98 protein-coding genes and 2 riboswitches (1 of these 100 only partly in view) are annotated in these 113892 nt (G+C 70.9%); of the genes, 52 read left to right on the top strand and 46 right to left on the bottom strand.

Going from position 1 to position 113892, the window contains the following annotated elements:
• Window positions 1-604, bottom strand: partial view of a CHAP domain-containing protein gene (locus AC3A5R_RS10150; RefSeq protein ID WP_487620645.1) — the 5' portion only. The gene continues 251 nt to the left of window position 1, outside the view; 604 of the gene's 855 nt are visible here — the first part of the coding sequence; its start codon is at window positions 602-604; its stop codon lies beyond the left edge, outside the window.
• Window positions 604-787, bottom strand: a riboswitch (cyclic di-AMP (ydaO/yuaA leader). It overlaps the preceding gene by 1 nt.
• A gap of 343 nt (window positions 788-1130) precedes the next feature.
• On the opposite strand from AC3A5R_RS10150, the gene AC3A5R_RS10145 reads away from it, so the two are divergent.
• The gene (locus AC3A5R_RS10145) at window positions 1131-4403 is read left to right on the top strand and encodes an alpha-mannosidase (protein WP_487620644.1); all 3273 of its coding nucleotides are present in this window, start codon (window positions 1131-1133) and stop codon (window positions 4401-4403) included.
• A 27-nt stretch (window positions 4404-4430) separates the two neighbouring features.
• On the opposite strand, the gene AC3A5R_RS10140 is transcribed toward AC3A5R_RS10145, so the two are convergent.
• The 3 genes from AC3A5R_RS10140 to AC3A5R_RS10130 form a co-directional block, all read right to left on the bottom strand.
• Window positions 4431-4814, bottom strand: a complete 384-nt coding sequence (locus AC3A5R_RS10140) for an iron chaperone (RefSeq protein ID WP_487620643.1) — start codon at window positions 4812-4814, stop codon at window positions 4431-4433.
• Between the two features lie 191 nt (window positions 4815-5005).
• A complete protein-coding gene (locus AC3A5R_RS10135; RefSeq protein WP_487620642.1) occupies window positions 5006-6022 on the bottom strand; it encodes a zinc-dependent alcohol dehydrogenase family protein in 1017 nt (338 codons plus the stop codon).
• A gap of 17 nt (window positions 6023-6039) precedes the next feature.
• A complete protein-coding gene (locus AC3A5R_RS10130; RefSeq protein ID WP_487620641.1) occupies window positions 6040-7047 on the bottom strand; it encodes a pirin family protein in 1008 nt (335 codons plus the stop codon).
• 37 nt (window positions 7048-7084) lie between these two features.
• Here AC3A5R_RS10130 and AC3A5R_RS10125 point away from each other — a divergent pair, with 37 nt between their 5' ends.
• On the top strand, window positions 7085-8518 hold the full coding sequence (locus AC3A5R_RS10125; protein WP_487620640.1) for an MFS transporter: 1434 nt from the start codon (window positions 7085-7087) through the stop codon (window positions 8516-8518).
• 189 nt (window positions 8519-8707) lie between these two features.
• On the opposite strand, the gene AC3A5R_RS10120 is transcribed toward AC3A5R_RS10125, so the two are convergent.
• Window positions 8708-10240 carry a S8 family peptidase gene (locus AC3A5R_RS10120; protein ID WP_487620639.1) on the bottom strand — a complete coding sequence of 511 codons (1533 nt, stop codon included), beginning with the start codon at window positions 10238-10240 and terminating at the stop codon, window positions 8708-8710.
• A 221-nt stretch (window positions 10241-10461) separates the two neighbouring features.
• Window positions 10462-11211: a hypothetical protein gene (locus AC3A5R_RS10115; protein WP_487620638.1), complete on the bottom strand. Its 750-nt coding sequence runs from the start codon at window positions 11209-11211 to the stop codon at window positions 10462-10464.
• 295 nt (window positions 11212-11506) lie between these two features.
• Here AC3A5R_RS10115 and AC3A5R_RS10110 point away from each other — a divergent pair, with 295 nt between their 5' ends.
• From AC3A5R_RS10110 to AC3A5R_RS10100, 3 genes are all read left to right on the top strand, one after another.
• Window positions 11507-12028: a hypothetical protein gene (locus AC3A5R_RS10110; protein WP_487620637.1), complete on the top strand. Its 522-nt coding sequence runs from the start codon at window positions 11507-11509 to the stop codon at window positions 12026-12028.
• 1 nt (window position 12029) lies between these two features.
• The gene (locus AC3A5R_RS10105) at window positions 12030-13169 is read left to right on the top strand and encodes a hypothetical protein (protein ID WP_487620636.1); all 1140 of its coding nucleotides are present in this window, start codon (window positions 12030-12032) and stop codon (window positions 13167-13169) included.
• A 244-nt stretch (window positions 13170-13413) separates the two neighbouring features.
• A complete protein-coding gene (locus AC3A5R_RS10100; RefSeq protein ID WP_487620635.1) occupies window positions 13414-15378 on the top strand; it encodes a hypothetical protein in 1965 nt (654 codons plus the stop codon).
• An 86-nt stretch (window positions 15379-15464) separates the two neighbouring features.
• Here AC3A5R_RS10100 and AC3A5R_RS10095 read toward each other — a convergent pair whose 3' ends face one another.
• Together AC3A5R_RS10095 and AC3A5R_RS10090 are read right to left on the bottom strand one after the other, a co-directional pair.
• Window positions 15465-15848: an SRPBCC family protein gene (locus AC3A5R_RS10095; protein WP_487620634.1), complete on the bottom strand. Its 384-nt coding sequence runs from the start codon at window positions 15846-15848 to the stop codon at window positions 15465-15467.
• The gene (locus AC3A5R_RS10090) at window positions 15848-16258 is read right to left on the bottom strand and encodes a cupin domain-containing protein (protein ID WP_487620633.1); all 411 of its coding nucleotides are present in this window, start codon (window positions 16256-16258) and stop codon (window positions 15848-15850) included. Before AC3A5R_RS10090 ends, AC3A5R_RS10095 begins: the two co-directional genes overlap by 1 nt.
• A 252-nt stretch (window positions 16259-16510) precedes the next feature.
• On the opposite strand from AC3A5R_RS10090, the gene AC3A5R_RS10085 reads away from it, so the two are divergent.
• The 9 genes from AC3A5R_RS10085 (at window position 16511) to AC3A5R_RS10045 (ending at window position 28348) form a co-directional block, all read left to right on the top strand.
• Window positions 16511-17914, top strand: a complete 1404-nt coding sequence (locus AC3A5R_RS10085; RefSeq protein ID WP_487620632.1) for an FAD-dependent oxidoreductase — start codon at window positions 16511-16513, stop codon at window positions 17912-17914.
• 135 nt (window positions 17915-18049) lie between these two features.
• Window positions 18050-20374 carry a glycoside hydrolase family 31 protein gene (locus AC3A5R_RS10080; RefSeq protein WP_487620631.1) on the top strand — a complete coding sequence of 775 codons (2325 nt, stop codon included), beginning with the start codon at window positions 18050-18052 and terminating at the stop codon, window positions 20372-20374.
• A gap of 105 nt (window positions 20375-20479) precedes the next feature.
• A complete protein-coding gene (locus tag AC3A5R_RS10075) occupies window positions 20480-21457 on the top strand; it encodes a cation diffusion facilitator family transporter (protein ID WP_487620630.1) in 978 nt (325 codons plus the stop codon).
• 237 nt (window positions 21458-21694) lie between these two features.
• Entirely contained in the window at window positions 21695-22462 is a 768-nt protein-coding gene (locus AC3A5R_RS10070; protein ID WP_487620629.1) for a DeoR/GlpR family DNA-binding transcription regulator, read from the top strand.
• Window positions 22463-22648: 186 nt separating this feature from the next.
• Window positions 22649-24103, top strand: a complete 1455-nt coding sequence (locus tag AC3A5R_RS10065; protein ID WP_487620628.1) for an extracellular solute-binding protein — start codon at window positions 22649-22651, stop codon at window positions 24101-24103.
• A gap of 43 nt (window positions 24104-24146) precedes the next feature.
• Window positions 24147-25085: a carbohydrate ABC transporter permease gene (locus AC3A5R_RS10060; RefSeq protein ID WP_487620627.1), complete on the top strand. Its 939-nt coding sequence runs from the start codon at window positions 24147-24149 to the stop codon at window positions 25083-25085.
• 107 nt (window positions 25086-25192) lie between these two features.
• Window positions 25193-25999 carry an ABC transporter permease subunit gene (locus AC3A5R_RS10055; RefSeq protein ID WP_487620626.1) on the top strand — a complete coding sequence of 269 codons (807 nt, stop codon included), beginning with the start codon at window positions 25193-25195 and terminating at the stop codon, window positions 25997-25999.
• Window positions 25999-27078: an ABC transporter ATP-binding protein gene (locus AC3A5R_RS10050; protein WP_487620625.1), complete on the top strand. Its 1080-nt coding sequence runs from the start codon at window positions 25999-26001 to the stop codon at window positions 27076-27078. Before AC3A5R_RS10055 ends, AC3A5R_RS10050 begins: the two co-directional genes overlap by 1 nt.
• Window positions 27079-27229: 151 nt before the next feature.
• Window positions 27230-28348 carry a CehA/McbA family metallohydrolase gene (locus tag AC3A5R_RS10045; RefSeq protein WP_487620624.1) on the top strand — a complete coding sequence of 373 codons (1119 nt, stop codon included), beginning with the start codon at window positions 27230-27232 and terminating at the stop codon, window positions 28346-28348.
• A gap of 413 nt (window positions 28349-28761) precedes the next feature.
• Here the strand turns inward: AC3A5R_RS10045 and AC3A5R_RS10040 are convergent, their stop codons facing one another.
• Both AC3A5R_RS10040 and AC3A5R_RS10035 read right to left on the bottom strand, forming a co-directional pair.
• Window positions 28762-31581 carry a glycoside hydrolase family 38 N-terminal domain-containing protein gene (locus AC3A5R_RS10040; RefSeq protein WP_487620623.1) on the bottom strand — a complete coding sequence of 940 codons (2820 nt, stop codon included), beginning with the start codon at window positions 31579-31581 and terminating at the stop codon, window positions 28762-28764.
• Between the two features lie 113 nt (window positions 31582-31694).
• Window positions 31695-33368, bottom strand: coding sequence for an HNH endonuclease signature motif containing protein (locus tag AC3A5R_RS10035; RefSeq protein WP_487620622.1), 1674 nt, complete (start codon window positions 33366-33368; stop codon window positions 31695-31697).
• A gap of 464 nt (window positions 33369-33832) precedes the next feature.
• Here AC3A5R_RS10035 and AC3A5R_RS10030 point away from each other — a divergent pair, with 464 nt between their 5' ends.
• Window positions 33833-34738 (top strand): SPFH domain-containing protein, encoded by a 906-nt coding sequence (locus tag AC3A5R_RS10030; protein WP_487620621.1) that lies wholly within the window; start codon window positions 33833-33835, stop codon window positions 34736-34738.
• A complete protein-coding gene (locus tag AC3A5R_RS10025) occupies window positions 34735-34950 on the top strand; it encodes a type II toxin-antitoxin system antitoxin (RefSeq protein ID WP_487620620.1) in 216 nt (71 codons plus the stop codon). The genes AC3A5R_RS10030 and AC3A5R_RS10025 overlap by 4 nt, the downstream gene beginning before the upstream one ends.
• A gap of 136 nt (window positions 34951-35086) precedes the next feature.
• On the opposite strand, the gene AC3A5R_RS10020 is transcribed toward AC3A5R_RS10025, so the two are convergent.
• Window positions 35087-36109: a LacI family DNA-binding transcriptional regulator gene (locus tag AC3A5R_RS10020; protein ID WP_487620619.1), complete on the bottom strand. Its 1023-nt coding sequence runs from the start codon at window positions 36107-36109 to the stop codon at window positions 35087-35089.
• A 206-nt stretch (window positions 36110-36315) separates the two neighbouring features.
• Between AC3A5R_RS10020 and AC3A5R_RS10015 the strand changes: the two genes are divergently transcribed.
• From AC3A5R_RS10015 to AC3A5R_RS10000, 4 genes are read left to right on the top strand one after another with little or no spacing between them, the layout of a single operon-like run.
• Window positions 36316-37614 (top strand): ABC transporter substrate-binding protein, encoded by a 1299-nt coding sequence (locus AC3A5R_RS10015; protein WP_487620618.1) that lies wholly within the window; start codon window positions 36316-36318, stop codon window positions 37612-37614.
• Window positions 37615-37623: 9 nt separating this feature from the next.
• Complete coding sequence (locus tag AC3A5R_RS10010; protein WP_487620617.1) at window positions 37624-38640, top strand: carbohydrate ABC transporter permease; 1017 nt, start codon at window positions 37624-37626, stop codon at window positions 38638-38640.
• Window positions 38637-39599, top strand: a complete 963-nt coding sequence (locus tag AC3A5R_RS10005) for a carbohydrate ABC transporter permease (protein WP_487620616.1) — start codon at window positions 38637-38639, stop codon at window positions 39597-39599. The genes AC3A5R_RS10010 and AC3A5R_RS10005 overlap by 4 nt, the downstream gene beginning before the upstream one ends.
• A gap of 3 nt (window positions 39600-39602) precedes the next feature.
• Complete coding sequence (locus AC3A5R_RS10000; RefSeq protein WP_487620615.1) at window positions 39603-40607, top strand: glycoside hydrolase family 68 protein; 1005 nt, start codon at window positions 39603-39605, stop codon at window positions 40605-40607.
• A gap of 796 nt (window positions 40608-41403) precedes the next feature.
• Here the strand turns inward: AC3A5R_RS10000 and AC3A5R_RS09995 are convergent.
• The 5 genes from AC3A5R_RS09995 to dcm form a co-directional block, all read right to left on the bottom strand.
• Window positions 41404-43458, bottom strand: a complete 2055-nt coding sequence (locus AC3A5R_RS09995) for an AIPR family protein (protein WP_487620614.1) — start codon at window positions 43456-43458, stop codon at window positions 41404-41406.
• The gene (locus AC3A5R_RS09990) at window positions 43455-44426 is read right to left on the bottom strand and encodes a PD-(D/E)XK motif protein (RefSeq protein WP_487620613.1); all 972 of its coding nucleotides are present in this window, start codon (window positions 44424-44426) and stop codon (window positions 43455-43457) included. The genes AC3A5R_RS09995 and AC3A5R_RS09990 overlap by 4 nt, the downstream gene beginning before the upstream one ends.
• Window positions 44416-47088, bottom strand: coding sequence for a Z1 domain-containing protein (locus tag AC3A5R_RS09985; RefSeq protein WP_487620612.1), 2673 nt, complete (start codon window positions 47086-47088; stop codon window positions 44416-44418). The genes AC3A5R_RS09990 and AC3A5R_RS09985 overlap by 11 nt, the downstream gene beginning before the upstream one ends.
• A 43-nt stretch (window positions 47089-47131) precedes the next feature.
• Entirely contained in the window at window positions 47132-48610 is a 1479-nt protein-coding gene (locus AC3A5R_RS09980; protein ID WP_487620611.1) for an ATP-binding protein, read from the bottom strand.
• A 289-nt stretch (window positions 48611-48899) separates the two neighbouring features.
• Window positions 48900-50132: a DNA (cytosine-5-)-methyltransferase gene (dcm, locus tag AC3A5R_RS09975; protein ID WP_487620610.1), complete on the bottom strand. Its 1233-nt coding sequence runs from the start codon at window positions 50130-50132 to the stop codon at window positions 48900-48902.
• Here dcm and AC3A5R_RS09970 point away from each other — a divergent pair.
• The 3 genes from AC3A5R_RS09970 (at window position 50131) to AC3A5R_RS09960 (ending at window position 53020) form a co-directional block, all read left to right on the top strand.
• Complete coding sequence (locus AC3A5R_RS09970) at window positions 50131-50781, top strand: very short patch repair endonuclease (RefSeq protein ID WP_487620609.1); 651 nt, start codon at window positions 50131-50133, stop codon at window positions 50779-50781. The genes dcm and AC3A5R_RS09970 overlap by 2 nt on opposite strands.
• A gap of 220 nt (window positions 50782-51001) precedes the next feature.
• Window positions 51002-52363, top strand: coding sequence for an MvaI/BcnI family restriction endonuclease (locus AC3A5R_RS09965; RefSeq protein WP_487620608.1), 1362 nt, complete (start codon window positions 51002-51004; stop codon window positions 52361-52363).
• A 174-nt stretch (window positions 52364-52537) separates the two neighbouring features.
• On the top strand, window positions 52538-53020 hold the full coding sequence (locus AC3A5R_RS09960) for a hypothetical protein (protein WP_487620607.1): 483 nt from the start codon (window positions 52538-52540) through the stop codon (window positions 53018-53020).
• Between the two features lie 18 nt (window positions 53021-53038).
• Here AC3A5R_RS09960 and AC3A5R_RS09955 read toward each other — a convergent pair whose 3' ends face one another.
• Complete coding sequence (locus AC3A5R_RS09955) at window positions 53039-53641, bottom strand: hypothetical protein (RefSeq protein ID WP_487620606.1); 603 nt, start codon at window positions 53639-53641, stop codon at window positions 53039-53041.
• A 127-nt stretch (window positions 53642-53768) separates the two neighbouring features.
• Window positions 53769-55001: a PIN domain-containing protein gene (locus AC3A5R_RS09950; RefSeq protein WP_487620605.1), complete on the bottom strand. Its 1233-nt coding sequence runs from the start codon at window positions 54999-55001 to the stop codon at window positions 53769-53771.
• A 129-nt stretch (window positions 55002-55130) separates the two neighbouring features.
• Here AC3A5R_RS09950 and AC3A5R_RS09945 point away from each other — a divergent pair, with 129 nt between their 5' ends.
• The 5 genes from AC3A5R_RS09945 (at window position 55131) to AC3A5R_RS09925 (ending at window position 59173) form a co-directional block, all read left to right on the top strand.
• Window positions 55131-55289 (top strand): hypothetical protein, encoded by a 159-nt coding sequence (locus AC3A5R_RS09945; RefSeq protein WP_487620604.1) that lies wholly within the window; start codon window positions 55131-55133, stop codon window positions 55287-55289.
• A 108-nt stretch (window positions 55290-55397) separates the two neighbouring features.
• Window positions 55398-55515, top strand: a riboswitch (SAM riboswitch).
• Between the two features lie 36 nt (window positions 55516-55551).
• Complete coding sequence (locus tag AC3A5R_RS09940; protein WP_487620603.1) at window positions 55552-56043, top strand: cyclic-phosphate processing receiver domain-containing protein; 492 nt, start codon at window positions 55552-55554, stop codon at window positions 56041-56043.
• Window positions 56040-58070, top strand: coding sequence for a DUF3293 domain-containing protein (locus AC3A5R_RS09935; protein ID WP_487620602.1), 2031 nt, complete (start codon window positions 56040-56042; stop codon window positions 58068-58070). The genes AC3A5R_RS09940 and AC3A5R_RS09935 overlap by 4 nt, the downstream gene beginning before the upstream one ends.
• Window positions 58067-58375 carry a hypothetical protein gene (locus AC3A5R_RS09930; RefSeq protein WP_487620601.1) on the top strand — a complete coding sequence of 103 codons (309 nt, stop codon included), beginning with the start codon at window positions 58067-58069 and terminating at the stop codon, window positions 58373-58375. The genes AC3A5R_RS09935 and AC3A5R_RS09930 overlap by 4 nt, the downstream gene beginning before the upstream one ends.
• A gap of 99 nt (window positions 58376-58474) precedes the next feature.
• Entirely contained in the window at window positions 58475-59173 is a 699-nt protein-coding gene (locus AC3A5R_RS09925; RefSeq protein ID WP_487620600.1) for a DUF6308 family protein, read from the top strand.
• A 21-nt stretch (window positions 59174-59194) separates the two neighbouring features.
• Here AC3A5R_RS09925 and AC3A5R_RS09920 read toward each other — a convergent pair whose 3' ends face one another.
• Both AC3A5R_RS09920 and AC3A5R_RS09915 read right to left on the bottom strand, forming a co-directional pair.
• Entirely contained in the window at window positions 59195-59893 is a 699-nt protein-coding gene (locus AC3A5R_RS09920) for a response regulator (RefSeq protein WP_487620599.1), read from the bottom strand.
• Window positions 59886-61247 carry a sensor histidine kinase gene (locus AC3A5R_RS09915; RefSeq protein ID WP_487620598.1) on the bottom strand — a complete coding sequence of 454 codons (1362 nt, stop codon included), beginning with the start codon at window positions 61245-61247 and terminating at the stop codon, window positions 59886-59888. The genes AC3A5R_RS09920 and AC3A5R_RS09915 overlap by 8 nt, the downstream gene beginning before the upstream one ends.
• A 169-nt stretch (window positions 61248-61416) precedes the next feature.
• Here AC3A5R_RS09915 and AC3A5R_RS09910 point away from each other — a divergent pair, with 169 nt between their 5' ends.
• Window positions 61417-62112 (top strand): DUF4352 domain-containing protein, encoded by a 696-nt coding sequence (locus AC3A5R_RS09910; protein ID WP_487620597.1) that lies wholly within the window; start codon window positions 61417-61419, stop codon window positions 62110-62112.
• 179 nt (window positions 62113-62291) lie between these two features.
• Here AC3A5R_RS09910 and AC3A5R_RS09905 read toward each other — a convergent pair whose 3' ends face one another.
• Window positions 62292-63185 carry a hypothetical protein gene (locus AC3A5R_RS09905; RefSeq protein WP_487620596.1) on the bottom strand — a complete coding sequence of 298 codons (894 nt, stop codon included), beginning with the start codon at window positions 63183-63185 and terminating at the stop codon, window positions 62292-62294.
• A gap of 348 nt (window positions 63186-63533) precedes the next feature.
• Here AC3A5R_RS09905 and AC3A5R_RS09900 point away from each other — a divergent pair, with 348 nt between their 5' ends.
• The gene (locus tag AC3A5R_RS09900) at window positions 63534-64424 is read left to right on the top strand and encodes a helix-turn-helix transcriptional regulator (RefSeq protein ID WP_487620595.1); all 891 of its coding nucleotides are present in this window, start codon (window positions 63534-63536) and stop codon (window positions 64422-64424) included.
• Between the two features lie 268 nt (window positions 64425-64692).
• Here AC3A5R_RS09900 and AC3A5R_RS09895 read toward each other — a convergent pair whose 3' ends face one another.
• On the bottom strand, window positions 64693-65244 hold the full coding sequence (locus AC3A5R_RS09895) for a hypothetical protein (protein ID WP_487620594.1): 552 nt from the start codon (window positions 65242-65244) through the stop codon (window positions 64693-64695).
• A gap of 592 nt (window positions 65245-65836) precedes the next feature.
• On the opposite strand from AC3A5R_RS09895, the gene AC3A5R_RS09890 reads away from it, so the two are divergent.
• The 5 genes from AC3A5R_RS09890 to AC3A5R_RS09870 all read left to right on the top strand — a co-directional run bounded on the left by AC3A5R_RS09890 (window position 65837) and on the right by AC3A5R_RS09870 (window position 70898).
• Complete coding sequence (locus AC3A5R_RS09890; RefSeq protein ID WP_487620593.1) at window positions 65837-66184, top strand: hypothetical protein; 348 nt, start codon at window positions 65837-65839, stop codon at window positions 66182-66184.
• Between the two features lie 119 nt (window positions 66185-66303).
• Entirely contained in the window at window positions 66304-66972 is a 669-nt protein-coding gene (locus AC3A5R_RS09885) for a peptidoglycan-binding protein (protein ID WP_487620592.1), read from the top strand.
• 10 nt (window positions 66973-66982) lie between these two features.
• Window positions 66983-69439: a zinc metalloprotease gene (locus AC3A5R_RS09880; RefSeq protein ID WP_487620591.1), complete on the top strand. Its 2457-nt coding sequence runs from the start codon at window positions 66983-66985 to the stop codon at window positions 69437-69439.
• Window positions 69440-69511: 72 nt separating this feature from the next.
• Window positions 69512-70174 carry an HAD family hydrolase gene (locus tag AC3A5R_RS09875; protein ID WP_487620590.1) on the top strand — a complete coding sequence of 221 codons (663 nt, stop codon included), beginning with the start codon at window positions 69512-69514 and terminating at the stop codon, window positions 70172-70174.
• Between the two features lie 43 nt (window positions 70175-70217).
• Window positions 70218-70898 (top strand): DUF72 domain-containing protein, encoded by a 681-nt coding sequence (locus AC3A5R_RS09870; protein WP_487620589.1) that lies wholly within the window; start codon window positions 70218-70220, stop codon window positions 70896-70898.
• 107 nt (window positions 70899-71005) lie between these two features.
• Here AC3A5R_RS09870 and AC3A5R_RS09865 read toward each other — a convergent pair whose 3' ends face one another.
• From AC3A5R_RS09865 to AC3A5R_RS09855, 3 genes are all read right to left on the bottom strand, one after another.
• Window positions 71006-71800: a hypothetical protein gene (locus AC3A5R_RS09865; protein WP_487620588.1), complete on the bottom strand. Its 795-nt coding sequence runs from the start codon at window positions 71798-71800 to the stop codon at window positions 71006-71008.
• A gap of 856 nt (window positions 71801-72656) precedes the next feature.
• Window positions 72657-73562 (bottom strand): oxygenase MpaB family protein, encoded by a 906-nt coding sequence (locus AC3A5R_RS09860; RefSeq protein WP_487620587.1) that lies wholly within the window; start codon window positions 73560-73562, stop codon window positions 72657-72659.
• A 75-nt stretch (window positions 73563-73637) separates the two neighbouring features.
• The gene (locus tag AC3A5R_RS09855) at window positions 73638-74039 is read right to left on the bottom strand and encodes a PPOX class F420-dependent oxidoreductase (RefSeq protein ID WP_487620586.1); all 402 of its coding nucleotides are present in this window, start codon (window positions 74037-74039) and stop codon (window positions 73638-73640) included.
• A gap of 60 nt (window positions 74040-74099) precedes the next feature.
• Here AC3A5R_RS09855 and AC3A5R_RS09850 point away from each other — a divergent pair, with 60 nt between their 5' ends.
• Entirely contained in the window at window positions 74100-74624 is a 525-nt protein-coding gene (locus AC3A5R_RS09850) for a 2'-5' RNA ligase family protein (protein WP_487620585.1), read from the top strand.
• Window positions 74625-74682: 58 nt separating this feature from the next.
• Here AC3A5R_RS09850 and AC3A5R_RS09845 read toward each other — a convergent pair whose 3' ends face one another.
• Window positions 74683-76017, bottom strand: coding sequence for a hypothetical protein (locus AC3A5R_RS09845; protein WP_487620584.1), 1335 nt, complete (start codon window positions 76015-76017; stop codon window positions 74683-74685).
• A gap of 3 nt (window positions 76018-76020) precedes the next feature.
• Window positions 76021-76635, bottom strand: a complete 615-nt coding sequence (locus tag AC3A5R_RS09840; protein WP_487620583.1) for a hypothetical protein — start codon at window positions 76633-76635, stop codon at window positions 76021-76023.
• 179 nt (window positions 76636-76814) lie between these two features.
• Between AC3A5R_RS09840 and AC3A5R_RS09835 the strand changes: the two genes are divergently transcribed.
• A complete protein-coding gene (locus AC3A5R_RS09835; protein WP_487620582.1) occupies window positions 76815-77963 on the top strand; it encodes a hypothetical protein in 1149 nt (382 codons plus the stop codon).
• A 74-nt stretch (window positions 77964-78037) separates the two neighbouring features.
• On the opposite strand, the gene AC3A5R_RS09830 is transcribed toward AC3A5R_RS09835, so the two are convergent.
• The 3 genes from AC3A5R_RS09830 to AC3A5R_RS09820 all read right to left on the bottom strand — a co-directional run bounded on the left by AC3A5R_RS09830 (window position 78038) and on the right by AC3A5R_RS09820 (window position 81566).
• On the bottom strand, window positions 78038-79558 hold the full coding sequence (locus AC3A5R_RS09830; protein WP_487620581.1) for a M28 family metallopeptidase: 1521 nt from the start codon (window positions 79556-79558) through the stop codon (window positions 78038-78040).
• Between the two features lie 229 nt (window positions 79559-79787).
• On the bottom strand, window positions 79788-80708 hold the full coding sequence (locus AC3A5R_RS09825; protein WP_487620580.1) for a lysophospholipase: 921 nt from the start codon (window positions 80706-80708) through the stop codon (window positions 79788-79790).
• A 294-nt stretch (window positions 80709-81002) separates the two neighbouring features.
• Entirely contained in the window at window positions 81003-81566 is a 564-nt protein-coding gene (locus tag AC3A5R_RS09820) for a flavodoxin family protein (RefSeq protein ID WP_487620579.1), read from the bottom strand.
• Between the two features lie 211 nt (window positions 81567-81777).
• Between AC3A5R_RS09820 and AC3A5R_RS09815 the strand changes: the two genes are divergently transcribed.
• Together AC3A5R_RS09815 and AC3A5R_RS09810 are read left to right on the top strand one after the other, a co-directional pair.
• The gene (locus tag AC3A5R_RS09815; protein WP_487620578.1) at window positions 81778-83445 is read left to right on the top strand and encodes a DUF4389 domain-containing protein; all 1668 of its coding nucleotides are present in this window, start codon (window positions 81778-81780) and stop codon (window positions 83443-83445) included.
• Window positions 83446-83506: 61 nt separating this feature from the next.
• Window positions 83507-83968 (top strand): hypothetical protein, encoded by a 462-nt coding sequence (locus AC3A5R_RS09810; RefSeq protein WP_487620577.1) that lies wholly within the window; start codon window positions 83507-83509, stop codon window positions 83966-83968.
• 73 nt (window positions 83969-84041) lie between these two features.
• On the opposite strand, the gene AC3A5R_RS09805 is transcribed toward AC3A5R_RS09810, so the two are convergent.
• A complete protein-coding gene (locus AC3A5R_RS09805; protein WP_487620576.1) occupies window positions 84042-86240 on the bottom strand; it encodes an ATP-dependent DNA ligase in 2199 nt (732 codons plus the stop codon).
• A 168-nt stretch (window positions 86241-86408) separates the two neighbouring features.
• On the opposite strand from AC3A5R_RS09805, the gene AC3A5R_RS09800 reads away from it, so the two are divergent.
• From AC3A5R_RS09800 to ptsP, 6 genes are all read left to right on the top strand, one after another.
• The gene (locus AC3A5R_RS09800; protein WP_487620575.1) at window positions 86409-86795 is read left to right on the top strand and encodes a VOC family protein; all 387 of its coding nucleotides are present in this window, start codon (window positions 86409-86411) and stop codon (window positions 86793-86795) included.
• A 247-nt stretch (window positions 86796-87042) separates the two neighbouring features.
• A complete protein-coding gene (locus tag AC3A5R_RS09795; protein WP_487620574.1) occupies window positions 87043-87804 on the top strand; it encodes a DeoR/GlpR family DNA-binding transcription regulator in 762 nt (253 codons plus the stop codon).
• Window positions 87801-88748: a 1-phosphofructokinase gene (pfkB, locus tag AC3A5R_RS09790; RefSeq protein ID WP_487620573.1), complete on the top strand. Its 948-nt coding sequence runs from the start codon at window positions 87801-87803 to the stop codon at window positions 88746-88748. The genes AC3A5R_RS09795 and pfkB overlap by 4 nt, the downstream gene beginning before the upstream one ends.
• Before the next feature lie 18 nt (window positions 88749-88766).
• Window positions 88767-90881 (top strand): PTS fructose transporter subunit IIABC, encoded by a 2115-nt coding sequence (locus AC3A5R_RS09785; RefSeq protein ID WP_487620572.1) that lies wholly within the window; start codon window positions 88767-88769, stop codon window positions 90879-90881.
• 77 nt (window positions 90882-90958) lie between these two features.
• A complete protein-coding gene (locus AC3A5R_RS09780) occupies window positions 90959-91225 on the top strand; it encodes an HPr family phosphocarrier protein (RefSeq protein ID WP_487620571.1) in 267 nt (88 codons plus the stop codon).
• A 10-nt stretch (window positions 91226-91235) separates the two neighbouring features.
• Complete coding sequence (ptsP, locus tag AC3A5R_RS09775; protein ID WP_487620570.1) at window positions 91236-92918, top strand: phosphoenolpyruvate--protein phosphotransferase; 1683 nt, start codon at window positions 91236-91238, stop codon at window positions 92916-92918.
• Window positions 92919-92977: 59 nt separating this feature from the next.
• On the opposite strand, the gene AC3A5R_RS09770 is transcribed toward ptsP, so the two are convergent.
• The 4 genes from AC3A5R_RS09770 to AC3A5R_RS09755 all read right to left on the bottom strand — a co-directional run bounded on the left by AC3A5R_RS09770 (window position 92978) and on the right by AC3A5R_RS09755 (window position 96483).
• Window positions 92978-93379: a YccF domain-containing protein gene (locus AC3A5R_RS09770; RefSeq protein WP_487620569.1), complete on the bottom strand. Its 402-nt coding sequence runs from the start codon at window positions 93377-93379 to the stop codon at window positions 92978-92980.
• A gap of 55 nt (window positions 93380-93434) precedes the next feature.
• Window positions 93435-93623, bottom strand: coding sequence for a hypothetical protein (locus tag AC3A5R_RS09765; RefSeq protein WP_487620568.1), 189 nt, complete (start codon window positions 93621-93623; stop codon window positions 93435-93437).
• A gap of 149 nt (window positions 93624-93772) precedes the next feature.
• On the bottom strand, window positions 93773-95425 hold the full coding sequence (locus AC3A5R_RS09760; protein WP_487620567.1) for an APC family permease: 1653 nt from the start codon (window positions 95423-95425) through the stop codon (window positions 93773-93775).
• A 365-nt stretch (window positions 95426-95790) separates the two neighbouring features.
• Window positions 95791-96483 (bottom strand): histone deacetylase, encoded by a 693-nt coding sequence (locus AC3A5R_RS09755; RefSeq protein WP_487620566.1) that lies wholly within the window; start codon window positions 96481-96483, stop codon window positions 95791-95793.
• Window positions 96484-96676: 193 nt separating this feature from the next.
• On the opposite strand from AC3A5R_RS09755, the gene AC3A5R_RS09750 reads away from it, so the two are divergent.
• Entirely contained in the window at window positions 96677-96820 is a 144-nt protein-coding gene (locus AC3A5R_RS09750; RefSeq protein WP_487620565.1) for a hypothetical protein, read from the top strand.
• A 9-nt stretch (window positions 96821-96829) separates the two neighbouring features.
• Here AC3A5R_RS09750 and rocD read toward each other — a convergent pair whose 3' ends face one another.
• Complete coding sequence (gene rocD / locus AC3A5R_RS09745) at window positions 96830-98071, bottom strand: ornithine--oxo-acid transaminase (RefSeq protein WP_487620564.1); 1242 nt, start codon at window positions 98069-98071, stop codon at window positions 96830-96832.
• 199 nt (window positions 98072-98270) lie between these two features.
• On the opposite strand from rocD, the gene AC3A5R_RS09740 reads away from it, so the two are divergent.
• Both AC3A5R_RS09740 and AC3A5R_RS09735 read left to right on the top strand, forming a co-directional pair.
• Window positions 98271-99725 carry a cyclic 2,3-diphosphoglycerate synthase gene (locus tag AC3A5R_RS09740; RefSeq protein ID WP_487620563.1) on the top strand — a complete coding sequence of 485 codons (1455 nt, stop codon included), beginning with the start codon at window positions 98271-98273 and terminating at the stop codon, window positions 99723-99725.
• A 15-nt stretch (window positions 99726-99740) separates the two neighbouring features.
• Window positions 99741-100403: an SRPBCC family protein gene (locus tag AC3A5R_RS09735; RefSeq protein ID WP_487620562.1), complete on the top strand. Its 663-nt coding sequence runs from the start codon at window positions 99741-99743 to the stop codon at window positions 100401-100403.
• Window positions 100404-100430: 27 nt separating this feature from the next.
• Here the strand turns inward: AC3A5R_RS09735 and AC3A5R_RS09730 are convergent, their stop codons facing one another.
• From AC3A5R_RS09730 to AC3A5R_RS09710, 5 genes are all read right to left on the bottom strand, one after another.
• Window positions 100431-100784 carry a YciI family protein gene (locus tag AC3A5R_RS09730; RefSeq protein ID WP_487620561.1) on the bottom strand — a complete coding sequence of 118 codons (354 nt, stop codon included), beginning with the start codon at window positions 100782-100784 and terminating at the stop codon, window positions 100431-100433.
• Between the two features lie 139 nt (window positions 100785-100923).
• A complete protein-coding gene (locus AC3A5R_RS09725; RefSeq protein ID WP_487620560.1) occupies window positions 100924-101652 on the bottom strand; it encodes a dienelactone hydrolase family protein in 729 nt (242 codons plus the stop codon).
• A 40-nt stretch (window positions 101653-101692) separates the two neighbouring features.
• Window positions 101693-102154, bottom strand: a complete 462-nt coding sequence (locus AC3A5R_RS09720) for a DUF485 domain-containing protein (RefSeq protein WP_487620559.1) — start codon at window positions 102152-102154, stop codon at window positions 101693-101695.
• A 200-nt stretch (window positions 102155-102354) separates the two neighbouring features.
• Window positions 102355-102909: a DoxX family membrane protein gene (locus tag AC3A5R_RS09715; protein WP_487620558.1), complete on the bottom strand. Its 555-nt coding sequence runs from the start codon at window positions 102907-102909 to the stop codon at window positions 102355-102357.
• Between the two features lie 204 nt (window positions 102910-103113).
• On the bottom strand, window positions 103114-103530 hold the full coding sequence (locus tag AC3A5R_RS09710) for an NINE protein (RefSeq protein ID WP_487620557.1): 417 nt from the start codon (window positions 103528-103530) through the stop codon (window positions 103114-103116).
• Between the two features lie 171 nt (window positions 103531-103701).
• Here AC3A5R_RS09710 and AC3A5R_RS09705 point away from each other — a divergent pair, with 171 nt between their 5' ends.
• The gene (locus AC3A5R_RS09705; protein WP_487620556.1) at window positions 103702-104652 is read left to right on the top strand and encodes a DUF4097 family beta strand repeat-containing protein; all 951 of its coding nucleotides are present in this window, start codon (window positions 103702-103704) and stop codon (window positions 104650-104652) included.
• 30 nt (window positions 104653-104682) lie between these two features.
• Here AC3A5R_RS09705 and AC3A5R_RS09700 read toward each other — a convergent pair whose 3' ends face one another.
• Entirely contained in the window at window positions 104683-105075 is a 393-nt protein-coding gene (locus AC3A5R_RS09700) for an antitoxin (RefSeq protein ID WP_487620555.1), read from the bottom strand.
• Window positions 105076-105432: 357 nt separating this feature from the next.
• Between AC3A5R_RS09700 and AC3A5R_RS09695 the strand changes: the two genes are divergently transcribed.
• Window positions 105433-106185: an SDR family NAD(P)-dependent oxidoreductase gene (locus AC3A5R_RS09695; protein ID WP_487620554.1), complete on the top strand. Its 753-nt coding sequence runs from the start codon at window positions 105433-105435 to the stop codon at window positions 106183-106185.
• On the opposite strand, the gene AC3A5R_RS09690 is transcribed toward AC3A5R_RS09695, so the two are convergent.
• The 3 genes from AC3A5R_RS09690 to AC3A5R_RS09680 all read right to left on the bottom strand — a co-directional run bounded on the left by AC3A5R_RS09690 (window position 106170) and on the right by AC3A5R_RS09680 (window position 109113).
• Window positions 106170-107222 (bottom strand): NAD(P)H-binding protein, encoded by a 1053-nt coding sequence (locus tag AC3A5R_RS09690; RefSeq protein ID WP_487620553.1) that lies wholly within the window; start codon window positions 107220-107222, stop codon window positions 106170-106172. The genes AC3A5R_RS09695 and AC3A5R_RS09690 overlap by 16 nt on opposite strands.
• Window positions 107223-107237: 15 nt before the next feature.
• Window positions 107238-107798, bottom strand: a complete 561-nt coding sequence (locus tag AC3A5R_RS09685) for an SRPBCC domain-containing protein (RefSeq protein ID WP_487620552.1) — start codon at window positions 107796-107798, stop codon at window positions 107238-107240.
• 85 nt (window positions 107799-107883) lie between these two features.
• Window positions 107884-109113, bottom strand: a complete 1230-nt coding sequence (locus AC3A5R_RS09680) for a GNAT family N-acetyltransferase (protein WP_487620551.1) — start codon at window positions 109111-109113, stop codon at window positions 107884-107886.
• A gap of 475 nt (window positions 109114-109588) precedes the next feature.
• On the opposite strand from AC3A5R_RS09680, the gene AC3A5R_RS09675 reads away from it, so the two are divergent.
• Complete coding sequence (locus AC3A5R_RS09675; protein ID WP_487620550.1) at window positions 109589-111220, top strand: hypothetical protein; 1632 nt, start codon at window positions 109589-109591, stop codon at window positions 111218-111220.
• A gap of 91 nt (window positions 111221-111311) precedes the next feature.
• Here AC3A5R_RS09675 and AC3A5R_RS09670 read toward each other — a convergent pair whose 3' ends face one another.
• On the bottom strand, window positions 111312-112628 hold the full coding sequence (locus AC3A5R_RS09670; RefSeq protein WP_487620549.1) for a hypothetical protein: 1317 nt from the start codon (window positions 112626-112628) through the stop codon (window positions 111312-111314).
• 216 nt (window positions 112629-112844) lie between these two features.
• On the opposite strand from AC3A5R_RS09670, the gene AC3A5R_RS09665 reads away from it, so the two are divergent.
• On the top strand, window positions 112845-113651 hold the full coding sequence (locus tag AC3A5R_RS09665; RefSeq protein WP_487620548.1) for an inositol monophosphatase family protein: 807 nt from the start codon (window positions 112845-112847) through the stop codon (window positions 113649-113651).
• Window positions 113652-113892: the final 241 nt, after the last annotated feature.

Genomic DNA, 113892 nt, shown 5'->3' with positions numbered 1-113892 from the left:
TACCGGTCCAGCCGCCGGGGTAGTAGCCCTCGGACTGGTACCACTTGTTGAGGGCGCCCCACGTGCACTGGCCGGGGGTGGCCCAGTTCGAGGAGGCGCGCATGCCCGATGACGCGCTCGGGACCGAGCCGTTGCTGCTCGACTTGACCGAGACGGTGCTGCTCACCAGGGACTGACGCGAGGCGTCTCGCGAGGCGCGCTCGGCAGCGGCCTTGCGGTCGGCGGCGGCGGCCTGGCGGGCCTTCGCGACGACGACGTCCTCGATGACGGCCGGCTTGGCCTTCGCGGTGCGCTGCGCGACGGCCTGCTGCACCTGCGGCTGGAAGCCGATCTTCGACAGGGCCGTCGACGGAGCAGCGGCTCGCGTGGCGGCCGGGCCGACCACGGCGGGGGAGCCGAGAGCGGTGACCGCACCGTTGGCGGCCTTGGCCTCGTCGGCGCTGGCAGGACCCGCGAAGGTGGCGAGGATGCCGCCGGTGGCCGCGACGATGGCGGCGCCCTTCATGGCCGGCTGAGCCGACTCACGGGCGAGAAGCTTGAGTTCGTTGAGGGGGTGGTGGCGTCCTGGCGCGCGGTGGCGCCCGCGGATGTTCTCAGTCTTCATGTACCTCTCCGCGCCTACGAAGTTAGCTGTCGGGTTCGGGCGGAAAGGTGCCCGGCTCCCTCCCGTGCCGCGTGTTGTGCTCGGCCCGGGTGGGTACTTCACCCCAAGGACGTCCGGAGTCGTGGTGCCGGACGCCCGGAGAAACGCGTGGTTCCTCCGCTCCTGTCACAAGGTCTGATCTCACGTCCGGGGCGGTGACAGGACTAGGCGGTCCACCTCGTACGCGCCCGGCCAGGGGGGCCGGACTCCCGGAACTGTAGACGACTCAACCGGGCAATGTCACGCCGAGGTAACGGGGGCGCGTCGCATTCGTCCGTGAATGAGTGCATGGGTGGCCTTTACCTCGGCTTTACCGACGACTGAATGTGACGGGGGTCACACTCCCCTCTCCGCGTTTCCATCACGCCGCGCCTCCGGGTCGGCTACCAGGCCCGGCCGACGAGCGGCCATCGGCGAGCGGGCGGCCGCGCCGGTCGAGCGGGTCCTGGACGGCCCATGACGTCTCGACGCTGGCTAGGGTCGACGCGTGTTCGACGACAGCGCGCACGTGCTCGCCCGCTCCCGTCGCGTGCTCGCCGAGCACGTCCTGCCGGCGGTCCACCGCGACCGGACGCCCCTCGCGGTGTCGGCGTGGCGCGCGCCGGGCGAGCCGGTGCCGGTCGCCGAGGCGCTCACCGCGCCGCACGAGCCGGTCGGGCCGGGCACGCCGTGGGGTGAGCCGTGGTCGACGTGGTGGTTCGAGATCACCGGGGCGGTGCCGGACGCGTTCGCCGGGCAGTGCGTCGAGGTGGTCGTCGACCTCGGGTTCCGTGGCGAGGGGCCCGGCTTCCAGGCCGAGGGCCTGCTCCACGACGCCGCCGGCACGCCGCTCAAGGGCATCCACCCGATGAACCGCTGGCACCGCGTCACGCCCGACGCCACCGGTGGCGAACCGATCCACCTGCACCTCGAGGCCGCCGGCAACCCGGCCGTCATGGAGCACGGTTTCCGCCCGACCGGGCTCGGCGACCTCGCCACGGCCGGCGACGAACCGCGCTACGTCCTCGGCCGCATCGACGTCGCCGTCTTCGAGCCGGAGGTCTTCGGCCTCGCCATGGACCTCGACGTCCTCGTCGACCTCGCCGCCGAGCTGCCCGAGCGCGACGCCCGACGCCTCGAGGTGACCGCGGCGCTCGACGACGCCCTGGCCGTCCTCGACGTCCACGACGTGCACGGCACCGCCGGGGCGGCCCGGGCCGAGCTGGCCGAGGTGCTCGCGGCTCCGGCCGTGACGAGCGCCCAGCGCCTCACCGCGGTCGGCCACGCGCACATCGACTCGGCCTGGCTCTGGCCGGTGCGGGAGACGGTCCGCAAGTGTGCGCGCACCTTCGCCAACGTCACGGCCCTCGCGGCCGACTACCCCGAGCTCGTCTTCGCCTGCTCGTCGGCGCAGCAGTACGCGTGGACCAAGGAGCACCACCCGGCGATCTGGCAGCGCATCCTCGCCGCTGTCGAGGCCGGCACGTGGGAGCCGGTCGGCGGCCAGTGGGTCGAGGCCGACGGCGTCATGCCGGGCGGTGAGTCCCTGGTGCGCCAGCTGCTCCACGGCCAGCGGTTCTTCGAGCGCGAGCTCGGCCGGCGCTGCGAAGGCGTCTGGCTGCCCGACTCCTTCGGGTACGCGGCGGCCTACCCGCAGATCGCGCGGCTCGCGGGCGCGACGTGGTTCCTCACCCAGAAGCTGAGCTGGAACGACACGAACACCTTCCCGCACCACACCTTCTGGTGGGAGGGCATCGACGGCACCCGGATCCTCACGCACTTCCCGCCGTCCGACACCTACGAAAGCAAGCTCGGCGGCGCCGACGTCCACCGCTCGGGTCGCCAGCACCTCGAGAAGGGCCGGTCCCGGCGGGCACTCATCCCGTTCGGGTTCGGCGACGGCGGTGGTGGTCCCGAGCGCGAGATGCTCGAGCGCGCCCGGCGGCTGCGGTCGCTCGAGGGCTCGCCGGCCGTCGAGGTCGGCACGGCGTCCTCGTTCTTCGACGCCGTCCGCGAGGAGTACGCCGATCGTGCCCCGACGTGGGCCGGCGAGCTCTACCTCGAGCTGCACCGCGGCACCCTGACGAGCCAGCGCGCCATGAAGGCCGGCAACCGTGGCTGCGAGGCGCTGCTGCGCCAGGCCGAGCTGGCGTGGACGCTCGTCGCGGTGCGCGGCCTCGGCGACTGGCCGGCCGAGCGGCTGCGCCTCGTGTGGGAACGCCTGCTGCTCCTGCAGTTCCACGACATCCTGCCGGGGAGTGCCATCGCGTGGGTCCACCGCGAGGCCCGCGAGGACTTCGCGCGGCTGACGGCCGAGCTGCGGGCGCTCGTCGCCGAGGCCCTCGACCTGCTCGCAGGCGGGGGCGCCGCCGAGCAGTTGCCTGAGGACTCGCGCGACGACGCGCGGCATCCCGGGCTGCTCAACGCCGGGCCGCTGCCGCGTCGGGAGGTCGTCGAGGTCGACGAGGTCGGCGTCGGCGGCATCGGGGGCGTCCGCGGCGAGGTGGCGCTCGTCGAGGTGGCGCTCGTCGAGGTGCCGGCGCTCTCCGTCGGGGGCCGGCGCGTCGAGCCCGAGCACCCCGTGGAGGTCGACGGGCTCACCGTCGCCAACGGGCTCGTGTCGGTCACCGTCGCGCCCGACGGCTCGATCGAGCGCCTGCTCGACCTGCGCCACGGCGGCCGCGACGCGCTCCCGCCCGGCGCGCGCGCTGCCGAGCTGCGCCTGCACCCCGACGTTCCGGCGATGTGGGACGCCTGGGACATCGACAAGCCGCACGCCCGCACGTGGACGTCCCCCGACGTGACGCCCCACGTGCCCGCCGCGTCCGGCGGGGAGGGTGCGCACGCCGCCCGCGTCGTCGAGGCTGGACCGCTCCGAGTCGTCGTCGAGGCCCGCGGACGCGTCGGGCGGTCGACGTACGTCCAGCGCACGACCGTCACGGCCGACTCGCCGCGCGTCGACGTCGAGGTGCGCGTCGACTGGCGGGAGAGCGAGCGGGCCCTCGCCGCCTACGTGCCCGTGCCGGTCCTCGCCCCGCACAGCACCGCCGACATCCAGTTCGGCCACCTGCGCCGGCCGGCCCACGAGAACACGTCGTGGGAGGCCGCCCGGCACGAGATGGTCGCCCACCGCTGGCTGCACGTCGGCGAGGAGGGCTGGGGCCTGGCCGTCGTCAACGAGTCGACGTACGGGCACGCGGTGCGCCGTGGCGTGGACGCGTCGGGCGAGCCGGTCACGACGGTGCGCCTGACCCTGCTGCGCTCGCCGTCGTTCCCCGACCCCGACACGGACGCCTCCGAGGTCGTCGGCGAGCACGTCGTACGGTTCGGGATCGTGCCGGGCGCCGACGTCGCCGAGGCCGTCGCACACGGGTATTCGATGCACCTGCCGCTCCTCGGCGCCCTGCCCGAGGGACGCGAGAGCGACCCGGTGTCGGCGAGGCCCCTTGTCGCGGTGGACGACCCGGGGTGCGTCGTCGAGGCGGTCAAGCTCGCCGAGGACGGCAGCGGCGACGTCGTCGTCCGGCTCTACGAGGCCCTCGGTGGGCGTCGCGACGTGACGCTCGTGCCGGGGTTCCCGGTCCAGCGCGTCGTCGAGACGGACCTGCTCGAGGAGACGGGATCGGCCGCGCTCGAGGGCCGCGAGTCGCTCGTGGTCGTCGAAGAGGCCATCGAGTCCGGCACCAGCGTCGACGCCCCGATCGGTGCGATCCGCCTGCGGCTGCGGCCGTTCCGGATCGTCACGCTGCGCCTGACGCCGACGCTGACCTCTCGAGGCTGACCCGCCGACACTGTCCTGCCCGCCGACTCAGCCGGACTGCGACTGCTCCTCGCGCTCGCGCTCGGCGGCACGTTTCACGCAGAGCCGCGCGATGGTCGCGACGAGGTCGAGGGGCACCGGTTTCGTGATCGGGAAACGCACGGTGTCCTTGGCCCGACGGAACGGCCGGATGGCGTCCTCGAAGGCGGCGTCGCCGGTGGGCACGGGGTACACGCCGACGTGGTTCTTCCACCCGGCGAAATAGAGCAGCGGCTTGCCCTCGAGGACGAAGGTGGCCATGCCGTAGCTGATCTTCTCGCGGGCGTCGGGCACCGCCGTGCGGATCGCCGTGCGTACCCTCGCGAGCTGAGTGCGCGTCTCCTCGGGATAGGAGGCGATGTAGTCATCGACGGACGCGAATCTCGGGGCCAAACCTGGTCCTCACTCAGTAATCGGACCGATTGTCGGGGGGATGTCTGCGACTTTATGTGCCGAATGGGGTGACCGCAAAGTAAGAGGGCATTTCGCCACCAAACCCCAGCAAAACGACGAATACGTGAACTTCAGGTGTCAGCGCGCGAATGACCTTGTCCCGTAGCGCTCCCCGCGGGCCGGCCAGGGACTCACGGCTGGAGCAGCACCTTGACGGCGCGCCGCTCGTCCATGGCCCGGTAGCCCTCGGCGACCTCGTCGAGCGGGAGCGTCAGGTCGAAGACCTTGCCCGGGTCGATGCGGCCGGACAGGACCCGCTCCATGAGGTCGGGCAGGTAGCTGCGCACCGGCGCGATGCCACCGGCCAGTCCGATGTTGCGCACGAACATCCGGCGCAACGGCAGCTCGACCCCGTGCGGCACGCCGACGAAGCCGACGGTCGAGCCGGCGCGAGCGACGTGGAAGGCGGTGTCCATGGACTGGTGGGTGCCGACGCACTCGAGGACGGCGTCGGCGCCGATGCCGCCGGTGAGGTCCATGACGGCTGCCACGGCCTCGTCGCCACGCTCGGCCACGACGTGGGTGGCGCCGAACTCGCGGGCCAGGGCCTGGCGCGGCTCGTGGCGCGACATCGCGACGATCCGCTCGGCGCCGAGCTGCTCGGCGGCGATGACGCCGCACAGGCCGACCGCGCCGTCACCGACGACGACGACCGTCGAGCCCGGCGCCACCTTGGCCGCGACGGCCGCGTGCCAACCCGTGGCCATGACGTCGGACAGCGCCAGCAGCGAGGGCACGAACCGCTCGTCGGGCATCGCGTCGGTCTTGACGAGGCTGCCGTCGGCCTGCGTGACCAGGGTCAGCTCGGCCTGACCGCTCGCCGTGCCGTCGGCGTTCGGGCACGCGGACTGGACGCCGGCCAGGCAGTCGGGGCAGGTGTTGTCGCAGTGGCAGAACGGGATGACGACGAAGTCGCCGGGCTTGAAGTCCCTGACCTCGGAGCCCACCTCCTCGACGACACCGACGGCCTCGTGGCCGATCGTCGCGCCCTCACGGATCGGGTTCTCGCCGCGGTAGGGCCACAGGTCGGAACCGCAGATGCAGCCGGCCGTGACGCGCACGACGGCGTCGGTCGGGGCCTCGATGGTCGGGTCGGGAACGTCGGACAGTCGGATGTCGCCGGGGCCGTGGATCGTCGTCGCGCGCATGGCCCCATCCTTCCAAGTCAGCCGCGCGAGCGCAGACGCAGGTTCGGCAGCCCGGGCGCCGGCAGCGTGTGCTCCCAGGCGTCGGGGAAGGTGCCGTAGCGGGCCGAGGCGTCGGGCGTCGCGCCATCGGAGGCGGCCTGGCGCTCGTGCTGCCACTGCTCCCTGAAGCCGACGATCTCCTCATGGCTGCGGCCGATGAAGTTCCACCACATGACGACCTGCTCGCCGAACGGGGCGCCGCCGAGCACGAGCAGGCGCGTGTCCTCGTCGCCGGCCGTCAGGGTGACCGGTCGGGTCCCCGCCGGCAGGAAGACGATCTCGCCGGCCTTGGCCGTGGCGGTCCCGACCGTGAGCGTCCCTGTGTCACAGAGGAACCCGTGCTCGTAGGTCTCGTCCAGGGCGACGTCCAGGGAGCGTCCGGCGGGCACGGTCACCTCGGCGCCGACGAGTGGCGAGTGCATCGACACGGGCGACGTCTGTCCGAACAGCGACCCGAGGAAGACGAGGACGCGGCAGCCGTCGACGTTCGTGACCGGCGGCGCGTAGTGCTCGAACCCCGGCGCCGTGAACCGGCTCGCGTCGGGCAGGGCCACCCACAGCTGCGCGCCGTGCAGCGTCGTCGTGCCGGGCGTCGAGTACTCGGAGTGGGCGATGCCGTTGCCGGCGGTCATGATGTTGAGCTCGCCGGGGCGCACGAACGCGTGGACGCCGGTGGTGTCGCGGTGCTCGACCTCGCCCGAGAAGAGCCACGACACGGTCTGCAGGCCGGTGTGCGGGTGACCGGGCACGACCATGCCGCCGGTGGCCGACACGTCGTCGGGGCCGTAGTGGTCGACGAAGCACCACGCCCCGATGAGCGAGCGCTCGCGCTGCGGCAGGCTCCGCCGCACCGGCATCGCCCGGGGACCGCCGAGCGGCACGTCGCGGTAGGGGAGCACGACGGGGCCGGTGCCGGGGACGGAACCGGCATCCGCGTCGCGGTGCTCGCAGGTGACCTCGTCAGGGGAGCGGTCCGGGTTGCTCACCGGATCAGGCTAAGGCGACGTTGCTACGTTGCCCACCATGACCGAGCCGGCCCGACCCGACGCCACCACCCCACCCGTGACCGGAACCCGGCCGGCGCTGCGGTGGTCGGCCTGGCGCGTCGTCTGGTGGTTCGGCTTCGTCAGCCTCGCCGCCGACATGGTCTACGAGGGTGCGCGCTCGATGTACGGGCCGCTGCTCGCCTCGCTCGGCGCCGGGGCCGTCGTCGTCGGGTTCGTCACCGGCGCCGGTGAGGCCATGGCGCTCGTGCTGCGGCTCGTCTTCGGCCCGCTCGCCGACCGCACCGGTCGCTACTGGGCCCTGACCATCGTCGGCTACGGGCTCACGGCCGTCTGCGTGCCGCTCCTCGCCGTCACCCCGTTCGTCGGTGGTGCCGGTCTCGCCCTCGCCTCGGTGCTCATCCTCCTCGAGCGGGCCGGCAAGGCGGTGCGCAGCCCGTCGAAGTCGGCCCTGCTCGCCCACGTCGCCACCGCGGTGGGGCGCGGTCGCGGCTTCGGCGTCCACAAGGCCCTCGACCAGGTCGGGGCGTTCGCCGGGCCGCTCCTCGTCGCGGCAGTCGTCGCGGCGGCGGGGACGATCTGGCCCGGCATGCTCGTGCTCGCGATCCCCGGCGTCGTCGCGATGGTGCTGCTCGCGATCATCCGCTCCCGCGTGCCCGACCCCGCCGCGTATGACCCCCCGGCCGCTGACGCGTCGACGCCCGACGCGTCAGCCGCCCGCACGTCGACCACCGAGGCTCCAGCAACGGACGCTCCAGCAACCGACGCTCCAGCAACCGACGCCGTCCGCGCCGCGGAACCCGCTGTCGCCGAGTCGGGTCCGGCACGGCGAGGGATCGTCGCAGGGGTGCGCGGCTGGTTCGCCGACGCCGTCGGGGCCGGGCTGCCGCGGTCGTTCTTCCGGTACGCGCTCGCGGCCGGCCTGACGACGGCGGGGCTCGTGACGTTCGGCCTCATCGGCTACCACCTGACGGTCGGCGGCCTCGTGCCCGTGGCCACGGTGCCGATCGTCTACGCCGGCGCGATGGGCGTCGAGGCGCTCGCTGCGCTCGTCGTCGGCGTCGCCTACGACCGGTTCGGCGGTGCGGTGCTCTTCGCGGTGCCGGTCCTGGTCGCGCTCGTCCCACCGTTGGCGCTGACGGGGTCGCTCCCGCTCGTGCTCGTCGGCGTGGCCGTGTGGGGGCTGGCCTACGGGGTGCAGGACTCGACGGTCAAGGCGCTCGTCGCCGAGGTCGTCGAGGCGCCGCGGCGGGCCACGGCCTACGGCGTCTTCGCCGGGGTGCAGGGGGCGTTCGCCGTCGTCGGCGGGCTCGTGTCCGGATGGCTCTACGACCGGTCGCTGCCCTGGCTCGTCGTGGTCGTCGCGGTGAGCCAGCTCGTCGCCCTCGTCCTGCTCGTCCGCACCGTCCGCGGCGTCGGTCGCTCCCACGCAGGAGTCCGACCGACGTCCTGATCGAGTGAGCACGCAGTCACACCCGTCACGTGACAGGAGTGACCGACTGCTCACTCGACCTACCGGAGTGGGGCGCCTGGGGCCCGTGTGACGGGGTGCTCACTCGACGGGTGATGTGGACGGTGGGAGACCCAGGGAGGGCCGGACCGCCGAGGCGGACCGGCCCTCCTCGGGCGTGCAGGTGGTGCGTCAGCTCACGGCGTCGAGGGCGTCGACGACACCCTCACCGAAGAAGCTGTTGTCCTCGACCGGGCCGGTGCACACCGGGCCGCTCGTCGTCGTGCCGCACGCCTTGTCGTCGGCCTGCTGGCGCAGCTTCTCGATCATCTGCGCGGGCGTCCACGACGGGTGCGCCGACTTCATGAGCGCGAGCACGCCGGCCACGTGTGGCGACGCCATCGAGGTGCCGCTCTTGAGGCCGTAGCCGTTGTTCGCGACGACGGTCGACAGGATGCGCGAGCCCGGGGCGGCCACGTCGATCTTGCCGAGGCCCCTGTTGGAGAAGCCCGAGAGCCGGCTGGTCTGCGAGCCCGTCGGCACGCTCTCCAGCGACGACACCGTGACGACGCCGTCGAGCTCGGTCGGGATGTCCTCGCAGCCGCTGTTGAGCGTGCGGTCGACCTGGCCGGACTTCGGCTGGTCGTCGGGGCTCGTCGTGTCGTGGAAGGACGACTTGTTCGCGAGGTCGCGGGCCGAGTTGCCCGCGGCGGCCACGTGCACCACGCCCTGCTTCGTCGACCACGTGACCGCGCGGCGCACGGCCTCCTTGGCGGCGTACTGGTCGGGCTGGTCCTCGCAGTAGAACTCGAACGGGTCGACGTAGTAGCTGTTGTTCGTCACGTCCATGTGCTTGAGACCGGCCTCGACGAACCCGCACACCGCGTACTCCGGGTAGATGAACCCGGCGTCGTTGACGACCTTGACCGACGCGAGGCGCACGTTGGGCGCGACGCCGACGATGCCGACGCCGTTGCGGGCCGCCGCGATCGTGCCGGCCACGTGGGTGCCGTGGTCGCTCGTCGTCGGCTCCCAGCCGGTGCTCGACGGGCGTCCGGCGTCGGTGCAGTTGACCGAGTCCGCGACGTCGAGGTTCTTCACGAGGTCCGGGTGGTCGGCGTCGATGCCGGAGTCGAGCACGCCGACGAGGACGTTGCGCGACCCGTCGGTGATCTTGTGGGCCTGGTCGGCCTTGATCATCTGCAGGTCCCACTGCTCAGACTCGCGGGGGTCGGTCGTCGCCGCGGGGGCCGGGTCGGCCTCGACGTCGCCGTTCCAGTCCTTCTTCGCGCCCTTCTTCCAGTCGGACGCGCCGCGCCCCCACGACGCGCCGGCCGACTCGGGGGTGCCCTCGGTGACCTCGACGGTGCGGGTGGCGCCGACCGAGTCGACGGCGTTACCGCCCCTGGCGACGACGTCGGCGCGGAAGGTCGACACCTTCGAGTGCGCGACGACGACGCCGATCTGCGGCCACGACTGGACGACGACGCCGCCCGCGGCCTCGACGGCCTTCTCGACGAGACGCGTCTGGCCGGGGTTGGCGATGCGGGCGTTGACGACGTAGCTCATGAGCCGGCCGTCGGGCGTGCTGATCGGAACGGGCGTCGACGTCGGCTCGTCAGCGCTCGTCGAGGCCGCGGCAGAACCGCCGACCGCTGCGGCCGCCGCGACCGCGAGGGATGCAGCCGCGACGAGGCCGCGGTGCCGGAGAGTGGGCTTTCGCATGTGCTGAGCTCCTGGGGGTGAGTGTGAGTGGGTCCTGCGGCGCCTGGGTGGGGCGTCGGGGACATCGTCACGCGCCGGGAGCGGTCGCGCGCGTCGAAGGCTCTGCCGACCCGCGTCGGTCCGGCTGTCCTGTCCACCGACCGACGCCGCTCGCGCCGAGGCTCACGTGTCAGCCGGTTCGAGGCGTCACGTGGCGCGAGGCGTCCAGGCGGCGGGTTGTCTCACGCGGCGTCGCGTGCCGGACGCGTCAGCGGCGCGAGCGCGATGAGCAGCAGGAGAGCTCCGAGGGGCAACAGGCCCCACGGCAGGGCGACGGCGACGGCACCGACCGCGGCGAGGGCGGCGGAGCCGACCGGCAGCCGGCCCTCGAGGGTGAGGGCCGCAAGCACCGCCGCCACACCGACGGCCACCAACGCGGGACCGCCGACGACGAGGGCTGCGGGCAGCGTCGCGCCGAGAAGACCCGTGGTCTGGCCGAGCCAGACCGCCGCGGTGGCGCCGACGCCGAAGGCGGCCAGCGCGGTGGCCGGGGGGCCGACGCGCAGGTGCTCCAGACGGGCCGCGAGCGCCGCGACCAGCCAGCAGAACGCTGCAGTGGCGAGCAGCAGCGTCAGTCCCGACACCACCGGCGCGAGGCGCTCGACGTCGGCGCCGTCGAGGGTGGCGCCCACCGCGAGCGACACGGTGCCGTTGGAGTCGCCGTCGGCGCCGAGGGTCCCGGCGCCGGCCAGGGCGGTCGCGGAGGGAGACCCGAGGCCGAGGACCCAGACGAGGATGCCGTGGGCGAAGAGGACGAGGGGCGCGACGAAGGCGAGCACCCGGCCGCGGTCGGGTGCGGGCGAGGTGGCGGTGACGACGCCGGGCGGCGTGCGGTCCGCGCCCGTCATGGGGCGCGTGGCGAGCGTGGTGCGCGCGACCGTGCGGCTCGGGTGGACCGCGACGGGCTGGGGGCGCAGGGTGGTCGTCGTCATGGTCCCAGCGTGGTGGCCGCCGGCCCTCGTGCCCATCGGGGTCGACCCCGACCGACCCCCGAGCCGTCCCTGATCCGCGCTGCTCCGGGGTCGGGACGAGACATGTGCTGAAACGTCGATTTTGTCCATTTCGCGACGCGGTGAGGCCTTCGAGTCGTACCTTTCGGCCAGAGGGAGCGGAGCACGGGGGTGCTCCGGGGTTTGCGTTCAAAGGGGAAAGACCATGTCCGTGCGCTTCAATGCCCCACCCGGTTGGCCGGTTCCGTCCGCAGGATGGGCGCCGGGAGATGACTGGATGCCGGACCCCAGCTGGCCGGCGCCGCCGGAGGACTGGGAGTTCTGGACCGTGGTCGACCCGCGCCGGGTGGCGAGCGGCGGAGTGGACGGCGACGTGCTCGCGGGCCTGCCCGTCGGTTCGCGCGCCGTCAGCGACATCGACGCCACCGGGTCCCACCGACCCGTCGACGCCCCGAGCGCCGGCGGCTCCGCCGGTGACGTCGAGCGGTCCGTTCCGCATCCGCCACGGCTGGGAACCCCTCCCCGGTCCACCGTGGCGACCTACGGCACGGACCGCGGCACCTGGCTCGCCCGCCTCCGGGCGGCCGAGCGGGTGTCCGAGCGCGCACCCGAGCCGGTCGCACCTGAGCCGGTGGTGGCTCCCACCGCCACGGGCCATGGCGCGCCGGCCAACGTGGACGCGACCACGCCCGAGCCCGGCGACCCCGTGACGCCCCGGCGTCCCGCGGCGCGACTGGCTCCCGAGGAGGTGTGGGCCGTCGACGGCCTGCTCTTCCCGGTCAGCAGGGTGGACGCCTGACGTGGAGGCCCAGATCAGGGTCGCACCCGAGGTGCGACTCGGCTCCACCGCGTCCGGCCTCCGCGCGACGCTCGTCGCCGGTGCCTCCCCGTCCGCCGAGCCCGACGCCGTTCACGGCGCGGGCCACGGTGCGACGGTGGGCACCGGCGTCGGGTCGCGTGGGCCCTCCGGCGTGCCGCCGCTGTCGCTCGACGTCCTCGCCGTGCGTGCGCTCGCGGCCCAGCGCGGCGACGACGTCTCGGCGCTGACCGAGGTCGAGACGACGCTCACCTCCTTGCACCTCAACAGCCACACGCCTCGGCGCCGGCCCGAGCCCGAGCCGGTCCGGCCGCTCGACGAGCACGTGCACAAGGACCTGCACCGCAAGGCGTTCCGCGCCGCCCGCCAGCAGGTGTCGGTGTTCCGGCCGGCCGAGCGCAAGGCGGCTCGCGAGGAGGCCGAGGTGCAGGCCGACGGCTTCGCCGCCGCCGCCGAGGTGGCGCACGCCGTCGTCGGACAGCACCACGGGGCGGCCCTGGAGGACCGCTGGGCCGACCTCGCCCGCAACGACCGCGTCACCGTCATCGCCGAGCTCGACTCGGAGTTCGCCGCGGCCGGTGGGTCGTGCACCTGCATCGATGCCGGCTGGTCGGAGGACGGGGCGCGCGGCTACGTCACCGTCGTCGTGCGCTACCCGCGCCCGGACATCATCGGTGAGAAGGGGCCGGGTCTGTCCGGCAACGGCCGACCCATGCTGCGCCGGCGGACCGTCTCGGAGCGCAACGCCGTCTACCTCGGCGGCCTCGCGTCGCTGGCGCTCGCGACCGCCCGGCACGCCATCTCCGTCGCCGTCGCCGCCGACGACGTCCACGTGCTCATCGTGCGCCCGACCGAGGGCGGCACCGGCCTCGAGCCGGTGTACCTCGGCAGCCTGAGCCGCGAGGCCGTGACGCTGCGGCCCGCCACCGCCGACCCGATGCCCCTGCTCCTCAGCGCCGCCATCCGACCCCTGTCCTTCGACGGGCCGGCGCACGACCTGGCCCCGCTCGCGCCGGAGGCCGACATCGAGGCCGTCGTGGGCGCGTGCGTCGCCGCCCTCGAGGACGAGGCCCTGGACGCCGCGCTGGGTGGCGCGGCCGGCGGATCGACGGGCACCGCCTGACCCGTACCGGGCGCCGTCCGATCCGTCCGGAACGCCCACTCGTGCGACGAGTGGGCGTTTTGGCGTCCGGGGTACATTTCATGATTGATCATGATGCGTCGGGTAGCCGAAAAATCTTGTGCTGCAAGGGAACTCGTTTCAGCGCTACGCTGCGGACAGCGCACGGGCCGGGCCTCGGCAGGTGTGCCGGTGACGCCTCCACGCCCACGGGGACGGGGTGGGGAGCCTGGGTCTAGGGGGACCTGTGCTGACCGTGAGCTTCAACCCGCCGCCGGGGTGGCCGGCCCCACCGTCGTCGTGGGTGCCGGCGGACGACTGGCTGCCGGAACCCGAGTGGCCGGACCCGCCGGTGCGGTGGACCTTCTGGACGATGGACGGCGGGCCGGACGTCTCGCGCGGGCTGCGGGACCGTGGCCGCCGGTCGCAGGTCTCGTTCCCGGTCGCGACGGTCGCCGCGCAGTCGACCGTCTCCCTCGCCGCGCTGTTCCCCGAGCGCGGGGGTCGGGGCAGGTCGGTCCATCGCGGGTACGGCAGTTCGCAGGTCAGCTCGCCAGTGAGCTCGCAGGGTGGCTCGGGGTCCGGCGGCTCGGCCTGGATCGGCTCGCCGTACGGGGGTTCGAGCCATGCCGACCCGGCCAACGGCTCGACCCACGGCTCGTCGTACGGCGCGACCCACGGCGGGGCGGCGCGCGCGGCCGGCGTCTACGAGCGGGCAGGCCGCGAGTACTACCGCCCGCGCGGCTCGTTCGACAGCTTCGGCGCATCGGTCCTCGACGGCACGCATGCCTTGTCAGCGCTCGAGGGGACGCGCGCCGGCGCCGACCCGGCCGCCGTCCTGGACTCGACCCTGCGGGCCCAGCTGCTCACCACGAGCCATCGGGCCACGGTCGACCCGACCTCGAGCGCGGCCGGCGCCTCGAGGGCACGGCTGTCGCCGGTGCTGCGCCTCGTGACGCACCCGTCGGGCTTCCGCGTGCAGTTCCTGGTCGGCGGCGCCGTCGCGGCGGCCCTCGCGGAGCTCATGAGACCAACCCTCGTGGCCGGGGCCCCCGACGCCGGCGTGCCCGCCCGGGCCGGCGAGTCGGCTGAGGGGCGCGCCCCGCGAGGCCACCGTGACGGCGGCGACGCGACGGGACGCGACCGGGGGGTCAGGTCGCTGTGGCGACGGTCCCGCAACGGCGAGGCCACGCGCGGCGTGCCGGAGCAGGGCATCGCGACCATCGGTGCGAGCGTGGCCGCCACCGCCACCGGGAACCTCCTGACCCGGGCGCTCGCTGCGCGCCGGGCCGGCGACCGGGAGGCGTTGGCCCGCGTCGAGGCCGAGCTGCGCTCGCTGCACCGCCAGCCGTTCCGTCCCCTGCGGCCGCCGGCGCCGGCGCCGCGTGCGCCGGTCACCGCCGCCGAGGAGGAGCTGATCCTGCGACGCGCCCTCGACGTCGAGGGCGCGAGCGAGCCCGACCTGCACCGCGAGGCCCTGCAGCGCCGCCGTGAGGTCGCGGTCGAGCGCGCCGCGGAGATCGTGCGCGCCACCCGGATTGCGCGGTGGGTGCTGTCGGACCGTCGGCGGGCCATCGCGGACGGGGCGTGGCGCCTCCTGCGCGAGCACGACCCGGCCACCGTCGTCGCCGTCGTCGACGAGGCGATGCGCCTGTCCGGCAGCGACGTCACCTGCCTCGACGCCGGCCACGACCCGGTGACCGGGCGCCCCTACGTCACGGTCCTCCTGAGGTTCCCGCCGCCGGTCGTCGTGGCCGACGACGTGTTCGAGCGCGCCACGGCCGGGAGGTCGTCGTGGCGGCCGCGCACCGCGCGTGAGCGCAACCTCGCCTACGCGTCCGGGCTGGCGTCGGCGATCCTGGCGGCCGTCAAGCAGGTCGACACCGTGGCGGTCGCGAGCGATGTCGTGCACGTCGTCGTCGTGCGACCGACGCCCAACGGACGCTCCGTCGAGCCGATCTATGTCGGCACCCTCGACCGCGAGGAGTCCTCGCTGCGCCACCCCGACGCCGACCCGATGCCGCTCGTGCTCGCCTCGGCCCTACCCGACGGGTTCCGCGTGCAGGGGCCGGAGCGCGAGGTCGTCGCCCTCGAGCGTTCGGTCGACCCCGACGGGTCGCTGACCGAGATCGTCGACGCGTGTCGCACCGCCATCGCGGCGGCTGCGGCCGGGCGCCTGGTGGGTGAGTCGGCGGCGGCCGGGCAGGCCTGACGCACAGAGCTTTTCGAATCGTGGTTCGGTCTGGTTCGGGTCGTTCCTCGGGCTGTGCCCTCCAGTCGTGCGCGCGGGCCGATCGGTCAGGCCCGGACGAGCCGGTGGAGCGCGAGCCGCGCCACCGGTGAGTAGCCGAGCGCGAACACCGAGGGCGCCGTGACGACGAGGTCGGTGGTGGTCCCCCGCGGTGCAGCGCGCACCGCGTGGTCGAGGACGGCGTCGACGAACCCGACCCGGACGCGCCAGCGCCAGGTCATCGACGCCTCGTCGACGTCGAGCACCTCGAACGGCAGGCGCACGCCGACCGGCCCGACGACGATGCCGCGCAACCCCGTCGCGAGGAGGTCGGCCGGGGCATCGACGCCGCGCACCTGGGGCGACCAGGTCGGCCACAGCCGCAGGTCGCGATACCGCTCCCACACGACCCCGGGCGGGGCGTCGCCGGTGGCGGTGAGCCGCAGGCGCATCATCGACCGGGTGCCGGGCCGTCGACGTTGACGGTCGGGGTGCCGGAGCCGCACCGCACGATGACGGCGCGTGACGTCGCGTCGCCCGGGTTGGACTCGCGGTGCACCGCGCCGGCGGGCACCCGGAGGAAGTCGCCGGGGCCGGCTTCGACGACGTCGCGGCCACCGGGGCCGGACTCGAGGCGCATCCGCCCCGAGACGATGTAGAGCGTCGTGTCGTGGTCGCCGTGGTGGTGCCAGCCCGACGTCGTGCCGGCCTCGGTGTCGACGGTGCCGGACCACATCGTCTCGGTGTGCAGCGCGACCTGCCGGGCCATCCCGGGAGTCGGGTCGGCGGCCGTCAGCTCGTCGCCGCCGACGCGGGTGCACGGCGTCGCCGGGTCGTGCTGGTCTGCAGCGTGGTCGTCCATCCACCCATGAAACCGGACGCGGGCCCGGCGCTCCAACAGGCTCCACGGCTCCGGGGCGGGCCGGTCGGCGGGAGCGTGCCCGGCGGAACGCCCCACGGGCTGTTCCGCGGCCTTAGCCTCGATGGTGGGCGGACGACGGGAGCTGCCGTGCCCACTTCAGAGCTCCAACCAGAGCCCCGACCGGAGCCCCAGACCGAGGGCACCAGCGGGGCCGATCGCGCTCGCGGCCGGGTCGTCGTCGTGGGTGCGAGCATGGCCGGGCTCCTCACAGCGCGGGCGCTCGCCGGCCTCGTGGGAGAGGTCGTCGTCCTCGAGCGCGAGCACTTCCCCGACGAGGTGCGCCCTCGCGGCCGCGTACCCCAGGGGCGCCATCTGCACCTGCTCCTGTCGGCCGGCCTCGACCGGCTCAGCCTCTGGTTCCCCGGCATCGAGGACGAGCTCGTCGCGCGTGGCGCCGTGCCGACGGACGGCTCGGACGCCTACGTGCACCAGGGCGGGGCCTACCGGGCCCGGGGTGACTGGGGTCGGCCCGTCCTCAGCATGACGCGTCCGCTCCTGGAGAGCGTCGTGCGTGCCCGCGTCACGGCGCTGTCGAACGTCACCGTCGAGTCGGGTGTGCGCGTCGAGCGGGTCACGCTGTACCAAGGGGCGCTGTCCCGAGGGCCGCTGTCCCAGGGGGTGCCGTCGGAGGAGGTGTCGCACGCGGCGCCGGTGCGGGTGACCGGGGTCGTCGTGGAGGGCGTCGAGCGGCCGGCTGACCTCGTCGTCGACTGCTCGGGCCGCAGCTCGGCCATCGCGCACGACCTCGCCGATGCCGGCATCGTGGCCCCTCCCGTGACGCGCGTCGGCATCGACATCGCGTACGCGTCGTGCCTGCTGCGCCGCGGCTCCGCCGACTTCGAGGGCACGTTCGTCGTGTGCCAGGACAACCCCGGCACGTTCCGGGCCGGGGCGGTGCTGCCCGTCGAGGGCGGGCGGTGGCAGCTGACGCTCGCGGGGGTCCACGGCGACTCACCGGGCTCGACCGACGCCTCGATGCGCGAGTTCGCGCGGGGGCTGCCGACCCCCGTGGTGGCCGAGCTGCTCGAGCGGTGCGAGCGCATCGGAGACGTCGAGACCTACCGGTTCCCCTCGAGCCAGCGCCGGCACCACGAGAAGGTGCGCGAGCCGGTGCCGGGCATCGTCAGCCTCGGCGACGCCGCATGCAGCTTCGACCCGATCTACGGGCAGGGCATGACGTCGGCGGCCCTGCAGGCCGAGGCGCTCGGACGCGTCGTGACAGCTGCCCTGGCACGCTCGGATGTCACCGGCCTGCGGTCCAGCGACCTGCCGAAGCGGTTCTACCGCAGGGCCGCTCGCGTCATCGATGCTCCTTGGCGTATCGCGGTGGGCGGTGACTTCGGGCACCCGGCCACGACCGGGCCTCGCCCACCTGGCTCGGCGGCGCTCAACGCCTACGTGCGACGCATCGTGCGCGCCAGCCACTCGTCGGTCGAGGTCGCACGGGCCTTCAACCGCGTCATCCAGCTCGCCGACCCACCGAGCGCCCTGGCCCGCCCGGCCCTCGTCGCACGGGTGGTGCGCTACGCCGGGAGGTCGCCGGTGGCCAGCGGCACACCGGTCGTGCACCCCCGCGTCGGTCCGCCGTCTCGCTGAGCGGGCGTCCGTTGGCCTCGACGTTGCGCCGCCCCACGGGCCACGGCATACCGTGGTCTGCGGCCCACTCACAGAACGCCCGTCAGCACGCTCCCCAGCACCACGTCGATCTCGGCAGCAAGGACCACGAGCACCATGAGGACCGACCACTTCATCCGCTTCGAACGCGTCGACTCGGTCGAGCAGGGCGAGCGCGGCCTGCGCGCCCACCTGCACGGCGAGACCTTCCTCGTCGAGGCGGTGCGCGACGACGTCGTGCGGCTGAGGATGAGCCGCGGCGGAGCGTTCGACGAGAAGCCGACCCATGCGGTGTGCATCGACCCGCTGGCCGACCCCCTGTCCCGGGGCGTCGAGTGGTCGGTCGAGGAGGGGGCGGACGCGTGGCGGCTGCGCACCGCCGACCTCGTCGTCACGCTGTGGCTCGACCCCTTCCGCGTCGACGTCCACCGCGCCGACGGCTCGCCCGTCATCGAGTCGGCGCCCGACGCGTCCGGCCGGTACTGGACGTACGCCACCCTCAACGACGCGTGGACGACCCGGCGCCGCATCGGCCGCGACGACGCGATCTACGGCTTGGGGGAGAAGGGCGGCCGGCTCAACCGGCGCGGCCGCGACTTCACGCTGTGGAACACCGACGTGCTCAACGAGCACGCGACCGCCGAGTTCCGCGCCGGCCTGGCCGCCGACGACCCGCGAGCCGACATGACGAGCGTCGAGTTCGACCCGTACTACGTGAACATCCCCTTCTTCCACCACCGCTCGGCCGAGTCCGGCTCTGTCGCAGGGTCGTTCGTTGACAACGGCTACCGCGGTGAGTACGGCTTCAGCCAGGACGACGAGTACCGCATCAGCTTTCACGGCGGCCAGTGGACCGAGTACGTCTTCGCCGGGCCGGCCATGGCGTCGGTCATCGAGCGGTACACGTGGCTGACCGGACGGGCGTCGCTGCCCCCGATCTGGGCGCTCGGTTACCACCACTGCCGCTGGCACGCCTACAAGCAGCAGGACATCGAGGTGATCGCCAAGCGCTACCGGGACGACGAGTTCCCTTGTGACGCGGTCTGGCTCGACATCGACTACATGGACGGCTATCGCGTCTTCACGTGGGACTCGGACCGCTACCCGGACCCCGCGGGCATGCTCAAGAGCCTCGCCGAACAGGGATACCGCGCCATCACGATCGTCGACCCGGGCGTCAAGCACGACCCGGGCTACGAGGTCTACGACGACGGTCTGGAGAAGAACGTCTTCTGCCGCACCGAGGGCGGGGACACGTACATCGGCCAGGTGTGGCCGGGGAACACGGTGTTCCCCGACTTCGCGACGCCCGAGGCCCGCGCCTGGTGGGGCGAGCTCAACGCCCGCCACGTGGAGTCCGGGCTGGCCGGCATCTGGAACGACATGAACGAGCCGGCGACCGGCGAGATCCCGCCGGGGGAGATGCTCTTCGACCAGGGCCGCGCCACCCACGAGCGCTTCCACAACCAGTACGCGATGCTCATGGCGATGGGTACGCTCGAAGGGCTGCGCAAGGTCCGGCCCCAGGCGCGCACCTTCATCCTGTCGCGTGCCGGGTCTGCCGGCATCCAGCGGTACGCCGCCAACTGGATGGGCGACAACCAGGCCCGCTGGGACCACCTCTGGGTCAGCATGCCGATGGCCTGCGGCTTCGGCCTGTCCGGCCAGCCCTTCGTCGGCGCCGACATCGGCGGCTTCCAGGGCGACACCAACGCGGAGCTCTTCCTGCGCTGGATGCAGGCGGGCACGCTGACTCCCTTCTGCCGCAACCACTCCGAGACCGACAACGTCGACCAGTACCCGTGGTCGTTCGGACCGGAGGTCCACGAGCTGGTCCGCGAGGCCGTGCGCCTGCGCTACCGCCTCATGCCGTACATCTACTCCGCGTTCGTGCGCGCGTCGCAGACCGGAGAGCCGGTGCAGCGTCCGCTCGTCCTCGACTTCCAGGACGATGCGGCCGTCGTCGACCTCGACGACCAGTACCTCTTCGGCCGTGACCTGCTCGTCGCACCGGTGTACGAGGCGGGCGCCACCTCCCGCACCGTGTACCTGCCCGAGGGCCACTGGTACGACTGGCATACCGGCGAGCTGCACGAGGGCCGGCAGACGGTCACGGTCGACGCTCCCCGCGAGCGGATCCCGCTCTTCGCCCGCGCGGGATCGGCGATCCCGATGTGGCAGGAGGCGCCGGCGTCGACCGACCGCTACGCCCCCGAGACGATCGAGCTGCACGTCTTCGAGCCCGCCGCCGACGGCTCCTGGGAGTCGACGCTCGTCGAGGACGACGGTCTCACCTCCGGCGACGGCGTGCCGCAGCTCGTCACGACGATCGCGGTGACGCGGTCCGGCGGCGAGACCACCGTGGCCCACGACACCACCGGCGAGGCCTACCCGGGCCACCGCCGCACGTCGTTCCGCGAGGTCCGGCACTCGGCGTCCTGACCCGACCCGCGGCCGCATGGGAGTGGTGCGGCGCAAGCGTTGTGGACACGGGCGTGGTGCGGATCGGGCGTTGTGCGGCGCGAGGCGGAGGGTAAGGATTCGAGCATGGCCGACGACGCGAAGTCCTCCGGTGGCAAGAACGGTGGCGAGAGCCTCGTCACCGTCATCGTCGCCCTCGCGGCGAACACCCTCATCGCCATCGCCAAGTCCGTCGTCGCGGTCATCACCGGGTCGGCGTCGATGGTGGCCGAGGCTGCGCACTCGTGGGCCGACGCGGGCAACGAGATCTTCCTGCTCACCGCCGAGCGACGTGCCGCGAAGCCGCGCGACGACCAGCACCCGTTCGGCTACGGCCGCGAGGCGTACGTGTGGTCGATGTTCGCGGCGTTCGGGCTCTTCGGGGCCGGCGCGGTCGTGTCGGTGTGGCACGGCATCCAGTCGCTGACGGCGCCGGAGGGGGAGACCGAGTACTTCTGGGCGTACGTCGTGCTCGGCATCGCGTTCGTCCTCGAGAGCGTGTCGTTCGTCCAGGCGAGCCGGCAGACCCGGGCCGAGGCGCGCCAGCGCGGCCTGCACGCGCTGCCCTACCTCGGCTACACCTCGAACCCGACGCTGCGGGCCGTCTTCGCCGAGGACGCCGCGGCGCTCGTCGGCATTGTCCTCGCCGGCACCGGCATCCTGCTGCACCAGGTCACCGGCAACGCCGTGTGGGACGCCGTGGGCTCGATCCTCGTCGGCCTGCTGCTCGGCGTCGTAGCCATCTACCTCATCAACCGCAACCGCGACTTCCTCGTGGGCGAGACGGTGCGGCCCGAGCTGTGGCGCAAGGTGCTCGGCGAGCTGACCGACAGCCCGGAGGTCGAGCGCGTGACGTTCCTGCACCTCGAGTTCGTCGGCCCGAGCCGGATGCTGCTCGTCGCGGCGGTCGACCTCGTGGGCGACGAGACGGAGTCGCAGGTCGCCGAGAAGCTCACGGCCATCGGGCGACGCATCGAGGACTCCGACGCCATCGAGCGCGCCATGATCACGCTGTCGCGTCCCGACGCGCCCACCCTCGAGCCCGACGCCGCGCCCGCCGCCTGACGCCCTCCGTCCCCACCGCTCGACGCGTCCCACGCCTGCGCGCTTGCAGCGGCTGTCCCGCTGCGCTTGGCGCGTCCCCCGCGTGCCCGCTCGACGCCTCTCTCCCGCTGGGCTTGACGCGTCCGGTTCCGGGTACGTCGCCACGGAAACCCGCGCGAGTGAGCGCCTCCTGAGCAGGCTCACGTTTCGCCGCTCAGCAACGCGCATTTTCGCTCATTTCTGTGCAACGCTCTGAGCGTGAGGTACGCGAGGCACCGCGCCATCACCGACGAGGTACGAGACGGAGCCGTCTCCGTCCAGGACCTCGTCGTGCGCCTGGGCGTGTCGTCGGCCACCATCCGGCGCGACCTCGCCGAGCTGGCCGATGCCGGTCTCGTGCGGCGGGTCCACGGCGGGGCCGCCCCTGCGCTGCCGGTCGAGATCGACCGTCCCTACGAGGAGGTCGCCGACGACGCGGCCGCCGAGAAGCACCGCATCGCCAAGGCCGCCGCGGCCCTCGTCCGCGACGGCGACACCGTCCTGCTCGACATCGGCACGACCACCGGTGCCCTGGCCCGCGAGCTGAGGGGCCGGCCCATCACCGTCATCACCCCGAGCCTCGCAGTCCTCGACGCACTGCGCGACGACCCGGTCGTCGACCTCGTTCTCCTCGGGGGCGTCGTCCGCCGCCGGTACCACTCGCTCGTCGGGCCACTCACCGAGGACGCGTTGCGGCACATCAGCGCGTCGCTCGTCTTCCTCGGCACCAGCGGCGTCGACGCCGAGGGCTGGATCCTCGACACGACGACCGTCGAGGTGCCGACGAAGCGTCGTCTCGTCGAGAGCGGCGGACGCGTCGTCCTCCTCGCCGACCACACGAAGTTCCCCGGGAAGGGCTCGATCCGCGTCTGCGACCTCGGGTCCGTCTCGACGGTCATCACGACCTCGCTCGCCGACCCGTACACGCTCACCCGCGCCCGTGAGAGCGGGACGGAGATCCTGCTCGCGCCCGAGCCCAGCCCATAGCAGTCCGGAGCCCAGCCCCCGGCAATCCGTACCCCGCGTAACCCCGTAGCCCCAACCCCCATCGCCCCGTAGCCCCCAAACCCCATCGCCCCCGGAGCCTCCCTCAGCCCCCGTAGCCAGCCCGTCACCCCGGCGGCCCCGCCGCCCAGACACGTCAGCCCGCCACCCGGAGAAGGAGCCACACCCATGGATGTCCGCCCCGCAGCCCACGCCGCATCGCGCCGATCACCGTCGCGCCCGCTGCGTCGCACCGTCGTCATCGGCATCGCCGCCTCCGTCGCCCTGGTGGGGGCGGCCTGCGACCGGAGCGGGTCGACGTCGGCCAACCCGACGCAGAACGCCGGCGCCAAGGACGTCACGCTGACGATCACGTCCAACTCCATCGCCGGAGGCAAGAACGCGGACGAGGCCGACTGGTACACCAAGTACGTCATCCCGACCTTCACCCAGCAGCAGAAGGCCAAGGGCGTCACCGTCAAGGTGACCTTCCAGCCGTCCGGCGTCGACGACGAGCAGTACAAGACGAAGGTCGCGCTCGACCTCAAGAGCCGAGCGGGCGCCGACATCATGGCCCTCGACGGCATCTGGGTCGGCGAGTTCGCCCAGGCCGGCTACCTCAAGCCGCTCACCGACGTCGCCGGGCCCGACGTGACCAAGTGGGAGGGCTGGTCGCAGATCCCCAAGGCCGTGCAGGCCAACGTGTCGTTCGAGGACAAGGTGTACGGCATCCCCGCGGGCACCGACGGGCGCGTCCTCTACTTCAACAAGAAGCTCTTCGCCAAGGCCGGGCTGCCCGCCGACTGGCAGCCGAAGTCGTGGCAGGACATCGTCGACGCCGGCACCAAGCTCAAGGCGGTCCAGGGCGTCGACCCGATCCAGATCAACGCCGGCACGGCGATGGGCGAGGCCACGACGATGCAGGGTGTGCTGCCGCTGCTCGCCGGCGCCGGCTCGGAGATCTACGCCGACGGCAAGTGGCAGGGCGACACCAAGGCCGTGCGCGACGTGCTGACCTTCTACAAGCAGCTCATGGACCAGGGGCTGTCGAGCAAGAGCTTCCAGCAGGCCGCCAAGGGTCGTGACGAGTCCTTCGCCGCGTTCGCCGCGGGCAAGGTCGGGATCCTCCTCGAGGGCGACTACTTCTGGCGCTCGGTCATCAACCCCGACAACGGCGACGCCCCGATGGCCACCCGCGACGCCGACGTCGGCTGGGCCTACATCCCGGCTCGCGAGCCCGGTTCCGGTGTCGGCGGCACCGACTACGTGTCGATGTCCGGTGGCGGCGGCTACTTCCTCAACCCGAACACGAAGTACCCGCAGCAGGCGTGGGAGCTGCTCCAGTTCATCGGGTCGGCCGACGCCATCAACGCCCTCCTCCACGGGTCGGCGAAGGTCACCGCCCGCCAGGACGTCAACGCGCAGGTGCTGGCCAAGGACCCGCTGCTGTCGTTCATCTCGACCAAGGTCCTGCCGGTCACGCACTACCGTCCCGGCCTGGCCGTCTACCCGCAGGTCTCCCAGGCGCTGCAGCAGGCCACGGCCGACATCGTGTCCGGCAAGAGCGTCGAGGAGGCCTCGAAGACCTACGGATCGGCGGTCGACAAGGCCGTCGGAGGCGCCGACAAGGTGTCGACGTCGTGAGGGGTCGCGGGTGCCCGCCTCTGCAGGGGGAGGCGGGCCCCCGATGACCGTGACGACCCGAGCGTCGGCCAAGGCGTCCGCCAAGGCATCGGCTCGGGCGTCGTCCAGGGCGACGGTCGACGCGGCGGGGCTGGGGCGCCGGCGGGCGGCCGCGCTCGTGGCGCCGGCGCTCGTCCTCGTCACGGCCTTCCTCGTCGTGCCGGCGGTGTGGACCGTGTACCTCGGCACCACCGACTACCGCCTCACCGGGATCCAGGCGGCCAACCCCCAGTTCGTCGGTCTCGACAACTTCCGCGAGGCCCTCGTCGACCCCGACTTCCGCAACTCGCTGTGGCTGACGGTGCTCTTCGTGCTCGGGTCGGCGATCATCGGCCAGACCGTGGCCGGCTTCGCGCTCGCGTGGACGTTGCGCAGCGTGCCGAAGCTCGTCCGGTCGGCCATCGAGCTGCTCGTGCTGCTCGCGTGGATCCTGCCGAGCTCGATCGTCGCGTTCCTCTGGGTGGCCTACCTCTCCGGTGACGGGGGCACCCTCAACGCGCTGCTCCACACGCCGGGCACCGAGTGGCTGCTCGAGCACCCGATGGCCTCGATCATCGTCTTCAACACGTGGCGCGGCACGGCGTTCTCGATGCTGCTGTTCTCGGCCGCGCTCGGGGCGGTCCCGCCCTCGCAGCTGGAGTCGGCGCGGCTGGCCGGCGCGGGGACGTTCGCGCAGCTGCGCGACGTCGTCCTGCCGCACATCCGCGGGCACGTGCTGACGAACACGCTGCTCATCAGCCTGTGGACCTTCAACGACTTCTCGCCCTACCTGCTGACGGCCGGCGGCCCGAACCACGCGAGCGAGACGCTGCCGGTCTTCATCTACAACAAGGCCCTCTACGGCGGGCAGCTGGGCTACGGATCGGCGATCTCCTTCATCATGCTCGTCATCAACCTCGTCATCGCGCTCTTCTACGTGCGCCTGCTCCGGGAACGTCGGTGAGCGCGCCGATGAGCACGCCAGTGAAAGCGTCTGTGACAGAGGCGGCCACGGCGCCGGTGAAGGCGTCGACGCGGCGGCCGACGCGCCGGCCGGCGCGGACCCGGTCGGTGGTCGGGCACCTCGCGCTCGTGGCCTTCCTCGCCGTCGTCGTGGCGTTCTGGGCGCTGCCGATGCTGTGGCTCGTCACAGCGCCGTTCGACGCGCACCCGGGGCTCGACGTCAGCTGGCCCGACTGGACGCTCGACAACTTCCGCAAGCTGTCGGAGAACCCGTACGCGTTCTCCTCGCTCAAGAACTCGGTGTACCTGGCCGGCGGCACGATGCTCGGCGTCACGGCCCTCGCGGCGCTCGCGGCCTACTCGCTGTCGCGGGTGCGCATCCCGGGCCGCAACGGGATCCTCTACGGGCTGCTGCTGCTCAGCTCGATCGTCACGGGCACGGCGGCGATGGTGCCGATCTTCCAGCTGATGTTCCAGCTCAACCTCATCGACGACCGCTCCGGCGTGATCCTCGTGCTGACGGGCGGTCTGCTGCCGGCCGCGATCTTCATCCTCAAGGACTTCATGGACGCGACGCCGAAGTCCTACGAGGAGAGCGCGCGGGTGTTCGGCGCCAGCCCGACGCAGGTGCTGCGCCACGTCGTCATGCCGATCGTCCGCCCGGGCCTCGCGACCATCGCCGTGTGGGCGCTCGTCAACGTGTGGAGCGACTTCCTCACCTCGTACATCCTGCTGCGCGACCCGGCAAAGATCCCGGCCGGCGTCGTCATGTACACGTTCTACTCCGAGGGCGGGCAGGCGAATCTGCCTCTCATCTCGGCGTTCTCGCTCGTCTACGCGCTGCCGGTGGTGGCGCTCTACCTGTTCGTCAACCGACGCTACGGGTTCCGGTTCCACGGAGGCATCAAGAGCTGATGGCCAGCATCCACATCGAGGGCCTGACCAAGGTCTACCCGGGTGACGTCACCGCGATCGACGGTCTCGACCTGACGGTCGAGGACGGGTCGTTCTTCGCGCTGCTCGGCCCGTCGGGCTGCGGCAAGACGACCCTGCTGCGCACCATCGCGGGGCTCGAGGCGGCGTCGGGCGGCTCGATCGGCATCGGCGACCGCGACGTCACGACGCTGACGCCAGGCGAGCGCAACGTCGCGATGGTCTTCCAGGACTACGCGCTCTTCCCGCACATGACGGTCACCGACAACATCGCCTACCCCCTGCGCATCAAGAAGGTCGGCCGCAGCGAGCGCGCCGCGAAGGCCGCCGACACGGGTGAGGGTCTCGGCCTGTCGGCGCTCATGGACCGACGCCCCGGCGAGCTCTCCGGCGGCCAGCAGCAGCGCGTCGCGCTGGCCCGCGCGATGGCCTGCCAGCCGAGCGTCTTCCTCCTCGACGAGCCGCTGTCGAACCTCGACGCGCGCCTGCGCCTCGAGGCCCGCACCTTCCTCAAGCGGCTGCAGCGCGACCTCGGGGTCACGACGGTCTTCGTGACGCACGACCAGAGCGAGGCGCTCGCGATGGCCGACCAGATCGCGGTCATGGAGGCCGGGCGGATCCGCCAGCTCGGCACGCCGTCGGAGATCTTCCGGCGGCCGGCGAACACGTTCGTCGCCAACTTCATCGGGTCGACGCCGATGAACATGCTGCCCGGCACGCTTCGCAGCGGGTCGCTGCAGGTCGGCCCCCTCGAGGGTGTCGACGCCGTCTCGGCCGGGTGGGTGGGTCCCGACGCCGCGGACGGCGAGGTGACGGTGGCATTCCGACCCGAGTACGCGAAGGTCGACGCCGACGGTCCCCTCGTGTTCAAGGGCACCGTCGACACGACGGAGAGCCTGGGTGCGAGCGTCCTCGTGACCGCGCGCACCGATGACGGCCAGCGGGTGCAGGTGGTGGCACCCGAGGGCGCCGAGCCGGAGGTCGGGGCGGTCGTGGGGGTCGCCCCGATCTCCGGACGGGTGCTCCTCTACGACGCCGAGGGGGAGCTGCTGTCGCCATGAGGTCGGTGGAGCTGAGGGGCCGGACGCCATGAGCGGGCGAACGCTGCTTCACGTAGAGCGGAGGTGGGTACCCGAAGACCGGGCGGAGGCACAGATCCGCACGGTTGACGTCGACGTGCCCGGGACAGGGGTGGGCGCGATCGAGGTCGAGATGACGTCTTCCGGCGAGCCGGGGGCGGTGCTGGACCTCGGACTCGAGGGGCCGCGGGGATACGTCGGGTGGTCGGGTGGGGCACGGAGCCGAGTCGTCGTCTCCCAGGGGTGGGCGACGCCGGGCTACGTGCCCCACCCGGTCGAGGGCGGCACGTGGCACGTGCTCGTCGGGCTGCACCGGGTGCCGCGCTCGGGCGTGACCATGGAGCTGACCGTGCGATCCGTCGACGCGTCGGTCGTCGACGGCCACCGGCGCGCGGAACCGCAGGACCCCGAGCCCGTCGACGCTGCGGCTCGCCGGCCGCGTGCCGGGGCCGGGCGCGGTCTGCCGACGGTCGACGGGATGCAGTGGCGCGCCGGCGACTTCCACTCGCACACGGTGCACTCCGACGGGTCGCTCTCGGTGGGCGGCCTTGCGGCGCTGGCGGTCTCGCGCGGGTTGGACTTCCTCGCCGTCACCGACCACAACACGACGAGCCATCACGCTCACCTGCCTGATGTGGCTCGGCGGCACGGCATCACCCTGGTCCCGGGGCAGGAGGTGACGCGCGACGTCGGGCACGCCAACGCGTTCGGCGACATCGGCTTCGTCGACTTCCGCTCGTCGCCCGAGACGTGGGCCGAGCAGGCCGAGAGCCGGGGTGGCCTCCTGTCGGTCAACCACCCGCTCGCTGGCGACTGCGCCTGGCTGCTGCCCGTCGGGGAGCCGCGGGTGGCCGAGGTGTGGCACTCGTCGTGGGCACTCGCACCGACGTGGGGTGCGCCGCTGGCGTGGTGGCAGCAGACGCCGCGCACGACGCCGATCGGGGGCAGCGACTACCACCGGCACGGCAGCGACGGCCTCCCCGGAGCGCCGACGACCTGGGTGCTCGCGGAGGGTGACGACATCCTCGGCGCGGTGCGCGCCGGGCGCACGGCGGTGAGTGCCGGCGTCGACGGGCCGCTGCTGCTGCGTGACGGTGACGACGTCGTGGCGCTGTGTGCTGAGGGGCTGCTGCTCACCGGGTTCGGCCGGCCGCGGCGACTCCTGCTCGACGACCGCGTCCGGGTGGCCGGCTGGGACGGCCCGTGCTGGCTGGAGAGCGACGACCGCATCGTCCACGCCCTCTGCCCCTGATCGCCCACCCCGTCGCCACGCCCACCCCAATCGAAAGAGCACTCCGCAACCAATCCAGAAGCCGCCCTCCGCGCCCGATCGCGACCGCCCCCTCCATCCCCAATCGAGAGAGCACTCCGTCACCGAGTGGGTGTCGCACCCCGCAGCCGCAGCCCCGCCTCCGCAGCCCGCCTCCGCCCGCGCCACGAAATCGAGAGAGCACTCCGTAGCCAATCCGGAAGCCGCCCCTCCGCGCCCGATCGCGACCGCCCCCTCCATCCCCAATCGAGAGAGCACTCCGTCACCGAGTGGGCGTCGCACCCCGCAGCCCCAGCCCGCCTCCGCAGCCCGCCTCCGCCCACGCCACGAAATCGAGAGAGCACTCCGTCATGTGACGGAGTGCTCTCTCGATTGAAGCCGGGGTGCGCTTTCGGTCAGCGTGGGAGTGGGGCGCCGACCTCGATTCGGACGGCGGCGATCTGCCACGGGCGCAAGGGGATCCGGGCGTGGCCGTCGGCCACCTCTATCGGGTCGACGGACTCGGCGTTGCGACCGAGGCCGTCGACGGCCACGGCCTCGTGCACCGGCACTGCGGCGGAGCCGAGCACCGCCACGGTGGGCCGGTCGGAGAGGTTGACGAGGCGCGCCTCGACGGCCGTGTCGGCATCGGCACGCCGCCGGAGCGACACGAGCTCGACGCCGGTGCCGGCCAGGCGTAGACCCTCGACGGACTGCAGCGGTAGGTCGGCGTGGCCAGACCCGCGCGTCACGACGACCGGGTGGAGGTAGGCCTCCGTCGTCTCCGCGACACCGGCCCCAGCCCACGAACCCCGGTGCGGCATGACGGCCAGCGACAGGTGACACGGCCCGAGGGCCTGGGCGTCCGGCGTCGCCAGCTGGGGCCCGGCCGGTTCGCTGCGGTACGGATGGACGTTGCGGCTCAGGTACCCGATCGAGCGCAGCGCGGTCACGGCGATCTCCGTACCGACGGACCCGTCGACTGGACTGGTTGTGGGTTCCCCGGGCGGTCGTTCGGCGTCGACGACCTCGTACTCCACCGTGCGGCCGAGCAGGACCGCGACTCCCCCGGCGTCGACGAAGCGTTCGGCAGGGAAGGTCGGCAGCGGGTGCTCGCCGACCGGACCGGCCTCGGCGGTGCGTCCGCGCTCGACGACGGCGAGCTGTCCCTGGGCGTGCGAGACCGTGGCCGGCTCGGCGGTCGGGACGTGCAGGCGCAGCCGGTGGTCGCGGGTGACGTTCTGCCAGTCAAGACGGAGCCGGACGAACGGCTCGCCGACCCGGAGCTCGACGTGCATGGACACCGGGGTGGAGGCCACGCCCTCGGACCGCCCGGTCAGAGTGCTTGTGACGGGCAGGTCGTAGCGTCGGTCGACCCGGAGTGCGCCGATGACCGGGCCCTCACTTCCGAGCCCCGTCACTGACACCTCGGTCGGCTCTGAGACGAGTACGTCGGGGGCGGGAGGCGCGTAGTTGTAGGAGTCGCCCGGGTCGCCGCCGTCGACGAGCCGGCCGACGCCGCGGAGCGTGACCCCGTCGGCGGTGACGGTCAGCGTGCCGTCGTCGTCGACCCGTACACGAACGAGGCCGTTGTCGAGCACCCGGTCACCCTGGTGGATGCCTCCAGGCTGCGGGGTCTGCGCAGCGTCGGGCGGGAGTTCGGTGACGCGGATGGCGGCCCAGCCGAGGGCGGGGGCCGGAACAGGGGCGGCGAGCCGGCGTCGGGGCTCGTCGGCCGTGACGACGTCCCACACCGCACCGGCCGGAGACGCGTCGGCAGCGCTGCGGAGGCGACCCTCCTCGGCGATGGCGTCGAAGTCGGGGTCCCCGTGGTCGGCGAGCCGGAAGGTGAGCTGCTGGCTCGCCCCGTCGATGTCGATGCGAAGCAGCTGCAGCCCGAAGAGCTCGCGGTCGTGCACTCGGTGCATGAGCTTCGGAAGGTCGGTTGCCGGGACCGACTCTCGTGCCAGCTCGACCGGCGGGCGGGACAGCTCCTGGGCCGGCACCACCCGGCCGTCAGGCAGCTCGAAACCGACAGCGGACCAGTGCTCGGGCACCGGGATCGTGAGGTCGATGACGTCGGTGCGCTCGGCCGCAAGCGGGTTCGCGACGACGACGGAGCCGGCCAGGCCTGCGGCCTCGGCCGATGCAAGGGCTCGGTCGCGCACGGCCTGCGCGGCGTGCTCGCCCTCCTGCAGGCGGGCGAGCACCTGCACGGCGGTCTCGTCGACGCCGCACCCGGTCACGGAGTCGTGGCACGACGAGTCGATGACGCGGCGCCAGGCCATCGACAGGTAGTGACTCGGCAGGGTCGGCAGGTGGAGCGCAGCGAACGGCTCGGCGTAGCGGGTCAGTAGCCGCTCGGTGCGGGCCATCGCCTCCTTGAGCTGCCACCTGACCGACAGCACTCCGGGAAGGATGTTGGCGCGTGCGTGGCTGCGCAGCTCGCCGTAGACGATACGCAGGTCGTCGCACGGGGTGCGTGGCTCGGCGAGGTACTCGCTCAGCGTCGCGACCCGGATGTGCGGGCCCGCCTCGTCGGCGTCGAGGTCGGCGACCTCGGCCATGAGCGAGGGTAGGGGAGCGGCGTGGTCGGTGCCGTACATGGCGAGGAAGTCGTCGTCGTACCAGTGCGTCTGGGTGCCGAGACGCGTCGCGAGACGTTCGCGGGCGGCGCCCCCACCGAAGACGTCGGCGACGTTGCCGTAGCTGTTGGCGAGGAACTCGGTGCGGATGCCGGTGCCGTCCGGCGATCGCCACCAGAACTCGTTCCGGTCGACCTCGGCCGGCACGCCGCGGTAGACGACGGCCTGCTCGATGCCGACGTGGCGCAGGATCTGAGGCATCTGCGCGCAGTGGCCGAACATGTCAGGCAGGTAGCCGATGGGCATGACCGGCCCGAGCCGCTCGGCGTCGGACCAACCCATCTCGAGGTTGCGGATCATCGTCTCGCCGGAGCACAGGAACTCGTCCATGAGGACGCGCCAGGGTCCGATGGCGAGTTGCCCACTGGTGACGAGCGCGCTCACGGCGTCGGTCTGCTCGGGGCGAACCTCGAGGTAGTCGTCGACCGCCGCCATCTGGCCGTCCATGGTGAAGCGGAAGGCGGGATCGCCCTGGGCACGGGCCACGACGTCGTCGATGAGGTCGACAAGGCGGAGCCGAAAGCGCTGGAAGGGTTCGTACCACTCGCGGTCCCAGTGCGTGTGGGGGACGAGCCACACCGTCGTCGTCATGGTCCCCGATCCTGTCAGCCACGGGCGCCCGAATGGGGGCAAGCCGGTACCCAGCGGTCGACCCGGACATGCCGAGCGCCCCGCCGGCGTCGGCAGGGTGCGGGGCGAGATCCTCAGGTGTGCCAGGTGACGCCGAGGGCGGTGACCGTCGCGGTGAGGTCGCGCTCGTGCACGACGGTGTGGTGGCGCTGGCAGAGCAGGGCGCCGTTGTCGAGGCAGGTCGGGCCGCCACGGTGCCACGGCACGACGTGGTGGGCGTCGCACCAGGTGGCCGGCACGCTGCACCCGTCGAAGCTGCACCCCCGGTCGCGTGCGATGAGGGCGAGGCGCTGACCGCGGGTGAAGAGGCGGCGGCCGCGGCCGACGTCGAGCGGTTCGCTGTCGGAGCCGAGAACCATGGGGATGATCTCCGCGTCGCAGGCCATCCGGCGAACCACGCCCGGCGACAAGACGTCGCCCGTGAGCGTCGTGCCGGTGCCGCGAACCTCGCCGACGAGGGTGTCGAGGTCGATGAGGACGACGACCTTGGCCTTGTCGGTGGTCGGGACGCCCTCCGCGGAGGCGACGCCACGCTGCACGATGGTCAGGAGCGCTTCGAGCCTTCGACGCGCCGGCGTGCGGGTGTCGGGCGTGACGGTACGGCCGTGCTCGTCGACCTCGGGGCACGGAGCGGCAAGTGGGTCGATGGCTGCTTTGAGGACGGCCGCCCCTTCGGGATCGAGCGTGCCACGCAGCCCGACCATCCCGGTGCGGTCCGGTGGCGTGAACCACAGGCCGCGGGCCTCCCGCCGACCACGGTCGAGGCGGTCCTCGTCACGGGGTGGACGGATCTGCTCGGAGTGGTGGCGGACGAGACGTGCCAGCTCTTCGGGCCGAAGCCGGGCTGCCTGCTCGGTGAGGTCGTCCAGAGCGGTGGTGAGGTCGACTGGATCGGCGACCGGGCTCGTGCGCTCGTCGAAGAGGACGATCTGGGCGGCGTGGCCGACGGTGACCTGCTGGGTGAGGACGAGGAGGCGCAGACGAGCCCACCGGGCCCGGGCCAGCGCCGTTCCGACTGTAACGAAGGCCGCCGCCTGCCCCGCGGTGAGCGAAGGGTCGTGACGACGCAGCCAGTCGGCGCGGGAGTGCCCGTCAGGTGGCTCGACCCCGCGTGAGACGAGCTCGGAGACGATGCCGACGAGCGCGACCTCCTGCGAGCGCCGCTGGTGCGCGATCCGTTCTGCCGCCGCGGTGAGGTCAGCTTCGGCGTGCGGGGTCAGGTCGAACCCGACGAGCGCCTCGGTCGCGATCGTCTCGTGGTGATCTGGGGTGCCCCGACCGCCGGGTCGCGCCTCACGCTGGGCACGTTCCTCGCCGCGTCGGGCCGTGGCCTCGATCCACGAGGGATCCTCGACCATCTCCTCGTAGCCGGCCGCGTCGAGCCAGGACAAGCCGTCCGGGCCGAGCGAGGCGAGTGACTCCGGCCGCAGCCCTGCCCATGGACCTGAGCCGCTCGGGGCCGGCCGCGACCGTGGCGCCTCACGTCGCGTCCGCGCAGGGCCACGACCCGGCTCGGACGCGCCGGACGACGCTGAAGACGCGGGCGCGGCCGGAGTCCCGGATGCGGAGTCACCCGCTGACCCGGACGCGGATCGGGACGTGGATCCGGATGCCGACATCGTCCCGGGGCGTCTGGTCAGGGCTTCCCAGAAGTCGCTCTCGGCCACGCCACCCGTGGCGCGCTGCCGCGCCTCGAGGTCGGTGAGCCGGCTCCTGAGGAGCTCGAGCGTCGTGGGGTCGGAAGCCATGAACCAAACATATGTTCGACCACCGACAGTGCTCCCTCGCCCGACGGGCCTCATCAGGATCCGGTGCCGAAGTCGGGTCGAAGACCGACGCTTGTCCGGCTTGGCGTGGGACGCGTGAGGCTGAGTGCTCACTCGATGAAGGGGGACGGCCGCGAGGATTTGCGGGCGGTGTGGGCTGACGCGTCGAGGCCGGTTGCGGGTGTGGCTCGTGAGGCTGAGTGCTCACTCGACGGAAAGGGTGGGAAGGCGCGTCGGGGATCTCGCTCGGCGCGGCGGATGGCTGACGCGTCGGGGCCTGGTGCGTGTGGGGCGCGTGGGGTTGGGTGCTCATTCGATGGAAGGGTGGGGGTGCTTCGGGGAGCGCGCTCAGCGCAAACGGCTGGATGGGCGGTATCGGGGGCTTCCGCGTCCGTCGTAAAAGTGCTATCTATTGATATCACTTTTACTGCACCCGAGGAGGCGTCATGAACGCCCAGCCTGCACCGTCGACGCAAGGACCCGTGGGTCACCAGGGCGCCCGCGTCGAGATCACCCAGCGCCCCGCCCTGGCCCTCAACGGCTGGTTCGGCGTCATCGTCGTGGCGCTCTGCGCCGTCGCAATCTGGTACCTCGTCACGAACGACACGGGCCTGCTCTGGCTGCCGATCCTCGTCGCGGTCCTCGTGCTCAGCGCGCTCGTCGTCGTGCCGCCGGGCCAGACGCAGGTGGTCCAGTTCTTCGGCCGGTACGTCGGCACGGTCGCGCGCCCGGGGTTCTGGTGGGTGCTGCCGCTGACGATCCGCCGCCAGGTCAGCATCCGCGTCCGCAACTTCGAGACGGGTCGCCTCAAGGTCAACGACGCCGACGGCAACCCGGTCGAGATCGCCGCCATCGTCGTGTGGCAGGTGGCCGACACGGCGCGGTCGACCTATGCCGTCGACGACTACCGCAACTTCGTCACCGTCCAGGCGGAGTCGGCGCTGCGTCACGTCGCGACCTCCCACCCGTACGACGACTCTGAGGGCACGGGCACTTCCTTGCGGGGCTCGACCGACGTCGTCGCCGGGCAGCTCGCGACCGAGGTGGCCGAGCGGGTGTCGGTGGCGGGCGTCGAGATCGTCGAGGTGCGCATCTCGCACCTGGCGTACGCGCCCGAGATCGCGCAGGCGATGCTCCGACGCCAGCAGGCCAATGCCGTTGTGGCGGCGCGCAGCCGGATCGTCGAGGGCGCGGTCGGCATGGTCGAGATGGCGCTCGCCCAGCTGGCCGAGCACGACATCGTCGAGCTCGACGAGGAGCGCAAGGCCTCGATGGTGAGCAACCTGCTCGTCGTGCTCTGCGGCGACCAACCGCCGTCGCCCGTCGTCAACGCGGGATCCCTCTACACGTGACACGCCGTCAGGTCCTGCTGCGTCTCGACCCCGCCGTGCACGACGCCCTCATGCGCTGGGCGAACGACGAGCTGCGCAGCGTCAACGCCCAGGCCGAGCTGATCCTGCGGCGCGCGCTCACCGAGGCGGGCCGGATGCCCAAGCACGCCGGCCCGCTGCCCAAGCGCGGTCGGCCGCGTCGCGACGTCGACGCGTCGGGCGCGGAGGACTGAGCACCCACGCGTCCCCTTCCCCTACGCGCGCCGCACCCCGTTCCCCGACGCTCGCCGTTCCCCGACGCTGCAGGCGGCGTGACGCCGCTGGCGCGGGGACGCCTGTGGCGCAGACTCGCCCGCCCGAGTCGGCGGGTCAGGTGAGGGTGCGGATGGAGCCGCGAACCTGCAGGGGCATCTCGACGAGGCGCTCGCCGGGCTCGGGGTGCTCGGCGAGGACGATCTGCATCGCCTGGCGGCCCATCTCCTCGTACGGCAGGCGCGCGGTGGTCAGGGCGGGCCGCAGGTAGGACGCGATCTCGTCGTCGTCGAAGGAGGCGATCGACACATCGTCGGGGACGCGAAGTCCCTTCTCCTGCAAGGCCTGCTGCGCACCGAGGGCGACGCGGTCGTTGAGGCAGATGAGTCCGGTGACCGGCGCTTCGGAATCGAGCACCGACATCGTCGCGTCGTAGCCGTGCCAGGGCTCCCAGAGCTCGGCATCGGCGACGGCGACCGGGGTGACTCCGGACTCGCGGAGCGCGCGGTGGATGCCGGCGAAGCGTCGCCCGATGGTCACCGAGATGCGCGGGTCGCTGCACGCGCGGGGTGCGTTGCCGATGATGCCGATGCCGGCGCCATGGCCGGCGTCGAGCAGCTGGCGGGCGACGGCGTACCCGGCGGCGTCCTCGGCGGGAAGCACGGCAGCGGGCACGGTGGGGCTGACGCAGTTGACCGTGACGGCGCGCATGTCGTCGGGCAGCCCGGGCAGGTCGAGGAGGCGCGCGGTGAGGGCGCCGAAGACGATGCCGTCGACGCGTCGGTCGATCATCGACTCGAGCGCCTTGGCCAGCTGCTTGGGGTGGTCGCCGGTCTCGGCGATGAGGACGCCGTGGTCGCGCTCGTCGCCGACGTCGAGCAGGCCGCGGATCATGGCCGAGGCGAAGCGGGTGATCGTCACCTCGTCGGAGATGAAGCCGATGGTGCCGGTGCGGCCGAGGCGCAGCGAGCGGGCCGCGGGGTTGGGCCGGTAGTTGAGCTCGCGGGCGGCCTCGTGGATGCGGGCGACGGCGTCGTCGGACAGCCGCGAGCCCGGGCGGTTGTTGAGCACGAGGCTCACCGCGGTCTTGGACAGGCCCGCCTTCGCGGCGACGTCGGCGAGCGTCGGTCGCTTGTTCACCCTCACCTCTTCGTGGAGCTCGTCGGCACCGCCGACGGACGCGCCACCCTGGCGTCGCGCTGTCAGCGTACCTCACGCATACGGAGGCGTTGTCCACATCTGCGCTGGTGAAAAGGATTTAGCAAACCCTTGCGCGGCGGGTCGCCCTGGCTCTACCTTCTCGTGCTGAAAGGTTTTAGCAGATCAGACCTGACCCGGAGGAACCAATGACGCTCACCTCGACCCACCGCCGTCGGCTCGCCGTCGGCCTCCTCGCCGCCGCCCTCCCGCTCTCCCTCACCGCCTGTGCCAAGGGCAGCAGCAGCGCCGCCTCGGGCGGCGGGGGAGAGCTGACGATGTGGACGCACAACGCCGGCAACAAGGCCGAGCTGGCCGCGATCCAGAAGATCGTCACCGACTACAACGCGAGCCAGACCAAGTACAAGGTCAAGGTGCAGGCGTTCCCTCAGGACTCCTACAACCAGTCGGTCGTGGCCGCCGCGGCGAGCAAGAAGCTGCCGTGCATCCTCGACATCGACGGCCCGAACGTGCCGAACTGGGCCTGGGCCGGCTACCTCGCGCCGCTCGAGGGCCTCGACGCGACGCTGTCGAAGTTCCTGCCGAGCACCGTCGGCAAGTTCGAGAGCAAGACGTACTCCTACGGCTACTACGACGTCGCGCTCGTCATGGTCACCCGCAAGTCGATCCTCGACGCCGCCGGCATCCGCATCCCGACCGTCGACTCCCCGTGGACGAAGGACGAGTTCACCGCCGCGCTGAAGAAGCTCAAGGCGTCGGGCAAGTACCAGTACCCGCTTGACCTCGCGACGAGCTTCACCGGCGAGTGGTGGCCCTACGCGTACTCGCCGATGCTGCAGAGCTTCGGCGGCGACCTCATCAACCGCAGCGACTACAAGTCGGCCGAGGGCGCGCTCAACGGCCCCAAGGCGGTCGAGTGGGCGAAGTGGTTCCGCAGCCTCGTCACCGACGGGCTCGCCCCGCTGAAGTCCGGCACCGACCCGGCCAAGGACTTCATCGCCGGCAAGTCCGCGATGCTCTACAACGGCACGTGGACCGCCGTCGACACCCGCAAGGCCTTCGGCAAGGACACGCTCTTCCTCCCGCCGCCGGACCTCGGCACCGGCCCGAAGATCGGTGGCGCGTCGTGGCAGTGGGGCGTCTCGACGAACTGCTCCGACCCGGCCGGCGCGCAGGACTACATGAAGTTCGCCGCGCAGGACAAGTACGTGGCCGGCGTCGCCCGCGACACGAACAACATCCCAGCCACCGACGCCGCGGCCGCGCAGGTCGAGGGCTACGGCGCGGGTGGTGAGAACCAGGTGTTCCGCGAGTACTCGAAGAAGTTCGCCGTGCTGCGCCCCGTGACGCCCGGATACCCCTTCATCGCCACGGAGTTCACGAAGACCGCGCAGGACATCCTCAACGGCGCCGACCCGAAGACCGCCCTCGACCAGGCGGTCAAGGACATCGACGCCAACCAGAAGTCCAACGGCTACTTCCAGTGAGCGCCTGACATGTCGACCATCACCTCCACCCCGGGTGGGCAGCCGACGCCCGACGCGGCCGGCGCGTCGGGCGGCACCCCGGCCGACGCGTCGGGCGGGCGTCGCGCCGCGAAGCAGGCTCACGCGTCCGTCGGGAAACCCCAGCACGTCAAGGGAACCCGCTCGTCGACGACGGTGGCGCTGCTCATGCTGCTGCCGGCGGCGGTCCTGCTCATCACGTTCCTGCTCATCCCGATCGGGCTGACGTTCGGGCTGGCGTTCACCAACGCGCGGCTCATCTCGCCGCGGCCGGCCGAGTTCATCGGCGTCGACAACTTCGTGCGGCTCTTCTCCGACGACACGTTCTGGGCCTCGCTGCGCAACACGATCGTCTTCGCCGTGGTCATCGTGCCGGTGCAGTCGGCGTGCGCGCTCGGGCTGGCGCTGCTCGTCAACGTCAAGATGCGCGGCACGAACTTCTTCCGCACCGTGTACTTCCTGCCGGTCGTCACCTCGATGGTCGTCGTGTCGATGCTGTGGCTGTTCATGTACCAGCCGAACGGCCTCATCAACCAGGTGCTGCTGAAGTTCGGGATCGTGGGGCCGGACTGGCTCGACGACCCGAGGACGGCGCTGCTCGCGATCATCCTCATGTCGGCGTGGCAGGCGATGGGCTTCCACATGGTCATCTGGCTCGCCGGGCTGCAGACGATCCCGGGCGAGCTGTACGAGGCGGCCGAGCTCGACGGCGCGGGGCCGTGGGAGAAGTTCCGCTACGTCACCTGGCCGGGGCTGCGCAACACCCGCACGTTCATCCTCATCACCATCACCATCGCGGCGTTCGCCCTGTTCACGCAGGTCAACATCATGACCCAGGGCGGGCCGCTCGACTCGACGTCGACCGTCGTGCTCATGGCCGTGCGCACCGGGTTCCAGCAGCAGCAGACGGGGTACGCGTCGGCGATCTCGCTCGTGTTCTTCGTGCTCGTGCTGCTCGTGACCCTCGTCCAGCGGTTCCTCATCCGTGACAAGGAGGCCACGCGATGACCGCCACCACCGCACCCACGGGTGCCCGCGCGTCCGGCAAGCGGTCGGCGCGATCGTCGGCCCCGGCGTCCCAGCCGGCGTCCCAACGCGCGTCCAAACCAGGGGGCCGGACGCGTGTGGCGCTCGGCGTGCTCCTGCGGGTGGCGCTGTGCCTCGTGTTCGGGCTGCCGCTGCTGTTCATGGTCGTGTCGAGCTTCAAGCCCGACCTGCAGATCTTCGGCGACCTCGGCGGGATCAAGGCGTTCCTGCCGGTGGGTGACCTGTCGCTCGACAACTACACGGGCGTGTTCGGACGCGTGCCGTTCGCGACGTTCCTGACGAACTCCGTCGTCATCTCGGTGGTCACCGTGGTGGCCGGGGTGGTCGTCAACTCGATGGCGGCGTTCGCGCTGTCGCGAATCACCTTCAAGGGCAGCGGATGGGTGCTCGGCGTCATCCTCGCGACGCTCATCGTGCCGTTCGAGACGCTGGCGCTGCCGCTGCTGTGGTGGTCGAACAAACTGCCGTTCCTCGGGCCCGACGGGATCAGTGAGGGCTGGCTCGACACGTATCAGGTGCAGATCGTGCCGTTCGTCGCGAACGCCTTCTCGATCTTCCTCTTCTACCAGTTCTTCGACAGCATCCCGAAGGAGCTCGACGAGGCGGCGCGCGTGGACGGGGCGGGGTGGTTCCGCATCTACCGCAGCATCGTCATGCCGCTGTCGGGGCCGGCCGTCGCGACGGTCGCGATCCTCACCTTCCTGCCGACGTGGAACCAGTACCTGTGGCCGCTCATGGCGGTGCAGTCGGAGGAGCTGCGGCCGGTCATGGTGGGCATCGACTACTTCAAGCAGCTCAACACCTCGTGGGGGCAGATCATGGCCTACGCGACGATGATCACCGCCCCGGTGCTCGTCCTGTTCGTGGCCTTCCAGCGGGCCTTCATCAACTCCATCGCCACCTCCGGCGTGAAAGGCTGAATCGTGTTCCGTCTGCCCGAGGCCTGGGTGTGGGACTTCTGGACCGTCGACGACGGCGAGCAGTACCACCTCTTCTTCCTCTACGCGTCGCGTGCTCTGCGCGATCCGCACGCCAGGCACTACCGGGCCTCGATCGGGCACGCGGTGTCGCACGACCTCGTTCATTGGGAGCGGGTGGTGGACGCGCTGGTGCGCTCGGACGCGCCGGCGTTCGACGACTGCGCGACGTGGACCGGATCGGTGGTGCGGCACCCGGATGGGCGGTGGTTCATGTTCTACACGGGGGCCTCGCTCAACTCGTTCGGAGCGAACGTGCAGTCGATCGGGTACGCGACGTCCTCCGACCTGATGGTCTGGGACAAGGCGCCGGGGCCGGTGCTCTCTGCTGATGGGGTGATCTACGAGAAGTGGGCGCCGGCTCCCGAGGGCAACTGGCACGACGAGGCGTTCCGTGACCCGTGGGTGTTCGCCGACCCGGTCGGGGACGCGTGGCACATGCTCATCACGGCGCGGTCGGCTGTGGGGCCTGCTGACGATCCCTCGGACCGGGTGGACCGCGGCGTGGTGGGGCACGCGTGGTCGGCCGACCTGGAGAGCTGGGAGCTGCGTCCGCCGCTGTCGGCGCCAGGGCACGGGTTCGGGCAGCTCGAGGTGCTGCAGCCGTTCGTCGTGGACGGGCGGCAGGTGCTGCTGTTCAACTGCCTGGCGGGGGACGCCTCGGACCGGCTCAAGGCGACGGGGACCGAGGGCGGCGTGTGGATCGCCTCGGCGGAGTCGCCGCTCGGGCCGTACGACATCGCCGGCGCCCGACGCATCGACGACCCGAGCCTCTACGTGGGCAAGTTCATCACCCACCGCGAGAGCGGCGAGACCAAGTTCATGGCCTTCCGCAACGAGACGGGCGGCCAGTTCATCGGCGAGATCACCGACCCGTATGCCGTCACCTGGGAGGGCGACCGCCTGGCCCTCACGCAGGAGTTGCGCGCCTCGCCTGCCGCACCCCCCTGAGCCGCTGGGTCAGTGCCCTGAGAGACGAAGCGGGCGGCCGACTGGTGAGCTGCGACACCGGTGGAAGCGTTGTGCCTCGGGCATTAGGGCAGCGGGATGCTGTGCGCGTGAAGGAGCTCTCCGCGGCGGTGTCCGCCACCTATCCCATGACGCCGCCTACTGCTGCGTTCCAGAGCCTCGGTGCGGATCTGCTTGGGCCAGAGCGAGGAATGCGCGACAGCGCCGCTAGCAGCAGCCCCCCGCGCCGGTGAAGCCGGCGCCTTGACGGAGAAGACCATCCTCTTCAAGAGGCTTGGCCGTTAGATGAAAAGAGCGGAAGCAGTCAAAGTCGTGGTGGCCAGCCGACCCATGAAGAGGAAATGCCGACAACCGCGGCACGACCTGACTCAGGCTGTCGGGGATCGGCTGAGCACTCATCTAGAGGAGGCCTGCGCCCTTGCCGGGGAGTCTCAGGAAACCTTCGCATTGTGGAGAGCGCGATTCGCACTTGCTTCACTGCGTCTTCGGTTGCGTCCTAGGTCCTGACGCGTTGGAGTGCGACGTCAGTGCCACCGAGTCGTGCGCTCGCGAAGTGACGTACAAGAGATCCATCCCGGTTGGCAGCCGAGGGGGCCGCCATAGTGGCCGCTCAACGGGCCTCGCGGGCCCCGTGCGGGGAACCCTCTCCAGCCAGAAGGAAAGTGGTATCTAGCCGTATCTACATCCGCAATGAGTCGCCTCGGACTTGGGCGGGTCGTAGACCCGGGAATGACTGGGCATCCGACGTGCGGTGGTGGAGAGCCTCAATTGTCCGGCTCTAAGGCAGCTCCTCGGCATATCCCTCCTGCTGCAGTTTGCTGAGGACTTGTAGGGCCACCCGCGACTGAGGCTCGGTGGGAATCACGCGCGGCATCTTGGCACATGTCTGCAGAATGCCCACATCCTTCGCGGTCAGCAGGCCGCGCTGAGCGACTCCCCAGTTCAAGGCGTGCTGCCAGAAGCCCGCGCCCGCCGTGACCACGGCGGCTTGGATCTCGATGCCGTCGTCGATCTTCCTGACCGATGCCGCGTTCTCACGCTGCTCACGATGTCCCGCCAGGGTTTCAGTGGCCCCCATCAGGCCGGGCGGCCATGGGACGTCTGCTTGGTTCACGCGGTCCCAGCAAGCCTGCTGCTTGGCCCACTCCGTGACGTTTCTGTGGGTGGAAGGAGGGTCGACGAGAATCGAGTTCACGACCTCCGCGCATGCCTCCAAGGCACGAGTCGTCGGCTCGTCAATCCCTTGACGGTTCCACACCGCGTTCATGTCGAGCACGCGGCCCTTGCGCTTGAGGTCATGGGACAACTTTGCCAGCGTGTATGTGACGATGTTGGCTCGGTATCCGCCCTCATACCAGCTCTGCTGAGGAACCAGACGTTCTGTCTCCCGGAACAGGATCGCGCACGCGATGGCCTCCCGGAAGTAGAGCTCGTTGACGGCCTTCTCGTTCCGTTCCCATTCCTTCGCCACATGTTCGGCAAAGGCGACGAAGTTCTTCTGAGCCCCTCGACTCACGATGTGGGGCGCGCCGAGCCAGGTCATCTGGAACTTCGCCAGATCGGTCTTCGTGAAGACCTGTCGCTTGGGATACTCAGCATCGAAGGCCCGGCGCGCTGCCGGGCTCAGCTTTCCGCGGTCGTCTTGGTACTGCCCGCGAGCTCGCTCGTAGAACCACTTCGTCTTCTTGAACGACCCGTCGGGTGATGGGGCGAACATTCTGCGCGACATGTCTTGGACGCGGATGTGGAACGGGTGGTTGGCGAAGAAGTCTGCGGCGTTGACGCGGTTCTGGGTGTTGGCGTACTGGGAAATCTTCGGAACGACGTCCACGGTCAGCTCGGGTCGAATCACGGAGAGCTTCACCTGAACGAAGACATGCGACAGGTCGACCTTCGCGCGCATCGCCGCGTGTACCGATGCGGTCGTCTGCCCCCCATTCACGATCTGCAGGTTCGTGAGGTGAGTGATCTCGAGCCCGCGGTCGGTGAGTCGGGTGCCCACGGACTCAGCAGTCGCGCTTAATCCGTTGTTGTAGGAGAGGAACATCGAAGGTTCATTGGTCAAGGTGTTGCGGATCCCCTTGTTGACGTTTCCACGCGCTTGGAGGAACACACGGACGTTCTGTTCGAGTAGTCGGGGACCCCATCTGTCGTAGATCGCAGCCAACTGCTCACCCGGGATGACAAGCAGAAACGCCTGGAGTTCCTCACCCGCGGAGTGCGCGCGGAGTGCTGGCAGCGCTCCTCCCAGCTCGAGAAGATCAAGCTCCACGGCGCCGCTTCCGCGCCCGAGCAACACCAGGTCGGCCAGGGCCTCAATATCCCAGACGCTGTGGACCACAGGCACGCCGTCGATCTCATCGGCATCCTTGCCGTCGATGCGCGAACTGAGCTTGCGGTCGGTCAATAGCAGGAGCCGAATCTTCTGCACACTGTTCCATCGGCGGGCGATGAGATCCGCCAAACCGAAACCGGGATCGGCTGAACTCATCGCGGAGCGGAATTCCGGCCGAAGGCTCTGCTTTATGAAATTCCGCGTACGTCGGAACGCGGCGTCCATCTCAGTGCGGGTGAGAGTGCCGATGTCGGGCGTGAGGTCTGCCTCGACCGTCACGAGAGTCAGCGTCCCTGACTCAAGGGGGTCTCCTCCGTAGCCGTCGACGCGGATGCCTCGGGCCTCGTAGAACGCACGGTCCGCGGTGTCCAGTTCGCCGGCGTCGACAAGGTGCTGCGTGAACAGGTCGAAGAAGGCGTCGGCCACATACGTGCCAGCCCCGTCGGCTGCCACGAGGACATCTTGGTAGAACTCGGAGTGGAAATCAGACACGGTCACTTGGAACCGTCCTTCCCCACGAGCAACCGATCGACATCGGGCCAGGTGCACTGGTAGGGGTCGATGGCGTTGAGGTCGACGGTGTATCGCACATTAGAGATCCCTGTCGCAACTGCAGAAGCCTGAATCCGGGGAAAGTCCTCCGTCACGCGGTAGAGCCTGTGCTGCCCCTCCGACCACCTGTACTCCGAGTAGTCGTCCGCCCAGTAGAACCCTGCCGCGGAGAACCTATCCTCGAGAGGCTCGAGAAGGGCCTCGTCGAGCTCGCGCACCCAGTCGAAGAGCGACTTAGCCGTGTCGTTGAGGGTGGACCCCCCACCGGTGACGGCAGTGTTCAGATCGATCACGTGTAGGAACAGGAGATCGACGCCGTCACCATCCAGCTGGTCTTCGCTGCTGATGCGGACGTGTGGTGTCGCCGCACCGCGCCGTGCCTTCGCCTCGATGGCGTGGGGCCCAATCTCGAAGTCCTTGGGCGCGCCAAGAGGGCCTCGCCACGCGGTGATTGCAGCGGTGGCCCCCAACACTTCGATCAGGTGTCGAAGCACCTGGATCTCGCCGATGAGGCCCTTCTGTTCCTCGGGGGAGAGCATGCCGGGGCCTCCGCCTCGGAGGAGGTGGTGCCATCGCCAGGTTCGTCGTATCGCGATCTGCGCGGCTGACTCCTCGTCCTTGGCGACATGGGATGCGTCGACGAGATCGCGGCAGAGCCTGAGGAAGATGTCGCCCAAGGATGAGTCGATCAGACGCAGGGATACTCTCGAGCGTCCATTTTCCAGCAGCGCGACTCGGGCCACCAGGCCGTGGAGCTGGGGCAGCCGCGGCGAGGGGTCGACGGTGGGGGTATCCAGAAGCAGCTGCGGCTCACCGTCGTGCGTGATGCTCCAGTAGAAGTCGGCCACGTGGTCGGCTTCGACCCTGCGCGCCCGTCCAAGGGCGATGTCTGTCCACGGGTGGTCAGTCGTCATCGAAGTCGTCCTCGTCTGCGTCGCTCTCGTCGACGAATTCGTCCAGCCACGTTCCGTTCACCACGTATTCAGTAGTCTCATTTGGCTCGTTCGTCGGCGGGAAGCTGATGTTCCACGCGAGCCAGGGCTGGGGAAGCGGCTCGTCCGAAGCGCCTTCGAGGTGGAGGAGATGGAGTCCGAGTTGCGGCCTCTCGCGTTGCAGACGGTAGACGCGCGCCGGGTAGTTGTACTTGCCGTTCCGAGGTGCGTTCTCGTGTCGGTACGTTTCCTCCGCTGCCGCGATCTGCTCTGAGGTGAGACCGACCTTCTCATCGTTGGGGTCCAGAAAGTTGGCTTTGCGGAACTGAACCCGGCCGCCGCGTAGGTCAACCGTGCGCGACCGCAAGTTCAGACGAGGACCGAGGGCCTCGCTCTCGCCGCCGGTGCCCGGGCTGGTGCGCTGAGCGATCAAGACGTCCCACAACGCAACCTCGCCGGCGCGTCCTTCCAGATACGTGAGAATTGCGGCCGTGTCCGTGAGCATCGAATAGGAGTTGTTCCTGAACCTCTCGAGGAATCCCCTCACCATCTCGAGGGGAACATCACGGAGGAGCATCCCGCCGGGCACTGCTTGCGGAGATGTCCTTTCCGAGACGGCTCGCACGAGGTCGCGGCCACAGTCGATGTTGGTCTGGCGGCTACCCGGCGAGAGCGCAATCGTCTGTACGTTCCTCTCTGCCAGCCCGATGCGGACGGTGCGCGTTTCCGCTGCACCCATCTTGTTGCGGGCAGTGACGATGAGTGTCGCGGGATGCGAGCGGACTTTGAGCCCGAAGTCAGCCGGCGAACCACCGTCGGCCGCCATCTTTCGCAACTCTGCGCGCAGTTCGTCCACACTCTCTGCGATGTGGGCGTACCACCCTGCCACCTCCTCGGTCATCCAGATGCGACAGAGGTCCTCGTACCGCGGTCGGTAGCCGAACCACCGACCCATCTGGAGAAGGGTGTCGTACATCTGTGAGTTCCGCAGGAAGTAGGTCGTCGACAGGCCTTCGAGCGTCAATCCGCGTGAGAGAGCCAACCCACCGACGGCAATGACGTGCAGCCCCTGAGGCTGTTGAGCGTAGTCAAGGCGGTCAGCGGACCTTCCGTTTATGATTGCGACCCTGATGGGGGCGGCGGCCTCCCAGAGTTGCGCGAGGACATCCGCCCACTCGACGTCCGTGGCGCCGAACTCGGACATGAACACACGCTGGAGGGCGGCGATCTCCGGATCCTTCCCGGCGTGGTCCTCGGGCAGGGCGTGGTTGAGTCGTGCTGCGTCTTGAACCGCTTGAAGCTGATGGGTCACCTGTCGGCCAATGGCGTTCTGCACAGCGACAAATCGCGAGGCGTTGACGAGCATGCTGGAGTGCTCGGTGCCATCTCCCCTGATGATGCGGATGGCGCGCGTGAGCACGAAGGCTCGGACAGCGTCGATTAGCGATTCCGGAAGCTGGCTCAGGGGATGGTTCTTCTTGTGTGAGAGGGGCAAGACATCCTCGGCGTCCTCGATCCAGCGCAGGAAGGAGTCTGAATCCTCGAGGAAGATGCGTGTGGCGCCGAAGTAGTTGGACGGAGCATCGAGGCTCACGATGAAACTCCGGGGGAACAGATCCTCGCTCACCATGTCGTTCGGGGTGGCGGGATCGATGAAGATGTTCGCGAACGGCGTGGCCGTGTATCCCACGTATGCACTGCGACTGAACGTGTCCAGCAGGCTCCGGATCAACTTGTTGATCGCCGACACCTCGTCGCGGGAGTACGCGACGTTGATCGAGGCGTTGTCAGCCTCGTCATCAATGAGTAGAAGAGGATAAGGAAGCTGCTCACCGCGGGGAGGTTTGATCCAAGCCAACAGGTTCTTAAGCGTTGTCGGGTTCTTCTTGATCACGAAGACGGCTGGCTCATTGAGCGCGTCGAAGGAGAAGCCCATCGCGTCGGCCGTCGCCTTGGTGAAGTCATGTGTGCTCGAGGTGAGGCCGACCGGTCGCCGGGTCGGGTCAATCTGGCCCACGCCGAGACGCTCCCGCCTCACCGAGGCGCCTTCGCGCACGCGATGCTCCCCGATGAAGCCCTCGTCGATGCGCCCCTGCGTCTGATTGCGAAGGTTGTTGTGGATGCCCGCGATGATGATGATGACTCGGAAGCCGGCATCAGCAGCCTTGCACACCAGGCCTGTGTAGTGAGCGGTCTTTCCCGACTGCACGTTCCCCATGACCAGGCCGCGGCGATCCCAGGGCCGCTCCGACTTTGGGTTCGCGAGCAGGTCGAGAACTCGATCGGTGCTTGACCCCATCTCGGCGACGACGGCAGGAGGGAGGCCGCCGCGGTGCAGCACCGTCCGGTAGCGGTCCCAGTAGAAGGGATCGATGTCCTTGCGCCGCGCGTCAAGCCAAGGTTCGTGGTCCTTCTTGACGACGACGTCGTCTTTGATCTGGATGTCCACGAGCGTCTCTATGCGCTTGACGACGGCGGTCACGTCTTCGGCGCCTACATTGACGCCCACCATGATCGAGGGAATCACAGAGCCGAGTGACTCCACTATGGTTCGCAGGAATTCCGGTGTCGGCGATTCACCGTCTTCGATGCGTCTCAGGATGACCGGATAAGCCATCCTGAATAGTTCGTCTCGCGCGCTCATTGATGAGCCCCTCTCAGGTTGTCTAAGGAGAAGTCACGCGGGGTCACTGCGCCGAATGCTCCGTCTGGAGCCTTCCTATCACGGTGGCAGCTCGCGCCCAGTTCGACTCCAAGACGGGATTGGAACGAAGAGCCATGCCGACTTCCAGCCAGGACAGACCGCCGTCGATGAGTTGCACTGCGATCGAGGTGATCAAGAGTTCCAAGGCTTCGTCGCTGGCATCCTCGCCCTTGACTAGGTGCGGGCTGTCCCCGAGGTCAACGATCAGGGAGTCGATGGGGAGGCTGGCTCCCAGGAGTTCAAGCACGCGCCTCAGTTCGGGCTCGGCCTCGCTGCCCACGTGTCGCATCAGATCCGTAATGGCGGGATGGCTCGCGTTGATCGCGTAGCGGATTCCCTCATGAACGGCTCGCCGTTCCCAGACCGGGTAGTGCTCAGTCGCCGTCAGCCGCTTCCCCCGGTTCACGTGAACCCTCTTCGATGTCGCGCCGAGGCGCTCCACGATGCGCTTGAGGCGCTGACGCACCACGTGAGGGGGGTATGCCGAGGCCTTGAGGACGTCGATCTTCCAGAGATGGTCCATCCCGTTGGGAATATCAACTCGAACCCGGGCGAGCTTGGTGAGTTCGGTCTGCTTGGCAAGCCCGAACCATGTGCCGTGAACGATGAGCCGTCCGGAGCGATACAGGTAGAAACCCTGCTCCCTGAGATAGCCGCGCGGCCCCGCGTATCGCTCCCACTCGGCGGGAGCAACTTGGCTGAAGTGCGGAAGCGTGTAGGCCTTGGCCTCCACTTTGCCTCCTGCCACGCCGATGACCTCGTTCGGGTCCGTGATGGTGGCGGGATGGCCCGGGTTGAAGGGGTTGTGAGGTGTCAGGGCACTTCGATTGAGTGAAAGCGATACCTTCCGGATCCCTCGCTCACCTTCCATGAAGCGATGGAACACAAGCTCCAGATGACTGGCAGCGGAGGCTACGCGCCGGTTGAATTCCCTGGCAATCTCGTCGAGAGCTTCAGAGTCGATGACCCTGTCGATCTCCTCCCACAGCACCAGGGTCCCGTGCTCACCCAGTTCGTCCGCCCACGGAAGGTCCTCCGGTCGGGCGGGCACCTGAACCTCCCACTCGTTCGTGTCGTAGACGTGGTCCAGATCCCATCGTGCAACGTGCCACGTCGAATCCTGCCGGGTCGCGACGGTCAGTCGACGGCATTGGGAGAAGGAAGCCGTCTTCAGTCCCAGTCCGAATCGGCCCAGGTCTTCGGCATCGCGCGTCTCCGATGGGTCCTTGCTGCCGAGGCGCATGGCCTGCTGCAACTCGGCGGCGGACATCCCCTTGCCGTCGTCGACGACCGCCAAACGGGGATACCCGTTGTTGGCATCGGCGAAGATGCGCACCGCGGTGGCCTCAGCCGTGATGGAGTTGTCGATCACGTCGGCTAGGGCCGTCTCGAGCGTGTAGGAGAATCCCCGCAGACTGCGAATGAGAACGGCTGCACTCGGCGGCGCCAAAAACGTATCCACGACGACCTCTCTGTTGATGGCAGGAGCATGCCACGGTCCCAGCAGTCATTGCCTACACCACCATCGATGAGGTCCTCGCGCACTGTAGGGCCTTGCGGACTGATGCCCCTCTTCCGAGAACGAGAAGGTCTGACGGCGCCAACGCCACCGGGCGGGGACCAGCGCCCCATGCGCCAGCCTCCTTTGCGTCACATGTCCAACCAGCGTCGACGCCCGCCGACCTACCACGTGCTGCAACAGCTTGCCGTCCAATGCCGCTTTCCGTGTAACCGGAGGCGACGCCCTTGAACTAGGCTGCGCGACTTCTTGTTACCGAGTCCAGGATGTAGGGCTCCATCAGCTGCGCCACCGCGCGGACGGCGGGAACCACCACGCTGTTCCCGAACTGCTTGTACGCTTGGGTGTCGCTCACCGGGATCCTGAACGAGTCGTCGAAGCCCATCAGGCGGGCGCACTCGCGCGGCGTGAGGCGTCGCGGACGATGGCCGATCTGCTCGACGAGGATCTCTGACCCGTCCTTGTAGTAGCGGGCGGATAGGGTGCGGGTCGTCATGCCCGGTCGCACCAGGCCGTAACCGAATCCGTTGCCGGCAGCGCGATGCTTGGCAGCGTAGTTCTGCAGGTACTCCCACAACTTCGGCGTCAGGGTGAACCGCTCGGGCACGACGTTGCGCTCGTGGTCGAAGTACTTGCCCTCGTCGTGGGGAAGCACGGGTTCGGTGCCGTCGGTGCGGTGTAGAACCGACTCGAGCTTCGGCTTCGTCGCGGGAACGTCGAGCTGCTCGAAGCTGAAGTCGTTCTCCTCGCGGAAGCCGACGATCATGATGCGCTCGCGGTTCTGCGGTCGGAAGTGGATTCCGTTGATCACCTCGAACCGGACGTGATATCCGAGCTCGTTCTCCAAGGTGTGCCGAATCACCGCGAAGGTCCTGCGGCGGTCGTGCGTCTGGAGGTTCTTCACGTTCTCCAGCAGGAAGGCGGCCGGGCGCTTGGCCTCCAGGATCCGCTTGACGTCGAAGAACAGGGTCCCCTGAGTCGGGTCCAGAAAGCCGTGAGCGCGGCCGAGGGCGTTCTTCTTGGACACGCCGGCGATGGAGAAAGGCTGGCAGGGGAAGCCGGCCAGCAACACGTCGTGGTCCGGAACCTCCCTCGCGGCGTCCCGGACCTCAGTGATGTCACCGTTGAAGACGTGGTCCTCCCGGTGTGGGAAGTTCGCGGCGTAGGTCTGCTGCGCGTAGGGGTTCCACTCCGAGGTGAACGAGCACTTGCCACCGATGTCCTCGAACGCCTGCCTGATGCCGCCGATGCCGGCGAAGAGATCCGCGAACTTGAAGGACCCCTCGCTTCTGTCGACCGTGAGGTGCATCCGAATGGCGTCGCCCAAGTAGGCCGGGCACGCCGACTCGTGGTTCTCCCAGCGACGGACCGTCCGCTCGTTGACCGACAGGAGCTTGGCGATCTCCTGAAGGGTGTTCTGACGGCGGAGTTCGAGGAGCATCTCGTGGGAGCTCTTCGCGGTCATGGCTGGGCCTTTCGTGGGGACGGGTCGCGGACATATTGCCCGGAGGGCGTCCCCATCGGTGGGAGCCACGCCGAAGCGTACTCGAACGTATGTGCCACCTCTGACAGTGGACTCCCGCAGTCGAACCGGGCCACCTGGTAGCTGGGGTACGGTCCGCCAGGGGCACGATCGGCGGCGTGCGCCGCGTTACGGTGAGCCCATGGTTGAGTCATGGGCCAGTTCACCGGCTGCGCGAGCGACCATGCAAGGCAATCGCGGTCGGGACACCGCCCCGGAGCTCGCGCTTCGGCGTGCTGTCCATGCCAGAGGACTCAGATTCTTCGTGAACCGCCGGCCAGTCCCTTCGCTGCGCCGTACGGCGGACATGGTCTTCCCGCGCCTGAAGCTGGCCGTGTTCCTCGACGGCTGCTTCTGGCACGGCTGTCCGGAACACCATGTGCAGGCCAAGGCGAACGCCGGTTTCTGGGCTGCGAAGGTCAGGCAGAACCGGGAGCGGGACGCGGACACAGATCAACGGCTTGCGTCGGAGGGATGGACGACGCTTCGCATATGGGAGCACGTCCCAACAGCAGGGGCGGCTGACTTGGTGGAGGCTACGGTTCGCCGCCTCGGGCGTACAGGCGACGTGATATCGGAGCAGCTTCTCTGATACGGAGTAGCTCCACCCGCCGGCGGGGCGCGGGCGTAGATGCAAGTCCCGACGTCTGCAGCCCTCGCGACTGCTCCGCGGGGACCGCCCAGCGCTTCACGAATCGCGGCTGACGCGGGCGGGCAAAGTCACGTAGTAGAACGCGTGGCTTCCGCTCGGTAGGCACCCCTCGCGCTACCCTGCCGCTCTGCAATGAACGGCGATCGAACCAGGGGGCGGCGTGAAGAAGGCCGAGCGGGATGCGGCGTACGACGCTTGGCTGTCACATCTGACCTTGGACGAGTTGCAGGCTCGCCTGCGGGCGCTCGGCGTGACGAAGGTCGTAGTCAAGCGACTGTCTCCAAAGCAGGACAACTCCAAGAATCAGATTTACTGGCAGGGAAGCCTGAACGCGAATCCCCTTCCTATGGGTGACTTCGTGGAGTTCGAGTCATCGTCAGAAAAGAAGGCCAAGGGTCCGGCCTTCAAAGCGAAACTAGACTTCGCCTGGCTCACCCCCTTCGGAATCAACCCTGCCCCTCAAGCACGGCTCATCAGTTATCCCCAGTACCCAGAGACAAGGTTGGGGAGCCTGCTCCACGGGGCGGAAGACGCACCTCGAACTCTCTTGTCGGGAAGATCATCTTCGACTCCCAACCGACTTCTCCTCCTGGGTGCGGCCGGCACTCGGGTGATCGGTGTTGCACTGTTCCCCAATAGCCCGGCGACCCATACCCTCATGGGCCTGGTAGGGTCAGGCCCCTTTGGAACCTGGGAGATAGCGCCTCAATCACACTCCATTACTGCCGTGGCACTCCTCGCCGAACTTCGCGGCGTGTATGACATGGCGCCTGTCACGGGGTGCAAGATAAAGGGCGGGGTGGTAGTCCCGAGCAAGGACCAGAACGTGGGAGGCACGACGCTCGAAACCCTTCTCGGCGTGCGTCCAAATGCGCGTGATGAACCCGACTTCCACGGTTGGGAACTCAAGTCGTACAGCAGCTCACGTGTCACGTTGATGACCCCGGCGCCTACGGGAGGCGCCATCATGTCGAGTGACCCAGATGTGTTCATGCGCAAGTTCGGATGGCCCAACGACAAGGGGACTCGCTGGGACTTCAATGGGGCTCACACCGCCACGCGGGACCCGCAGGGGAAAGCGACGACGCGGATGATCCTTACTCCGTCCGAGATTCAGCTAGTCCACAAGAGTGGCGGTGACATCGCGATGTCATGGCGAATTGCCGACCTGCTCACGCATTGGTCGCGAAAGCACTCGCTGGCGGCTTATGTCCGACGTCCGCGAGGGACAGCCGCCGGTCTGACCTACGGCCCATACGTTCAACTGGGGCAAGGTGTTGATTGGAACCGATTCCGGGAGGCATTCCAAAACGGCACAATCGCGCTTGACCCCGCCTATAACTGGATCACTGGCGCAACAAAGATGACAAAGGAGCGGGCCCAATTCCGCTGCTATCCGCACGAGCTGGCATCTCTCTACGAGCGAGTTAGCGCGCACGATTTGCGCCATTCAAGGTCCAGCAGGCGTCTCGCGCGCGTCAATCTTCAGGCGGAAGGCATAGTGCTGCCCGACTGGATTTGAGCGTCAGGGTCAGCCAGGGCGCCGCGTCACGCCACTCGTCGGAGAGGCGCGCCACGAGGAGAGCCTCGATCTGCTCATCGCACTCAACAGCGGTGTGCCGGGTAGTGCTAGCAACGGTACACAGCCTCGCGCCTCAGGCCCCTCTCGGCACGTCTCAGTTGCGAAGATGAGCGCATGCGTACGGTGGCGATCTGGCTCCAGGTGCTGGGCTTCCTGTTCGAGTTCTGCGGCATCGCGGTCGCCGTGCATGAGATCCGCTCTAGGAGCAGGAGCCTCACCAGTTTCGAGGAGTCGCAGCGTCACCGGAACATCTACGTCAGCGACAGTGCAGCGATCACGTCGAAGGTCACGGCCTCGCTTGCAGGGGGCAGTCAGCTGACGCCAGAGGAACGCCTTGCGGCTGTTGAGAATTCGATCGACCAGTTGCCCGACTTCATAGAAGAGCGAGCAAGGGCCGCGGCCGACCGGGCGAGAGACGATGCGGCCAGGCACGCCAATGACCTGCACCAGATGTCCACCGAAGAGTTGGAGAAGGTCAAGGTCGCCATGCGAGAGGCGCTCTCTGGCAGCCGTAGAGCGCTGCTCGGCGTTTCTCTACTCGTGCTCGGGTTGCTCCTCCAAGCTGCGGGCACCGTCGCAGGTACGCTCGCGTCGTAACCTCAGCCAGTTCCGCGCTCAGCGGCGAGCGTCACCGCGCCGCACGCCGACCACGGCCAGAACGAGGGACCCGGAGACGGCCCCAAGGGTCAGGACCGCCCAGAGCCCAACGGGTACCTGCGAGAGGGCGTTAGCGGCGGCGCTGACGACGATGCCGGCGACAATTACGGGAAGGGCTCGGCCGTCGATCCGCGCGGCCTCCTCGTCCGCGGCGATCATCCGGCGGCGGAGGGCCTCGACGTCCTCGGTCAGAGCATCGGCCGCGTCCGCCAGCTCCGACGTGAGCCGCGAGAGCTCCGACTCGAGACGCGCGGAGGTGGCGTCGACACGGTCCCGGACGTCGTCGAGCTGGACGACGAGAAGGTCTAGGCGCTCCTCAAGTGTGAGGGTCGGGGCGCGCCCGACCGTGCCCGTTGCCGTTATCGACGCCGAGCCCGCAAGGGCGGCAGAGGTACCCGTCGTGGTGACGAAGACTGCGTCTTGGCCAAACGGTCGACGCAACGCCTTGGCGACGGACGATGCGGCGAACGCGGTTCCGGCCGGGGTGGCGACCACGGCTCCCATCACGGAGATCAAGACCCCAACCCAGAGGGTGATATCTGCTCGCATGGCTTCGGACATGCGGCAAGGGTATGCGTGGGCGCCGACGCTGGCCCGGAACGACGAAGGCCCCACCTCACGAGGGCAACCATGAAATCCAAGACCAACAGCGGGAGACGCGCGGCGCGGTGACGGGTCGCAAACCCCTTCAGAGGCTGAACAGGTCCCCCTGCCCTGGCATCGGCTTGCCCCATTCACTCGACCACGATGACCCAAAATGCGATTTCACTGGGAGGAACTCGAAAGATTCAAAGTACCAAGAGTAGATTGAGTCTGACGTCCGTTCGTCGTGAACTACCACCATTTCGCCGACCATTTCGATGATCAACCGCAAGTCGTCCGCTGCCGCCCGCTCCTCTTCACTGCCGATGTAGCCAGCCGCAAAGGCGTCGCGCGGATCCAGTGCAGCATGAACCTCGAACTCGATCGGGAACTCGTACGTCACCCGGAAGCTAGCGGGTCCGCTTTGTTCCACCGACTTCTTCTCAAGCCACATGCCGCCACTTCCGAAATACTCGATTGATCGGATTTCGGCAGAGCGGGGCAGGCCGAGTTCCTCAGCGCTGAAGTCGGCGTCTTCGAACATGTCCCACGGTGCGAAGGTAGACGCGATTTCCTCATCACGAGCCCTACCCGCGGCATCCCGAAGAGTCTGGGTCTCTTCCCAAGGCACCCGCTCCATCAGCCAAGGTCCGAGGCGATTGACCAGCCGGACCTCACCCGCCAGTCCGACTAACTCCGCCTTTAGCGCGGGGTGCAAAGTGCCGTCGGCAGCGGCAAAATCGTGATCCTGGGTGACCAGAAAGACATCGTGGCCGGCACGCGCGAGCTCGCAACAGTTCAACCAAGTCAGGGTGTCTCGGTATCCGCTTCCGCTTGTATCGAACGGCGCGACGCGATTCGACGCGCGGCGAGCGACCGACTCGTGGTCACCGGTAGGCCACGAAAGGACTTCGACGTCGCAGTTCTCAAGGCGGTCCTGCAGGTATCGGCCGTACGTGTCCGTCAAACCCGTGTCCGGTGGCGATGAGGGCTGAGTCCCGGTTATCCGCCCGAGGGTGGCGGCCGCGCGACGAAATGCAGCTTGAGCCGCCAGGGCCTCCCTTCCGTGGTTCGCGACCACCTCCTGGACTACTGAAGGAGGCACAGCGATTCGAAGCCCTTGGGTTCGAGCCAGGTATCGCAGGAGTTGAAACTCAAGGCTAGCGAGAAACCAGTCGCGATGGATTTGAGTTGCGTCGAGGACTACGACCGTAGGACCTGTGGCTTTTCCCGTCACGAAACGTGAGGGTAACGGAGGACTCGTCAGGTTGATTCGTAGCGCGCGGGCGCCAAGCCGCAAACGTGGAGTCGGCGCTGGGCCGCATCCGGAACTCTGCATGACAGGACGTGTGAAAGTTCTGCTCTCCGCAACGTCATCGCTCGGAGCGCGGCGCCGCAACGCAGAAGGCCCCGCCTCCTCCGAAGGGAGACGGGGCCTGTTGCGTCACACGGCGACCGAGGACGGTGGGTGGCAGTCGTGGAGCGCGGCGAGAGCGACGTCGTGGCGGTCCTTGTCGGTGCGCTTGAGTTGGCCGCCGACGGCGTCCTCGACGGAGACGTAGATGCCCTTCCGGCGCGCGAGCTGTCGAGCGTCACCATGCGCGACCCCGTCGACGCCACCGTCTGACTCAGCTAGATGTTGCTCGGACGGAGGGGTCGCAAACGTCTCCGACAAGCCCACCCAAGTGGCGCAGATTTCGCCCTGACGTCCGAGGCATCTGCCATCATTCTTCTGGGTCAAGAGGCGCGACCGTTACCCACCTTGGAGGGGTCGCCCGGCAACCGGTCCGCCCCGGTGCCGTCCAAGGAAGACCCGGCCGTGCCGGCATCCGTCGGTCTGGCTAGAGCGGGCCTCGGTTCAGGGGCTCCTTGGACCGAAAGGGCTGTCGATGCACCCATCCCTGTTTGCCGAGCCGAGCGTGGCAACTCCGCTGACCGTTCTGGTCGACGACACGCGCGCCTTCCGTGACCGGCGACCCCACCTACAGGTCCGCCGCGGGCACGACGCAGTGGAACTCCTTCGTCGCGTCCGTGGCCGACTGGTCGACGAGCTCTGGCTCGACTACGACCTCCTGGACGGGACGACGTCCGCCGCGGCGGCCGACCATCTCGTAGCTCGAGCAGAGTGCGGTGATCCCCTGTCCATCAACGTGATCGAGGTTCACTCTGCTCGGGTTCCTGAAGCGCTCCACATCACCCAGTGTCTGCGGCGCGCTGGATACCCCGCACGACGATGCTACGGGCAGGGCATCTGGACGCGATTCGACGCAACGCTCCACGATGAGTGGCGACCCGAACCGAGTGGCATTTTGGATCGCCGCAACCCGAGCGGCTGGGAGAAGGCGGCCCCCGCCGGGATCACGGAGGGCGTCCACGCATGATTCGCGATGCCTACCTCACGGTGCAGCTGCGTCTGCACCTTCCAGCCGGACTCCTCGTCATCGAGAGCGCGGAGTCCGGGGTCGCGGTTGGCGATGCCCCCTCGCAACCGGTCCACATCGTCACGGCATACAACCCCCACAGCCGGCAGGCCAATGAGACGGACAACCGTCGCGCGCAGCGCGCCCTGGTCGAACAGCTGGATGCCAGGAACGCGTCGCACCACCCCGCTGCCGGAGCCGACCCTGCGTGGCTGCACGTCGAACCGAGCGTCGCCATCGTCGGGCTCACGCGGCAGGAAGCGGTCGACCTCGGGTGGCGATTCAAGCAGGACGCCATCTTCGAGTGGACGGCTGACGCGTTGACGGTCGTCTCGTGCACGGATCACTCGACCGCCCCGCTCGGCTGGCGCCAGGTCACGCCCGACGCGCGAGACGCCGGCGCCGACCGGGCATGGAGAGAGCTCGGTCTTGCGTCGCCCTACGTCCCGATCGCCGCCGCCAACACGGCCCTGGACCGGGCCCTCGAGGTGGCCGACGACGAGCGGGCCGCGCTGCTCAACGACGTCTTCCTCGCCTTCGCGGCGGACTACTGGGCACCGCGCGTCGAGGCTGATCGAGTGCGCTACTCACAGCGGAAGGAGCAGCAGCACGAGGCGGACCGAGCCGCGGCCGCGGAAGCACGCGCATCCGAGGAGAGGCGCGAGGAGCGTCGCGCCCGTCAGGCGGAGGCCCGCAAGCGCAACGCAGCCCAGCATCGTGAGCACGTCGAGGCAGGATGGCCCGGAAGTTGGCGGCCGCGTCAGGTGAACCAGTGGGTGGATCTCGGCGGTGACATCGAAGAGGCGCGGCGCTGGTCGGAGCAGGGGTGGCCGGCGGCAGATGTCGTGGGCGCGGCTGCAGCCATCGGGAACGCGACGAACCTGCCTCGCTCCGTCGGCGACCCTGACGAGGTGGCATGGTGGGCCGACACTCTGACTGGCATCGCGGTGGGCTCGTGGCCGCAGGTGCCCGCTTCGACGCGGATCTCCGTCAAGCGGTCCTTCCCGGACGGCCGGCGCGAGCGGTGGTTCGTGCTGCCGGACGCCGTTGGTGGCGTGCGGGTCGAGCGCTCCGACTTGCTTACGCCGTCTGCGACCGGACCACGCGAGTGGATGAGCGCCGTTGTCGGGGCGTTCCCCACAGTCGAGGCCGCGTTGGCTGGAGTGCGCGACCTCTCGACCGTCAGTCCCGACATCGTCTGTGAGCTCAACGCGGCGCGAGACATCGACGTGAACCTCCTGCAACACCTCCGCGTCCCGCGAGTTGGCGTCGACCCGGATGCCGAAGACCGAGGCGCCGACGAAGAGGCAGTTGAGGCGGCCGGGCTCGACCTGGACGAGATCGCTCGTCTCGTCGAGGGCTTGCCGTCACGCCTCGTGCACTGCACGGTCGATGGCCAGCCCGTCGTCGCGGTGCGCACCGCTCAAGGCTGGCGGTGGCTCACGGTCGGCGACGACGAGATCGAGAACGGCGGGCTCGTCGGAGAGACCGTCGTCGAGTACCGGTGGTTCAGCGAGTCCGGCGGCGCGCCGATCAGCTGGGACGGAGGCGGATCGATCGGGGTGGTGGCGCCCAAGCTCGCGGTCATCAGGCAGTGGGGTGACCTGGGCGAGCGTCGCGAGTTCATCTCGTGGCCGGCGTCCGCGAAAGGCCGCGCTTGCGTGCTGGCGCGATGGATCGAGGAGTCCGACCTCGAGACCGTCGCGGCGCTCGTGCTCGAGCCGTGGCCGGACGACGAGCAGTGGCTGGTCTGGTACGACGTGTCGATCTCGCTCGACCTGGGGCTTGACGACAACACGCCCGCGGCTCTGCGGCGCCGATTGGCCAGCAATCCTGACTACGCGACGGCGCGCGAGGCAGTCCGTCACCCGGGGAGCACGCCCGGCCGCGCGCTCGCGGCAGCGCTCGAGCGAGCTTCCGAGACGGGGTTCACCGGCGACCTGTACCGGCTGCAGTGGCTCTCCGCCGTCGAGGAGGAAGCACGATGAGCGGCCTTCCGGACGGGTACCGGGACAAGTTGCCGGACGACGCCCTCGTGGAGCTCGCCGCACGCATGAGCGATCAGCCTGAGGGACCCGGGCATCCAGAAGGGACAGCGCCCTGGCGCTGCCACCTGGTCGTTGTCTGCATCGGCAGCGACAACCGCTACCACACGCTCTGCGACGACTGCCTGCATCGAGAGGGTCCGTTCGACGACGCCCTCGAGGCTGAGCGAGTAGTCCTGTGGCACGAGTGGATCACGAAGCAACCGGACGGGGAGACGGGCTACCGAGGCTTCGACGGCTGCGTGTGATCTGGTCTCATCGGCGCGCGCAACTCTGCGTGCGGCGATGAGGCCCCTTGTCGGCGGGTGCGCCTATCGTCGGGCCACCATCACAGGGGAGGGACAAGGATGACGAACGACGACTGGGTTCGGCCCACGGATGAGGTCCTGGCTCGCGCCAAGGAGCGGGCGCTCTCAGCACTCGAGCCCGAGCGGTCGGGATGGCGTCTGCGGCGGTACTACACCGTGACCGGTGACTACGCAGGCGCCAGCTTCGCGTCGATCGGCACGAACGACCCGGAGGGGATCGGGGCGGACGACCTCTTCGCCACGACGCTCCTCAGCGTCCCCATCCCCGCTGGCGCCGCCCGCCTGTTGACTCAGGACGGCGCGACGCGCGAGGCAGTGCACGCTGCTCTGCGCAACCTGCCGACGACCCCGCTCCAAGACGTCGACGACAACGGACTCCGCGACATGGAGGTCTTCTACCGACACGTCAAGGGCGCCCTGGCCAAGGCAGGGGTCGAGAACTCCAACCCATGGGTCACGGCCAGCAAGCTGTGCGCCCGAAAGCGACCCGACCTCTTCCCGGTTCGCGACAACGTCGTTTGTCAGTTGCTCGGGCTCCTGCCAAAGGGCAACTACCAAGTCGACTGGCAAGTCTTCAGCCACCTCGTGGGCGACCCGGACGTCCGCAGGGCCATCGATGCCGCCAAGTCCGCGGCGCTCAGCGACGCGGACGGCGAGGTCGTTCTCGACCGGGAGCCGCTCAGGATCCTCGACGCGGCACTGTGGACGAGCGAAATCATGGGGGAGCCTGCCGCCTGAACGGCGCCGCCACGCGTCGGATCAGCTGGGCCGAACCGGCCGCGTCCAAGTCACGCCGGCGCGGTCGGCGACGACGGCGGCTTGCACGCGGTTGTCGACGCCAAGCTTGGTGCAGGCGCTCGCGACGTGCGTCTTGACCGTCGTCTCACTGACGTAGAGCTCGCGCGCCAGCTCAGCGTTCGACAGTCCACGGGCCAGGCCCGCGACCACCTCGCGCTCCCGAGGCGTCAGCGTGGCGACGAGTCGGGCGGCCTCCGCGCGCTGCGCTGCGAGCGGGTCCTCGCGAACGTGGGTGAACAGCTGAGCCGCGGTCTTCGGCGACACCGCCCCGAGGCCGCCGGCGACGTTGCGGATGCCGCCGCAGATCTCTCCGGGCGACGCTGTCTTGAGCAGGAACCCGTCGGCGCCCGCGGCCACCGCCCGACGCGCCACGTCGTCGGTGTCGAAGACCGTGAACATCAGCACCTTCGGCGCCTCGGGACGCGCCTTGATCGCGGCGATCGCCTCGATGCCGCCCACCCGTGCCATCCGCACGTCGAGCACGACGACGTCCGGCCGATGCGCCTGGATGGCGCCGACGACCTCGTCTCCGTCGCTGACCTCGGCCACCACCTCGAGGTCGGCGGCCACACCGAGCATGAAGCGCAGCCCGGTCCGCACCACCGGGTCGTCGTCGACGAGCATGACGCGGATCGGGCGTCGGGTCTCAGCGTCAGTCATGGATCGTGTCCCTGTCTCGGTCGGGTTGGTGCCACGGCAGGCGGATGGACACCCGGAAGACGCCGTCTTCGTCGACGCCGGCTGTCATGTCCCCGCGGTAGTGCTCGACGCGCTCGCGGACGCCGCTCAGCCCGACGCCGCGTCGGGTGGCGTGCGGACCGTCAGCACCCGCGTCCGTCCTCGGGTGCCCGGTCGGAGGCGGAAGGTGGTTTGCGGTGGCGATGACGAGGTGTCCCTCAGCGGGGCCGCCCGTCACGCTCAGGCGCACCGGAACGGTGGCGGCGTGCTTGCGCGCGTTCGTCAGCAGCTCCTGCACGATGCGGTACGCGGCCTGCGCGATGTGCGGGTCGAGCGCCTCGCCGTCGTCGACGAACACGGTTGCGATGAGCGGCATCCCGGCGGTCACCGAGTCGTCGACGAGAGCCCGGACGTCTCGTAGCGTCCGCGTCGGAGCGGCCACGTCCGCATCTCCAGGGTTGCGGAGGAGGTCGAGCAGGCTGTGCAGCTCGCTGACCGATCGTGCCGCCGTCTCGCGCACGACCCGCGCGGACTCACGCATCTGGGACGCCGCGGTGTCGGTGTCCGCCTGCGGCGCGGTGGCGTCGGCCATGGCCTGCAGCGCGCCCGCGTGGACCGACAGGATCGAGAGGTTGTGGCCCAGTCCGTCGTGGATCTCGCGGGCCAGCCGCTCGCGCTCGGCCTGCCGCGACACCTGGTCGGTCAGCGAGGTGACCGCGTCGCGCTCCTCGGCGACGACCACCTCGGCCGTCCGAAGGTCGGCCCGCGTACGCAGCCAGAGCCCTATGCCGACGAAGGACCCGAAGAGAGCCAGCGTCAGCACCACCGGCACGAACCACGGCACCGGCTCGACACCGAGGCTCAGCATCGAGCCCCAGAACGAGTTGGTGCGCGGCAGCGTCTCGAGGTCGCGCCACACGGCGACGCCCGTGGCGAGGAGCACCAACGGGCCGAGGCGCCACGCGTCCACCCGGGGCCGCCACAGGAGAACCGACACCAGGCCGATGAGCGCGACCGTCGGGCCGAGCTGTCCAACGAGAGCGACGCCGAGCCCGACGATCGTCAGGGCGACCGGGAACCGCCGACGCCAGGCGACGCCGATGGAGAGGGCGAACATCGCGAAGCCGAGCATCGCGGGGATCGCGTGCATGGACCGACCGGCCACGGTCGAGGTTCCCTCGGCGAGTGCCAGCCGCATGTCGAGCGCCGTCGTCGTGTAAGCGGCGTCCGCCACCACGAGGAAGCCGAGACCGAAGGTCCGCAGCCGGCGGAGCCGGACAGCGCGCGGCTGCCCGTCTGGCGCGGAGTCCCGCCGCAGCGGCAGACCTGTGGACACAGGGAGAAGGTAGGCCACCGCGCCGACGCCCACCTCATCCGTCCGGCCATGTCGCCCGCCGCGATCTCATCCTTTCGGTCAGGTGGTCCGGTCTCGTCGGCCGAGGTGGCCGGTGCAGCGTCGGCGCGAAGGTCTGGTCAGCAACCTCACCACCCAGCAAGGAGCGCCCATGAACACCGACCAGACCCAGCCCGGCCAGCCCCAGTCCTCGTGGCAGCCGCCCACCATCCCGGCGCCGCCGGCCCCCGAGCCGCCGCGCAAGAGCTGGTTCGTCCGGCACAAGATCCTCACCGGCCTGCTGGTCCTCGTCCTCGTCGGCATCCTCAGCCAGGCGTTCGGCAAGGGCGGCGACACGACGCCGACCGCGACCACCGGCCCCAGCGCGTCCGAGGGTGCGGCGTCGGACACGGCAGCGTCCGACCAGGCGTCGACCGACGCGTCCGCCGGCGACTCGGGGGAGGCGTCGGCTGACGCCAAGGTGGGCCAGAAGGTCCGCGACGGCCAGTTCGAGTTCACCGTCACCAAGCTGCAGAAGGGCGTCAAGAGCGTCGGCGGCCAGTACGCGAACCAGAAGGCGCAGGGGCAGTACGTGCTCATCAAGGTCACCGTGACCAACATCGGCGACAAGGCGCAGCTGCTCGCCGACTCGTCGCAGAAGGTCAAGGACGCCAAGGGCCGCGAGTTCTCGACCGACACCACCGCCGGCATCTACCTCGAGGACAACAAGGTCTTCCTCAACGAGATCAACCCGGGCAACACCGTCAAGGGCACGCTCGTCTTCGACATGCCGAAGGACGCCAAGCCCGCGTCGATCGAGCTGCACGACTCCCCGTTCTCGGGCGGGGTCACGGTCCGGCTCGGCTGACGCTCCCGAGCCCGATCGTCACGGGTGGGTGCCGCGCAGTGAGGGGTGCGGCACCCACCCGGCAAGCCGCCCGGGCGGGCGACGGGCGTTCCCCACCCCGGCAGCTGTCCGATCCGTGGGCCGAGATGAGACGGGCCCCACCTCGAGAGTTCGAGGTGGGGCCCGGCCGTCAACTGCCCTTAGGAGATCCAGGTCTTGCTGTAGGCCAGCCCGTTCTCGAAGGTGATGTAGACGTAGCCCCCACTCGTGTTCCTCCACCGGTAGCCAGCGTAGGTGCTGCCGTTCGACTCCATGAAGCTGATCCGGGTGCCGCTCGAGCCGAAGACTGCTCGGACGCGGGTGAGCGAGTCGCCGCCGGCCCACGGGGCCTTGATCGTCGAGTACTCGTTCCACGTCACCGTGGAGTAGTTCGTGACCTTGACGACCTTGGCAGTACGCACTCGGTAGCGGGTGGTGTACGTGTACTTGTAGGCCGTGTAGCGGATCGACTTCGTGAACGTGCCGGGGAGGCTGGCGTCGTAGTCATAGATATCGGTGGTCTGAGTGCCGACGACCGGCTCCTCCATCCCGATGTAGGTGCCCTGAACGGCCAGGGCCTTCGTGAGGGTGTTGCCGTTGTAGTCGGACAGGCTGACGCTGCAATTGGCATTCACGGTCCACACGCCGTAGTCGCTGGACGAGGCGTTCGTGATGGTGCAGGAGTCGAGGTTGCTGAAGTCGACGCTGTAGGTGGCCGACTTCGTGGCCGTGTACGGCCACGCCTTTCGGTACTTGAACGTCGAGTACACCGTGTACGTGCCGGAGGCGGTCCAACGCGACTTGACGTTCGTAGCCAAGGTTCGGCCGGTGGCGCTCTTGACGGTGATGCGCCTGTCGATCACGGAGTACCCCGAGACCCCTGGGGCTGCGGAAGGCGCGAGGTTGGCCTTGTACCCGTTCCAGGAGTACGCCGACTGCGTGGTCTTCGCGGTGCGAACCCACGTGACGGCCTGCGCTGAGCTCGGCGTGATCGCGAGCAGTCCGAAGCCGGCGGCGAACAGCGCGACGAGACCTCGCGCCAGATGCTTCTTCATTCTTGTCCAATCGTGCGCGTCGGGAATCCCGACTCGTAAGAAGCCGCGGATCGCCCTGTCGCGCCGCGGCATTGGGCATCCGACCCACAAGCCGACGCCCCGCCGGACGTTACTGAAGTTGCAGATGTGATCTGGCCGGAATGTCGAAAAGTTCCACTGTTTGCTCGTCGGACGTAACCGCGGCAGCTCGCGGAAGGCGTCTCAGACATCGCTGGTGGGCGCCCGGTGAGCAAATGCGTCGGCCGCCCGCACGCCGGGCAACCTCGACAAAACCCCGCAAAGGGCTGCAGGCCGCTCCTACGATCGACGGGCCGGACACCTCGAGGACCCGCAGCCGATCGGAGCGCGATGAGCACGCGACAGGCCGCGACCCTGGTCGGCGCCGGGCACCCGCGTGAGGCGGACGTCCTGCGACTCGCGGTCGACATCGCGCGGCAGGCGGCCGCTGACGAGCCGTTCGCCGAGGAACTCGTCCGGCGCATCGAGGTCGTCCTCGGCGCTGACGGCGGAGCCGGGCTCACGTCGTTCGGGCCGCACGTGCAGGTGGGTGACGCCCCGGCCGTCTTCACCTCGGAGGGGTGCGTGGTCCCGCTGGATCAGGCGGAACGCGCGGCGCAGTACGCCGGCAGCCACCCCTCCTTTGATGCGATGCGCCGCATCGGTGTCACCGGACCGATCCGCACGAGCGACCAAGTGCGCATCGAGCAGTTCTGGGACACACCCGAGTTCGACGCGATGCATGGCTGGTTGCCCGGCGGCGGCCGCTTCCCGGCCGCCATCGCGCTGCACCTCGGTGACACCGACCTCGTGTTCCTCGGGCTGCACCGTGACCGCCGCGACTTCACCGACGACGACCTCGACGCGCTCGCGGTGATCCAGAGCATCGTCGCGCCCGCCCTCACGCTCAACGTCCGGCTCAAAGCGGCGCTCGCGCGGCTGGCCGCCGTCGAAGGCGACGCTGGGGGCCCCGAAGACAGTAGCGATGCCGGCTCGGCCGAAGGGGCCGCCACCGCTGCCGCCCAGCTCCCGACGCTGACCGCGCGCGAGCGGCAGGTGCTCGCGCTCGCGGCCCAGGGCCTGACGAGTCACGCCATCGGTCACCGCCTCGGCCTGAGCGAGCGCACCGTCCGCAAGCACCTGTCGTCGGTCTACGCCAAGACCGGCCTCCACGGGCGCGCGGCGGCGACCGCGTGGTGGGCAGCCAGCGGTGCGCGGCGCAGCGCCGGGCCTCATCGGTAAGCGCCGGGGTGTCGGTTCCGACACCTAGTGCCGGTCGGTCCCGCCGCTCATCCTTGGGTGAGGCGCCGTCGTCGGCCGTGGGAGGGGACGGCGACGGCCGCAGCGGGGGCGAACACCGGACGCCGGCAGCCGGGACATCGACTGCCGACGCGGGCCGAGCGGGGGGATCTGGGTGTGCACGGCAGGGGCTCCGCGCACCCAGGTCCCCGTTGCCCGGACGTCGATGCAGCGCCAGCCGCGCTACGGCCCGTCGCCGGGCGCGGCCGCTTCAACTGCAGTTCACGCAGCCACCGGACAGCGGCATCTCCATGAAGCAGGTCGGGCAGATCGCCCCGCGACGCTCGGGCGCCGCGGCGGTTCGCGGCGTTCGCTCCCGCGTCTCACGCGCCCGCGTGCTCAGGGTCGGCGTCGCGTCGGCGGGGACGTCGGCGCCCCAGTGCCGGTAGCACTCGAGGCGGGCGGCGGCCGCGTGGTTCTCCCGGTCGAGCGGGTCGGCGCTCAGCGACTCACCGGCGAGCCGCAGGACCTCGTCGTACCCGGCGCCGACGTGGCCGTCGTGCTTGTGCACCACGAGCGAGGTGAGGGGTGGTTCGGATCGGACGTGGTTGACCTTCGCCACGTCGGTGACGAGTCCGCCGATCCAGTTCCGCATGCCGGAGTGCGTGTGGAGCGACGAGCGACGCTGGACCTCCTCGGCCAGCTCGGAGTAGGTGATGACGGCGTTGTACCGACCCGCGGTCTCGACGAGCACCTCGTACGCGTGCTTCACCCAGTAGGGCTGGGCCACCTTGGGGGTCACGTACGTCTCGCTGTCCGGCATGGCCGCCACCTTCTTGCTCCGTCTTCCTCGGTCCCGTCGACCCGACCAGTCTCCACCCGCCGGCCCGTGCCCTCGAGGGCCCCGGGATGGACCCCGAAGGACGGGTGGCGAGCGACCAGGGACGCCTCTGCGTCGGGCGCCGGGTGACGTGACGGGCCAGCAGACGACCGTCCGGTGGTCGAGCAGGTCGTCATCGTCGCCGCGGCGGAGGTGGTGCTCGCGGATGGGGCCATCGCTCGCGATCGCCTTCTCGACCACGCCGACCAAGCTCCGCACACCTCGGGTCTCAACGACGTCACCACCGGCACCAACGGCACGTTGCACCCCCGCGGTGTGGTGCACGTCGGGCGCCGGCTGGGACGGCCCGACCGGCCTCGACACCCCGAACGGCACCAGCGCCTTCTGAGCCCAGCCGCAGAGAAGGGGCCCGTCCAAGACGGGCCCCTTCTCCGTTGGTGCCAAGGGCGGGGACAGTCGAGGGGGGCAGCGCCGAGTTGTGCTGATCTACAGCCGTTTTCACGGATCGTCTGCCATACTCCCGCCGACGTCCAGCAGCGCGCGTCCGACAATGTCGTTGTTCAAGGAGGCGCAAGTGGGTCCGGTGAAGTCGCTCTGGGCGATGGTGCAAGGAGACCCGGTATTCATGCGGCGGGTCAACGGATGGTTGGCCGTGTTCTGGATCGCCATGATCCCGATCTCGCTGATGATGGGCTGGCTCAACTCCGTCGTGTACGTGTCGGCGCTGTCGTTGTGGGCCCTCGTGTCGGGGCACTGGTCGGCGTGGCAGGCCGCGCGGGTCGAGGTGCACCAGCAGAAGGAAGCCGCCGAAGCGAGGCGTCAGGACGTTGCCGGCGAGGTCGTGGAGAGGCTCGCGGCCGTCACCGATGTCGTCGACCCGACTCGACCAGCAGCACCCGGCGCGTCCAACCCCGCCACGTAGCTCTTGAAGCCCCCGTCTGGGCACTTCTCGTGGGCTTGGTGCTTTCCGTTCTTTTTGGGGTAAGTCGGGCAGTGACCTGCGCAGGAGAGGCGCCGGAGGGCGCCGGAACGGAGTACCTGATGACCGATTCAGATCTGCCCCCTGTTTCCCCGGAAGAGCTCGCTGCCGAGGCCGGTGCAGCCCTCCCGGACAAGGAGGTCATGTCCTTGCTCGACCTCAACGCCGACCTCAACCTCGCGCTGGACGTCGCCGCGCCGATCGACCTGGCCGTGGGCGCCAACGCCAACGTCGCGGCGCCGATCGCCGGCGCCGTCGGGGCCAACATCCTGTCCGTCGGTTCCACGGACGCGGCAGTGGCGCACCAGGCGGTGAACATCGACCAGGGCCTCACCGGGTCGGCGATCGCGCACGCACCGCAACACAGCGACATCCAGCAGACCACGCCCGACCCGACCGCGCCGGCGCCGGCCACGACCCCCGACCCCGGCACGACCACGGGCACCGACGCGGGCAGCGCGACCGGCACGACACCGTCCTCGGCGCTCAGCGGCAACCTGCTCAACATCGACGTCAACGCTGCCGCAGACGCCAAGCTCGCCGCTCCGGTCGATGGCGCGGTGGCCGCAAACGCGAACGTGGCCGCGCCCATCGACGCGTCCGTGTCGGCCAACGTCGGGTCGGTGGGCTCGCAGGCCGTCTCCATGGCTGACCAGAGCGGCAGCATCACCCAGCACCTGGACGGCACGGCGCAGGCCACCGCCGACCAGACCTCGACGATCAACCAGTAGCGGGTTCTTCGTGAGCCTCACCTCGTCACCGCGTGGGGTGCCGAGGCCGGACGCCGTGGCGTCCGGCCCCGGCGCCGCGCCGTCCCGAACGGCCGGCGACACGCTCTCCCGGGAGGACGCGTCCGGCGAGCGTCCGCAGCGCGCCGACGGCGTCGAGCTGCTCGGGGAGATGACGGGATCGGGGTACCGCACGCCGCCCTCGCTCGTGCGCCGCCCCGGAGGTCAGACGGTCCAGCTGACGCCGCTGCTCTACCTGGTGCTCAAGGCCATCGACGGCGAGCGCACGTTCGAGCAGGTCGCCGATGCCGTGAGCGTCGAGTACGGCCGCCGCCTCGCAGCCGAGGACGCGCAGACCCTGGTGGAGTCCCAGCTGCGTCCGCTCGGCCTCGTCCTGGGCGCCGACGGGTCGCAGCCGGACGTCCAGCGGTCGAACCCGCTGCTGGCGCTTCGTCTTCGCTGGGTCGTGTCCGACCCACGCGTCACGCGGCGGCTCACGGCACCCTTCGCCGTGCTGTTCGCGCCGGTGGTCGTCGTGCCGGTGGTCCTGGCGTTCGTCGCGATCTCGGCGTGGGTGCTGTTCACCAAGGGTCTGGCCTCGGCCACCCACCAGGCCTTCGACCAGCCGCTGCTGCTCGTCGTGGTCTTCGCCATCACTGTCCTGTCCGCGGGCTTCCACGAGTTCGGGCACGCGTCCGCCTGCCGGTACGGCGGCGCCACGCCCGGGGCGATGGGCACCGGCCTCTACCTGGTGTGGCCGGCCTTCTACACCGACGTCACCGACAGCTACCGCCTCGACCGCGCGGGACGGCTGCGGGTCGACTTCGGCGGCCTGTACTTCAACGCCATCGTCAGCGTCGCCATGTTCGCAGTCTGGGCCGTCACCGGCTGGGACGCGATCCTCCTCATCCTGGCGGCGCAGCTGCTCCAGATGGTCCGTCAGCTTGCCCCGATGGTGCGCTTCGACGGCTACCACGTCCTCGCGGACCTGACAGGCGTGCCCGACCTCCAGGCGCGCATGGGCGCGATCCTGGCGGCCTTGTGGCCCGGCCGCTCGGCCGACCCGCGGGTGACCGCCCTCAAGCGGGGCCCGCGGATCATCGTCACCATCTGGGTGCTCGCGATCGTGCCGCTGCTGGCCTTCACGCTCGTGATGATGGTCCTGGCGCTGCCCCGGGTGCTGGGCACCGCGTGGGACAGCATGGGGCGTCAGTCCCACGCGCTGGCCGTCGACTGGGCCGGAGGGGACGCCCTGGGCGTGACCGTGCGGGTCCTCGCCGTCGTGGCCGTTGCGCTCCCGGTCCTCGGCTCCCTGCTGCTGCTCGCTCGCCTGGTGCGCACCACGACGGGCACCGTCTGGCGCCGCACGGCCGGCCACCCGGGCCGTCGCGCGGTCGCCGCCCTCACCGCGGTGGCCGTCTTCGCCGGCCTCGCCTACGCCTGGTGGCCGGACGCCAACCGCTACCGGCCGGTCCAGCCCTTCGAGAAGGGCACCCTCACCCAGGCCGTCGCCTCGGCCGGGTATGCGATCACGGGCACCCCGGACCTGCAGGACGGCCGGCTCGTCGACGCGCAGCGCTCCGTGTGGGCCTCAACGTCCACCCCCCCGACGCGTGACCAGCCCGAGCTCGCCCTCGTCCTCGTCCCCCGACCGGCCGACCGGACGGGCACGACCAGCGCATCCCCACCGCCGGCGTGGGTCTTCCCGTTCAACCGCCCCGCCGCGCCCGGGCCCGGCGACAACCAGGCCCTGGCCGTCAACACGACGGACGGCTCCACGGTCTACGACGTCGCCTTCGCCCTCGTCTGGGCCGACGGCACCAGCGTCACCAACGCCAACGAGGCCTACGCGTTCGCCAGCTGCACCCGCTGCACCACGGTGTCGGTGGCCTTCCAGGTCGTCCTCATCACCGGCAGCGCCAACATCGCCATCCCGCAGAACGTCGCCGGCGCCGTCAACTACTCCTGCGTCCAGTGCCTGACGTACGCACTCGCCCAACAGCTGGTCCTGACGGTGCCGTCTGAGCTGCCCGCGCAGACGCGGCAACGGCTCGACGCGCTCTGGGCCCAGATCAGCACGTTCGCCGCGAGCCTGCAGGGCCTGCCCCTCGACCAGATCAGGGCCCGGCTGCTCGACTACCAGAACCAGATCCGGACGCTCGTCACCGCGTCGGCCACCCCGACGACCAGCCCGACCGCCGGCCCGACTACCGGCTCGACCCCGGCCGGTCCGGCCCCGACGCCCGGCGCTCCCACCGCGACGGGCACCGCGTCACCCACCGACACCGGCGTCCCGGCCGGTCAGAGCACCACGGCCCCAGCCGCGACGCCGGCACCGCTCACCGCCACCGCGCCGGCGTCGACCACCACACCGGACGCCAGCGGCCCCACGACGGGCGCCGACGCGTCCACCACCCCGACCGCCGCGGCAACGAGCCCTCCGCCCGCGCCCTCCGCGTCCGCCCCCTGACCCCAATGGCGGCTGTCGGCGCGGGTCTGGTCGCCACGCCCTCGCCACGCCCTCGCTGGGTACGGACCTGCCATGGCTGACACGGCAATCTTCGATGTCGACGGGACCCTCGTGGACACCAACTACCAGCACGCACTCGCATGGTTCCGCGCGCTGCGCCGCTTCGACATCACCCGCCCGCTGTGGCGCATCCACCGCGGCATCGGGATGGGCGGGGACCAGTTCGTCTCCGCGGTGGGTGGTCGCGAGATCGAGGAGGCCCACGGCGACGCGCTGCGTGCGGCGTGGGCCGAGGAGTTCGACGAGCTCATCGGCGAGGTGCAGCCGTTCGAGGGAGCGCACGAGCTGCTGGCCGAGGTGAAGGAGCGGGGTTTCCGGCTCGTTCTCGCCAGCTCCGGCAAGAAGGAGCACGTCGAGGCATTCCTCGACCTGGTCGACGGCACATCCCTCGCCGATGCCTGGACGACCTCGGACGACGTCGAGAAGAGCAAGCCGGAGCCGGACCTCGTCTCGGCGGCGCTGGCCAAGGTCGAGGGTGCCAGCGGCGTCATGGTCGGCGACTCGGTCTACGACGCCCAGGCGGCGGCCAAGCTCGGCATCCCGACGCTGGGGGTGCGCACCGGCGGCTTCTCGGTCGGTGAGCTGCAGGAGGCCGGCGTCCTGCAGGTGTTCGACTCGCTGGTCGCCTTCCGGTCCGCCCTGGACGGCACCCCGTTGGCCCGCGCCAGTCGCTGACGTGGCGACGATGGAGGTCCGCGTCGGACTGTGCGGATGGACGATGTCTCAGTCCTCCTACGTGCAGCGCTTCCCCGTCCTCGAGGTGCAGCACACGTTCTACGAGCCACCGACGGACGCCGTCCTGACGCGCTGGCGCACCCGGGTGCCGGACGACTTCGAGTTCACGATCAAGGCGTGGCAGGTCGTGACGCACGAGTCGGGCAGCCCCACCTACCGGCGGATGAAGCAGCCGCTGCCGGACAGCGCCCGTGGTCAGGTCGGGGCGTTCCGGACGACTCCGCCCGTCCTCGCCGGCTGGCAGCGCACGCTCGAGTGTGCCCGCCTGCTGCGGGCCACCGCGGTGCTGCTCCAGTGTCCGAAGAGCTTTCGACCGGAGCGCGACAACATCGCACAGCTCCGTCGCTTCCTGTCGCAGGTGGACCGGCCGGCCGGGCGGCTGATGTGGGAGCCCCGGGGCGACTGGCCCACATCGTTGCTCCGTGAGCTCTGCGCCGAGCTGGACCTCGTCCACGTCGTCGACCCGATGCAGACCGAGACGGTGACGCCGGAGCAGACCTACTACCGCCTGCACGGCACCACCGGCTTCCGGCACGTCCACACCGACGCGGAGCTGCGGCGGCTGCGGGACCTCGTCGCCGGCCGACCGTCGCCCTACGTCATGTTCAACAACATCCCGCGTGTCGGCGACGCGGAGCGGTTCCTCGCCCTGCTCTCCCGCTGACGTCGGCGGCCCTGGTGGAAACGCGGCCGAAGAGCGACGCGTGACGCACCACAGCGAAGCTGGGTCGCCGTTGAGGAACCGGCTCCGTGGGGCCTTGGCGCTCGTGTTCACCCGTAGGGGCCAGGCGCCAGATCGACGCGGATCTGGCCTGGAGAATCCTGCAGCACGACAACGGTGTCCGAATTGTCGTGAGACCACCCAAGGGGAACGAGGTACCACCTCCCGTGGGCATAGATGAGAGGGTGCAGTCCGTCGTAGCGGAATGTGTAGTCCTTGCCGTCACCTGACAGGCGGGTCATGGTGGTCACCGTGTCGGGAAGGTGGAGCTGCGCACTGGAGTAGACGACGGCTCGGTCCAGGCCACCGAGGCTCCGTTCGATGATGTGGGCACGCTCCAGCCCGCGCTCAAATGCCGCGTCTGTGGTCGCCCAGAAGATCGCCAGAAGGAAAATGGCGGCAAAGATCCCGCGGCGAACCACAACTCTCGACGATGCGACCGCCCTGAGTTGACTTCCGCTCTCCGTGGATCGGGGCGCGAGCCACAGGGCATACTCCGTCAGGACGACGGCCACGGCGAGGGAAATTGCTGAGGGGACACCACCCAAACCCGTGTACAGGCCGACCAGCCCGATCAGAGCGAAGATGACGCTGACGGCGAGCAGCGTGAAAGCGAGACTTCTCGCACGCCTCCCTCGGGAGAAGGACGAGTTCTCGATCGCCAGATGTGCAAGAAGAGCGAGCAGAGAAATGATCACCAAAGTGGCGAGAGGGCGAAAGACCGTGTCGGTGGTCTGGATGAAGTATTGGCTGGGGGGCAGGTCCAGGGCGCTGAGAGATATACCGAAATAGCCGTAGAAATATTTTGCGCTAATATAGCCAAAATAGTAGAAGATCCCTGTCAAAATTCCAGTAGGCGCCAAGAACGCCAAGACTTTGGATAATGTCTGTGTGGTAGTGGTGTTCCCCCCACCCCCGGGATGGGCGACTCGTCCGGGTATCACGGTAGGCTCTGCGACGGAGATTCAAGGGCTGGCAGGCTCGAGGACGGGGTCGTGATCGATGGCGTCACATCCGTTGTCGACGTCGCAGTTGAACTAGTAGCCGCGCCACCGCTGGTCGTGCTCAGGGTCTTCGTGGCGCTGGTTACAGCCGAGGGCGTGACGACTTTGACTCGCCTTGTCACCTCTTCCCTGACCACGATGACGTCGCAGGGAGCTCCGTCGCTACAAGCGGGTTGCCCGGACTCTTGGTCGAAGATCTGGACCACGCCGACGTTCCGGCCGGCTATCGCGCCAAGAACAATGCAACGACTGAACTGTGACGTGCAGCGGGGGATCTGAGCAGGCAGTCGGCATCTGTCGTTCGTGCCCGGTACGCCCAAGCTTCCCCTGCACTCTTCGCGAAACTGGTTCACCTGTTCCTCGGTCAGACCGCCGTACCTCACGTTCGTGAACTTGGTGGCGGGACTGCCTCTGAGGGTGGGTGAAGGGGTCGGCCGAATCTGGGCTCTGACCGCTGTTGTCGCTCCATTGCGTGTCGAATCGCAGGCAGCGGTTGCCGCGGTCACTCCGATGACTAGCGCAAGCGCGCACATTCGACGCACCATCGGGACGTCACCACCTCCGAGGCATCCTTTTCAGGCTACGCCGCGTTTCACGTCAAGATCTCCTGAACCTGAAACTCACGCGCCGCTCGGCGCGCTTCCGATCGGGAGCCGGTGTTTGCCAGGCCTGCGGGCGCCCTCGAAGCCGGGCGGCGTCAGGCGGCGGGCGACGGCTCTTCGCGGACGTCGGAGGGGCGGCGCTCGCCCAGGCCGGCCATGCCCCACCGCACCGTCGCCGCGCCGAGGTGGCCGAGCGGGCGCCCCACGTACCGCGCGACGGGGTCCGGCACCGGCAACCCGAGCATCTGCCGCGCCCACCCCGGCAGGAGGGACACGCCACCGGCGGCCAGCACGCCGTAGCCCGGCCGTGCCGTCCACGGCAGCGGCGGGTCGAGCAGCAGGAACCGGGCCGCCTCGCGGGCGGCCTCGGTGGCCTCGAGCTCGGGTCGGTACGACGCGAGCACGGCGCGCAGCTCGGCGACCGATGCGGGAGGCGTCGGTACCCCCAGAAGCGCCGCCGGCACGCCCGCCTGTCGCACGTACACGTCGGCCTCGGCGTCGGTCAGCGGCGCAGCCGCGAAGGCCTGGTACGCGCGCAGGAAGGAGTCGACCTCCGCGACGTGCACCCACGTCAGCAGGTGCGGGTCGCTGGCCCGGTACGGCCGACCGAGCTCGTCACGCCCGCGCACGCGTTCGTGGATCTCGCGCACGTGGGCGATGGCCTCCTCGGCGTGCTCCACCGTGCCGAAGGTCGTCGTCGCGAGGTAGTGGCTCGTGCGCTGGAGCCGCCCCCACGGGTCGCTCTTGTAGCCGCTGTGCCCGGCGACCCCGGCCATCGCCATCGGGTGCAGCATCTGCAGCAGCAGCGAGGTGATGCCGCCCGGGAACATCGACGCGTCGGCGTGCACCCGCCATACCGGGTCGGTCGGCACGAACCACCGCTCGCCCTCCGCGCCCCAGATCCGCGCAGCCCGCGCCGGGGCGTCGTCGCCGGCGACCTTGTCGCGCAGCATCATCCCGAGGCGGCGCTGGAGCGCGCGCGTCACCGGTTGGAGGGTCATGCCGTCACGCTAGGGGAGGAACCTGACACTCCCAAGCGCGCTGTCCAACGTTGGTGCGCACTGGGCCCGGTTGCCTCAGGCCAGCGTGATCCGGATGCCGGCCCGTGGCTGCCGCTTGACCGCCCACGACGTCACGCCCGCGATCATGTCGCCGAGCCGCGCCATGACGTACTTGCGCCCCATCGCCCGCTTCACCGCGGCGACTCCCTCCGGAGTCCGGTCGACGCGGGCCGTGCCCTCGTACGTCGGGGCACCCGGCGCGATGCGTCCGCGGATGTCGCACGGCCGCAGCTCGATTCGCGCGGTGTGCTTCAGCCGCTTGAGCTTTCCCGCCGGGTCGACCGTGACGACGACGAGCTCGCCACCATCGCGTGCCACCCACACCGGCGTCGACACCGGCGTCCCGTCGCGGCGGAAGGTCGTGAGCGACACGTAGCGGTGGGCGGCGACGACGTCGAGGTCGCACGGGGTCTCCATCCGCCCACCCTATGCACGCGCCTTCGCGGACCGCCGACGATGACCCCGCCACAATGAGGCATGGCGCTCGCGCTCTGCCTCCTGCTCGACCCGCCGTCCGACCGGACGGTCCGACGCCTGTGGGAGCGGCTCGAGGAGCGCGGCATCGCCACCCTCCTGACCCACACGCACGGTCGGCACGTGCCGCACCTGTCGTACGGCGTCTGCCTCGAGTGGGACCTCGACGCCGTCCTCGCCGCCACCGCAGCACTGCCCGACGACGGTCCGGTCGACATCGCCGTGCAGGGCACCGTGTCGTTCCCGCGCGGACGTGCGGCGCTGGCCTGCTCGGTCACCCCGGCGACCGCGGCCCGGCAGGAGCGCGCCGTCGCCGCCCTCCGCGACACCGGCGCGACGATCCACAAGCACTACGACCCCGGCCACTGGGTGCCGCACGTGTCGGTCTCCACCGGGCTGACGGCCGCGCAGCTCCCTCTTGCGGTCACGGCCGTCGCCGACGTGCTGCCGCTGACCCTCCACTGCGACCACGCGGCGCTCGTCGACACCGCCGACGGACGCCGGTGGCCGCTGACCGGCGTCCCCTGACCGACGCGTCCGCCCAGCCCGGCGCGTCCGGGTCCGGCCCGACGCGTCCGGGCGCTCGTCAGGTGGCGTGGAGGACGGCGACGCCGGCCACGACGACCGCGGCCGCGACGAGACCGGCGGCCGCCACGGTGGCGAGCCGTGCAGTACGACCGGCGACCTTCGCCATCGCGGCCACCGCGGCGGTCAGGCCGGCGAGCAGCACCGCGAGCGACAGCAGGTCAGCCGCCCCGCCCGCCCGGTCCGACGCGTCGACCGCCTCCTGCTGCAGCCGCAGGTCGGCGGCCACTTCGGTGTCGCCGGACGCGAGCAGCTGCACGATGTCGGCGTCGACGCCATCGGCATGGGTCGGCAGCTCGAGCATCCGCGCCGACAACCGGGCCCACGCGTCGGCGGCCTGCCCGTCCGCGAATGCGATGGCCTCCTGCCCGGGGTCCTGCGCCTGCACGTCGACGAACCGCCGAGCCAGCGACACCATCTGCGCCCGGACCACCGACTGCGCCGCGCCGGCGACGAGCCCCTCCCGCAGCTGGGTGGCGAGGATCGTGCTGCCGAGACCGGTGGCCCGGCGCGACCCCGACGCGCCGTCGGACGCCGCGGCGGTGCCGAGCACGAGCTGCGCGGCCGTCAGCGCCGGCAGCAGCAGCCACGCGAGCAGGGCCGCACCGGCCGCCAGCCGCGTCAGCGCCGTCCGTTCCTGCCAGGGCCCCGGCACGACGCCGATGTCGGGCTCCGCCACGGCAGTCGTTGCAGCCCCTGCCGGCCCCCTCGCCCGGCCCCGACGCGTCAGGACGCGGACCACGACGTACCCGAGCGCCAGCGCCACGGCCCCGCCCGCAGCCCACAGCGCGCCGGCCGCGTAGCGGTCGCCCTCGGCCACCGCATCGAGCACGTCGGCCCGCGCCACGAGTGCCGAGGAGCCGACGACGTCGGCGAGCCGCCGGTTCACCGCGTACCCGTGGTCGGCGCCGGCGTACTTCTCGGCCAGCAGCGACGACGACGAGCCCAGGGCCGCGCGCAGCTCACCCGACGCCTTGCGCAGCACCCGCGCCTCGACCGCGGCCGCCGGCGACCCCGCGCCGGCCGCGTCGAGCGCATCCGCGCGCACCTGCATCAGCGACACCTCGAGCGCCAGCGGCACCTCGTCCTGGTACACGTGCCGCAGGTCCTCCCCGAGCAGCGCGGCCGCCTTCGTCTCCAGACGCGTCGACGAGGTCCACGCCCCCGACGCCTGCGACGCGAGCCAGGTGGCCAGCGCCAGCAGTCCGGCCACGACGACGCTGACGACGACCTGCGCCGCGTTCGTCGACGCCGCCCGCCACGCCCGCGTGAGCGGCCCGGCCGGCGCCGGAACCCGTTGCGTCCCCGAAGGTCCCGACGCCGACCCACCGGCCACGCGTCAGCCCGCCCGCTCGTACGGCACGGCGCCGTACGGCCCGACGAGCACGATGCGGGGCCCGTCGAACGACCACTGGTACGTCTCGACGGAGAGGTCGTCGAGCGGCTGGTGGTCGTAGCTGCCGCTGGGGGAGTCCGGGTCGTGGAGGGTCTGCCAGCCGCCGCTCGGCCGTACGCGCAGCGTCCCGTCCTCGACCGACAGCGTCCCCTTCGTCGCCACCTGCATCTCGAAGGTGCCGCTCGTCCGCGCCTGCATCATGACCTCGGCCCGCTCGAACGAGCCGTCCTGGTGGATCCGGTAGAGCACCTCGGCCGAGCCCTGGTCGATGCTCTGCCAGCTGCCGACGAGGTCGGTCGGCACGACGCCCGATGCGTTCGTGGTGGGTGGGTCCGTCGTCGGCAGGTCGGTCGTCGGGAGGTCGCTGGTCGGCAGGTCGCTCGTCGGGGCGGCGGACGTCGACGGAGGAAGCGATGTGGTCGGCGGCGAGGAGCTCGACCCGCCCGGCGCGCCGGTGCACGCTCCGAGGGCCCCGGCCAGTGCGACGGCGGCGAGCGCCGCGACCACCCCTCCCGTACCGCGTCGAGCAGGCAGGACGACCAATGGCGTCGCGCGCATGGTGGACCCCCGAACGGCCGTGGCCCGCCCCGGCGGCGGGCGTCCACTCGTCAGAGGCGCGACACCCCGCGCTGGATACCGACGAAACGGACGGTTTGAGTAGCGGCGCTCAGTCTCAGAGCCGGCCGCCGAAACCTCCTCTCCCCGAACCGTTCCACCAGAGCAGAAAGAGCACCACCATGCGCATCGCCTTCACGCCGGCCGAGCACGGCTTCGCGTTCAGCAACTCCTTCACCAACCACGTGCTGCGGATCCCCGCGCTCGGCATCGACGTCACGACCGGCGGCCGCTGCGGCGGCATGGCGGCCGCGTCGATGGACTACTGGTACGCCGGTCTCGGCGTGCCGGACAACCGCACGCTCCCGCAGGACGGCACGCTCCTGGCCGACTACGTCTACGACCGGCTCATGGACACCTTCGTCGACAACGGCGTGAAGTTCGTGCAGTACGCGACGAGTCTCGACCACCCGACCTGGCTGCGCGGCAAGGGAGTTGCCCGGATGACCCGCGAGGACGAGCTGCCGAAGCTCAAGGCGCGGCTCAACTCCGGCCAGCCCGTGCTGCTCGGCCTGACCCAGGCCCGCGACGTCACGCAGCTCGGTCACGACCACCAGGTCGTCGCCTACGGCTGGGAGCAGGACAGCCGCTACACCTACGTCCTCGTCTACGACAACAACAACCCCGGTGTCGAGGTGCGGATCCGCCTCACGACCGTCGACGACCCCGCCGAGCGAGCCATCACCGGCAGCAACGGCAAGACGTGGCGCGGCCTCTTCGTCGGCTCGCACAGCCGCAAGACGCCGTCGTGGCTCGCCAACGGCCGCCTCCTGCACGACTCGACCGACCCGCGCATCAACGTCATCCGCGGCGGGGCCGCGTTCTGGATCCCGTCGCCCGCCGAGCTCGACGCCGGCGGCTACCGCTGGACCGACGTCGTGGCGGCCAAGCCCGGCTCGATGGCCCACGTGTCGACGTGCCCCGGCAACGGGACGCTGGTGCGCGAGCGCGGCACCGACGGCGTCTACGTCGTGTACGGCGGCAAGGCGTTCGGCATCCCGTCGCCGGCGTGGATGGACACGCTGCACCTCGACTGGAATGCCGTGCGGGAGATCCCGCAGGGCTCGCTCGCCGGGCTCCGGTCGACCCCGCGCGACCACACCCTGCTCCGCGAGCAGAACTCGGCGCCGGTCTGGTACGCCGAGGCCGGCCGTCTGCGGCACGTGACGAGCCCCGACGTCATGACGCGTCTGGGCCTCGAGTGGGGCTGCGTGCACGTCGTGCCCGACGGCGCCCTCGCCGGGCTCCCGGTCGGCACCCCGCTCACCTGACGCGTCTGCCTTGCACCAAAGCGTCAGCCCCGGACGCGTCGGCCTCCTTCACCGACGCGTCCGGGGCTGAGGCGTCAGCGCGTGGCGGGCGCGCTGGTGGCGGCCGGCGGGCGGAAGTTGCCCTTCGACTTGGTCCCGTTGATGAGCGAGGTGCTCATGCCGTAGCGCAGCACGGCGTCGGCGATGGCGTCGCTGTTGACGTCGAGCGCGGTCAGGTTGACGTTCGCGTACGTGTCGCAGGCCTGGTGGTAGCACGGGTCATACGCCTGGCCGGCGCTGCCGCCCCACAGCGCTGCCTCCGCGGCCGTCTTGACGCCCTCGGCACCGGTGAACAGGCCGCCCGAGGGCACCCCGTTGGCGATGAACGGCCCGTAGTCGGAGCGCCCGCTGAAGTCGGTGCCCTTGAACGGGATGCCACGCGCGGCGTAGAAGGCCTCGAACGTCTTCTCGATCTGCGCCGAACCGGACGGCCCGGGCCCGGCGCCCTCGTTGTCGGAGTCATCGCCGTCGTAGACGAAGAAGACGTGGTTCGGCGAGCCGACCATGTCGAAGTTGAGGTAGAGCGCGAGGCGCTGCAGCTCGGCCGTCGACAGGTTGTTGACGTAGTGGGTCGACCCGACGAGGTTCGACTCCTCGGCGGCCCACCATGCGATGCGGATCGTGTTCTGCGGCTTGACCTTTCCGAGGTTCTCGGCCACCTCGAGAAGAGCCGCCGATCCGCTGCCGTTGTCGTTGATGCCCGGCCCGGCGTTGACCGAGTCGAGGTGCGCGCCGGCCATGACGACGTTGCCGGTGTTCTTGCCCGGCAGCTCGGCCAGGACGTTGGCCGTCGTCGCGATGCCGCGCAGGGTGTCAGTCTTCAGCCGCAGGACGAGCCCGGGCGTGGAGGCGAGCTGGAAGCCGAGCGACTGCTCGATGCCGACGACCCCGATGTTCTCGGTGAAGTCGGCCCCGAGCGTCCCGTTGAGCGGGCCGGCGGCGTTGTTGTAGATGACGACACCGACCGCGCCGGCAGCCAGCGCGTTGCGTGTCTTGATCGCGAACGTGCACGCCGGCTGCCCGTCGGGGGTGCCCCGCGAAACGAGCGCGATGCTGCCCGGCACGAACCCGGCCCAGTCCGCGGCGGTGCAGCCGCGGACGTCTCCGGACGGTCTGCTCACCGCCGCGGTGACGTCGCCGCTGCCCGAGTAGCTCATGATCGCGTGGGGGAGCGCGCCGACGGGCCCCGGCGACACCTGCTGCAGCACCGACGGCGTCAGCGACACGAAGGTCTGGAACTGGAACGGCTGGGTGGTGACGCGCCAGCCCGCGGCGCGCAGGCGTCCGGCGACGTAGTCGACCGATGCGTCGTAGCCGGCGCTGCCGGAGACGCGCGTGCCGCCGTTGGCATCGGCGATGGCCTGCAGGGCGGCCTGGTGCTCGCGCACGCCGTCGAGCGTGACGCACTCGAGCAGCAGGGCGGTCGTGTTGTTGACTCTCGTGCCGCACGCGCTCGGCGGTGCGGCGGCTGAAGCGGTCGACGCGCTGAGCGCGCCGATACCAGCGAGGACCGCAGCGGCGAAAGCCGCGACGGCAGGGCGAAATGCTCGGTCCATGTGAGTGCTCCGAAGATCTCGCGCCGGGCATCGACGCTCGGACTCCGCCCGGCGACAGCGGTTTCCTTGACGTGCGTGTGGCGCGACGTCGACGACCGCCGGACCGTGCAGGCGGACCTCGTCGCCCGCCGTGTGGTGGCGACTTCCCCGATCTGACGACGGTAGCGGCACGGCGCCGCTCCTGCACAGGGACGGAACGGACGCTCTGGCGGGAACGGAGCGAAGCGCGTCAGGCGGGGAGGTGGGCGTCGATCCAGTCGGCAATCTCGGTCTCGACCTCGTCGCGGTTCGTCTCGTTGAGGATCTCGTGCCGGGCGCCCGGCCAGATCGTCACGGTGACGTCCTCGACCCCGACGCGTCGCAGCTGGTCGGCGACCTCCTGCACGCCCTTGCCCTTGTTGCCGACCGGGTCCATCGCGCCGGACGCGAGGTGGACCGGCAGGGTCTTGGGGATGCGCGAGGCGACGCGGTCGGTGTTGACGGCGGCCAGGCCCTTGAGCAGGTCGATGTAGCCACCGGCCGTGAACACGAACCCGCAGTCGGGGTCGGCCACGTACTTGTCCACCTCGGCGGGGTCGCGCGAGAGCCAGTCGAAGTCGGTGCGCGTCGGCTTGAAGGCCGCGTTGTACTGCCCGAACGTCAGCGAGTTCATGAGGCCGCTCACGTGCTCGTGGCCGCGGATGCGCGCCTGGGCGGTCGCGACGAGGATGCCGACGTTGCCGAGCGGCCCGGCGCTGCCGGCGGTGCCGGACAGCACGAGGCCGGCGAGCAACGCCCCGTGCTGGGCCGCGTAGGACCGGGCCAGGAAGCTGCCCATGCTCTGCCCGACGAGGAAGACCGGCCGGCCCGGGTGCTCCTCGCGCGCGCGGTCGGTGACGGCGCGCAGGTCGTCGACGACGGTCTGCCACCCCTCGTCGGCCGCGAAGTACCCGCGGGTGCCCGCCGTGCGGCCGTGGCCCCGGTGGTCGGACGCATAGACGGCGTAGCCGCGCGCGGTCAGCCGCTCGGCGAACCGGGCGTACCGGGACGAGTGCTCGACCATGCCGTGCGAGATCTGGACGACGCCCTTGACCTCGCCGTCGGGCAGCCAGCGGTTGACGAACACCTCGGTGCCGTCGGGGGTGGTCAGCGTGAACGTGCTGCTCTGCATCGTGGTCCTCGCGGGGGCTCGGGGGGTCCTGCGGGAACTGTATGACGCGTCGCAAGGCCCCTGCTGCATTGGCGCAAGGAATCCGCAATCGACCCTATTCGGCGTGTCTGCGCCGTTTCATTGAACCAAGTCGGAAGAATTCATGACGACGCAAAGACTTCGACGGTTGGCCCGATGTGGTACGTGAACCGTCACCGGGGCCCGGACTCGCACAGCGAGCCGGGCCCCATATTTTTCGCCCGGACGCGCCTCGCCACGCCGGGCGCGTCACCCACCGTCAGCGTCGATGACGCCTCAGGCGGGGACGAGGAGGGTGGCGAGGAAGCCGCCCCAGGCGCGGGCGCGCACGAGCTCGTCGTGCGACAGCGGTCCGGAGACGCCGCCGACCCAGAAGCTCTGACCGCGCTCAGCGCGTCGGAAACCCTGGTGGCGCAACGCGATCGCGGCCTGCTTGGCCGCCGACCCCGGCATCATCCGGACGTGCACGCGCGTGTCGAAGGTGAGCACCCGCAGGTCCTCGTCGGGGGCGAGGTCGTGGATCCACTCGCGGATGCCGCGCCGCACCGACCCCCACCCGCCCTGCCGGGCGGCGTCGGCACGCGTCGAGTCGCGGGACATCGAGAACGCGTGGGTCGGGCCGCCGACGAGCAGCAGCTGCACGTCGTCCGGGATGGTGCTGGACGCCTGCGTCACGGGGAGGACGCAGACCGTGGTGGGGTGGCCGCCCGGTTCTGGGGTTCGGGTGCCTGGTGGGCTGCCGGGCGGCGCACCGCGTGGGTGGCGGATCCCGTCGGCGATGGCCTCCGCGATCGCGGCCGTGTTGCCGAACATGGACTCGTAGACGATCAGGATGCTCATGGGCTCTGCCTCCGTTTCCATCGTCCCGCCGCCCCGGCCGCGCCGCATCGAAAAGGTGACTCAGGAGACGACGTGTCCCTCGCACATCGACCGAAACCCCGCATGACGGGCGACAGACGGCCGGTTTCCACGACTCCTGAGTCACATTCCCGAGACCTGCCTGTGAGACCGGCCTAGCGTCGAAGGTGTAGAGCCGTCAATGGAGTTCGCCATGAGAACACGTCATGTCGTCATGTTGGTCATCGGCTGCCTGCTCCTGCTGCCGGGGTTGGGCCTGCTCATCGGCGGTGGTGCGATCGGGGTGTTCGAGGCGGTGACGCGGGACTCGGGCGGGTGGCACTCGGTGACCATCGACCGCCTCGCCTCCACCGGCGTCGCCGTCACCTCGCCGCAGTCGGTGGTGCGCCTCGACGGGCCGAGCGCCGTCGTCGACCGCCTCGACCTCCAGCTGCGCGTGTCCGTGACCCCGGCCGAGGGAGTCAACCCCGTCTTCGTCGGCGTCGCCCCGTCGGCCGACCTGAACCAGTACCTCGCCGGCGCCGCCCACGACCAGGTCGTCCGGCTCGGCACCAACGGTGTCGTCACCACCCAGGCGGTGCCCGGCAGCGGGTCGGTCCAGCCGCCCGGCGCCCAGACCTTCTGGGCCGCCAAGGCGTCGGGCACCGGCACGCAGACGCTCACCTGGACCGCAACCTCCGGCAGCTGGAGCATCGCGGTGCTCAACGCGTCGGGCCAGCCCGGGGTGTCCACCACCGCCGTCGTCGGCGTCAAGTCCTCGGCGCTCGTCCCCGTCGCCATCGCGATGGTCGTCATCGGCCTCGTGATGTTCGTCGCCGGCGTGCTGCTCGTCGTGGCCGGGGTGCGCGGCAGCGACCGCGCCCGGAACGGTTCGGGTGCACCGCCCCCGACCGGGTCCCCGGTGGCCATGGGGGCCGTCCCCATCGGCACCGGGCAGACCAGTCAGACCGGACAGACCAGTCAGGCGTCGGGGGAGAACCCGGGGGCGGGGTTCGTTCCCACACCCGCTGCCTTCGCGGGAGCCGTGATGCCAACGGCCGAGCATCCCGTCGTGCTCGAGGCGCGTATCGCGCCGGACCTGTCGCGCTGGATGTGGCTCGTCAAGTGGTTCCTCGCGATTCCGCACTTCATCGTCCTGCTGGCGCTCTGGATCGCGTTCGGCGTCACGACGGTCATCGCCTGGTTCGCGATCCTCTTCACCGCCCACTACCCGCGCGGCCTCTTCGACTTCAACGTCGGTGTCATGCGCTGGAGCTGGCGGGTCATGCACTACTGCAGCACCGGCGGGCTCGGCACCGACCGCTACCCGGAGTTCTCGCTCGACCCGCAGCCCGGTGACGACGCCCGACTCGACGTCGCCTACCCCGAGCGCCTGTCGCGCGGGCTGATCTTCGTCAAGTGGCTGCTCCTGCTGCCGCACTGGATCGTCGTGGCCCTCATCGCGGGCACCCAGTCGCGCACCAGTGAGAACGGCGTGCGCGTCGGCGGCTGGCCGGGAGTGCTCAGCGTCCTCGTGTTCGTCGCCGGCCTCGTGCTGCTCTTCAGCGGGTCGATGCCGCGCGGCCTCTTCGACGTCGTCATCGGTCTCAACCGCTGGGTGTACCGGGTCATGGCCTACGCGGCGCTCATGACCGACGTCTACCCGCCGTTCCGGTTCGACACCGGCGGGTCCGAGGCGCTGCCGCAGCCCCTGCCGCCGAGCGGCCCCCGGAGTGACGCCGTGGTCCCGCCGGACATGCCGCCCCCGCCTCCGCCCGACGCGTCGGTGCCGCCCCCGCCTCCGCCGGACGGGTCGGCCCAGCCGGCTGAGCCCCAGGCCGTCCGCCAGCCCGACCTCAGGCACCACACCCCGACCGAGTGACCGGCCGATCGGCCGACCGACCGGCCGGCCGATCGACCCGCAGGACCGGGAAGGAGTCCACATGTCCACCCAGCTGGAACCCCAGTCGTCCCGACGCGTCAAGGGCCGGGCGCGGGGTCCGACGCCGGCGTCCGTCGCCGGGGGCAACCTCGGCGCGGCCGTCGTCAACGGGGTCATCTACTACCTCATCAACGTCGCCCCGGGCTGGCAGGCGGTGCCGTTCCTCACCGCCGAGACCCCCCGCGTCCTGCCGGCGGTCAACGCGGCGATCATCGCCTCGATCGTCGTCAACATCGTCACGGCGCTCGTCAGGGCGCCCCGGCTGCGGGCGCTCGGCGACGTCGTGACGATCGGGTTCGGGATCGTCGCGCTCATCGAGCTGTGGACGGTGTTCCCGTTCGACTACGGGCCCGACTCGCCGTGGACGATCGTCACGAGGGTGCTCCTCGCCCTCGGCTTCGTCGGCAGCGCGTTCGGCCTCCTCGTCTCGCTCGCGCGGATCGCCACCGGTCGCGCTCCCTGACGCCGTCCCTGGTGCCGTGTCCGACCCCCGTGACCCCACCCGCGACTGACGCCGCGCGCCCAGACCGCCGGCGTCAGTCGCCCCGGGCGGACAGGACGTCGGCGAGGTCGTAGCTGACCGGCTCCTCGAGCTGGGCGTACGTGCAGGACCCGGGCTCGCGGTCGGGCCGCCACCGGACGAACTGGGCCGTGTGGCGGAACCGATCGCCCTCCATGTGGTCGTAGCGCACCTCGACGACGCGTTCGGGCCGCAGCGGCACGAACGAGAGGTCCTTGCCGCTGTTCCACCGCGAGTACTCCGAGGACCGCGGGTTGCGCACGCCCTCAGTGCCTTCCGCCGGTGCCGCCCAGTTCCACGGGTGCTCGTCCCACTCGGCCACGAGCGGCTGGAGCTCGGTGAAGAGCTCCCTCCGCCGCGCCATCGGGAAGGCGCCGATGACCCCGACCGACGCCAGCTGCCCGTCGGCGCCGTAGAGGCCGAGCAGGAGCGAGCCGATGGCGTCGGGGCCGCTCTTGTGCACGCGGTAGCCGGCGACGACGCAGTCGGCGGTGCGCTCGTGCTTGATCTTGAACATGAGCCGCTTGTCCGGCTCGTAGTGCACGTCGACCGGCTTGGCGATGACGCCGTCGAGCCCGGCCCCTTCGAACTGGGTGAACCAGCCGCGCGCCACCTCGGCGTCGGCGGTCGCGGGCGTCAGGTAGACGGGGGCGGACGCGTCGGCCAGTGCCTTCTCGAGCGCCGCCCGGCGCTCGCTGAACGGGCGTTCGACGTACGAGACGCCGTCCAGGGAGAGCAGGTCGAAGGCGACGAACGAGGCCGGCGTCTCGGCCGCGAGCTTCTTGACCCGCGAGGCGGCCGGGTGGATGCGCTGCTGGAGCAGGTCGAAGTCGAGCCGGTCGCCGGACTCCGGTGACACGAGGACGATCTCGCCGTCGATGACCGCCTTGTCCGGGAAGTTCGCGAGCACCGCCTCGACGACGTCGGGGAAGTAGCGCGTCATCGGCTTCTCGTTGCGCGAGCCGATCTCGACGAGGTCGCCGGCCCGGTAGATGATCGAGCGGAAGCCGTCCCACTTCGGCTCGTAGAGCACGTCGGCCTTGACCGCGGAGAAGTCCTTGACCGGCTTGGCGAGCATCGGCGGCACCGGCGGCACGACGTCGCCCCACACCTCGCGCAGCTCGGCGTCGCGCTCGGCCTTCGGCGCCATGTACTCGGCATCGGACTTGTCCTGGCGGCGCTTGCTCGGCTGGACCCGCGGCGGCTCGCCGGGCATCTTCGGGTAGTCGGGTGGGAAGTTCAGCTCGCCGAGCCCGCGCTCGTGGACGTCCTTGTCCCACAAGGCGATCGCGGCCGCGACGTCGCCGACGGCGTCGTCCATGCCGGCCCAGGCGTGCCCGCGCGACGCCACGAGCTCGGGCACAGTGCGCAGCGTCAGCGCCTTGGGGTCGGCGTCGCGCAGCTCGTCCCACGTCAGCGGCGTCGACACCGGCGCACCGGGCAGCGGGCGCGGCGAGTACGCCGAGGCAATGGTGCGGTCGCGGCAGGCCTGGTTGAAGTCGACGAAGACCCGCTCGCCGCGCTCCTCCTTCCACCACGACGTCGTGACGAGGTCGGGCAGGCGCCGCTCGAGCTCGCGGGCGATGCCGATGACGCCGTGCCGCACGTCGAGGAACTCGTGCGTCGGCGCGACGCGGGCGTAGACGTGCACGCCGCGGTTGCCGGACGTCTTGGCCCAGGCGGTCAGGCCGATCTCGGCCATGACCTCGCGCAGCGCGAACGCCGCCTCCACCGCGTCGGCGAACCCGCGCCCCGGCTGGGGGTCGAGGTCGATGCGCAGCTCGTCGGGGTTGTCGATGGTGCCGGTGCGCACCGGCCACGGGTGGAAGGTGATCGTGTTCATCTGTGCTGCCCACACCGCCGTGGCCACCTCGTCGACGACGAGCTGCGGGTGGCGCCGCCCCGACGGATACGTGCACATGACGGTGCGCACCCAGTCGGGCACGCCCTTGGGTGGGTTCTTGGAGAAGAACTCCTCGCCCTCGATGCCCTCGGGGAACCGCTGGAGGGTCACCGGCCGGTCGCCGAGCGCGCGCAGCAGCGGGTCGGCCACGGCCACAAGGTATTCGGCCATGTCGAGCTTGGTGACCGGCTTGCCGTCGGCCATCCCCGACGCCGGCCACAGCACGCGGTCCGGGCTCGAGACGCGCACCTCCCGCTCCCCGGACGGGCTGGCAGGGCTCGGCGCGGACACGACGGCGGGCTTGGCGCTCACCCGGCGATCGTAACGACGCGCACCGTCATGACGCGCTCAACGACGCCCTCAGCGACGCCGGCAACGACGGCACGAACCCGACCACCGCCGGCACACCGTGAACGAAGCCCCCACACGGCCGCGTCGAGGAGTTCACTGGGAGGACGACCACGACGAGAGGGGACCCTGGTGCTCGAGAACTCCAAGGCGTTCAGCGGCTTCGCCGTCAAGGACATCGACGCCGCCCGGACCTTCTACGGCGACACGCTCGGTCTGCGCGTCACCGAGGAGAACGGCATGCTGACGCTGCACCTGGCGGGCGACCGCCCGGTCATCGTCTACCCGAAGCCGGACCACACGCCGGCCACGTACACGATCCTCAACTTCCCCGTCGACGACATCGAGTCGGCCGTCTCCGACCTCACCTCGCGGGGCGTCACCTTCGAGCACTACGAGGGCACACCGGCCGAGACCGACGCGTCGGGGATCTTCCGCCAGGGCGGCCCGCTCATCGCGTGGTTCACCGACCCGTCGGGCAACGTCCTGTCCGTCCTCGAGGCGCCCGGCCCCGGCTGACCGACCGCGCCCGTTCACCACCCATCCACGCGGATGGGCACTGCAGACTGCCCGTTTCGAGCCGTTTCGTTCACGGAAGAGTGGTCGACGCTCACTGACGCGGCCCTACTGTCACAAAAACGGGTGCCCGAATCTCTTTACTTGGGTCCGCTTCGGTGGTTCCATGGAACGACCGGGCCACCAGAGGCCCACCGCCGGACAGCACGAGCACGCAGGCACGAGCAGCACGACAGGACGAAGGGGTCCGATGTACGCAGCGGAGCGGCAGCAGCGCATCATGAGCGAGGCGCGCCAGGCCGGCCGGGTCGAGGTCACGGCGCTCGCCGACTCCCTCGGGGTCGCCGCCGAGACCATCCGTCGCGACCTGTCCGCCCTCGAGCGGCGCGGCTCCCTCCGCCGGGTCCACGGCGGCGCGATCCCCGTCGAGCGCCTCGAGGTCGAGCCCAACCTCGCCACCCGCTTCGGCCGCCTCGCCGACGTCAAGCGCCGCATCGCCGCCCGCGCCCTCGAGCACGTGCCGGCCGGCGGCAGCATCGTCCTCGACTCCGGCACCACCACCCAGGCACTCGCCGAGCTGCTCCCGGCCGACGCCGAGCTGACCGTCATCACCAACAGCGTCCAGATCGCCGGCATCCTCTGCGCCCGCCCGGGCATCTCGCTCTACGTCGTCGGCGGCAGCGTCCGCCCCCTCACCGGCGCGTCGGTCGGTATCTGGGCCGTCAACGCCCTGCGCGACGTCGTCGTCGACGTCGCCTTCCTCGGCACCAACGGCCTGTCCGTCGCCCGCGGCCTCACGACCCCCGACCAGTCCGAAGGCGTCGTCAAGAGCGCCATGGTCGCCGCCGGGCGCACCGCCGTCGTCCTCGCCGACTCGAGCAAGGCGGGCGACGACCACCTGCACCGCTTCGCCGGCCTCGACGAGGTCGACGTCCTCGTCACCGACACCGACCTTCCCGACGACGTAGCGGCCGACATCCGAGCCGCCGGACCCGAGGTGGTGACCGCATGATCGTCACGCTCACGCCGAACCCGAGCGTCGACCGCGCCGTCGTCATCGACGCCCTGCGCCGAGGCGAGGTGCACCGGGCCACCGAGAGCCGGATCGACCCGGGTGGCAAGGGAGTCAACGTCTCCCGCGCGCTCGCGGCCAACGCCGGTGACACCGTCGCCGTCCTGCCCGTCGGCGGCCCCGAGGGCCACCTGCTCGAGGAGCTGCTCGACGCGTCCTGCGTCCGGCGCCACAGCGTCCCGGTCGCCGGCACGGTGCGGATGAACATCAGCGTCCTCGAGCCCGACGGCACGACGACCAAGCTCAACGAGCCCGGCCCGGCGCTCTCGGCCGACGAGGTGGACGCCCTCCTCGACACCACGGTCGAGCTCGCCACCGGCGCCGACTGGGTCGTCGGCTGCGGGAGCCTGCCGCCCGGCGCCCCGACCGACCTCTACGCGACGCTCGTCCGACGCGTCCGCGACCTCGGCGTCCGCGTCGCGGTCGACTCCTCGGGAGCCCCGATGGCCGCGGCCGTCGCGGCGCGCCCGAGCCTCATCAAGCCCAACCACGAGGAGCTCGCCGAGGTGGTGGGGCACGACCTGCCCACCCTCGGTGACGTCCGCGACGCCGCCCTCGACCTCGTCACGAACGGGATCGAGTGCGTCGCGGTGAGCCTCGGCGGCGACGGCGCGCTCCTCGTCACCGACGACGGAGCCGTCCACGCCCGCGCGACGATCACCGCCCCGCTGTCCACCGTCGGGGCCGGCGACTGCATGCTCGCCGGCCTCCTGCACGGCCTGTCCACCGGGCAGGCCCCCGAGGACGCCCTCGCCACCGGAGTCCTCTGGGGCGCCGCGGCAGTGACGCTGCCCGGCAGCCGCGTCCCCACCCCCGCCGACCTCCTCGGCATCCCCGTCGACAGCACCGACACCCCTGATTTCACCTGGCGCCTCGCCGGCTGAACCCGAAAGGAAACCCGCATGTCCCTCATCACCGAAGAGCAGGTCGTCCTCGACCTCACCGGTGCCGACCGTCACGAGGCGACGCGCACGCTCGGCGAGCGCCTCGTCGCGACCGGCCGCTGCACCGACCTCGACCAGTTCCTCGCGGACGTCCGCACCCGCGAGGAGACGATGGCCACGGGCCTGCCCGGCGGCATCGGCATCCCGCACGCCCGCAGCGCCGCCATCACCGAGCCCTCGCTCGTGTTCGGCCGCGCGACGGACGGCGGGGGCATCGACTGGGGCGCCAAGGACGGCCCGGCCCGGCTCATCTTCCTCATCGCGGCCCCCGAGGGCGGCGGCGACGCGCACATGCAGATGCTGCCCAAGCTCGCCCGCGCCCTCATGAAGCAGGACTTCAAGGACGCGCTCCTCGCGGCGACGTCCGAGTCGGAGGTCGTGCGGATCGTCAGCCAGGAGGTCGCGCTCGACGCCCCCGCCGGGACCGCCGCTGGTGCGGCCGGAGCCGGTGCCGCGGGTGCCGCGTCGGCCGCCGTGGGCAGCGACGCCACCGGCGCCGCGTCGGGCTCCGTCGCCACGGCGACGCGCGAGCGCCGCACCCTCAACCTCGTCGGGGTCACCTCGTGCCCCACCGGCATCGCGCACACGTACATGGCGGCCGAGGGCCTCGAGAACGCAGCGAAGGCCGCCGGCCACACGATGCTCGTCGAGACGCAGGGCTCGGCCGGGTCCAAGCCGCTCAGCGCGGCGCAGATCGCCGCGGCCGACGCCGTCATCTTCGCCCACGACCTCCCGGTCAAGGACGCCGGACGCTTCGCGGGCAAGCCGCTCGTCGACGTCGGCGTCAAGAAGGGCATCTCCGACGGGCCGGCCCTGGTGTCGCAGGCCGAGCAGCTCGTCGCCGAGTGGGACGCCGACCCGGCCAAGCGCGCGGCTGCCGTCGCCGGCGCCGGCATGGCGGTCGCATCCGGAGGGCTCGTCTCGAAGGTCGAGGAGGGCGCGAGCACCGGCACCAAGATCCGGCAGTGGCTGATGACCGGTGTCTCCTACATGATCCCGTTCGTCGCGGCCGGCGGCATCCTCATCGCCATCTCGTTCATGCTCGCCCAGGTGGCGATGGGCTCCAACGGCGCCATCGAGATCGTCAAGTACAACCTCAAGCCCGGCGACCCGCTCAACATCGCCGAGACCTTCAGCGCGACCAGCCTCACGTCGTGGGCAGCCCTCTTCTTCGTCATCGGTGGCGCCGCGTTCGGCTTCCTCGTGCCGATCCTCTCCGGCTTCATCGCCTTCGCCATCGCCGACCGGCCCGGCCTCGTGCCCGGCATCGTCGGTGGCGCGGTCGCCGCGACGATGGGGGCCGGCTTCCTCGGCGGCATCGTCACCGGCCTCCTCGGCGGCTTCGTCGCCCACTGGATCGCGGGCTGGAAGGTCGCCAAGGGCGTGCGCGGCGTCATGCCGGTCGTCGTCATCCCGTTGCTGTCCTCGTTCATCACCATCGGCTTGTTCATCACCGTGCTCGGACGACCGATCACCGCCCTCACCAACGGCCTCAACAGCTGGCTCACCGGCATGACCGGCGCGAGCGCCCTGGTCCTCGGCGCCATCCTCGGCGCGATGATGGGCTTCGACCTCGGTGGCCCGGTCAACAAGGTGGCCTACGCCTTCGCGACCACCGGCCTCGCTGCGGCCGGTGCCGCCACCGACGCCCCGCAGCTGAAGATCATGGCCGCCGTCATGGCCGCCGGCATGGTCGCGCCGCTCTCGATGGCGCTGGCCACGACCCTGCGCCCGAAGCTCTTCTCCGAGCCCGAGCGCGAGAACGGCAAGGCCGCCTGGCTGCTCGGCCTCTCGTTCATCTCCGAGGGCGCCATCCCGTTCGCGGCCGCCGACCCGGTGCGCGTCATCGCCAGCTCGGTCGTCGGCTCGGCCGTCACCGGCGCCCTGGTCATGCTCTTCGGCGCGACGCTGCGGGCCCCGCACGGAGGCATCTGGGTGCTGCCGCTCATCGGCAACTTCCTCCTCTTCCTCCTGGCCCTGATCATCGGCGTGCTCGTCATGACCGGCATCTTCATCGCCCTGCGCTCCCGCGAAGCGAACCTTGCGCAGGTCGAGGCCACCGCTACGGTCTGATCAGGCGTGACACCCGTCTGATCTCCTGCGCCACCACCCGACAGCACGACCACCGGCATCCACCGAAGGAGCAGTCCATGCCCAGCCGTACCGTCACCATCGCCTCGTCCGTGGGCCTGCACGCCCGCCCCGCCGCCCTCTTCGTGGAGGCCGCGAGCAACAGCGGCCTCGACGTCGAGATCGCCCGACCCGGCCAGGACCCCGTCGACGCGACGAGCATCCTCGGCGTCATGGCCCTCGGGGCCAAGCACGGCGAAGAGGTCGTGCTCTCCGCGGACGGCGACGGCGCCGAAGCGACGCTGGACCAGCTGGTGGACCTGCTCTCGCAGGACCTCGACGCCTGAGGAGGCACTGATGCCCGCCGAGACGACGATCCACGGCATCGGCGTCAGCCCCGGCACGGCCTACGGACCGGTGGTGCAGGTCGCACCACCGGTCCCGCCGCCGGCGAACGAGGCTGCGCCCGAAGACCCCGAGGCCGCCCTGGCCGACGTCAAGGCGGCGTTCGAGACGGTGGCGGTCTCGCTCGAGGAGCGGGCCGCCCAGGCCGACGACACCGCGCAGCAGATCCTCAAGGCCACCGCCCTCATCGCCCGCGACAAGGGCCTCGTCAAGGCGGCCGCCAAGCTGCTCGACGCCGGGCAGGGCCGCGCCACGGCGATCACCCACGCGGTCGAGGAGTACGCCGCGCAGTTCGAGGCGCTCGGCGGGTACTTCGCCGAACGCGTCACCGACCTGCGCGACGTCGGGGCGCGCGCCGTCGCCGCCGTGCTCGGGGTGCCGGCGCCGGGCGTACCCGAGCTCACCGAGCCGTGCGTCCTCGTGGCCCACGACCTCGCCCCGGCCGAGACGGCCACGCTCAACCGGGCGCTCGTCGTCGGGATCATCACCCAGGGCGGCGGCCGCACCAGCCACACCGCGATCCTCGCCGCCCAGATGGGCATCCCCGCCGTCGTGCAGCTGCACGGCGCCACGGACATCGCGCCGGGCACGCCCGTCGCGCTCGACGGCGACTCCGGCGAGGTCTCGGTCGACCCCGACCCCGAGGTCGTGCAGGAGCAGGGCCGGCGCCGACAGCGTCGGGCCGACGCGCTTGCGCACCTGTCGGGCCCCGGCCGGACGTCCGACGGCGCCGCCATCGCGCTGCTCGCCAACATCGGCGGCGTCGAGGACGCCGAGGCCGCAGGCCCGCTCGACCTCGAGGGTGTCGGGCTCTTCCGCACCGAGTTCGTCTTCCTCTCGGCAGACAAGGCGCCCACCGTCGAGGAGCAGGCCGACATCTACCGACGCGTCATGGCGCCCTTCGGCGACCGACGCGTCGTCGTCCGGACGCTCGATGCCGGCGCCGACAAGCCGCTCGCCTTCGCCGACCTCGGCCCCGAGGAGAACCCGGCCCTGGGGCGTCGGGGCCTGCGCCTGTCGGCCGAGCGGCCCGAGCTGCTCGATGCCCAGCTCGAGGCGCTCGCCATCGCGGCCCGCGACACCGGGGCCGACGTGCGCGTCATGGCCCCGATGGTCGCGACCGTCGAGGAGGCGGCTTGGTTCGCACGGCGGGTCCGCGAGAACGGGCTGCCCAAGGCCGGGGTCATGATCGAGGTGCCGGGCGCCGCCCTGCGGGCCTCGCACGTGCTCGGTGAGGTCGACTTCGGCTCGCTCGGCACCAACGACCTCGCGCAGTACACGATGGCGGCCGACCGGATGCAGGGCGAGCTGTCCGACCTGCTCGACCCGTGGCAGCCGGCCGTCCTCGACGTCGTGGCGCTCGCGAGCGAGGGGGCGGCCACCGCGGGCCGGCCGATCGGCGTCTGTGGCGAGTCGGCGGGCGACCCGCTGCTCGCGCTCGTCCTCGTCGGGCTGGGGGTGTCGTCGCTGTCGATGGCGCCGAGCAAGGTGCCGATCGTGCGGCTCGCGCTGTCGCTGCACACCGTGGCCGAGTGTCGGGGGCTCGCGGCCGCCGCTCGTGGTGCGCGCACCGCCTACGAGGCGCTGCAGGTCGTCCGCGAGCGCGCCAACGACACCCTCACCGACCTCCTCTGACCGAAGGCCCACGCGTCAGGAGGTGGGCACCCGACGGCCGAGCCCGCTCGACGCTTCGCTCAGCCGATGAGCGCGGGTTGGTCGGTCGCGTCGAGGTCGACGATCTGCTTGCCGAGCGGGGCCAACGAGATCGGGATCATCTTGAAGTTGGCGATGCCGAACGGGATGCCGATGATCGTGACGCACAGGGCGAGCCCCGTGACGACGTGCGCGATCGCGAGCCAGACGCCGGCCAGGACCACCCAGATGACGTTGCCGAGGAACGACCCCACTCCCGCGGTGGGCTTGCTGACGACGGTGCGCCCGAACGGCCACAGCGCGTAGACCGCGATGCGGAACGACGCGACGGCCCACGGGATCGTGATGATCGGGATGCAGAGCAGGACGCCGGCCGCGACGTACCCGAGGAAGAGCCAGAAGCCGGAGAGCACGACCCAGATGATGTTGAGCAGCGTCCGCATGGCTCCATCCAACCAGCCGCGAGCCGGCGTGGACGCGAGTCGTGACGCGTCGGGCTCAGGGTCTGCGGCGGGGCCACAGCACGAGGGCGAGGCCGCCGAGCGCGACCACCGGACCGATCACCGCCCACGTGGTCACCCCGGACATGACGCTCCCGCCCACGACACCCAGGCCCTGCAGGGTCCACAGGACGCCGACCAGGAAGAGGAGCACGCCGAGCGCGATCAGGTAGGGCGACCGGTTCACCCTCCGAGTGTCGCACCCGGATCCGTGGCCACCATCGACTGGACCTGAGGAACGCCGTCTTGTGGGCCGAGTGGCCGGATCGAAGGGCGGAAACGTCCTCTGTGGAGGGTTTCGCCGGTTCGATCCGGCCACTCGACCCGGAGCCGACGTCAGGCCGTGGCGAGCTGGTCGTCCTGGACCTTGGCCTCGTGGGTCGTCTCGTCGATGTAGGCGCGGGCCTGGTCGTCAGGCAGGCGCAGCTTCAGCGCCATGACGTAGATGGCGAGCGAGACGACGAAGAGCACCGGGATGGCGGTGCCGAAGCCGATGATGCCGAGGCCGCCGTCGTAGTCGCCGAGCCACGACACGATCGTCAGCGCCCCGAGCCAGGGCAGCACCCACAGGCCCGCGCGCAGGTCGAACGACTGGCCACGCAGCACCCCGGTGGCCGAGAAGATCGCGAGCAGGACGAAGCCGATGAGCACCGCTGCCATGAGCTTCCAGTCGGTGTTCCAGCCCGACCAGTACACGATGAGGTTGGAGCCCCAGAACGCGAGGAACGGCACGAGGTGCCCGCCGGGCAGGCGGAACGGACGCTCGGCGTCGGGGATCTGCTTGCGCAGCGCGGACAGCACGAGCGGTCCGGACGCGAACGACAGCACCGTCGCCGAGGTGATGAACCCGACGAGCTGCTGCCAGCTCGGGAACGGCAGGAACGCGATGAGCCCGATGACGAACGCCAGGACGAGCCCGACGAGCGGGGCGCCGCGGTGCGTCGTGCGCTCGAGCGCCTTGGGGGCGTTGCCGTTTCGCGCCATCGCGAAGGAGATGCGCGCCGTGACGGTCGTGTAGATGAGGCCGGTGTCGCCGGGCGAGATGATGGCGTCGAGGTAGAGCAGCACGGCGAGCCAGCCCATCCCGAGGAGCGTCGCCAGGGCCGCGAGGGGCCCGAAGTCGTTCTCGAAGGAGAGGTTGGCCCATCCCTTGGAGCTCGCCAGCGTCGACGGGTCGAGCGCGCCGATGAAGGCCACCTGCAGCAGGATGTAGATGACCGCGGTGATGAGGACCGAGCCGATGACGGCCAGCGGCACGTTGCGACGCGGGTTGTCGGTCTCGCCGGCCAGCTCGATGCCCTGGCGGAATCCGAGGTAGGAGAAGACGATTCCGCTCGTCGCGATGGCGGTGAAGACGCCGTGCCAGCCGGTCGGCGTGAAGCCGTGGCTCGTGAAGTTCTCACCGTGGAACGCCGCGACGAAGAACGCGACGATGACGAGCACGATGATGAACAGCTTCCACGACACGAGGGCGTTGTTGATCCGCGCGAACCAGCGGACGCCAAAGTAGTTGATGACGACGAAGACCGCCATGAGGATGACCGCGGCGGTGTAGCCGAGCGGCGTCAGCGTGTAGACCGGCTCGCCACCGATCAGGTGCTTCGTCGTGAAGTCGGCGTACTTCGTGCCGTACTGGAGGGCGGCCTCGACCTCGATCGGGGCTGTCGTGCCGACCGCGACGTAGGTGATCCAGCCGCTCGTGAAGCTGGCGAAGCTGCCGAAGGCCATGTGCGGGAAGCGGACGACACCACCGGAGAGCGGGAACATCGTGCCCAGCTCGGCGTAGCACAGCGCGATGAGCAGGATGAGGATCGCGCCGAAGACCCACGAGACGATGGACGCCGGTCCGGCGGCCTGCGAGGCGTTGAGGGCTCCGAAGAGCCACCCCGAGCCGATGATCGAGCCGACGCTGGCGAACAGCAGCCCGATGATCCCGACGTGCCGTTTGAGGACCGGTGTGTCCTGGGGTCTGGTGTCGACGGTTGCCATGTGGTCACCTCTCGTCAGCGGACGCATCTCCCGCATCGGTGCAAGAGGTCCGTGGGGCGCTGTACCCGTTTGTCCGCTTCGGCACCCCCGCCACCGACCCGCGGCCGGATCAACCGCGAGTCGGTCATTCGACCCAAAACGGGGCTTCTGACCGAGGTGCCACGCCGCCGTCGAACCGCTCGTCGGTGCGCTCCCGGCAGGGCTGACGATCTGGGGAGGCGACTGGAACCACGACGCCTACGTGACAGCCATCGACTGGCCCTGACCGGGGCACAGTCGGGGTCGAGTGGCCGGAACGGGTGGCGGAAACGGCCTCTGGGGCGGGTTTCGGCAGTTCGCTCCGGCCACTCGACCCCGAGGAGGCGTCAGGAAAGGGTGAGGGCGTCGGTGACGAGGTCGGCGAGGGCGTCGGGGGTCCACGTCGGTGCCGACCCGGGGCGAGAGAGCAGGTAGTCGCAGATCTCCGGGGCGTCCCAGCCGTGCGACTCGGCCAGCCCCGTCGCGATGGTGCGCAGGTACGCGTCGACGGGCGGTTGGAGCTCGACCGACGCGTGCTCCCACGACGCCGTGAACGTCACCACCGGCACGGCGTCGACCTCGCCGACGACGTGCAGCGTCTCGTAGCGTCCCGGCCCGAGCACGGCGGTGCGGCTCTCACGGAACAGCTCTGATAGCGGCAGGTCGCGCCCGATCGGACGCCGCATCTCCTGGCTCGCGACGTCGCTGAACTGCTCGCCGGTCACGAGGTAGGCCCGCGCGGCCACCCCCGACGCACCGCCCGCGCCGGTGGTGCCGCCGGCGTCGGGGCCCACGTCGCCGACGCCCCGGCCCGATGCGTCCGGGTCGTAGAAGGCGATCCCGCCGCCCCACGTCGGGGACCGCCACGCGAAGTACACCTGGCCCTCGAGGGTCAGCGGCACGTCGCCGAGCGGTTCGGACGCGTCGCGTGCGCCGTCGTAGCCGCGGGCGGCGCCGGATGGGCGGCCGCCGGCGAGGTAGTGGGTGAAGCGGTCGCGCGAGAGGTTCGACCCGTAGGCCGCGTACCAGACATGGTCCATCACCTCCACCATCGCAGACTCGGGCCGCGCCCGCTGACGAGGACCGCCCGGAGTGGGGAGGAGCGAGACGTCCGCTGCCCGAGATGTCCCAGACATGGAGGTGACCATGGATCTCGAGATGTTCCACGGGCTGGCTGAGGCCTGCGGCCCGTTCCGAGCGTGACGATGGACGTGACGAAGACCGATCCGCGACGTGGGGCCGGATCCCCTCGGCGTGACGCTCGTCGACCCCGGCCAGACGAACCCGGCCGACGGCGTCGGTGCCGTGCTGCGGTGGTCCGACGAGTCGACGCCGCGGTCGCGGATCCCGAGCATGCCCGGCCACGGCGGCCAGTAGGTGGACGCGCTAGCGGAGGATGCGCGCGAAGGCGTCGACGAGCAGCTCGACGTCGCGCTCCTCGACGACGAGCGGGGGCGCGATGCGGACGGTCGAGCCGTGCGTGTCCTTGACGAGGACGCCCTGCTCGAGCATCCGCTCGCACACCTCGCGCCCGGTCATGAGCGCCGGGTCGACGTCGATGCCGGCCCACAGCCCGCGCACGCGCACCGCGTCGACCCCGTGGCCGACGAGCGGTTCCAGCCCGTCGGCGAGCACCTCGCCGAGCCACGCGGCCCGCTCCTGGTACTCGCCGGTCTCGAGGAGGCCCACGACCGCGTGCCCGACGGCCGACGCGAGCGGGTTGCCGCCGAAGGTCGAGCCATGGCTGCCGGGCGTGAAGACGCCGAGCACGTCGGCGTCGCCGACCACGGCCGAGACGGGCAGGATCCCGCCGCCGAGGGCCTTGCCGAGGACGTAGAGGTCGGGCACGACGCCCTCGAGGTCGCAGGCGAACGTCGAGCCGGTGCGCCCCAGCCCCGACTGGATCTCGTCGGCCACCATGAGGACGCGGTGCTCGCGGGTCAGGCGGCGCACATCGCGCAGGTAACCCTCGGGCGGGATGACGACGCCGCCCTCGCCCTGGATCGGTTCGAGGAGCACGGCGACGGTGTCGTCGGTGATGGCCGCCTCGAGGGCCGCCGCGTCGCCGTACGGCACGACGTCGAACCCGGGCGTGTACGGCCCGTAGTGGTCATGGGCCACGGGGTCGTCGCTGAAGCTGACGATCGTCGTCGTGCGGCCGTGGAAGTTGCCAGACATGACGACGATCCGGGCCCGGCCGTCGGGCACGCCCTTGACCTCGTACCCCCACTTGCGGGCCGTCTTGATCGCCGTCTCGACGGCCTCGGCGCCGGTGTTCATCGGCAGCACGAGCTCCTTGCCGGCGAGGGCGGCGAGGTCGCGTGCGAAGGGGGCCAACCGGTCGCTGTGGAAGGCGCGGCTCGTCAGCGTCAACCGGTCGAGCTGGTCGCGGACCGCGCCGACGAGCACGGGGTGCAGGTGCCCGAAGTTGAGCGCCGAGTAGCCGGCCAGCGCGTCGAGGTAGCGGCGTCCGTCGACGTCGGTGACCCACGCGCCCTCGGCGTGCGCGATGACGACGGGGAGCGGGTGGTAGTTGCGGGCGAGCCACTGCTCGGCGAGGGAGACGTGCTCGTGCGTCGCGGTCGTCGGTCTCGTGTGGTCGTCACGGTCGGTCGTCGTGCTGCTCACCCCTCGATGGTCGCACCGTCCCGGCCGGGCGTCCGGCGGTCGTGCCGCACGCCACGGTCGCAGGCACGGTGAGACGTGTCTCGTCCGCCTGACGCGTCGGAGCACCGGTGCCACCATGGGAGTGGCGGGTCCCGCAGCCAGGACTACCCGCTTTCGGGTGTGTCGGTTCCGGCGGTCGACCTCAGCCACGGAGTTGGCCATGAGCACCACCGGACCCCTCGCCCCCAGCCCGGACGCCACCGACGCCACCGACGGGTCAGGCCCGACACCCGGGGCCGTGCGCCGACGCGTCGTCATCCTCGGCGCGGCCGGTCGCGACTTCCACGACTTCAACGTCGCGTTCCGCGACGACCCGGCGTACGAGGTCGTCGCGTTCACCGCGACGCAGATCCCCGACATCGACGGACGCCGGTACCCGCCCGAGCTCGCGGGTTCGCTCTACCCGCAGGGGATCCCGATCGTCGACGAGGCGCAGCTGACCGACCTCGTGACCCGCGAGCACGTCGACGTCGTGGCCTTCGCCTACTCCGACGTGCCGCACGAGCGGGTCATGCACCTGGCGGCCGAGGCGATCGCCGCCGGCGCCGACTTCTGGCTGCGCGGCGCCCGGCAGACGATGCTGCGCAGCACCAAGCCGGTCCTCGCCGTCACCGCGGTGCGCACCGGCGTCGGCAAGAGCCAGACGACCCGCTACCTGAGCCGGCTGCTGCGGCGCACCGGGCTGCGTGTCGTGGCGGTGCGCCACCCGATGCCGTACGGCGACCTCGCCCGGCAGGCGTGCCAGCGGTTCGCCACCTACGCCGACCTCGACGCGCACGACTGCACCATCGAGGAGCGCGAGGAGTACGAGCCGCACCTCGACAACGGCTGCGTCGTGTACGCGGGCGTCGACTACGAGCGGATCCTGCGCGAGGCCGAGCAGGAGGCCGACGTCATCCTCTGGGACGGCGGCAACAACGACCTGCCGTTCTACGAGCCGGACCTGCACATCGTCCTCGCCGACCCGCTGCGGCCGGGCGACGAGACGCGCTACCACCCTGGTGAGGCCAACGTCCGGATGGCCGACGTCGTCCTCGTCAACAAGTGCGACTCGGCCCGGCCGGAGGACATCGAGGCGGTCGTCGCCTCGTGCCTGCGCCTCAACCCGAACGCGCGGATCGTCCTGGCCGACAGCCCCGTCCGCGTCGACGACGAGGACCTCGTGCGCGGTCACCGCGTCGTCGTCGTCGAGGACGGCCCGACCCTGACGCACGGTTCGATGACGTACGGAGCCGGCGTCGTCGGCGCCCGACAGGCCGGCGCTGCAGCGATCGTCAACCCGACGCCGTACGCGGTCGGCTCCATCGCCGCCACCTTCGAGCGGTACCCCAACGCGCGCGGCATCCTGCCCGCCATGGGCTACGGCGCCACCCAGGTGCGCGACCTCGAGGCGACCATCGAGGCCGTCGCCGACGCCGGCATGTGCGACGCCGTCGTGGCCGGCACCCCCATCGACCTGATGCGCGTGCTCGGCGTCAGCGTCCCGATCGTCCGGGCCCGCTACGAGCTGCGCGAGCGGACGCCGGGCCAGCTCGACGCCGCGGTGCGCGAGGCGCTCGCCCGGCGCGACGCGTCCGGCGCCCTCGCCTCGGAACGTCACCTCGCGGCGACCTGACGAGAGGAGGAGGCCGTGAACCCGATCAGGTGGGACGTCCACCCGCTGCGCCGAGCGGCCCTGCTCGGAGCGCTGGCGACGGGGGTCGCCTTCTCCGCGTGGACGTTCCGGTGGGCCTACCTGCGGTACGGGTCGACCACCGGGGAGACGCTCGACGCGCTGCCCGGCGACGAGCTGATCCCCGACGCGTCACTCGTGGCCACGCGGGCCGTGACGATCGACGCGCCGCCGGAGCAGGTGTGGCCGTGGGTCGCCCAGCTGGGACAGGAGCACGGCGGGTTCTACAGCTACGACTGGCTGGAGAACCTCGTCGGCTGCCGCGTCAGGAGCGCCGACCACGTGCACGAGGAGTGGCAGCACCCGCACGCGGGCGAGGACTTCCGGCTGCACCCGGAGCTCGCCCTGCGCGTCGCGTCGGTCGACGAGGGGCACTCGCTCGTCGTCGACGGGCGGGCCCGTCAGGGCGAGCCCGGCCCGCCGTACGACTTCTCGTGGGCGTTCGTGGTGCGCAAGCACCCCGGGCTCACGACCCGGCTGCTCGTGCGGGAGCGGTACGGCTACACGACGCACGCCTCGCGGGCGGTCTGCGAGCCGCTCGCTGCGGGCAGCGCGCTCATGACCCGCAAGATGCTGCTCGGCATCAAGGAGCGGGCCGAGGCGGCGGCGCTCGCGGCCTGAGCCGGAGCGTCTGCCGCCCTCCGCGGGCTACTCGCCCTGGAAGGCGCGGACCTCGACGGGGGCGCCGCAGGCCTGCGAGCCGTCCTTGGCGATGGCGAGCGCAGCCTCGAGGTCGGGCGCCTCGACGACCCAGAACCCGCCGAGCCACTCGCGCGCCTCGCTGAACGGCCCGTCGGTGACTCCGGCGGAGTCGGCACCGGACGTGGCGTCGACAACCCTGGCCTCGGACCGGTCGACGAGGCCTCCGGCGAACACCCAGGCGCCGGAGGCCTGCAGCTTGCTGTTGAACGCGTAGACATCGGCGTACATGCGCTCGATCTCGTCCTGCGGGGGCGTCTGCTCGGCGGCGGTGTGGTGGACGGACATCAGGTACTGGGTCATCGGAGTGCTCCTGTGCGGCTCATGATCATGCTGGTGCTGGTGAGTGTGGTGGTCAGCCGGTGCCGACTCACCCCCACGTCGAGCGGGGGCCGACGGGTTCGACACGGCCGTCAGGAAAATCTTCGTCAGGCTCTTCTCGTCAGTCGGTGGGCAGCTGCTCGCCGAGGAACTCCTCGGTGCGGGCCCACGCCTCGCCCGAGGCGCCGGCGTGGAACCACGGCATGTCGTCGTTGTCGAAGGCGTGGTCGGCGCCCGGGTAGGTGACGATGACGGTCCGCGGCTCCTTCTCGAGCGAGGCCTCGATGCGCCGCACGGTGTCGGTGTCGATGAAGGAGTCGGCGAGGCCGAAGTGGTGCAGGCTCGGCGCCGACACCGTCATGACGTCGTGCAGCCCGGGCAGCGCCGACCCGTAGTAGCTGACGAGCGCGTCCACCGGCGTCGCGCCCTCGGACTCGAGGTGTGCCGCGACGTTGAACCCGAGCCCACCACCGAAGCAGAACCCGACGACGCCGACGCCGCCGGTCACCTCGTCGCGGTCCCGCAGCCACTCGACGGTGGCCGACGCGTCGAGCACGGCCTGCTGCCAGTCGAGCCGCTGCACGAGGCCCATCCCCTCCTGGAGGGCGTCGGGGCCCTCGACCGGCTCGGTGACCCCGAGCCGCCAGAAGATCTCCGGGGCGGCGACGACGTAGCCGAGTGCGGCCAGGTCGGCGGCGCGGCGGCGGACGTAGGCGCTGACGCCGAAGATCTCCTGGAGCAGGACGATGCCCGGTCCGTCACCGGCCGGCGGGAGCCAGAGGCGGGTCGGCACGTCGCCGGTGTCGGTCGGGACGGTCACGTCGGTCGCGGTCGCGGCGGTGTCGGTCATGCTCGCCATCCTCACCCACGCGGGGGCGCCGCAGGGGGATTCAGCGTCGTCGGGCGGCCCGCAGCTCGAGCAGGCGCGCCTCGTACCGCCGGACGCGGTCGGCGAGCCGGTCGTACTCGCGCTCGTGCCGTCGCAGCACCACGACGAGCCCGACGATGGCGATGACCATGACGGCCCCGATGCCGACGAGGAGGGCGACGCCGAGGGTGTCCGAGACGCGTCCGGTGGACAGGAGCACGAGCATCGCGACGAACGCGATGCCCACGACGACGCAGAGCGCCCCGACGCGACGGCTGGCGCGGCGTCCGGACGCGGCGAGCTCGGCGAGTGCGAAGGCGCGCTCGTCGCGGGCGACCTCGCGGCACAGGTAGGTCGCGGCCGGGAAGCGGTGGGTGCGCACGCCCGGGTCGGGCCGGCCCGCGAAGGGACGGTGGTCGGACGGGCCGTCGGAGGTGTGGAGCCCGGCAGGGGTGCCGGTGTGGGGCACGGGGATGGCGGTCATGGTGTGTCCTTCGTCCGACGGTCGCCGGGTTCCTGCTCTGCAGGATCCTCCGGGCGACGGGATGGCGGTGGGGTTTTCGCGTAGTTGGTGCGCCCGCCGCGACCGGCCTGGTGGCCGGCCGCGGCGGGGGCGCGGGTGTTCACTCGCAGATCAGCCGCGGGTCAGGGTGTTCGGTCGCGCGGCATTCGGTCGCGTGGCGTTCAGTCACGCGGCGTCAGGCGGGCGCCGAGGGCGTACGCGCAGACGACGAGCGCCGAGGCGGCGAGGACGATGTCCTTGAGGACGTACTGACCCATGAGCGTCGGGCCGTGCGGGAACAGGTCGGCCGTGAAGAGCGCGAGCGGCGACATGATGCCGATGAGCGCGCCCCCGAGGACGACGATGCCGACGCGGAGGAACTTGCCGCTGACGAGCGTCAGCCCGATCACCGTCTCGGTGACGGCGGTGAGCAGGACGGCGGCGTGGCCCGACACGAGCCCGAGGGTGAGCCGGTCGACCGTGGCCGAGGCGATGGCCTCCGCCGGGCTCAGGCCCGGGAAGAACTTCAGGACGCCGAAGCCGAGGAAGACGAGGCCGAGGCTGACGCGGAGGATCTGCAGGCTGTACCGGACCAGGAAGGCCTGGAGGCGGTCGACGCCGGCGGTGACGATGGTGATGGCGGTGCCCACCGTGCCGGTGACGGCGCCCCCGATGCCGGTGGCGTCGGGGCGGGGGTGGGTGCGGCGACCGGGTCGGTCGACGGCGATCTGCGACATGGTGGTGTCTCCTGTGAGGTCGAAGCTGTCGAGACCTCAGAAGGCCGGCACCCGCTGCAGATACGCCCGGGCCGCCGTTTGAGTCGCGGTACCCATCCCGTAGCGGGGCGTACGTCCGCAATTCGGGCACGGTTGTTCACGAAAGGAATTCGCTTGACACGCAACCGAAGTCGGCGGATCGAGTGATCCGGGGCTCCTCCCACGTCACCAGTTGACGAGGAGACGCTCCTCCTTGTCGCGGAACGCACCGACGATGATGAGGACGAGGTCGACGAGGGCCCAGATGCCGAAGCCGCCGAACGTCACGATCTGGAGCACCCCGGTGCCGACCTTGCCGACGTAGAAGCGGTGCACACCGAAGACCCCGAGGAAGAAGCAGAGCAGGGTCGCGGCGAGGCGCGACCGGTCGCTGACGGGCCGGCCCTCGGCGTCGAACTCGACGCGCTGGATCATCGGCTGCGCCGGCGGCGCGGCCTGGGGGAGTGCCGGACCGACCTGGTCGGTCCACGAGTCGCCGTCCCAGTAGCGCGACTGCGGCTTGCCCTCCGGGTCGGGGTACCAGCCGGCGGGGATCTCGCGCGGCGGCTCTGGGGTGAATCCCTCGGTGGGTGGTTGGCTCATGACGACCTCCGTGTGCGTTGACCTGTGTGCGTTGAGCTGGTGCGTTGACCGTGGGCGTCGACCTCCGGCCAGCATGACCGATGGTCCAGCGCCGGGACAGGGACCCCTGGCACCCCGGACGGGTGCCAAACGTCATGGCGCCGCGGCGGCCCGGGCTCGTACCGTGATCGGGTGACCTCCGACGAGCCGGTCCGCGGCTACGGCCAGCACCCGACGCCAGCCGCCGGCCCGCCCGTGCCCGACGACCGGGTCCCCGGCGACGAGCCCCGGGGTGAGGCGTACGGCGACGCGTGGCTGCGACCGACGCTCGAACCGGGCGAGCGCACCCCGTCGCCGGGTTCGCCGGAACCCCGGCCTCCTCGCACCTCGCCGGCGAGGCGGTCCTGGCTGCTCGCCGGCCTGGGTGCGGCGCTGCTGCTCATGGCCGGCGTGGCGGCCGTCTCCGGGGACGCGCTCTCCGGGGAGGGCTCGCACACCACGTCGGAGTCCTTCCAGCGGGTCCCCGGCACGCTGACGATCCGCGGCGGGGCCAACGACATCGAGGTCCGGGGCGGCGGCGCGGCCGGGTCCGTGGGCGTCGTCACCGACACCCGGTGCCCGGGCGGGAACGCCCCGAGGCCCTCGTGGTCCGGCGACACGCTCGTCGTCGACGGGGACTGCGGCGGCTTCCTCGGCTGGGGATCCGTCGACCACCTCATCACCGTCCCCGACGGCACCGCCGTGACCGTCGAGACGGGCTCCGGCGACGTCACCGTGGCCGGCTCCCTCGGCGCGACGCGGGCCACGTCCGGCTCCGGCGACGTGTCGGCCCGCGACGTCACCGGAGCGCTGAGCCTCGAGACGGGATCGGGAGACGTCGAGGGCTCGGGGCTCGGCCGGGCCGACGTCACGGCCAAGACGGGCAGCGGCGACGTCGACCTCGACTTCTCCTCGGCCGCGGACGCCGTGCGCGTGCAGACCGGCTCGGGCGACGCGTCGCTGCGCCTGCCGGCGGGGATGTACGACGTCTCGGCCACGACCGGCTCCGGTGACACCGAGGTGGGTGTGTCGCGCAGCCAGACGGCCACGGACCACGTCACCGTCCGCACCGGGTCCGGCGACATCGAGGTCCGCTACCGCTGACCCGTCGACCCGTCGACGGCGGCCCCGGCGTCAGGACGGGGAGCCGGCGGGGGCGTCGTCGTCGAACGCGGAGAAGGTGTCGTCCGGCACCGTCGAGCCGGGCGTCGCACCCGGCGTCGCACCCGGCGTCGGGGCGGACGTGCCGTGCGGCGCGTTCTTCTCGACGAGCTTGTCGATGCCCTTGTCGACGCTGGCACGCACCTTGGTGACGGTGTCGGTGTGCTTGCCGTTCGTCTTCTCCTCGATGGTGCCCTCGACCTTGTCGAGCGCTCCGTCGACCTTCTCGCGGTTGTCCTTGGCGTAGTTCGCGGCGATCGAGGCGGCCGTCTTGAGCATCTCCGCCACGGCGTCGCCGAAGTCCTTCGCCTTGGCCTGGAGGTGGACCTCCTCGGCCTTGTGCTTCATCTGGTCACCGAACGACACGGTGCCTCCTCGGGTGGTTTGCGGTCATGGGTTCGTCATGGATTCCCAGAGCCGGGCCGGTTGCCCTGCTCTCTGCTGCCAGCGTCCATCGGCGAGGCCGTCCCGCGCAACCGGGGTCGGCCCGGAGTCGACCCTGACCCGACCCCGACGTGTCGGTGCCCGTGTCGGTGCCCGTGTCGGTGCCCGTGTCGGTGCCCGTGCCGGTGCCCGCCCCGACGACGGTGTCTCGTCTGTCACTTCGTGCTCCGGTGTGACCGGCAGAACTGCGCCGCAAGGCTGCCCGGGCAGACAGTGGTGGGGCAGGGGTGCATCCTGCGGCGCCCTGCTCCACCCCTTCCAGGAATCGAAGTGATCACGATGAAGCGACTCGAAGGACGTGTCGCCCTCGTCACCGGCGCGGCGAGCGGCATCGGCCGGGCCACGGCCCTGCGGCTCGCCGACGAAGGCGCGGCGGTGCTCGTCACCGACATCAACGTCGACGGGGGTGAGGCGACCGCGATGCAGATCCGCGACGGCGGTGGCCGCGCCGCCTTCGTCAAGCACGACGTCACGAGCGAGGCCGACTGGGAGGCCGCGTGCGCCAAGGCCGTCGAGGAGTTCGGCGGCATCGACGTGCTCGTCAACAACGCCGGGCTGGGCGACCTCGCCACGATCGAGGACACGAGCCTCGGGGACTGGCAGCGCACCATCGGCATCGACCTGACCGGTGTCTTCCTCGGGATGCGGACCGCGGCGCCGCACCTGAAGGCATCGGGCCACGGCTCGGTCGTCAACATCAGCTCGATCTTCGGCACGAGCGGCGGCTTCGGCACCTCGCCGGCCTACCACGCGGCCAAGGGTGCGGTGCGGACGCTGACGAAGAACGTCGCGTTGCACTGGGCGTCCGAGGGCGTGCGGGTCAACTCGATCCACCCCGGGTTCATCGACACCCCGATCCTCGACCAGGCGAGGGGCACGCCGTTCGAGCAGACCATGATCGACCTGACGCCGATGGGCCGGCTCGGGCGACCGGAGGAGATCGCTGCAGGCGTGGCCTACCTCGCCGGCGACGACGCCGCGTTCGTCACCGGCCTCGAGCTCTACATCGACGGTGGCTACATCGCCCGCTGAGCGAGCGTTCGCACCCACGCGAGCACCGAACGGTGGCGTGACCAGTCGGGGTCGCCGTCCGCCGGGCGCTGGGGGTCGCCGCCGACCGCGGCCCCGTCCGCCCGGTCGATCCCCGACGCGTCGGCCGGCTGGGCGAGCGCGCGCCGGATCGCGTCGGCGACCGTGAGCCGGCCGTGCGGGGGCTCGCCGAGCACCGTCGCGGCGTCGCGCGTGCCGACCATGTCGTGCCCGAGGCTCGGCACGAGCGACTCGACGGTGCGGCTCGGCACGTCGACGAGCACGCCGGCCAGGCGGGCCACCGCGTCCACCGGCGCGAGCCACAGCGGCACCTGCACGCGCACGAGCCGGGCCTGCGACGCGTACGTCCGCAGCAGGTCGACGTAGCTGAGCCGCTCGGGCCCGACGAGGTCGAGCCAGCCGGTGACGTCGGGCCGCTCGAGCGCCTCGGCGAGGAACCACACGGCATCGGCCACGGCGACCGGCTGGATGACCGAGCCGCGCATCCACGCCGGCACGGTCTGCACGACGGGTAGCCGGTGCGAGGTCTGGCGCATCACCTCGAAGCTCGTCGACCCGGCGCCGATGACCATCGAGGCGCGCAGGGTCAGCACCGACGCGTCGGCCCCGGCGAGCACCTGCTCCACCTCGAGGCGCGACAGGAGGTGCTCGGACAGCTCCTCGACCGGGAGGTCGGGCACGATCCCGGACAGGTAGACGAGCCGCCCGGCCCCGACGCGTCCGGTGGCGTAGGCGACGTTGTCGGCGGCCTGCCGGTCGAGCCGGAGGAAGTCGGCGTCGTCGAGGCCGTGCACGAGGTGGCACACGGCGTCGACGCCCTCGAGCGCCGCGACGACCTGGTCCTCGTCCTGGACGTCGGCCCGGCGCCACTCGACGGCGTCGGTCCACGGGAACCGCTGCGGCACGGCCCGCCGGTGCAGCGCGACGACCTCGTGGCCCCGCGCGAGCAGCTCGGGGACGAGCCGCGAGCCGACGTACCCGCCGGCCCCGAGGACGGCCACCCGCAGTGTCACGTTCATGGTCAGCAGGTGTCCTCAGCGCCGCCGACGCCGGCCGTCGCGACGGAACGAGCCGAGCAGGTCGCCCGCGGTGCGCACGAGGTCGAGCGGGCCGGAGTCGTCGTCGGTCGCGTCGCCCGCTCCGTCATCGGCCGCGTCACCCGTGCGCGTCATGTTCGTGAGGAACCGCTCGACGAGCGGGTCGGACGCGCGCTGGACGAGGCCGCGGCCGACGTCGAGCGGCATCCCGTAGAAGTCGAGCGCGGTGTCGAGCCGGGCCCGGGTGCGGTCGGCCGTGAGCGGGTGCAGCGTCAGCGTGACGCCGATGGTCGCCTTCCCGAACCCGTGCCGCTCGTGCCCGGTGGCCTCGAGGCGCGCCCGCCGGGCGGACGCGTCGCGCTCGGTCATCGACCCGGTCCCGTCGAACCACACCGACAACGGCCCGAGCCGGGCGCGGATCTGGCCGACGAACGCGTCGCCGTCGACCTCGGTGACCTCGGCACCCGGGAAGCAGCGACCGATCCGGCGCAGGTCCATGAAGTGCTCCCACACGAGGTCGGCCGGTGCGTCGAGCTCCTGGTCGTGGCGCAGCCTCACGGCATCCTCCTTCGGCAGGTCGGGGGTGGTCTCACCCCACATACCCGCGCCCGCCCCTGACGACTACCTGACGACTACCCGACGACTACCCGCGGGACTGGTTGACCGGCCGGTCGCCGGCCCGGGCGAGCCAGTCGTCGCGGAAGAGGTCCCAGTGGAGGCCGTCGCCGTAGGAGCCGTCGGCGAGCACGTCGACGGCGCGCTCGCGACCCCAGGGAGTGAACCCCGTGGCCCGCAGCACCGCGTTGCTCGCCTCGTTGTCGGCGGCGGTCTCGCCGACGAGCCGGCGCAGCCCGAGCCCGCCCTCCTCGCGCGGCCGGAAGGCGTGCGCGGTGGCGAGCAGCGCGGCGCTCTTGGCCACGCCCCGGCCCCGCGCGCTCGGGAACAGCTGGTAGCCGAGCTCCCCGGCGTCGCCCGTCAGGGGACCGACGCGGGAGAACACCGTGACCCCGCCGAGCGCGCGGTCCGTGTCGGCGTCGGCGATGCACCACTCGACCGCCGAGCCCTCGGCCATCCGCTCCCGGCGCACGAGCAGCCACAGCGGGAACGTCGCGGTGGACAGCACCGAACGCTTCGGCATCCAGTGCGTCGGGTCGGCGTCGCGCGGCTCGATGGCGTCGGCGTCCTCGGGCCGCCAGGGCCGCAGCCGGAGCCCGGCCTCGGGCGCCTCGACGACGGGCGGCTCGAACCAGGGCGCCGCCGGCGTCGTGGCGTCGTCGGGCCCGATGCTCGCGGTCCACGTGTCGAGCGCGGCGGACTCGCGGGTCGGGTCGGGGTGGCTGTCGGGGAGCGTGCCGTGCGGCGTGAACCCGGTGGCCCACGCGACGCGTCGCGAGCCCCAGTTGCCGCGCACGGCACGCCAGTGCACGCGGGCCAGGGGCTGCCCCCACCCGCCCTCGGCGAAGGCGTGGGCGAGCACGAGGCGGACCGCGCGGGCCATGACCCCGTGGCCGCGGGCGTCGGGGTGCAGGCCGAAGCCGAGCTCGCCGACGGCCGGGCGCACCATCGGTCGCAGGTCGATGCTGCCGCCGAACCGCGGGCGGCCGTGCGGGTCATGCGGGTCGACCCAGTCGATGGCCCACGTGCGGGTGCCGTCGGGGGTGCGCCACGCGGCCCGGTTGCCCTCGATCCAGCCGAGGGCGTCGTCGCGGCCGTACGGACGGGGGACGGTCGTCCACCGCTGGCTGTCGGCGTCGGCCGACTGCTCGACGACCGCGTCGGCGTCGGCCTCCGTGTGCACTCTCAGCGTCACGACGCCGTCGGTGAGGGTCGGAGCCGACACGGAGGCGGCGGTGGGCGGCTGCGCGGGGGTCACACGCCCACCCTGCCAGCCCGCGGGGACACGGGAAGACCGGGAGCCGAATCTCTCCGGCTCCCGGTCCAAAAGGCCCGCTTCCCCTCCACAGGCTGCGTTCCGGGGCCTACCGTACCCACAGGGGTAAGAGGGCAAACGCGCGTTGCGCGGCCATTTGTCCTTCGCAACTCGGGGGAGACGCGCACCTCCTGGTGGAGCGCCGCGCTGGTCGAGGGGAGTTGCGATGCAGGGGTCGCCGTGGGTCCGCACGAGCGTGCCCCGAGGAGGTGGCCGGGGTCCTCGGCTCCCGTCGTGCCCGGGCGGGGCACGGAGCTGCCCCCAGACTGCCGCTCCGTGTCCGCCCGGCCCCCTGTGCGCGCCACCCTACGAACAGGTTCGGATTCCGAAGGCGGACGTTGCGCGCCCGATGTCCTCGTGCAACGAGGCCCCTGTCACCGCCCGATATGTGCCTGCCTCCCCGGGTAGGGCCTGAGTGATGCAGCTCATCGACCAGATCCAGTGGGTGCTGCGGAACGCGCGGCTGAACGCCGCGGACCCGGCCCTGCGCAGCGCTGCAGGCTTCGCGCAGGGCGACGGCGTTGCCACCCCCGTGCACCGGGCCCAGGTCGGACGCTGGGAGCGCGGCCACGTGGTCGTCACGCGTCAGCTCGTGCGGCGCTACGAGCAGGTGCTCGACCTCGACGAGGGCACGCTGCTCACGGCCGTCGACCTGTTCGGCCGGGCCCGCAGCCCGGTCCGGTCGGTCGCCGTCCTCTCGCGCACCGAGGAGCCCGACACCGACCGCGTCCTGCTGCTCCTCGAGCGGGCCCTGTCCGAGGACCGCCTGACGGGTCTCGACTGGGACGAGCTCACCGACGCCCTCGGCCGGATCGGGCGGCCGCTCGTGCGCGACCGCGACTGGGAGGCGCTGCTGCGCCGCCTGCTCGAGGAGACGAGCCTCGGCCTGGGCATCGGCTACGCCCAGCGGTCCGAGGCACTGGCGCGGCTCGTCGGACACGCGCGCAGCGGGCCGGTCGTGGCCGCCATGGCCGCGGAGGTGACGGCACGCCCGGACGCGCAGTTCTACAACGACCCGCTCGGCATGCTGCACCACACCGACCACCCGGAGGCGGTGTCGGTCGTCCTCGACCAGCTGCGTCGGCCGACGAACCCGAGCGTCCTGCGCGCCTGCCTCATCGTGCTGACGACGCTCGTGCAGGGACGGCGGCTGGACGGCGAGGTCAGGCTCGAGGCCGCCCGCCTGGCGGTGGAGCACCTTCGTGACCCCGACCTGCCCTACCGCGTGCACCGTGGTGCCGCGAACCTCGTCCGCGCGCTGGGCATCGGCGCACCCCGCCTCGCGACGGTGCTGACCGCCGAGGACCGGCGGGTGGCCGCCTCGATCGTCCGCGACGGCCGGGCCATCAGCACCGACGCGTTCCGCACGTCCATCAAGCGCATCCGGGCCGAGCTCGAGGACGCCGGTGGGCGCGAGGCGATCGAGGAGCCGGTGCTCATGCACCTGCTCGAGACCGCCCTCGGGTCCACCGACGAAGGGGAGCGGGGCTCGGCGCTCGGCATCCTCATGATCTCGCCGCAGGCCCGCGTCGTCGGGCGGGTGCAGGCCCGCGCGCTGGCCGAGGCCCTCGAGCGCAAGGACGTCGTCGCCGCTCACGAGAGCCTGACCATACTGTCGTGGCTCGGGCAGCCGGAAGACCTCGACCTCTTCGAGCGGGTGACCCTCGGCATCGGCACCCCGACCGACGTCGCGACGACCGCCGGGTACGTCCTCGGCAACACGGCGGAGACGCACTCGACCCGGCGGGACGCCCGCGACCGCGCGGTCGCCCTCCGCGTGGCCGAGGTCATGGCGACCGGCTCGGGCCACGACGACAACGACCACGTCCGCAGCCTCGTCTACGCCCTCGGCATGCGTGGGCGCTACGACCTGCTCCAAGCCCTGGCCGACGCCCTGCCCCTCGAGCCGTCAGCACTCGACGCCGCGGCACTCGTCCCACCGGCGCTCGACCCGGCGACGCGTCCGGGCCCCGACGGCGTGGCCCGCGGCATCCTCGGCTACTGGCTGGGGCTGCCCGAGCACCTGCGTCCCGACGGCGGGCGGGCCTGACGCTCCTGCAGCGGGGCCCACGCGCCGACGCCCACCCCCGCGCGAAGGCGGGGGTGGGCGTCGGGACGGGCTGCCGGGCGAGCCGGGAGCGTCAGCAGCCGGTGGCCGGCTGGCGGAAGCCCGGGAACGGGTTGAGGTCACCCATGAAGGTGTAGCGACCGCCCGACCCGCTCTGCGTCGGCTCCGAACCGGTCGCGTTCTTCGGCAGGCGCAGGAACCACGGGAAGAGCGCCTCGTCCTCGGGGTGGTAGGCCCCGTCGGCGCTCTGGCTGCCGTTGGGGTTGGGGCCCTGGCGGAAGGTGTTCGTGCCCTGGGCGAAGCCGATGCCGACGACCGGGTCACCGGTCTCGAGCACCGAGGTGCACCCGTACTGCGGTGCCGTCGGCGTCAGCCACGGCTCGACGCCGTTGTTGACGAACGGGTCGTCGGCCCACTCGGCGATCTCGTGGCTGATGGCGTGGATGTCCTGCAGCGCCCAGTCGGTGCCGCCGTTCGGGCGGGCGAAGAGGCCGGGGCTGACGTACGAGGCCCACGCGAACGTCTGGACCGGGGCGTTGCCCTGGGTCTGGCCGCCGCCCTTGCGGTTCCCGGCGGCCTTGGTGCCGTGGTAGCCGATGACGCAGCAGTCGGTGAGGGCCTTGCCGTCGTGGAGCATGACGTCGTCGGTGAGGTAGAGCGGCAGGTGCGTCGGGTCGGCGCTCGTCTCGAGGTTGTTGATCTGCGCGGACCACCAGCCGATGTCGACGCTCGCGAACACGACCCCGCGCCCGCTCTGGAGCAGGCCGCCCTGGTTGCTCGGCACCGTGATCGTCACGGACGGGAGGACGTTCGGGTGCAGGCGCAGGTGGTAGGGGCTCGTGCCGGTCTTGTCGAACTGGGCCCGCATCGTCGCGTCCTGCAGCTGGAGCGGGACGCCGGCGTCCTCCTGCGAGAGCGCGCCGCCCGGGCCCTTGACCAGGGCTGGGGCGTTGGGGAAGCTGCCGGCCGCGGTCGCGGCCGCCGTCGCGCCGTAGTCGCCGGTGGCGAACTGCGGGGAGGCGAGCGTCGCGGGGAGCACGTCGTTCCCGTCGAAGGTGCGGCCACCGATGACCACCTTGATCGGCGTGACGTCGACCTGGACCGTCACGTCGCAGGCCGCGCCGGCGCACGAGTGCGGGTCGGCGCCGACCATGTTGTAGCCGTACGTCTTCCCGTCGGCCGGGTCGGTCTGGGTGCCGTACCAGTGTGCGACGGTCCGGCTGGTCGGCAGGACCGTGGCGCCGCCCATCGTCACCGACTCCGCCTTGAGGGCGTCGTCGCTGATGACCTGCGGCTCGGACGTGGTCGGTGTGCCCGCCGTCGCCGCTCCGGCCGCCACCACGAGTGACGCGGCGGCGACCAGGACTGATGCTGTGGAACGCAGTCTCATGTGTGCTCCATCCCTGGGTTCGTTCGGAAGATCCCCGATGGGCGGAATGTAGCCCTGAGGAGGTGCCCGGCGGGCCGATAGGTATGGTGGATTTGATTCTTGCAGAACGGCTTTCATCAAACTCACAGCCGCTTCTCATGGTGCCGGCAGGGGGCGTCCAGCCGGTGCCCAGCGGCCCTCCAGCGGACGCGTCCGGGCAGGGGCTAGGTTGCTGACGTGGACACCGACGAGATCCTGACGCTCCTGCGCGACGTCGCCGACGAGGTGGTCAACCCGCGCTTCCGGGCCCTGGCCGAGGGGGAGGTCCACGAGAAGCGTCCCGGCGACCTCGTCACCGACGCCGACCGCGAGGCCGAGGTGCTCATCACCCGGGCGCTCGTCGCCGCGTTCCCCGACGCCGTCGTGCTCGGTGAGGAGACCTTCGCTGCCGACGCGTCGCTCATGGAGCGGTACGCCGCCGCCGCGCACGCGTTCACCCTCGACCCCGTCGACGGCACGAAGAACTTCGTCCACGGCTCGCCCGACCATGCCGTCATGGTCAGCGAGACCGTGGACGGGCAGGCGGTCCGGGCGTGGATCTGGCAGCCGCAGCACCTCGTCGGCTACGTCGCCGAGCGCGGTGCCGGCGCCTGGCGTCACGACGCCGACGGCCGGACGCGGCTGACGGTGCCCGACGCGTCGGGCCCCGAAGGCACTGACGGGCTGCGCGGCCGCACCTCGCGCCGGGCCTGGATCGGGCGCAGCCTCGAGGGCCTCCCGCCGCTCGAGCTGACGTGGGTGTCGTGCGGCATCGACTACCCGAAGCTCGTCGAGGGCGCCGCCGACTACGTGCTCTACGGACGCGGCGCGCCGTGGGACCACGTACCGGGCTCGCTCCTGCTCGCCGAAGCCGGGGGCGTCCTCGGGCGCGCCGACGGCGAGGCGTACTCGCCGCGCGACACCGCCCCGCCCGGGCTCGTGGCGGCCGGCGCACCGGGCGTCTACGACCGGGTCGTCGCGGCGCTCGCCGCCGACGGCGACTGAGAGCCCTATGTCAAGCGGCCTGTTGTTGGAGGACCGCCAAGCGTCCGTGTAGGTCGGGGTCGTAGGGCACGTGGTCGTGCCAGCAGCGCCAGAGGATCCTGGTCCAGCCCTGGGCGAGTATTCGTGCGGCGTGTGGGTGCCGGGCTCCACGTTGACGGGCTCGTTGGTAGGTGTCGCTGGCCCAGGCGTTGGCGCGTGGGGTGTCTTGTGCCCAGTCGACCAGGGCTGCGCGGAGCTGCTT

This window comes from Intrasporangium sp. Soil_C_50 (genome assembly GCF_057656595.1).
Note: the sequence above shows the minus strand (reverse complement) of the source record. Positions and strands in the feature narration are given on the sequence as shown.

Bases quoted from the DNA above. Each gene is read 5' to 3' on its own strand.
- AC3A5R_RS10135 (WP_487620642.1), bottom strand. From the start codon at position 6,022: ATGCGCGCGACGACGATCCACGGCCCCGGCGACATCCGACTGTCCGAC.
- AC3A5R_RS10125 (WP_487620640.1), top strand. From the start codon at position 7,085: ATGACCGAGCCGGCCCGACCCGACGCCACCACCCCACCCGTGACCGGA.
- AC3A5R_RS10120 (WP_487620639.1), bottom strand. From the start codon at position 10,240: ATGCGAAAGCCCACTCTCCGGCACCGCGGCCTCGTCGCGGCTGCATCC.
- AC3A5R_RS10115 (WP_487620638.1), bottom strand. From the start codon at position 11,211: ATGACGACGACCACCCTGCGCCCCCAGCCCGTCGCGGTCCACCCGAGC.
- AC3A5R_RS10110 (WP_487620637.1), top strand. From the start codon at position 11,507: ATGCCGGACCCCAGCTGGCCGGCGCCGCCGGAGGACTGGGAGTTCTGG.
- AC3A5R_RS10095 (WP_487620634.1), bottom strand. From the start codon at position 15,848: ATGCGCCTGCGGCTCACCGCCACCGGCGACGCCCCGCCCGGGGTCGTG.
- AC3A5R_RS10090 (WP_487620633.1), bottom strand. From the start codon at position 16,258: ATGGACGACCACGCTGCAGACCAGCACGACCCGGCGACGCCGTGCACC.
- AC3A5R_RS10085 (WP_487620632.1), top strand. From the start codon at position 16,511: ATGGCCGGGCTCCTCACAGCGCGGGCGCTCGCCGGCCTCGTGGGAGAG.
- AC3A5R_RS10080 (WP_487620631.1), top strand. From the start codon at position 18,050: ATGAGGACCGACCACTTCATCCGCTTCGAACGCGTCGACTCGGTCGAG.
- AC3A5R_RS10075 (WP_487620630.1), top strand. From the start codon at position 20,480: ATGGCCGACGACGCGAAGTCCTCCGGTGGCAAGAACGGTGGCGAGAGC.
- AC3A5R_RS10065 (WP_487620628.1), top strand. From the start codon at position 22,649: ATGGATGTCCGCCCCGCAGCCCACGCCGCATCGCGCCGATCACCGTCG.
- AC3A5R_RS10060 (WP_487620627.1), top strand. From the start codon at position 24,147: ATGACCGTGACGACCCGAGCGTCGGCCAAGGCGTCCGCCAAGGCATCG.
- AC3A5R_RS10050 (WP_487620625.1), top strand. From the start codon at position 25,999: ATGGCCAGCATCCACATCGAGGGCCTGACCAAGGTCTACCCGGGTGAC.
- AC3A5R_RS10045 (WP_487620624.1), top strand. From the start codon at position 27,230: ATGACGTCTTCCGGCGAGCCGGGGGCGGTGCTGGACCTCGGACTCGAG.
- AC3A5R_RS10040 (WP_487620623.1), bottom strand. From the start codon at position 31,581: ATGACGACGACGGTGTGGCTCGTCCCCCACACGCACTGGGACCGCGAG.
- AC3A5R_RS10035 (WP_487620622.1), bottom strand. From the start codon at position 33,368: ATGGCTTCCGACCCCACGACGCTCGAGCTCCTCAGGAGCCGGCTCACC.
- AC3A5R_RS10030 (WP_487620621.1), top strand. From the start codon at position 33,833: ATGAACGCCCAGCCTGCACCGTCGACGCAAGGACCCGTGGGTCACCAG.
- AC3A5R_RS10015 (WP_487620618.1), top strand. From the start codon at position 36,316: ATGACGCTCACCTCGACCCACCGCCGTCGGCTCGCCGTCGGCCTCCTC.
- AC3A5R_RS10010 (WP_487620617.1), top strand. From the start codon at position 37,624: ATGTCGACCATCACCTCCACCCCGGGTGGGCAGCCGACGCCCGACGCG.
- AC3A5R_RS10005 (WP_487620616.1), top strand. From the start codon at position 38,637: ATGACCGCCACCACCGCACCCACGGGTGCCCGCGCGTCCGGCAAGCGG.
- AC3A5R_RS09990 (WP_487620613.1), bottom strand. From the start codon at position 44,426: ATGACGACTGACCACCCGTGGACAGACATCGCCCTTGGACGGGCGCGC.
- AC3A5R_RS09985 (WP_487620612.1), bottom strand. From the start codon at position 47,088: ATGAGCGCGCGAGACGAACTATTCAGGATGGCTTATCCGGTCATCCTG.
- AC3A5R_RS09970 (WP_487620609.1), top strand. From the start codon at position 50,131: ATGGCTGGGCCTTTCGTGGGGACGGGTCGCGGACATATTGCCCGGAGG.
- dcm (WP_487620610.1), bottom strand. From the start codon at position 50,132: ATGACCGCGAAGAGCTCCCACGAGATGCTCCTCGAACTCCGCCGTCAG.
- AC3A5R_RS09960 (WP_487620607.1), top strand. From the start codon at position 52,538: ATGCGTACGGTGGCGATCTGGCTCCAGGTGCTGGGCTTCCTGTTCGAG.
- AC3A5R_RS09955 (WP_487620606.1), bottom strand. From the start codon at position 53,641: ATGTCCGAAGCCATGCGAGCAGATATCACCCTCTGGGTTGGGGTCTTG.
- AC3A5R_RS09950 (WP_487620605.1), bottom strand. From the start codon at position 55,001: ATGCAGAGTTCCGGATGCGGCCCAGCGCCGACTCCACGTTTGCGGCTT.
- AC3A5R_RS09940 (WP_487620603.1), top strand. From the start codon at position 55,552: ATGCACCCATCCCTGTTTGCCGAGCCGAGCGTGGCAACTCCGCTGACC.
- AC3A5R_RS09935 (WP_487620602.1), top strand. From the start codon at position 56,040: ATGATTCGCGATGCCTACCTCACGGTGCAGCTGCGTCTGCACCTTCCA.
- AC3A5R_RS09930 (WP_487620601.1), top strand. From the start codon at position 58,067: ATGAGCGGCCTTCCGGACGGGTACCGGGACAAGTTGCCGGACGACGCC.
- AC3A5R_RS09925 (WP_487620600.1), top strand. From the start codon at position 58,475: ATGACGAACGACGACTGGGTTCGGCCCACGGATGAGGTCCTGGCTCGC.
- AC3A5R_RS09920 (WP_487620599.1), bottom strand. From the start codon at position 59,893: ATGACTGACGCTGAGACCCGACGCCCGATCCGCGTCATGCTCGTCGAC.
- AC3A5R_RS09910 (WP_487620597.1), top strand. From the start codon at position 61,417: ATGAACACCGACCAGACCCAGCCCGGCCAGCCCCAGTCCTCGTGGCAG.
- AC3A5R_RS09905 (WP_487620596.1), bottom strand. From the start codon at position 63,185: ATGAAGAAGCATCTGGCGCGAGGTCTCGTCGCGCTGTTCGCCGCCGGC.
- AC3A5R_RS09900 (WP_487620595.1), top strand. From the start codon at position 63,534: ATGAGCACGCGACAGGCCGCGACCCTGGTCGGCGCCGGGCACCCGCGT.
- AC3A5R_RS09895 (WP_487620594.1), bottom strand. From the start codon at position 65,244: ATGCCGGACAGCGAGACGTACGTGACCCCCAAGGTGGCCCAGCCCTAC.
- AC3A5R_RS09885 (WP_487620592.1), top strand. From the start codon at position 66,304: ATGACCGATTCAGATCTGCCCCCTGTTTCCCCGGAAGAGCTCGCTGCC.
- AC3A5R_RS09875 (WP_487620590.1), top strand. From the start codon at position 69,512: ATGGCTGACACGGCAATCTTCGATGTCGACGGGACCCTCGTGGACACC.
- AC3A5R_RS09870 (WP_487620589.1), top strand. From the start codon at position 70,218: ATGTCTCAGTCCTCCTACGTGCAGCGCTTCCCCGTCCTCGAGGTGCAG.
- AC3A5R_RS09860 (WP_487620587.1), bottom strand. From the start codon at position 73,562: ATGACCCTCCAACCGGTGACGCGCGCGCTCCAGCGCCGCCTCGGGATG.
- AC3A5R_RS09855 (WP_487620586.1), bottom strand. From the start codon at position 74,039: ATGGAGACCCCGTGCGACCTCGACGTCGTCGCCGCCCACCGCTACGTG.
- AC3A5R_RS09850 (WP_487620585.1), top strand. From the start codon at position 74,100: ATGGCGCTCGCGCTCTGCCTCCTGCTCGACCCGCCGTCCGACCGGACG.
- AC3A5R_RS09840 (WP_487620583.1), bottom strand. From the start codon at position 76,635: ATGCGCGCGACGCCATTGGTCGTCCTGCCTGCTCGACGCGGTACGGGA.
- AC3A5R_RS09835 (WP_487620582.1), top strand. From the start codon at position 76,815: ATGCGCATCGCCTTCACGCCGGCCGAGCACGGCTTCGCGTTCAGCAAC.
- AC3A5R_RS09830 (WP_487620581.1), bottom strand. From the start codon at position 79,558: ATGGACCGAGCATTTCGCCCTGCCGTCGCGGCTTTCGCCGCTGCGGTC.
- AC3A5R_RS09825 (WP_487620580.1), bottom strand. From the start codon at position 80,708: ATGCAGAGCAGCACGTTCACGCTGACCACCCCCGACGGCACCGAGGTG.
- AC3A5R_RS09820 (WP_487620579.1), bottom strand. From the start codon at position 81,566: ATGAGCATCCTGATCGTCTACGAGTCCATGTTCGGCAACACGGCCGCG.
- AC3A5R_RS09815 (WP_487620578.1), top strand. From the start codon at position 81,778: ATGAGAACACGTCATGTCGTCATGTTGGTCATCGGCTGCCTGCTCCTG.
- AC3A5R_RS09810 (WP_487620577.1), top strand. From the start codon at position 83,507: ATGTCCACCCAGCTGGAACCCCAGTCGTCCCGACGCGTCAAGGGCCGG.
- AC3A5R_RS09795 (WP_487620574.1), top strand. From the start codon at position 87,043: ATGTACGCAGCGGAGCGGCAGCAGCGCATCATGAGCGAGGCGCGCCAG.
- pfkB (WP_487620573.1), top strand. From the start codon at position 87,801: ATGATCGTCACGCTCACGCCGAACCCGAGCGTCGACCGCGCCGTCGTC.
- AC3A5R_RS09785 (WP_487620572.1), top strand. From the start codon at position 88,767: ATGTCCCTCATCACCGAAGAGCAGGTCGTCCTCGACCTCACCGGTGCC.
- AC3A5R_RS09780 (WP_487620571.1), top strand. From the start codon at position 90,959: ATGCCCAGCCGTACCGTCACCATCGCCTCGTCCGTGGGCCTGCACGCC.
- ptsP (WP_487620570.1), top strand. From the start codon at position 91,236: ATGCCCGCCGAGACGACGATCCACGGCATCGGCGTCAGCCCCGGCACG.
- AC3A5R_RS09770 (WP_487620569.1), bottom strand. From the start codon at position 93,379: ATGCGGACGCTGCTCAACATCATCTGGGTCGTGCTCTCCGGCTTCTGG.
- AC3A5R_RS09760 (WP_487620567.1), bottom strand. From the start codon at position 95,425: ATGGCAACCGTCGACACCAGACCCCAGGACACACCGGTCCTCAAACGG.
- AC3A5R_RS09755 (WP_487620566.1), bottom strand. From the start codon at position 96,483: ATGGACCATGTCTGGTACGCGGCCTACGGGTCGAACCTCTCGCGCGAC.
- AC3A5R_RS09740 (WP_487620563.1), top strand. From the start codon at position 98,271: ATGAGCACCACCGGACCCCTCGCCCCCAGCCCGGACGCCACCGACGCC.
- AC3A5R_RS09730 (WP_487620561.1), bottom strand. From the start codon at position 100,784: ATGACCCAGTACCTGATGTCCGTCCACCACACCGCCGCCGAGCAGACG.
- AC3A5R_RS09725 (WP_487620560.1), bottom strand. From the start codon at position 101,652: ATGACCGACACCGCCGCGACCGCGACCGACGTGACCGTCCCGACCGAC.
- AC3A5R_RS09720 (WP_487620559.1), bottom strand. From the start codon at position 102,154: ATGACCGCCATCCCCGTGCCCCACACCGGCACCCCTGCCGGGCTCCAC.
- AC3A5R_RS09715 (WP_487620558.1), bottom strand. From the start codon at position 102,909: ATGTCGCAGATCGCCGTCGACCGACCCGGTCGCCGCACCCACCCCCGC.
- AC3A5R_RS09710 (WP_487620557.1), bottom strand. From the start codon at position 103,530: ATGAGCCAACCACCCACCGAGGGATTCACCCCAGAGCCGCCGCGCGAG.
- AC3A5R_RS09695 (WP_487620554.1), top strand. From the start codon at position 105,433: ATGAAGCGACTCGAAGGACGTGTCGCCCTCGTCACCGGCGCGGCGAGC.
- AC3A5R_RS09690 (WP_487620553.1), bottom strand. From the start codon at position 107,222: ATGAACGTGACACTGCGGGTGGCCGTCCTCGGGGCCGGCGGGTACGTC.
- AC3A5R_RS09675 (WP_487620550.1), top strand. From the start codon at position 109,589: ATGCAGCTCATCGACCAGATCCAGTGGGTGCTGCGGAACGCGCGGCTG.
- AC3A5R_RS09670 (WP_487620549.1), bottom strand. From the start codon at position 112,628: ATGAGACTGCGTTCCACAGCATCAGTCCTGGTCGCCGCCGCGTCACTC.